We start from the raw sequence: 115,343 nt of genomic DNA, 5'->3' as shown, positions 1-115,343 counted from the left end.
TTGAAAGATTCATCTTACCCGTAACGGCAATCGCAAATTGCTTCAGTTTTGTAATCAGCTCATCTTGCTCCGTTGGGTTCAATTGCTTGATTTTTTCAGGGTAGTCTTGTACAAGGAAGTCTGCGACACGCTCAGGTAGCAGTGTTTTTAAGGTGTTTTTGACCGATTTTTCACGATTTTCTTGGAAGATACGAAGTAAGCCCTCAGACCCAATGTGTGGAAGAAAATCAAGATAGATCGTCTCGCCTCCCTTGATGAAAGAGGACATGCGAAGGGCGGCAGGCCCAGATAAGCCAAAGTGAGTAAAGAGCAAGTCATGCGTGATAACATGTTTCTTGTAGCTTAATGTGACTTCGTCTAAAGAAATCCCTTGTAGCGCCTTATGGGGGAAATCTGTCAATAAAGGACTTTCAGCAGCTTCAAGCTCTGTAACCCTGAGTTTGAAATGTCTAGCAATATCATGTCCAAAACCTGTTGAACCAGTCGAAGGGTAGGATTTTCCGCCTGTTGTAACAATTAGCTGATGACAGGTGAGTTCCTGATTGGCTGATTTGACATGGAAGAGGTCGTTGATTTTTTTGACGGATACCACTTCAAATTGAGTTTTAATCTGTCCACCGAGTTCTCGAATTTTATGTTCCAATGTGTCGATGATGCTTTTGGATTTATCGGTTACAGGAAACATGCGGCCATGATCTTCGACTTTTAATGCGCAACCATTTTCCTCAAAAAAACGGATAATATCGTGGTTATCAAATTGGGAAAAAACGCTGTAAAGGAAGCGACCGTTTCCAGGGATTCCCTCGAGGAGATCTTCTAGGCTACCGTTGTTAGTAACGTTACAGCGCCCTCCGCCAGTCCCTGCTAGTTTTTTTCCTAGCCGTTTGTTTTTCTCTAGCAAAAGTGTTTTTTTGCCATAGTAGCTTGAGGAGATGGTAGCCATCATACCAGCAGGTCCACCTCCGATTACAATTGTATCATAATGTGTCATAGCGATATTGTAGCATAAATTGACATAAAATGCCTGATATGTTACCATTTATAGTATAGAAATCAAAGGATGAGATTATGCATATTGAAAAAACAGTCAGTGAACTAGCTGAGATTTTAGGGGTTAGTCGTCAGGCGATTAACAACCGTGTCAAAACCTTGCCTGCAGAAGATATTGAAAAAAATGACAAGGGTGTGACCGTTGTTAAGCGTAGTGGTCTGATCAAACTTGAAAAAATCTACAAAAAAACTATTTTTGAGGATGAGCCAGTTAGCGAAGAGGTTAAGCACCGCGAACTTTTGGAAATCCTAGTGGATGAAAAAAATTCTGAAATCACTCGTCTTTTTGAGCAACTAAAATCTAAAGATGAACAGCTAGCAGCTAAAGACGAGCAACTTCGTGTCAAAGATATTCAGATTGCTGAAAAAGATAAACAACTTGATCAGCAACAGCAACTAACCTTGGCTGCCATGAAAGACAAGGAAACGCTACGCTTAGAGTTAGAAGAAGCTAAAGCCGAAGTTGAGGAAATTCAGACCAAGTCAAATGATGCTAGCAAAGGTTTCTTTGCTCGTCTATTTGGTGGAAAATAAAAGCTGATCAAGCCCCTTGGGGCTTTTTGTCTATCAGGGAGGTAAGATGGAGAATTTACAAGCTTATGTAGCTTTTGATATTGAGTTTAACACGGTCGATGAGGTTAGTCATATCATTCAATTATCTGCGGTTGAATTTATAGACCACAAAGAAGTTGACAGTTTTGACACTTACGTTTATACAGATGTGCCCTTACAGTCGTTTATCAACGGTTTGACGGGGATTACGGCGGAAAAAATTGCTAGCGCGCCAAAGGTAACAGAAGTGATGGCTGATTTTGCGACTTTTGTAGGAGATTTACCGCTAGTCGGCTATAATGCTGGCAAGTCTGATTTGCCCATTCTTGCGGAAAATGGTCTGGAGTTGTCGGAACAGTATAAGATAGATCTTTACGATGAGGCTTTTGAACGCCGTTCGACAGATCTCAATGGGATTATCAACCTTAAATTAACGAGTGTAGCGGATTTTCTTGGCATCAAAGGCCGTGGGCATAATAGCTTGGAAGATGCCCGCATGACAGCCTTGGTCTATGAGACTTTTCTTGAATTAGATGACAACAAGTCCTATTTGGACCAACAAGAAGAAAACCACGGGGATAATCCCTTTGCCGCTTTAGGGGGATGGTTTGATTGACAGGTCTGTCAAGTTAGGAATGTGTGATTAAAAAAAATCCCCTTAGGTCAGGGCTTGCATGTGACGCTAGGTCACTTTGTATAATGACTGTGAACAAAGGCAAATCAGGTGCACATGGTTTGATCTTTGTCTCATCTTATACAGAAAGAAGGTGTAGAAAATGTCTGAGACTTATTCGACAGGTGAGTTAGCAAAGTTAGCTGGAGTCTCTGTCCGAACGGTTCAGTATTACGACCAACGTGGTCTTCTTGTGCCGTCTGAGTTGACTGAGGGAGGCCGACGTATTTACAGCGCTAGCGATTTGCAGGAGCTGAGAATCATTTGTTTTCTGAGAGAGATGGATTTTTCTATAGAGCAGATTAAAAAGCTCTTGGCGGAGGAAAATGCAGGCGCTGTACTTGACATGCTCTTACAAAATCATGTTTCAAGCCTGAAAGCTGAGATTGTCCAACAGAAGGTCAAACTTGACACAACTGTCAATTTACTTGACAGTTTAAAAGCTTATCAGAACTACTCACTGGCGAATTTGGCAGACTTTTCAATGACAATGAAAAATCAAAACTCTTGGCGTCGTTTACAGATTAAGATGTGGGCAAGCATTATTTTCGCGGTTTGTGCCTATGCTTTAGCCATTTGGTTATCGACTTATCTTGAAACAGTTTGGCTAGCTTATGTGGCGATGGCTCTTTTTCTTCCAGGCTTTAGTTGGTTGGTGGTGTATTTTAGGAAACAGTTTATCTATCTCTGCCCTAATTGCCATAACACTTTTGAGCCCTCTTTTAAGGAGTTTGCCTTAGCTGGACACACCCCGCGTACTCGCAAATTGACCTGTCCACATTGTCAGGTCAAATCCTACTGTCTAGAATTGGCAAAGGAAAAGCACTAGATAGTTGCTCTCAATCAAAAGGGAAATGCCAATCTGGCATTTCCCTTTTCATCGTATTAATAATCTGCTGGGGCAAAAATCACTTGCCCATTTTCAAACTGATCAATTCTTGCAAGCGAAGTGACAGGCACTCCCATATCTTCCAGGAGTTTACGGCCATCTTGGAAGGATTTCTCAATGACAATACCGACACCGATAACTTGAGCGCCAGCTTGTCGGATAATTTCAATCAAGCCTTTGGCAGCTTGACCGTTGGCTAGAAAGTCATCTACGATGAGTACCTTATCGTCAGGGGATAAGAACTTACCAGCAATAGAGACTGTCGATGTGACTTGCTTGGTAAAGGAATAGACTTCTGCTGTTAAGATACCTTCTGTCATGGTGATGTTTTTATGCTTTTTGGCAAAAATCATAGGGACATCCAAGCTCTCTGCCACGTAGACAGCAGGTGCGATTCCAGAAGCTTCAATGGTAACGACCTTTGTAATTCCCCTACTGCGGTAAGCATCTGCCAAAACAGTCCCAATATTTTTCATCAGCTTGTAGTCGATTTGATGGGTCAGAAAGGAGTCAACTTTTAAAATAGTCTCTCCTAAAACATTGCCATCTTTTCGTATGCGCTCTTCTAGTTCTTTCATGATACGGGCTCCTTTTTAAGGTTTTTCTCTTATTTTAGCATTAAACCAGAGTTTTTTCAAACAAAAGACGAACAAACACTCGCAATTCTGAAAGTTTTAGGTAGATTTTCGCAAAAATTACGAATAAATTCTCAATTTTATATAGAATTGTTAGCGTTAAACTTGAAAAGGAGGGGTGATTTTGCTAAAATGGTGACGTATTAAAAAAAAAAGAGGTGTTTATGTCTAAAGAACCGATAATCGCATCACAAACAGAAATGCTCTATGGCCTCAATGATAAGCCGCCAGTTGGCGTAGCTATTTTGCTGGCGCTCCAGCATATTTTAGCAGCTTTTGCAGGCATCATTGCAGTCCCATTGGTTGTTGGGAATGCTCTAGGTCTCCCTGTTGCAGATACTTCTATCATGGTTTCAGCGGCGATTTTTGTTGCAGGGGTGACAACAGTTCTCCAGTCAAAAGGCATTGGCCCTATCGGAGCTAGGGTATCTGGTATGATGGGGACTGACTTTACTTTTGCCAATCCAGCTATTAGTGTGGGGAGTCAATTTGGCTTATCAGGAGTTGTTGGAGCGACAATTGCAGGGGCATTAGTTGAAATCCTACTGAGCCGTTTCATTAAGCCTCTCATGCGTTTTTTCCCACCTCTAATCACAGGGACAGTTGTTTCCTTAATTGGGATTACCCTGCTTCCTGTCAGCATGGACTGGGCAGCTGGTGGTTCTGGAGCGGCAGATTACGCTTCTATTGAGAATATCGTTATTGCCCTTGTTGTCATGATTTTCACTCTGGCTCTTAATTACTATGGCAAAGGCATGGTGGCGACAGCATCTGTCTTTTGGGGGATGGTTTTTGGGTATATTCTCTGTATCATTTTAGGTAAGGTGGATATGACTGCCGTGGCAGATGCTTCGTGGTTTGCTCTGCCAAAAATTTTCCACTACGGCGTCAGGTTTGATTTGTCTTCTATCTTGGCTTTTGTGCCAGCTTATGTGGTGTCTTTGATTGGAACAGTCGGGATTGTTATGGCTATTGGAGAAGCATCACATGAAAAAATCTCGTCTGAGCGTGCTGCTAATGGGGTTCTTGCAGATGGGGTTGGTTCTTTAATTGCTGGTGTCTTCGGCGCAGGGCCAAATACAGCTTTCTCACAAAACGTTGGCTTGATTACCTTGACTAAAGTTGCCAGTCGTCAAGTCATGATTCTTGCTGGTCTTATTCTGGCATTTCTTGGCGTTTTTCCAAAATTATCTGCTCTTATTTCAATCATGCCTCAGCCAGTTTTGGGCGGTGTGGGTGTGATCATGTTTGGCTTGGTGGCAGCGCAAGGAATCAAGACTCTTGCCGCGATAAAAATCGGTGACCGGGAGCTTTTAATCATTTCCGTGGCCTTTGCTCTAGGCATTGGAGTGACGGTTAGACCTGAACTATTGAATCATTTACCATCTGCCTTTCGTATGGTCTTCTCATCGGGCATCTCAACAGGCACCTTGGTGGCTTTGATTTTGAACATAGCCCTTAAAGAGAAAAAATAATCAAAAAAGGAAATTCAACGAATTTCCTTTTTGCATTTTCACTGTGTAATTAAAATGGCAATTTACCTGCAAAAGCCCCCATCGTTTTTTTGGTTGCCTCATCAATTTGATGGAGGGCATCATTTATGGCTTGTGCGGTCATGTCTGCTAATGTATCGACGTCGTCTGGAACAACGACAGCTGGGTTGAAAGTCAGTTGAGTGACTTTTTTATCGCCCGTTAATTCAGCAATGACAAGCTCTTGTGCAGATTTACCGGTAAAGGTTGTTGCGGCAAGTTCGGCTTGTTTTGTTTCCATTTGTTTTTGCATTTTTTGAGCCTGTTTCATCAGGTTTTGCATATTCATCATAAGATTTTTAAGATTCCTTTCGTACCAAGGGGTTAGACCTTGTTTGTAAATTTTCGTTGCCTTATTTTGTCTTATTGTTAAAAATTTTCAAAGGCAGAAGCAATTTCTTTTTGTTGGGTTGGAAATAAATGCGAGTATACATTTATTGTAGTGTTGATTGAGGAATGACCTAATCGTTTCATCAGTGTAAAGAAGATATAGTCTTTACCTTCTCCGTTGCGTAAGCCTTGAGATACCAAGAAAGCAGCGTGTGAATGTCTGAAATCGTGGTTGCGAATTAATTTAAGATTTTTAGGCATGCGTTTCTTAAACATCACTCTAAAATTAGAGACATTTGGACCAGTCACTACTTCTGGAGTTGATTGAAAAATTTGTAGGCTACTTGGATTATCCGTAAATTCATGTAGTAGCTTGTGCTGCTTTTCTTTCCAATCTTTTAGTTCTTCTACAAAAGAACTATGAATGTAAATTCTACGATTGGATTGTGTGGTTTTAACTGTACCGATATGGACTTGACCTTTGCGATAGTAAGCAGAGTATTTAACATCAATATAACTTTCTTCCAGGTTGACCTGATCCCAAGTTAGAGCTAATGCTTCGCCAATACGCATGCCAGTAAACATTAGCACACGATACAAGAGCTGAAAAGAATATTCATTCTCTTCAAAAAGTGAATCAAACTGTTTGAACTGCTCAGGGGTATAGTACGCCATTTCTTTATGTTGCTGTGGTAATCGTCTCAATCCATTGCAAGGATTATCTTGTCGAATACGATTGGCAATTGCAACATCAAACATTTTATGGACAAAAATCATTTGTTGATTAACATGAGAGTTAGTAAGTGTTCCACCTTTTACACTAGGTTGGCTTTTAAGCCAATTTCTATATTCTTTGATGTCCGTGACGGAAACAGCTCGCATGTCCGCATTCTTGAAGTATTTGGACATATATACTCGATAGTAAGATTCTTGACTATCTATTGTCCCACGTTTATTGCCTCGAAGCTCATCTTCTTCTTTAACGAGTGAGTATAGATAGGAAACAGAAACTTTATCTTTGTGAGTGACTTGATGTAGCTTATTGATACGATAATCTGCCTCATATCGTTCAGCTTCTTTGCGTGTTTTAAAATCTGTTTTTCTGTGACGTTTTTGTTCGCCAGTTACGGCATCATAACCGTCGCTAATATCCACCTTCCATTTTTTATTTTGTTGTCTAGTTACTGCCATTTGAAACTCCTTTTTCAAGAGCAGTATCTTCTCGTACGTTAGTAATTATATCATGTTTTGGAGATAACTCAAAACCAAGAATGTCTTCGATAGTCTTGATTGGGACTCGTCCGATTCGTTTGTTCTTGTACCATGAAAAACCATCCGCAGCAAGTTTTGATTTTGCTTCTCTTATTAATTTTTGAGATTGTGAACTTGAATATCCTGTTAATTGCATTACTTTTTCTTTATCTACTAAAATAATCATTGTTAATATCTCGCTTTCATTCATTTAAAAAGTATGAGATAATAGCAACAGAGATAGTATCTATTGCTATTTCTGCTTACTTAGTCTGCTATGTTTGCTTTGGTCGGTTTAACTAGCAGGCTTTTCTTTATAATCATAATCATTTATTTTTTTGTTGTTTTGATGATATTGGCTACACAGATTATCAAAATCAACTTTTGAATTTGTAAGTTTGATGTACTCTTCTGTTGTCATTGTTAATGTTTTGAATTGATTATCCTCAGTCTTAAAATGATACACAATGGTATGAATACGCCGGTAAAGTTGGTCAATTGGGTCGTATTTACGTTTTTTGTCAGGAACTAATATTTTATAAATTTGATTAGGAGTGAAGATGCTAGAAATATGAACAGTATCCCAAAGAGCATAGATGTTACTATAACGTGCATGGACTTGATTGGGATACACATCCAGCAGTTTCAAAAATGTTTGATAGTCAATATCGCCTTTAAATTCGTCCATAAATAGAATGGGTTCGCCTGCGTAAGTGTCTAGTCCACCAGTACCATAATCTGATAATACATAGACGCTATCTTTCCCAAATGTTTTTTTCAATTGAATCTGGTGGTTGCTCTTGCCACTACCTGGACCCCCCATGTGCCAATAGACTTTCATATCCTTTGTCAATGGTGCATTCTCTACCTGCATTTGGTAATAGTGTTCTTTAATCATCTTAGAAAATTTTCGATAAGATAGATTTTGGCGCATAATTTGTTCAGGAGTTAAACCAGCCTCAAGAAGCTCTTGAATAGTTTGTAAGTCAGTACGTTTGCCTTGCTGATTGGCTTCGATGATACCATGGTTAACCATTGGAATAACAGTTGTGTGTGATTTTTCTTCATGTTTGCCACTTTTGTTTAAGTATGCAATGACTTGTTCACGACTGCCTCGAGTTAATTCCACATGAATTGTGGGATAAAGTTTTTGGATAGCTGAAAAGCGTGTTTGATTTTTGGCTTCTAAAATAAGGTGCGCATGGTGGTTACCGTTGTCTCCGATTTCGTAATTTACAGCAGCGGCACGTGTCTCTTCCTTACCGTCTATCCACAAATAAATGAGATGATTGACAATATCTTCTTCAGAATATGATTTATTTGGGTCAAGATTGGCACGAAATGCTTTGACTAATTTGCGAGTTTCATCTGAATATTTTTGATTGTCATCAAACGACTTATCATTGAGATTGAAGAGTTTATCGATGTTGTTCAATGTGCAACAGAATGAGCTTGCTTTGAATTGTGAATTGAGGTCTTTAGACATTAAAATGTTCTCCGTATAATAATTTGTCTTGTCTTTGAAGTGGCTAAAGGGTAATACTGACCTTTAGCCACAAATAGAACGTTTTGGTGCTGGTTGGCTTGCTTGCCTTCAGCAGCAGCCACCGCACCGTTATTTTTTTCTTATTGCCGTTGATTTGAAGACACGTCCATTAGCTAACCTAATGAAATCGCTAAATAAATAGCTATCATCTAACTGATTTAATTCTCGCTTTAATTGAGGCAACAATTCCTCCATTATTCGATAACTCTCGCTATTCGATGGTAGCTTCCATAGAGCAATTGCATGTTTTTCATAATAAACAACTACCAATGTTAATATTGAATGATTTGCTTTTTTTATGATTAGTTGCTTTGTATTCAGATAACGCATAGATTCTTCAAAAGTGGGCTCTACATTGATTTGAGTACAATATCGCCTGATTTTCCATGTAGCGATATAAGATTTGATGCTATTGCTGAAATAATCAAACTCTGCATTACGATTTCCAAACTCAATAATCACAGTAAAGAAAAACAAAGTAGCTGAAAGTATCATACCCAAACGAAGTACAAAAATGAAAAATACAATCGCTAAAATTGTGCTAAGATTCATCTGAACAATCAAGAACGAAGTTAGTCGCTCAACAAATGTCGTTGCTAGTAGCGTGATGATTGAAAAATTGATAAGATTATATTTGTTAAAGTAATGTTTCATGAGACATAGTCCTTTCGATTATAAGTAGGAGTTAGTAGTGGCATAATGTGGGTCTGATGTTTGCTGTCAGTAAATTTGATAATGCCTGTACCGATACCAGAAGGAACAACAATATTTGAAACATCAGTGTTCGGTAATAGAAATTGGCAGGTATTTGCGTTGACTTCTCCTAATATACATACGCAATTTAGCTGTTCACGAACAGCTGTGTTTCCGCCGAAAGCATTTGCATCAAAGCGTTGGCTTAGCAAAACAAGGCTGATTTGTGTTTGACGACCTAGCAATGCGATTGTACCTAAGAGTTGTGAAAAGGCTTCACGAGCCTGTTTTGAGCTTCCTTGTACCAATGCTAACAGTTCATCAATGACCACATAAATGCGTTCAAATTTCTTGTCAGGTTGTTTTAATAGGATTTCCTGACGTGAATATAGTTTAATTATGACACTACTTAATACCTCATTGGCTTCTGTAATAAAACTATTAAGATTTGCTCCTTGTGTTGGTGCAAAGACCTCTAACCCTAATTTCTTCCCTAAAATATAAATATCAGAAAGTTTTGGGTCTATGCAGATGATTTGATTTGTAAACTTTTTCATACATAAGATAAGATATCGAACAAAGCTAGATTTACCAGACCCTGACGCTCCCGAAATAGCTAGATGTACCACGTTATTCATATCTAAATTAATTCCGTTGACACCGTTTGCCATCAATGGAATACAATTATCAGAAACACGTTCATTGATGAAACGCTTAATGTCTTTGATTTGTAAACGACTAGGAACACCGTCCATCCATGGGAAAAAGAATGCACGTGCTTGATTAGGATTATCAGTATCGTAAGGAACAAAATATGCGTTATTCTGAGGTAATAACGTCTTGAAAGGATAAAGAATACCTGCACAAATTGCATACAGTTTAAAATAAAGTTGATTGTTAATAGGGTAACTTACAGGAAGATTTGGAATGAATAACATACCACTATCATTGCTTAAAACTTTAATGTCAAAGGAATTAAGATAGGAAGATTCATCATTGATATCAAGAGCATTGTTTAAGTTGCGTAAAATAAATTGTGCTAAAGAATATCTATCTTTACCAAATTCAGCTACATCAGGGATTTTAGCCCCTGATGTTTGTTGCTGATTTTGGTCTTTGTTAACCAAAAATGCCATAATTACTTACCTTTCTTAATTGCTGTGGCTCGGAAATACACTTGACCGTAATTATTTTCGTAAGCCTCTAACCCTTCAAATGTGACGGTATCGCCAATCTCGAACCCGCTTAGGTCGGGCTTGTTTTCTGGAAGAAACTTAATCCTGAACGGATTCTGACTATCTGTTGCAACATAAACATGATATGCTTGTACATTTTGTGTACGTTTCATCTTTTCTTTGCCGTTGACAATGTCGCCAGTTTTGATAAATTCAAACTGGTCTTCAACTTGTTTGCCGACAAGTTTGACCACTTCGCCATCCAAAAGTTGTTGTGCGAGGTTACTGCTGTAACCACTTGTTTTCTTGTAAAATGCCATAATGGGCACCTCCTAAAAAAATAAAATATTTGAAGCATAGCCTTTGGGGCGATTACTTCATGATTCAATTCTAACATCATGCAACTCATTAGTATATAAAAATGTTCTTAGATAGTTGACTTTAAAGCTCTCACGGTATATAATAACATTGTTACGGTATACATTTTAAAGAAAGGAATTTCAAGATGATTGAATTGAAAGTAAAAACTCTCCCAGATTTTATCGAAGAAATGATACAAAAGTATAAAATTCCAGAAACGCAAAATATCCGAAAAACATTACGTGCAAAATTTTTGAGAGAATTATTAGGTATGCATGAGTGGGAGAAGGCAGGATATAGAACAGTTGGTCGTAATAGAACTAAGGTTTTTCAATTTGAAGTCCTTGAAAGGTTAGAGACGAGGTGTCAGAATTATCTTGTGAGAAAGAGTGGTTTTGACCTAGCGAAATTTAAAAATTATAAACAAAGATTAAGTGAAGCCCGCCCCTACGAAGATATAACAGAAGATACGATAAAGAGTATAGAAGAGAAAACAGCTTTTCGAACGTGGGTAGGCTCAATCTCAAAAGCAGAAATTCATGAAGTTATGCTCAAAGCATTATTTGAAAAATTCTTCACGCCAATTGATATTAAACAGTGGCAAGAAGATAGCGATTTTTTGACAATAGTTGATGCAGATGATGATAGGCGATTAGATTTTGAATATTATAAAGCGTTAGAACGTTACAATTCTTACAATAAATCAGCATATTATCAGGAGAGAAAATCAGAAGAATAGAAGAACCGCTAGGAATTAATCTTAGCGGTTTGGTTTATCTTTGACAGTTTTTATAAGAAGTTGGAAGGCATCTAAGAGCTGGTCTTGGCTTTCTTTGGGAAGTAGGGCTAATTGGTTTGCTAACATTTCAAGTTGTGGATTTTGGGGATTTATACGACTTTCAAAGAGTTCTGATGGTGTAACATCCAAACCCTTGAGGATTTTCTCTAGTGTATCAATCTTAATGTTAGATCCCTTTGTTTCAAGGTTTGAAATATAATCAATACCTACACCTGCGTTTTCACTCAATTTTTGCTGACTTAGACCTTTTTCTTTACGAATGGTGCGTATTCTACGCCCTAAATAATCTTGTAACTGGATAGATTTCATTTGACACCTCATAATTAAATCTATGATACAAGTATTTATAATAGAAAATAACCATCGTTCAGACTAAAAAATAATAAAAATTAGCCCACAAACCAAAAAAATATGGTAAAATAGTCTATAAAAGGGAGTGATAAGACTTGACAAATCGCTTGTTATACTACATATAACAAGTCTTGACTTAACAGTCAAGACTTTCCTAAAAGTAATAATGGAGAAAGATATGGGAAACAAACAACTCAAAACCCTAGCAGCAGGAGCTGCTGTCGTTACCGTTATTGGTGCAGGTGCTACACCTGCCTTGGCAGAGGATGTGGCAACAAATCCAGCTACAACTGCGCCAACTGTAACTGAAGCAACTGTTGCAGAAACACCTAAAACTGCTGCTGCTGTCAAATCAGAAGTTGACACACAACAAGTTGTCGTGAAGGCTCTTGAAACAGAAGCTACACAAGTTCAAGCTGAAGCGGATGCCATTGCTAAAGAAGTGACTGATGCTCAAACTGATGTGACTACTGCTACTGACGCTGTTGCTGATGCTGAAGCAAATCTTGCTAACGCAACACCAGAAAATATCGCTGCAAATCAAGCTGACCAAACAGCTAACCTTGCAGACCAAACAGCTAACGCTACAGAAACTGATGAAGTCAACGCTGAAATCGCAGCACAAACTCAAACCGTTGCTGACGCACAAACTGCTGTTGATACTGCGCAAGCAGAAAAAGACGCAGCTGATAGCGCTGTTACTGCTAAAGAAGCTGACGTGAAAGCCGCTAAAGATGCCCTTTCTGGCACAGGTCTCGCTGAAGCTCAAGCGACTCTTGACCAAGCAACAACAGAAGTAAAAGCAGCTAAAGACAACGTTGAAAGTGCAGCTACGGCTGTCGATACAGCTATCAAAGCTGATGCTGACCGCCAAACTACTATTGATACCCTAACAAGTGATGTCGCAGTTAAAACCGATGCTGTTGCAGATTCTTCAGCTAAATTGGCTGATGCACAGGATGCTGTAATATATGCAGATGAAGTTCTCAAGTTAGCTCAAGATCGTGTCGCTACGCTAACAAATAACCAAGCTAAACCTGTTGGTCACGATCAATCAGCAATTCTCACATTCACGCTTCAACCTCAAGAAATGAATACCATTCAGCTAGGCTTGTATAAAAATGTAGATTGGAGCCAACCTGCTTCCGAAGCAGAATTGGCTAATCTTGACAAAGAAAGTGTGTATGCGGATCAATTAATCAAGCGAGCCCAAACAGTTTTTGGTGAACAACGCATTAATTTAGAAAATAGAACTATTCAAATTTATGCTGATTCTGAAAAAGAGCAATGGATTGACATTCGAAACATCTCGTTGGAAGATGCTATTGAAATCAACGAAGTAGCAGTTCGTTTTTTGAACGATATCCGTCGTCAATATGCGACTCATACTGGTGCAACGTTTACTCCAACAAAATTAAACACAAAAGTTATTGAGAATGCTTTAAGTGTCGCTAAAGAATATATGGAAAAAGGGGATAACAATCCCGACCTTCGTGGTGGTCACGATCGTACAATTTTGACTAAATACGGTTTCGGCACTGAAAATGTTTGGAGCTCAGAAATATCATTTGGCACAGATACTGATGGTCTAAATGGATCAAGTTTAACTAATTTCAAGAAGCGTCAAACCAGATACCATTACACAATGGCTGAGTTAAAGCAAAAAGTTATTCGTGAAATTATTGATTCAGTAACAAATGACGCTCATGCTGGTTGGGGGCATGCCCGCCATAATGTTGGTCCATATGAATATACAGCAGTATCATTTGCAGTTACACCTAAGACGACAATGCATATGCACACCTTATCTAAATTTACAGGTGGTGAGTATTATAAAGCTTATGATATTGAGAATGCGTTGGTCACAAACGATGCCTATATCAGTTATCTTGAGAGTCTAACACCAAATGGTGCAAACCTCACTCAAGCTCAAGCTGACTTGACTGCTGCGCAATCAGCAGCAAACGCAGCCAAAGCTGAACTTACTAAAGCAAGCACAGACTATGCAACTGCTCTAGCAGCTAAAACTCAAGCTGAGAAAGTCCTTGCTGATGCAATTGCTACTCCGCTTCAAACAAAAGTTGCTGAAAACAACTTGCGTCTAGCTGAAATTGCTCTTCAAAATGCAGAAGCTCGCCAAGCTGACGCACAAAAAGCGGTTGATAACTTCTCTGCTTCTCTTGCTGAGAAAAAAGCAGCTCTTGACACTGCTCAAGCAGAACTTGCAGATGCACAAACAATCGCAAGTGCTAAAGCAACTGCCCTTGAAACTGCAAAAACAACTCTTGCTACTGAAGAAGCAACGCTTGCAGCTCTTGTTGCAGAACGTGATGCACTTCTTGCAGAAAAAGACCGCTTGGTTGAAGAAGCAACAGCTCTTGCAGAAGAGTTGGAAGGCTACTTGAATGCTCCTGCTATTCTTGCTGAAGCACAAGCAACACTTGCTGAAAAACAAGCTACGCTTGAGGGTCTACAAACAAAACTTGCCCTTGTTCAAGAAGACCTTGATGTTATCACAGGTGAATTGGCTAAGGAACAAACTAAGTTGGCTGAACTCCAAGAGGAATACGCAATCCTTGCAGACCTTGAGGAAAAAGCAAAAGACAACACAGTTGTTACTCTTCCTGACGGTACAATCATTGCCGTACCAAAAGACTCACCAACTGCTAATCCATTGCCTGCAATTGACATCGAAGCTGTCAAAGCCGCAATCGCTAACGGTCAAGATGTGAAAATTGTGGACGGTAAGGTTGTTGTGAGTGATAAGCAAACAGGGGTAACCGTGACACAAACTGCCGAAGGCGAAAAAGTGTCATACTCACGTGTTGAACGTGCTAAGAGCTTGCCAAGTACAGGGGAACAAACAAGTCTGTTGGCACTCTTTGGCGTAGCGGTATTAACTAGCCTTGGTCTAGTAAATGCAAGAAGACGCAAACGAGGATAATGAACTAAAAGTAAAAAATCTTCTTACTATATAAAAGTAGGAAGATTTTTTTATATAAGGAAGATACTGCCATTATCTATTTTTTGTCTTATTGAGATAATTTTAAATGATTTTAGTTAGATTTAGTAAATTTAGAAAGGCTTTAAATCAATGTTTCTGATGATAACAGGACTTAAAAAATCGTGGAACAAGTCTTGCATATTCATCATATTCAATATTACCTAGCTATAGAGCCTTTGTTAGGACTCTATGTGCTTATTCGGCTAAAAGCCGAATACCTTTCCATTTCATTTTTAGTTATTATAGCATATTTATGGCAGAACTGGGAGTATTAAGGAGACTTCCTTAAGGTCTAAATGGTAGTCACTATTGTCCCTAATAGTATGCTCAAAATCAGTGGTATAAAGAACCAAGCGTAACTGGTCTCCTTTTTCTAACGCGTAAATGCTAGGTTGTAATTCCAACTCAATGGTCATCCAATGGTCTGGTGTGACGTCCATGATGTCTAGTAATCCCTTACGGTTTTGTAGATTAAGATGTCCTTTTGAAATGACACGGTGACTGGCTTCTCGTTTAGGGAGTTCAACCAGGTCTTCTACTTTAAAAAGGCGACCGTTATCGACTGATTTACCCACGACAATGCTTGGGATATCTTGGAGGTATTTTTTTTGCCCTTTTTCCAATAGCTGAGCAGAGAGCAATCCTTTATTGGTTGATGATTTGACTAAAAGTTTGAGCTTAGGTCGGCCATTTAGTAGCAGAGCTTTTTCTAAAGGGATATCAAAGGTGAGGGCATTGGCTTCTTGATGAAAGAGTTTGGTCTTGAAGGTGTTAAAGTTTTTGCAGTAGTTATCAAAGGTCTCTTGCTCGTATTGATTAGCAATCTTAGTATCAGGAGCGGATAGGATAAAGGTTTCCTGGCTTGGGCTACCAAAATCATCAAGTGTTTGCCAAGTTTGGTCGTCTCTGTTGTCTTGCCAAATCACTTTTGGCAGGGCAAATGAACTGCCTATTGCTAACAATTTTTGCGTTAGCAAAGCATTCATGCTTTCGCGGAAATCAATAGACTGCCAGTTATTCATATAAACATGAGCCCCGTGGTGAAGGAACAGGTGCTTATCGATGTGATTCGGGAGAGCTTTGAACATCTGAAAAACATGGATTGGCTTGACATTCCAGTCCTGAGTTCCGTGAGTAAAGACGACAGTTGCTGTGACTTTGTCTGCGTGTTTTAGATAATTGCGGTTATGCCAAAATTGATTGTAGTCACCGGTTTCTCTAGAAATGGCTAGGCTTTGCTCTTTGAGCCTTGCTTGATAGTAGGCATTGTGGCGCAGGTAATCTCCGGCTAGAAGGTTTCGTGAATAGGTGAATTCGGTCAGACTGTCCAAATCTTCACCAGGGTAGCCACCAGGGCTGACAAGAAGCCCATTCTCGCGATAATAGTCATACCAAGAGGAAATACCAGCTTCTGCGATAATGACTTCTAGTCCTTCAACAGCTGTTGTCGCAAGAGCGTTAGACATGGTTCCTAGATAAGACAGGCCAGATGTAACGACCTTCCCACTTGCCCAAGTCGCGACCACACGCGTTTTTCGTGATTTATTGGTAAAGGCAGAAGCTCTGCCGTTTAGCCAGTCAATAACACTCTTATAAGCTTCGACTTGATGGTAGTCGCCAGTCGTCATGAAACCATCAGAGTTTAGAGTGCCGATCCCTGATACGTAGATGTTTGCAAAGCCACGAGCCAGCATATAATCGTTGAGTGTGTAGCTAGGACGTGGCAGGGTGGTAAAGGTCTCTTCGGCGTCATCGATCTGATCGGTAAGGGAGGTGGTTTCTAATTGTTGAATGGCTTCTTCTTTGACAGAAATTGTTTGTGCGGGTTTGACAAACAATTCGCCTTCCATCTTATGGGTAAGAGCATCAGAGGCTGGGGCATTCACGCCTTGCTGATAAGGAGACGCGGTCATGATGGTAGGGAGTTTGTGAGTTGTTCTAGGGCGAATAATGTTGACTTTAATCACATCTGTCTGCCCGTCGGTGTCGGTGTCAACAGAGGTTTCAACATAGACCACTTCACGAATAAGATTGCCTGTGTCAAAGGTTGCGAGAGATTTTCCATTGAAAAAGACGTAGTCGTTTGTCACAGGAATAAGATTTTCAGAGACCAAATGGTCAATAAGGGTATTTCCTGACTGACAACGTGTCGCTAAGAGCTGGTGTAACTGATTAAGGCTAGCGTCAAAGGAAATGGGGAAATTGAGCTTATGGATAAAATCATCGGCGTCTGTGAAGTCTACATTTGGGATGAAGCCAAGAAGTTGAAGGGCAATAGTATTGAAGACTTGAGTAGTCACTTCACGGTCAGATTGAAAGAAACGGTGCAGATCAGTGTCACTGTCTGCAATCCACATGGATAGTGCATAGTCGGTATCCTGATAGCGTAGTGAGAGCACCTTTCTAAGGAAAATGTCCAGGTTTGTTTTGAAGTCATTTTCAGACGAAATGGCAAATCCTAGCGACTGTAATTCCTGCTCGGCGACATCACTAGAAACGGGAAAATAGGAAAATTGATTGTAGCGCATAGCATCCTCTCTAAAAAGTAAACGTTTTATTTTAATGGATTACCTTTACTTTATCTATTATACTTGATAGAATGGAGGATGTCTAAAAAAATTCATAACTTGAAAGGAAGTCTAGACACATGGATGTAACATGGACAGTGAAATATATCACTGAATTTTTAGCGACAGCTTTGCTGATTATCATCGGTAATGGTACCGTTGCAAACGTTGACCTTAAAGGCACAAAAGGGAACAACTCTGGGTGGATTCTAATTGCTATTGGCTATGGCTTGGCAGTTATGATGCCAGCTTTGATGTTTGGTAACGTATCTGGTAACCATATCAACCCAGCCTTTACACTTGGACTTGCGGTATCAGGACTCTTTCCATGGGCGCATGTTGGTCAATACATTTTAGCGCAACTTTTGGGAGCTATGTTTGGTCAGTTGGTTGTCGTAGCGGTTTATCGCCCTTACTTCTTGAAAACTGAAAATCCTAATCATATTTTGGGGTCATTTTCAACCATTAGCGCACTTGATGAGGGAACAGTTGAAAGCCGTAAAGCAGCGATCGTCAACGGCTTTGCCAATGAATTTGTTGGTTCTTTTGTCCTTTTCTTTGGCGCGCTTGCCTTGACCAAGAATTTCTTTGGTTCAGAGATTCTAATGAATACGGTCAATGACCAGGTTGCTCTAGCTAAGGCACAAGGGATGACCGTAACAGCTGATCAGATTGCAACTTTGACAGCAGAACTTGAAGGAAAAGTTGCTCCATTCTTAGTTGGCCCACAAGCAGTGGCGCATCTAGGTCTTGGCTTCTTAGTTATGGCACTTGTAGCAGCTCTTGGCGGTCCGACTGGTCCAGGTCTTAACCCAGCACGTGATTTAGGGCCTCGTATTGTTCACCACTTGTTGCCAAAATCAGTACTTGGTGATGCTAAGGCTGATTCAAAATGGTGGTATGCTTGGGTTGGTGTTTGTGCTCCAATCGTAGCAGCTATTGCTGCAGTTGCCCTATTCAAATACCTCTACTTGTAATCTGTAGGTTTAGACCCGATTTATCGGGTCTTTTTCTTAAAAAGATATTAGAAAAAAGAAATCAAGTATGTAATTTCTTGATAAATGTTTCACTTTATTTTAAAATGTAAAGGATTGGAGAAATATATGACATTACAAGAAACAGTCACTTTTAAAACCCCTGTCGTCAGGGTGTTGGATAGAGATGCTAATATCACATTCTATCAAAAAGTACTTGGTTTTAAATTGATTTCAGAAGAAAATGCCATAGCCATTTTTTCGACTGAAAATAACCCTAAAAGAAGGTTTGTGATTGAAGAATCCCCGACTTATCGTACACGTGCTGTTCAGGGACCTCGCAAACTTCATAAGACTATTATTAAAATTCAAGAGGCTAGCGAGATAGAGTCTCTCTTGGCTAGTGGCATTTCAGTCGATCAGATTTTCAAAGGAGAAAATGGCTACGCTTTTGAAGCGACTAGTCCTGAGGGTTACACTTATCTTTTGCATGCAGAAGAAGACCGAACAAGGCTTCAGAAAATCGATGCAGCTGATTTTACCTTGCAGGCAGATTTCAAGGGGGTGTCAGATTTTACCATTGAAACCATCGTTTTAAATGTACCAGATCTAGCAGTAGCGCAAGCTTTCTATCACAAACTTAATCTGCCAATAGAAATGGAGTTTCAGCAAGCGCAAGGGGCGGATTTGTTGAGTGATCCTGACACGGTGTGGGATTTGGAATTTTTAGAATTTGAAGTTTCACCAGAAGTGGAGATGTCGGCAGTAAAAACAGACTTAGCCAACTTGGGTTGCGAAATCATTTTTGAAGATAAGAAACTTTTAGTCATTAAAGATACAAGTAATATTGAAATCTGGTTTAGTAAGGCATGAAAAGAATCATAGATAAGATTAGCCAGCAGATAGCTGAAAAGCTATATCCAGGAGCAAGCTTGGCTCTTTATCACAATCAGCAATGGAAAGAGTATTTTTTAGGGAGTCAAGACGGGCATAAGCCCGTTTTTTCAGGTTTGACCTATGATTTGGCTTCGGTGTCAAAGGTTGTCGGGGTAGCAACTGTCTGCATTTTTTTGTTAAATAGCGGAGCTTTAGACCTAGATAAGCCTCTAAGGGAATACTACCCTGCATTTCAGGATGAAACGGTGACGCTGCGTCAGCTATTGACCCATACAACGGGCATTGACCCCTTTATCCCCAATCGAAATCATCTGTCTGCTGAAGAGCTAAAGACAGCAATCAATGCTATTAAAGTAACGGAGAATAAAGGTTTTCACTACACGGACATCAATTTTCTACTGCTTGGTTTTATGCTAGAAGAGCTTTATGGCGAGTCTTTAGATGAGATTTTCACGAAGCAGGTCTATCATACTTTTGGAATGACAGAGACGGGCTTTGGTCCGTGTCAGGGGGCAGTTCCAACGGTTAAAGGGATTACAGATGGTGTGGTGCATGATCCTAAGGCGCGTATCCTTGGTGTTCATGCGGGTTCAGCAGGACTCTTTTCTACCTTACAGGATTTGGAGATCTTTTGCCAGCATTACTTGGAGGATGATTTTGCGGCCAAACTATGGCAGAATATTAGTCAGGGAGATAGGCCGCGCTCAGTTGGTTGGAATTTAGAGGGTGATTGGATTGATCATACGGGCTATACAGGGCCTTTTGTCATGATCAATCGTAAGAAGCAGAGCGCAGCTATTTTTTTGACTAATCGGACGCATGATTATGATGATCGACCACTTTGGATTGCTAAAAGACGAGAATTACGTGACCTGATCAAAGGAGTTTTTGATGAGATATAGTTTGCTTTTGCGTGGGGTTAACGTTGGTGGTAACCATAAGGTCCCTATGGCTGATCTTCGCGCTTATTTAAGTCAGATAGGGCTTGTGGACGTGACTTCTTATATCAATTCGGGGAATCTCTTTTTCTCATCAGATTTAGCTCTAGCTCAGTTGCGTCAGCTTATTTGGAGGTGTCTGAAGAAGTACTACCCATTTATCACAGCATTTGCCTTGATTAGTCGCGATGCCTATCATCGAGAGACTGAGAACCTGCCCAAATGGTGGTGGGAGGACTTGGCTAGAAAAGACGTGCTTTTTTACACAGATATTCATCAAAAAGAGGAGATTGAGGCCGTTATTTCTCAACTGACTTTGAGAGATGAGCTGGTGTATTTTGGTGAGACAGCCATCTTTTGGGGGAAGTGTCAGGAAGCCTCTTATTTGAAAACAGCCTATCATAAAGAATTGGCTAAACAGCCATTTTACAGAAGCCTCACCATTCGAAATCATAAAACCTTTGCCAAATTGAATGATTTTTTGACTTGACTAATCTGGCAGGCATGATAAAATAGGAGTAAGAATTAGCACTCTTCGTCTAAGAGTGCTAAACAAAGGAGGGATTTTATGTTAAAACCATTAGGAGACCGTTTAGTGGTCGCATTTACCGAAGAAAAAGAAGAAACGTTAGGTGGTCTTGTCTTAGCAGGCGCTAGCCATGACAAGACCAAGAAAGCACAAGTGCTCGCAGTCGGCGAAGGCATTCGCAGCCTGACAGGAGAGTTGATTGCTCCTAGTGTAGCTGTCGGACAAACCGTTTTAGTAGAGAGTCTGGCTGGTATCGAAGTGAAAGAAGATGGTCAGAAAGTGACCATCATCAGAGAAGCAGATGTTTTAGCGATTGTAGAATAGGAGGAAAATCAAATGGCAAAAGAAATCAAATTTTCATCAGATGCACGAAGCGCTATGGTTCGTGGGGTGGATATCTTAGCAGATACTGTTAAGGTGACGCTTGGTCCTAAAGGACGTAACGTCGTTCTTGAAAAAGCTTTTGGCTCTCCTTTAATCACTAATGATGGGGTGACCATCGCTAAAGAGATTGAGCTAGAAGACCATTTTGAAAATATGGGAGCAAAATTAGTTTCTGAAGTTGCTTCCAAAACGAATGACATCGCAGGAGACGGAACCACTACAGCGACTGTGTTGACACAGGCTATCGTTCGTGAAGGGCTTAAAAATGTGACCGCAGGTGCTAATCCAATCGGTATTCGTCGAGGAATTGAAAGAGCTGTGGCAGAGGCTGTTGAGGAACTCAAGGCCATTGCTCAACCAGTTGCAAACAAAGAAGCGATTGCTCAGGTTGCAGCGGTGTCTTCACGTTCAGAAAAAGTTGGTGACTATATCTCTGAAGCGATGGAGCGCGTGGGTAAAGATGGCGTCATCACCATCGAAGAATCACGAGGTATGGAGACAGAACTTGAAGTGGTTGAAGGGATGCAATTTGACCGAGGATACCTGTCTCAGTATATGGTAACAGATAGTGAGAAAATGGTTGCTGACCTTGACAATCCACTGATTCTTATCACAGACAAAAAAATCTCCAATATTCAAGACATTTTACCGCTTCTTGAGGAAGTGCTCAAAACGAGCCGACCACTGCTCATCATTGCTGACGATGTGGACGGGGAAGCTCTGCCGACACTTGTGCTCAACAAGATTCGTGGAACCTTTAATGTGGTAGCAGTCAAAGCACCAGGCTTTGGAGACCGTCGTAAAGCTATGCTAGAAGATATTGCGGTCTTGACAGGAGCTACAGTAATCACGGAAGACCTTGGCCTTGAACTTTCTGATGCTACAATGGCTGCGCTAGGTCAGGCTGCTAAGGTGACCGTTGACAAAGATAGCACAGTGATCGTTGAGGGGGCAGGTGAAGCGGCTAATATTGCTAACCGTGTCAACTTGATTAAGTCTCAATTAGAGACAACGACCTCTGATTTTGATCGTGAAAAACTGCAAGAACGCCTAGCTAAACTAGCGGGTGGTGTCGCGGTCATCAAAGTCGGCGCTGCTACAGAGACCGAGCTTAAGGAAATGAAGCTTCGTATCGAAGATGCTCTTAACGCGACGCGTGCAGCGGTTGAAGAAGGCATTGTAGCAGGAGGCGGAACTGCCCTTGTCAACGTTATTGAAAAAGTTGCTCAGCTTGACCTTGATGGTGACGATGCTACTGGTCGCAACATCGTTCTCCGTGCATTGGAAGAGCCGGTACGTCAAATTGCTTACAATGCTGGTTATGAAGGCTCAGTCATTATTGATAAACTTAAGCACAGCGAAGCAGGTATTGGCTTTAATGCAGCTACAGGTGAGTGGGTTAATATGGTGGAAGCGGGAATCATCGATCCTGTTAAGGTTACCCGCTCTGCCCTTCAAAATGCAGCTTCAGTAGCTAGCCTTATCCTCACCACAGAGGCGGTTGTAGCTAATAAACCAGAACCAGCTGCATCAGCTCCAGCCGTGGATCCAATGGGCATGGGTGGCATGATGTAACATCTTATGGATAAGACAAAACTCTCCTTATGTTGAAATAAGGAGAGTTTTTTAGTGCAATTGCTTTGTAATGTCCTTAAAAGCTTGAATAATGTTAACCTGTTTATCTTTTGGCAAACCCCTGATAGCATCAATCAATTCCGTAAGCTGCTCATCGGTATCTTTAGATGGGAAATCAAAAAAATCATGAAAAGTCATGTTTAGTGCATGAATAACCTTTTCAAGTGTGGTGACTTTAAAGTCATACTTCTGGCCTTCGATATGTTGCACAGCCTTTGCTCCTAAACCAGCCTTCTCCGCTAAGGCTTCTTGGCTGATACCTTGGCGCTTGCGGTTTTGCCGTATTCTAGTAGCGATGTGAGTTTGTAGATCCATGTTCATAGTATATCCTTATATTTATAATGATATAGGGTTCGCTATAAGAGGGGAAGTGTTTTAGCTAAGGTACTTCTCAAAGCTTTTTGACGGTGCCTCCACGCTGATTTTTTCTAGAGTTAGCGGGTGGGTTAAGGTCAGTTTTTGGGCGTGGAGCATGAGATGTGGGGCAGAGACTCGACTGTAGAGTGGGTCCCCGATTAGGGCATGACCGTGGTGGGCTAGATGAACTCGGATCTGATGTGTCCGTCCTGTCTGGAGGCGACAAGAGACCAGACTGTTCTTGCCAATGGTCTTCAAGAGGCGGACCTGGGTAAGAGCCACCTGCCCCTTGCGGTTGTCGACCACTCGCTTTCTACGGTCATGCCGGTCCCGTCCGATTTTATCGGTGATAGACCAGTCTGTCTTTTTGAGCTGCCCTTGGCAGAGGGCCAGGTAGTCACGGTAGATGACCTTGTCTTCCAAGAGCCGATTGAGAATGGGCAGGATAAAGGGATTTTTGGCAAAGAGAATGGCTCCGCTGGTTTCCATATCGAGCCTGTGGACCACATAGCAGGTCTGACCCACATAGGCAGAGACATGGTTGAGCAGGGCAATTTCCGTTGGCTCATTGCCGTGGGTTTTCATGCCTTCGGGCTTGTTGACGATAATGAGGTGCTCATCTTGATAGAGTTCCTCCACCAAGTCTGCCTGCCCTAGAGGAATGCTTTTTTCAGGGTAATCATCTTGGTCAAAGGTTAATTGAACGCTGTCTCCTGCCTTCACCAGGGTCTGCCAAGTGACCTGTTGGTTGTTGATAAGCAGGTGTTTTTTGGTGCGCAGCAGGTGCCTGATTTTTCGAGGGATTAACCAATGCTCTTCCAACAGCTCTTTGACCGTAATGTTGTCTTGTGTTTTAAGAATTGTAATGTGATAGTTTGTCATCGTTGTATAAGGGGTGAAATTAGAGATTCTTGTCAAGATAAGTGATGAAGTGATTCCACCAAACTTTTAGAAAGTTAGCACGTTGGACGGCCTCTCCTGAGACTAATAGTGTACTTGGAGGATCAGAAAGATAGCCATCTCCAACCAGATAAGTATCATCATAGGTCAGTTTGCCAACCACTGTTTCAGTTGAGACGGGAGCAGTCACCTGATGATCGTCAAAGCGCACTTTTAGCTCGGTGCTATTTTTGGGCGTGACCACACGAACCTCTTGACTTGCCACTGCCGTAACGCTATCTTTTTTACCATCTGTGACCTTAACACTCTTATTGTTGAAGCTATTTCCTTTGGTCACCAAGGTGCTCATCTGATAGTTGTTAGAGATATAGTCTAATAGGCTATTTGCAGCTGCAAAGCGCGTGCTACTATCTTGATCGGAGTGATCAGCGTTAAGGATAACGGTAATGACTTGCATGCCATTTTCTGTTGAAGTTGTGACTAAGGATGCGCCTGCCTGTTCGGATGTTCCGGTTTTAAGTCCTGTAACGCCGGGACGAGAGAAGGGTTGACCTTCTATTAGCTGATTATAAGTGTGCATGAGAGTACCTGCAAAATCGATATTTGCCTGAGAAGTGATGGTCAGGATTTCAGGATAATCAGTCACTAAATGTTTGGCGATAATGGCGACGCTTTGTGCACTCATGGTGTTTTCATCGTCAGTTGTAGAGTTGGGGTGAATATTTTGCCCTAAAAAACCATTGTTTAATCCAGAAGCGTTGACGAGTTTTGCATCGGTGATGCCCCATTCTTCGAGTTGTTTGGTCATTTGATTCACAAACTCAGGCTCGCTACCAGAGATTTTTTCTGCTAAAGCGATAGCAGCACTGTTTGAGCTAGCGATAAGGGCAGCATCGACCAGTTGTTTGACGGTGTACTGACGGGCTTCCATAGGGACATTACTGACAGCATAATTATGGGTTAATTCATAGGCGTAATCTGAAATAACTACTTGGCTGTCCCAGGAAAGATGGCCTTTTGAGATTTCCTCATAAACCATATAGACTGTCAAAATTTTGGTGATCGAAGCAATGGCATCAGGGGTTTTAGCATCTTTTTCATAAAGAATTTTGCCAGTAGACACTTCCACCGCGATAGCATGTTCTGCAGCGGCTTGAAAATCATTAGCGGCAACGTGATGGCTTAGCCCTATAAAACAGGAGATGGCGATGGTCAGCAGAGATTTTTTAATTGTCATAATATTCTTATTGTACCATAAAACCCTCTATACAAGTGCTATAGAGGGTTAAAACTTATAAACTGTGCGCATTGATCAGTTGCACAGGTAAAATATAATCTTTTTGTGTTGCTTGGCCATCGATTTTTTTCAAAAGAACATCTACTAAAAGCTTAGCGATTTCTTCCAAAGGTTGCCTAATCGTGGTTAATTGAGGGAAATAATGTTCGATAAAGGTTGTGCCGTCATAGCCAACGACCTTGAGTTTTTGTGCGTAGTCAGAATCAATCTGCTCAGCCATTTTCATGATTAATATGGCAGTGAGGTCGTCTGAGGCAAAGATGCCGTCTGGCTGATGTTTGCTAAGGATTGCTCTAATCTCCATTTCCCGGCGCAGTGGCGATAGGTTCCCAGGGACGTTGATAACCTTATGGTTTTTACGTGGGTAGTTGAAACCTAGGGCGCGGAGTCCTGTTGGGGAGTCCGAGTTATCATTACCTGTAATCATCATAATGTTCTGACAACCGTTTTTTTCAAGTAAGCTGGCAGCTAGTTTGCCCCCTTCAAAGTTATCTGATGAGATGATAGGAACATTAGGTGCCAGATTTCGGTCGAAGGCCACGATAGGTGCTTCGACTTTCTCGTAGTCATCGATACCAAGGTTATGACTAGAGGAAATAATGCCATCAACTTGATGGGCGCTTAGCATTTCAAGGTATTCGCGTTCTTTGTTTGGGTCATTCTCGCTATTGCAAAGGATGGTCTTGTAGCCACGCGAAAAGAGTTCGCGTTCCAGTCTTTCAATCAGCTCGGCAAAAAAGATATTGCTGGCACTTGGAAAGATTAAACCGACAAGTTTGGCTGATTTTCCTTGTAAGCTACGAGCTAAACTATTTGGTTGATAGCCTAGCTCTTTCATTGCAGAGCGGACTTTGTCGATGGTTTTTTGTGATAGATAACCTTTATTATTGATGACACGGGAGACGGTTGTAGGACTGACTCCTGCAAGTTTTGCAACATCTGTTAATTTTGCGACCATAGCTTATCCTAATTCGTAATATGTGCCAGTCACGCCATTTGGGATGACAAGGCCGTTTTGCTTGTCTGTAGGGAAGACGCGGCTTGTAAAGACTTTTTCACCGCCGTTGACAAAGATTTCCACGATTGATTTATCGACAAAGAGGCGGATAGAAGTTTCTTGCTTGTCAATAGTGCATTCGCGTGTGCTGCCATATTCGAGTCCATATTGTTCTCCGCAAGCCGAGCGGTCAAGGATAACCTTTCCTGTCTTTGTATCAACGGTGAGGCGTAACCCGTTTCCATCACCATCTGCAAAAAGTAGCAAATCGGCTGTTGTTTCTGCTGAGACAGTAAACTCCAACTCATAAGTGTTGTTGGTACGATCTAGGCTCATTAGAGCTGTCGATGATTGGCGAAGTTTGGTCATGTCAGCGACAGGTGTTTGATAAAGCTTGCCATCTTTGATAGAAAGCACTTTAACCAAGCTCATTGCCCCTTGATAATCGTAGCGATCGGTTGGGTAGTCAATATCAGGTAGCCCGATCCAGCTGATGATAAGCGTGCGACCGTCTGGTGTATTAAACCCTTGGGTGGCATATGCTTCAAAGCCGTAGTCTAAGTTTTCAAGAGTGGCCTCTCCAATGAGAGCAGGTGTTTCTGGGTTGAAGCTGTCGAAAACTTTATAGGTATTTGGATAGATGTTTTGGTAGTCGAGTTCTGACTTATCAAGGCCTTGAGGGCTATAAAGGAGAACTGGCTTGTCGTCTACAAATACCAAGTTGGGGCACTCAATCATGTACTCAGAACCCGTACCACCGAAGTCTAAGTTTCCGACCTCAACCCAATTTTTGACATTGTTATCAATAGCTTTGTAAAGTTTGATAAAACCAGATTTTTCAAGGTTCTGAGCCCCAACGATGGCGTAAAATTGTCCTTTGTAGTCAAAGATTTGCGGGTCACGGAAGTGCTCGGTAACATCGTTAGGCTGTTGGATCAGAACATCGGTAAATTTTTCAATATTACCATCTTTATCCATCCAAGCGCCGATTTGCAAGGGATCACGCACCCAATTGGCATCACGGACATTTCCTGTATAAAAAAGAAAGAGCTTGTCATCTATTTCATAGGCAGAACCTGAATAAGCACCGTGGCTATCGTGTGCATGATTAGGTAGCAGTCTTGTATCAGTCTCTTTGAAATGAACCAAATCAGTTGATGTGGTATGTACCCATTGTTTTAAGCCGTGTGCGGCACCAAAAGGCCAATTTTGATAAAATAGGTGGAATTTTCCATCAAAATAAGAAAAACCATTAGGATCATTGAGAAGGCCTGTTTTAGGCTCCAAGTGATAAGTGGCGTGCCAAGGTGACTTAGCAACATTTTCAGCAATGGCTTCACGTTCTTTAGCCGTCCAATCAGCATAAGGGCGGTAGCGAACTTCAGTAGGTAAATTCATAATCGTCTTCTTTCTAGGTAAACTTCTATATATTCTTACACTTAATATGATAAACGTTTTCCTTTTAAAAATCAATGAAAAAAGGCAGAAAAAATAAATTTCTGCAAAACGATTGACATATTCTGTTTGTCGTGATAAACTATGCATGTAACAGAAAGTCAATCGCTTTCACAAAAAAATTAAAGGAGTTTACTGTAATGGATTATAGTAAAGTAGCTGCCGAAGTCATTAAGGCAGTCGGTAAAGATAATCTTGTTGCTGCAGCACATTGTGCGACACGTCTTCGTTTGGTTTTGAAAGATGAATCAAAAGTGGATCAAAAAGCACTTGATGATAACGCAGATGTCAAAGGTACATTTAGCACAAATGGCCAATATCAAGTGATTATCGGACCTGGTGATGTAAACTTTGTATATGCAGAGCTCATCAAGGCTACAGGTTTAAAAGAAGTTTCAACAGATGATTTGAAACAGATTGTAGCGCAAGACAAGAAATTCAACCCATTGATGGATTTGATTAAGTTGTTGTCAGACATCTTTGTTCCAATCATTCCTGCTCTTGTTGCAGGTGGTTTATTGATGGCTCTTCGTAACTTCTTAACCTCACCAGACTTGTTTGGACCAAAATCAATTGAAGAAATGTACCCTGCAATTCAAGGTATTTCTGCAATGATTCAATTGATGTCAGCAGCGCCATTCATGTTCTTACCAGTCCTTGTAGGTATCTCTGCTGCAAAACGCTTTGGTGCAAACCAATTCCTCGGTGCAGCTATTGGTATGATCATGACAACGCCAGATTTGGGTGGTAAGGAAGCGTTTTGGGATATCTTTGGATTCCAAGTAGCTCAAACAAACTATGCCTACCAAGTTATACCAGTTCTTGTGGCTGTATGGCTTCTTGCAACGCTTGAAAAATTCTTCCATAAGAAATTACCATCAGCAGTTGACTTTACATTTACACCATTATTATCAGTGATGATTACAGGATTCTTGACTTTTACAGTTATCGGACCTGTAATGTTGACAGTATCTAATGGGATAACCAATGCCATTGTTTGGTTGTACGACACAACTGGTGCGTTGGGAATGAGTATCTTTGGTGGTACCTACTCATTGATTGTAATGACTGGTCTTCACCAATCCTTCCCAGCCATCGAGACACAACTCTTGTCAGCTTATAATAATAACGGTACAGGATATGGTGATTACATTTTTGTTGTTGCCTCAATGGCCAACGTAGCACAGGGTGCTGCAACTCTTGCTATCTATTTCTTGACAAAAAATGCGAAAACAAAAGGTTTGTCAGGTTCAGCAGCAGTTTCTGCCTTTCTTGGGATTACAGAACCAGCTCTCTTCGGGGTTAACTTGAAGTATCGTTTCCCATTCTTCTGTGCTCTTGCAGGTTCAGCAATCGGTGCTCTTTTTGCAGGTTTGACTCATGTTATCGCTGTCTCTCTTGGGGCTGCAGGATTCATTGGTTTCCTTTCAATCAAAGCGTCTTCAATTCCGATGTATGTAGTTGCTGAGTTGATTGCTTTTGCAGCAGCCTTCATCTTTACTTACACTTATGGTAAGACAAAAGCATCAGCAGTTTTTGCAGATGAGGCAGCGACTGCAGCAGCTGTTGCTGTGCAAGAACAAGTTGTAGTGACTTCAGAACAAGTTGGAGCAACTACAGAAATTTCTAATTCACAAGAAACCATTGTATCGCCACTTGAAGGTGACGTTGTTGCCCTTGAAAATGTTAACGACCCAGTCTTCTCGTCAGGTGCGATGGGTAAAGGTATTGCTGTCAAACCTAGCGGAGACACATTGTACTCACCAGTTGATGGTGTTATCCAAATCGCTTTTGAAACAGGTCATGCTTACGGCATTAAGTCTGATAAAGGTGCAGAAGTTCTTCTTCACATCGGTATTGACACTGTTTCTATGGATGGTAAAGGCTTTGATGCTAAGGTTAAAGCTGAGCAACGCGTCAAAGCAGGAGATGTTCTTGCGACATTTGACCGCGCAGCGATTGCTGAAGCAGGTCTTGACGACACAACGATGATTATCGTGACAAATACAGCTGACTTTGCAGAGGTTTCTCCAGTTGCTGAAGGAACTGTTACAGTAGGTACTTCACTTGTTGAAGTCAAATAAGGCTATAAAGTAAGGTGCTGGGTAATATCTCAGCCCTTTCTTTGTCATTTTTGGTATAATAAAAGAGAACAAGATAAATTAAAGAGGAATGTCATGACAAAATTATATGGAAGCCTTGAAGCAGGCGGGACAAAATTTGTTTGCGCTGTCGGTGATGAGCAGTTTCAAGTGGTTGAAAAAACGCAATTTCCAACCACAACCCCTTATGAAACGATTGAGCGTACAGTAGAGTTTTTCAAACGCTATGAGGATCGTTTGGCTGGTATTGCCATTGGTTCTTTTGGACCGATTGACATTGATCCCAATTCTAAAACTTATGGCTATGTGACCACGACTCCAAAAGAGCATTGGTCAAATGTTGATCTACTTGGTCTGATTAAAAAGGAGTTTAATATTCCTTTCTACTTTACAACGGATGTTAATTCATCAGCGTACGGAGAGACTTTGGTTCGTAAGGGTGTCAAAAGTTTGGTTTACTATACCATCGGTACGGGGATTGGTGCAGGGGCCATCCAAAACGGTGAATTTATCGGTGGCTTAGGCCATACAGAAGCGGGCCATACCTATGTCGCCCTACACCCTTATGATATCAAACATGAGTTTAACGGCATGTGTCCCTTCCACAATGGTTGTTTGGAAGGCTTGGCGGCAGGTCCGTCTCTTGAAGGTCGTACGGGCATTCGCGGGGAATTGATTGAGCTCAATTCAGATGTCTGGGATGTGCAGGCTTACTACATTGCCCAAGCGGCTGTTCAAGCGACGCTACTTTATCGTCCGCAGGTTATTGTATTTGGTGGTGGTGTTATGGCTCAAGAGCACATGCTCAACCGTGTGCGTGAGAAATTTGTCGGTCTCATGAATGACTACCTGCCAACGCCTGACGTGAAAGACTACATCGTAACACCTGCTGTTGCGGAAAATGGCTCAGCAACCCTTGGAAACTTTGCCTTGGCGAAACAAGTGGCTGAAGGATAGGTCGTTAGACAGAGCTTTTTCTTGCAATAGTTCGAAAAAGTTGCTATAATAGTTAAAAATATACGAGAAAGGGGCGAGTGAGTAACTTGCCCTTTGTCTATGTAAAAAATGGAGGTGATTATAATCGCAACTGTTGTAGAATTAGTCACGGAAGTTGTCAGTCCGGCTATTCCCGAACCTTTTGAGTTAGTTGATATTGAGTACGAAAAGATGGGCTCGGACTATGTTCTGTCAGTTTTGATCGATAAACCGGGAGGGATTACGGTTGAAGATACGGCAGACTTAACCGATATTATCAGCCCACTTCTGGATACCATTAAGCCAGATCCATTCCCAGCTCAGTATATGCTTGAAGTGTCTAGTCCAGGACTAGAACGCCCTTTGAAGACCAAAGAGGCATTGGCAGCAGCGGTAGGGCAATATATCAACGTGTCTCTTTATAAGGTTATTGATAAGGTCAAAGTTTTTCAAGGCGATTTAACAGCTTTTGACGGAGAAAACCTGACTCTTGATTATCTGGATAAAACACGTCAGAAAACGGTAGAAATTCCCTATAGCAGCGTAGCTAAGGCTAGACTTGCTGTAAAGTTATAATCGGGTTTGTCTCTAGTTTGTCATAGAGCTTAGCTCTGATTTACCTAATATTTAAAACGAAAATGAACACACCTGAGGTGTTGTTTAAAGAATAGAAAGGAACTGAATACGGGACTCATTTCCTAGGGAAAAAGAGAAGTTTCCTAGAAGCTGGGCAGACTCGTCTAATTTTCTATTGATGATGGAAATTGACTGTCCCTCTATATCTTATATTATGAGCAAAGAAATGCTAGCAGCCTTCCAGGTTTTGGAAGAAGAAAAACACATTAAAAAAGAAGACATTATTGATGCGGTAACAGAGTCACTCAAATCAGCTTATAAACGCCGCTATGGCCAATCAGAGAGCTGTGTCGTTGAATTTAACGAAAAAACAGGAGATTTCCAAGTTTTTACAGTTCGTGAAGTTGTTGATGAAGTCTTTGATTCACGCCTTGAAATCAGTCTCAAAGATGCCCTGCTGATTAGTTCTGCCTATGAGCTTGGGGATAAAATCCGCTTTGAAGAGTCTGTAAAGGAGTTTGGCCGAGTGGCAGCGCAGTCTGCTAAACAGACAATCATGGAAAAAATGCGCAAGCAGACGCGTGAAATCATGTATAACGAATACATGCAACATCAAGGCGAGATTATGACAGGTACCGTCGAACGGTTTGATCAGCGTTTCATTTATGTGAATCTCGGGAGTTTAGAAGCTCAGCTTTCTCATCAGGATCAAATTCCTGGTGAAACATGGAAATCTCATGACATGATTGATGTTTATGTCTACAAAGTCGAAAATAATCCTAAAGGGGTTAACGTTTTTGTTAGCCGTAGCCATCCTGAGTTTATCAAACGCATCATGGAACGTGAAATCCCAGAAGTTTTTGATGGCACCGTTGAAATCATGAGTGTCTCACGTGAAGCTGGAGATCGTACGAAAGTAGCTGTTCGTAGCCACAATCCAAACGTTGATGCTATCGGTACAATTGTCGGTCGTGGTGGAGCTAACATCAAAAAGGTTATCAGCAACTTCCACCCGATGCGTACAGATGCCAAGACAGGCTTGTCAGTCCCAGTTGAAGAAAATATTGATGTCATTGAGTGGCAAGAAGATCCAGCAGATTTTATCTACAACGCTATTGCGCCAGCTGAAGTTGACTATGTTATCTTTGATCCAGAAGATGCTAAACGTGCGACGGTTGTCGTGCCAGATAGTAAGTTATCGCTTGCTATTGGTCGTCGTGGACAGAACGTCCGCCTTGCGGCACACTTGACAGGCTATCGCATCGACATCAAGTCAGCTTCTGAATATGAGGAAATCTTGGCACAATGGGAAAACGAGGCTGGAGCTGTAGAAGCATCAGCTAATGATGCTGACCACAGTGAGTTTGAAGCAGTAGAAAACCAAGACTAATTAGGAGGACGACCGTTATGAAGACTCGCAAAATTCCCTTACGAAAATCGGTCGTCTCTGGCGAGATTATCGATAAGCGCGACTTGCTTCGGATTGTCAAAAACAAGGAAGGCCATGTTTTTATTGACCCGACAGGTAAGGCTAACGGGCGAGGGGCTTATATTAAGTTGGACAATGAAGAAGCAGCGCTAGCTAAGAAAAAATTGGTCTTCAATCGTTCTTTCTCGATGGATGTTCCAGAAGATTTTTATAATGATCTTATTGCCTACGTGGACCATAAGGTCAAACGTCGCGAGTTGGGATTGGAGTAGCAGTTCTTAGCGCTAAGCGACACCAAGTCGCATCAAAGATGCTGAAACCGTGCCTACAAGGTTTGAGTGTGGCATCAGAAAACCTGGAGAGAGCTAGGAAGAAAAAAGTCCTGCACCGCTTAGGCGTTTTCTAAGGCTATCGAGTGCAATCACGAGAGTGACCTCTTCACAGGTTCTAAGGTATCGCAAAGATTAAAATATGATCATGACTAATAAAGCAAAACTGTCAAATTTGCTGGGCCTTGCCCAACGTGCCGGTAAAGTTATTTCAGGCGAAGAACTTGTCATAAAAGCTATCCAAAATCAGGAAGCTCGACTCGTTTTTTTAGCCCGTGATGCTGCAGCAAATTTGACTAAAAAAGTAACCGACAAAAGCACGTATTACAAAATAGAAGTCTCCACAGTGTTTGATACACTGGAATTAAGCACGTCCCTCGGAAAACCTCGTAAGGTTGTCTGTGTGGTTGATGCTGGATTTACAAAGAAAATGAGGACTCTTATGGACTAAAGAATAGGAGGACAAGATTTGTCTAAGAAACGTTTAAATGAAATTGCCAAGGAAATTGGTAAAACCAGTAAGGAAGTTGTTGCTAAAGCTTTAGAGCTTGGGCTAGATGTTAAGACCCACGCGTCTAGTGTAGATGATGCAGGAGCTAAACGCATTATTGATGCCTTTGGAAATGGCGGAGCTGCTAAATCAGTATCAGCACCAAAAGCAGAAGCACCCAAGGCAGAACAATCAACTGCCCCTAAAGTAGAAAAAGCAGCTGATAAGGTGACGGAAACTCCACAGGTAGCTGAAGCTGTTAAAGCAGAATCAGCAGATAAAAATAAACCTGCTGCAAAACCAGCTCCTGTTCGCCCGCAAATCCGCAACTTCAAAGCAGAGCGTGAGGCTAAGGCTAAAGAACAAGCGGAACGTCGTCAAAAAAATAGCGGCCACAATCAAAACCGTAACGACCGTCGTGACCATAAACAGGATCATCAGCGCCATCAGCAAGGCGGAGCTCGTAAAGAGCAAGGGCATCAAAACCGTCAAGACAATCGACGCCCAGATCATCAAAATCGATTTGATAAGCGCGATCCTCGTCAGGATAATCGTCAGCAACAGACGGCGCCATCTGCACCACGCATTGATTTTAAAGCGCGAGCAGCAGCCTTGAAAGCTGAACAAAATGCCGAATACTCACGAGATAGCGAGCTTCGTTTCCGTGAGCAAGAAGAGGCCAAACGTAGAGAACAGGAGCGTCAAGCACAAGCTCGTCAAGCGAATCTAAAAGCGCAAGTTGAAGAAGTTCAACAGCAAGCGCCTGTGATTGAAACAAGACCTCCTAAAGTCGCACAAGAAGCATCGCAGCCAGTCCCTCAGGCTGTTGATACGCGTCGTAAAAAAGCTCGTCCAGAGAAATCACGTGATAATGATTATCGCAATGAGGATGGACCAAAGCAAACAAAAAATAATAAGTGGAATAGTCAAAACCAAGTGAGAAATCAACGTAATAGCAACTGGAATAATAAGAAAACTAAAAAAGGCAAGTCAACTACGGCACCTGCACCTGTCACAGAACGTAAGTTTCATGAATTGCCAAAAGAATTTGAATACACAGAAGGCATGACCGTTGCGGAAATCGCGAAGCGCATCAAACGTGAGCCGGCAGAAATTGTCAAAAAGCTCTTTATGATGGGAGTTATGGCGACACAAAACCAATCGCTTGATGGAGATACGATTGAACTTCTCATGGTGGATTACGGGATTGAGGCAAAGGCTAAGGTAGAGGTTGATAATGCTGATATCGAACGCTTCTTTGTTGAAGAAGGCTACTTGAACCCTGATCAGATGGTGGAACGTGCGCCAGTTGTTACGATTATGGGACACGTCGACCATGGTAAAACAACCCTTTTGGATACCCTTCGTAATTCTCGGGTGGCAACTGGTGAGGCTGGGGGCATTACTCAGCATATCGGTGCCTACCAAATCGAAGCAAATGGTAAGAAAATCACCTTCCTAGACACACCTGGACACGCGGCATTTACTTCCATGCGTGCTCGTGGTGCTTCTGTAACAGACATCACTATTCTTATCGTAGCAGCGGATGACGGTGTTATGCCGCAGACCATCGAAGCTATCAATCACTCTAAGGCTGCAAATGTACCAATCATTGTTGCTATCAACAAAATTGATAAGCCAGGTGCTAATCCTGAGCGCGTTATTGGTGAATTAGCAGAGCATGGCATCATGTCAACTTCTTGGGGCGGAGACTCTGAATTCGTTGAAATTTCAGCTAAATTTGGCCAAAATATCGAAGAACTCTTAGAGACCGTGCTTTTGGTTGCAGAGATTCAAGAGCTTAAGGCAGACCCAACCGTGCGTGCTATCGGTACTGTTATCGAAGCGCGTTTGGATAAAGGAAAAGGAGCTGTCGCAACCCTTCTTGTTCAGCAAGGAACGCTCAATGTTCAAGACCCTATCGTTGTTGGTAATACCTTTGGACGTGTGCGTGCCATGACCAATGACCTAGGCCGTCGTGTCAAAACAGCAGAACCTTCGATGCCAGTCTCAATCACGGGACTTAACGAAGCGCCTATGGCCGGAGATCATTTTGCTGTCTATGAAGATGAAAAAGCTGCGCGTGCTGCTGGTGAAGAGCGTGCTAAACGTGCCCTTCTCAAACAACGTCAAAACACACAACGTGTCAGCCTTGATAACCTCTTTGACACCCTTAAAGCTGGTGAAATGAAGACGGTTAATGTCATCATCAAAGCTGACGTACAAGGATCTGTTGAGGCTTTGGCAGCGTCACTGCTTAAAATCGAAGTTGAAGGTGTTAAAGTTAATGTGGTTCACTCAGCTGTTGGTGCTATCAGTGAGTCTGATGTGACTTTGGCAGAAGCTTCAAACGCGGTCGTTATCGGATTTAATGTCCGTCCTACCCCGCAAGCACGTGCACAAGCAGATGCGGACGATGTTGAAATCCGCCTACACAGCATCATCTACAAGGTTATTGAAGAAATTGAAGATGCAATGAAAGGGATGCTTGACCCAGAATTTGAAGAAAAAATCATTGGTGAAGCTCTTATTCGTGAAACCTTCAAAGTATCTAAAGTGGGTACTATCGGTGGATTCATGGTTATCTCTGGTAAGGTGACCCGTGATGCAAGTGTTCGTGTTATTCGTGACCGAGTGGTTGTTTTTGACGGGAAATTAGCAAGCCTTAAACACTTTAAGGATGATGTTAAAGAAGTCGGAAACGGTCGTGAGGGAGGTCTTATGATTGAAAATTATAATGATCTTCAGGTGGATGATACTATTGAAGCCTACATCATGGAAGAAATTAAGAGAAAATAGTCTTTAGCAAGTGTTTTGGTGAAAGGCTCCGGTCTATTTTGGGAAAAGAAGAGGAAGCTAGAAACAATCCTGGAATTTTCCTTTAACAGGCGTTAAAAGCTAGGTTGATAGCCTAGCTTTTGTTAACATATGAATGAGCCCTGAGACAGCAAGTTTGTAGCAGAAGGCTATCAGGGAGTCTGAGTTCTTCCCATCTTAGGACAGTCATTTTAAAGAAAGGAAAAGAATATGGCAAACCATCGTATTGACCGTGTTGGTATGGAAATCAAACGAGAAGTCAATGAGATTTTACGTCTCAAAGTGCGTGATCCGCGTGTTCAGGACGTCACTATCACAGATGTGCAAATGTTGGGTGATTTGTCTGTAGCAAAAGTTTATTACACCATTCACTCTACCCTGGCCTCTGATAATCAAAAGGCACAGATAGGTCTTGAAAAGGCTACGGGGACAATCAAACGTGAACTGGGAAAAAATCTAACCATGTACAAAATCCCAGATCTTGTCTTTGAAAAAGATAGCTCAATTGAGTATGGTAATAAAATTGATCAATTGCTTCGTGATTTAGAAAATCGCAACTAGTGAGTAGCAGCTTATTAAGAGTTAGGGGATTTCCCCTAGCTTTTTTCGTTTTCGCGAATAATAAGATAGGAGGAAGAGATGTTTGTTGCCAAAAATCATCAAGGAGAGCTCTGTAATTTACTGGATGGGATTCCTGAAAGACAGGCTTTCAAATGTCCAGCCTGTCAAGAACCAGTAATTTTGAGAAATGGTTCCATTATGCGCCCACATTTTGCTCATGTCAGTCTGAAAACATGTCACTTTTTTCATGAAAATGAATCAGAGGAGCATCTGGCATTGAAAGCTGAGTTATTTTCAAGTTTGTCTCAACGGCATATCGTGGAGATTGAAAAGTTTTTGCCTGGTTTGGGGCAGATTGCGGATCTTTGGGTAGGGGAAAAATTAGTGCTAGAAGTCCAGTGTTCGAGACTTTCTGAACAACGTTTACGTGAGCGGACAAAAGCCTATCAAAACGCAGGCTATCAGGTCAGGTGGTTGCTGGGTGAAAAATTATGGTTAGGGAAGCGTCTGACCAGTCTTCAAAAGCAGTTCTTGTACTTTAGTTCCAATATGGGCTTTCATTACTGGGAGCTTGACGTCAGGAAACGCCAGTTGCGGCTCAAATACCTGATTTACGAGGATTGGGAGGGAAAGCTATCCTATCTTGAAAAATCGTGCTCTTTTGACCAGGATATATTGACCTTTCTGCGCTTACCTTATGCTAGTCAAACCATGCCCTTCTTTCAGAAAACTCAAAATCAACAGCTACTGCAAATCATTCACAGTGGCCTGATATCAAGAAATCCTCGTTGGATGCTTTTGCAGGAGCAGGCTTATGTATCCGGGGGAAATTTGCTGTCGCGGTCACTTGATGACTTTTATCCACAGGTAAGACCACCAGAGTCTAAACAAGGCTTTTGCCAAATTCAAGAGGATTTATCCCATTTTCGCACAGCTTTTTTTCACTATTACAAGAGACAAGCGAATAAGAACATGCAGATGCTATACCCGCCTGTTTTCTATGAAAAAGCGCTTGATAAGTACCGAAAAAGTGCTACATATAAAAGAAAAAGGGGTTCTGTTATGAAATCATTTGAAGCGTTTAAGGAAACCTTGTCCGTAGAGAGTTTGAAAGCTATCTATGAGGAAAGTAAAGTAGAAATTGCTGCAGAAGAATTTGAGGGGACAGAAGCCTTTTCGGTAGCTTTGGCAACTCAGATGGCAGTTAATCTTTTAGACCATTACCATAACTGGCTAAAGGTGGAGAAATAATCGACAGACGGCGCCAAGATTCTTGGCGTTTTTTGTGTTACAATAAGGTTATGAAAAAACGTTATCGAACGGTAAATGACTATTACCGAGAATTATTTGGTGAGAAGATTTTTAAATTGCCCATTGATGCAGGTTTTGACTGTCCTAATCGTGATGGGACGGTTGCGCGTGGAGGCTGTACTTTTTGTACGGTTTCAGGGTCTGGTGATGCCATTGTAGCACCAGAAGCTCCTATCCGTGAGCAGTTTTATCATGAGATTGACTTTATGCATCGCAAGTGGCCAGATGTCAAAAAATACTTGGTTTATTTTCAAAATTTTACCAATACGCATGAAAGAGTTGAAGTCATTCGCGAGCGTTATGAGCAGGCCATCAATGAACCTGGTGTGGTTGGGATTAATATTGGAACAAGACCTGATTGTTTACCAGATGAGACGATTTTGTACCTAGCTGAGCTTTCAGACCGCATGCATGTGACTTTGGAATTGGGACTTCAGACCACTTATGAGGAGACCTCTCGCTTGATTAACCGTGCCCATAGCTATGAGCTGTATGTGGAAAAGGTGAAACGTGTTAAAGCATTAGCACCAAAGGTTGAGATTGTTTCTCATTTAATCAATGGTCTGCCAGGAGAAAGCCACGAGATGATGGTGGAAAATGTCCGTCGCTGTGTCACCGACAATGCCATAGATGGGATTAAGTTGCACCTGCTTCATCTCATGACCAACACGCGCATGCAGCGAGATTACCATGAAGGACGCCTCAAGCTTCTTAGTCAAGAGGAGTATGTCAACATCATCTGTGACCAATTGGAGATTATCCCAGAGCATATCGTCATCCACCGTATCACAGGTGATGCGCCGCGTGACATGCTGATTGGTCCCATGTGGAGCCTCAATAAATGGGAAGTGCTTAATGCTATTGATAAAGAAATGGAAAAAAGAGGAAGTTTTCAGGGGTGTCAGTTATGGTAGAAAATCAGCAAGATTTATTCTTCGTTCTAGCCGCAGTTTTGCTTCTGTTTTTGGTAAGTGGGGGATTTTTCTACTTGTATCTACGGGAGCGCAATCGTGCTTGTCAAGCCACAGCCAGTGTTATAGGAGAAGTGATTGGTCATGCGCGTGGTCGGGGATTAGTTCCTATAGTCCAATATCAAGTAGATGGTAAGGCTTATAAAAGGTTGCTAGAGTATCGAGCCGTGGTCACCGTTTCGACACCATTTAAATCTCCAAAAGCCCAGTCGCTATCTGATCCTTTAGCTGAGCGTATTGTGATTAATCGTAACTCTATCGCTTCTTATAACGGTTTTATGAAAGAGTGGTTTCCTATCGGGAGCCATTTGACGGTTTACTATAACCCGAATCGTCCCAAAGAGTCTTACGTGGAGCGTTATGTAGGGCTTGATTACTTCTGGAAGCGCATGGCTTTACTTATGTTTTGGATGGCCTTGAATTTGCTAGTGCTCATGGTCAATAGAGAGTTTGCTGCTTTACAATTGCTGATATGTATTCCATCGACACTAGGTATTGTTCTTTCCATCTATTGGAAGATGCTTAAAGGTTAGGAGAAGATATGATCAAACGTCCCATTCATCTCTCCCATGACTTTTTGGAAGAGGTTTTAGATAAAGAGAGTGTCGCTATTGATGCCACCATGGGTAATGGCAATGACACGGCTTTTCTAGCTGGATTGGCTAAGAAAGTTTATGCCTTTGATGTTCAGGAAAAGGCTATCGCAAAAACATCGGAACGCTTAGCGCAACTTGGTTTAACGAATGCCCAACTGATTTTGGATGGGCACCAAATGGTTGATCAGTACGTAGACCAACCAATTCGCGCCGCTATTTTCAATTTAGGTTATCTACCATCTGCGGATAAATCAGTCATCACACAACCACATACAACCTTGCTAGCTTTGGAAAAAATCTTAGCCATGCTTGAGGTAGGAGGACGTGTTTCGGTCATGATTTACTATGGTCACGAGGGAGGCGATAGGGAAAAAGATGCGGTGCTTGATTTTGTAGCACAGCTAGATCAAACTCTTTTTACCGCCATGCTCTATCAACCACTCAATCAAATCAACACCCCACCCTTTTTGGTCATGATCGAAAGGATAAGCTAGCTCATGTTTGTTTTGCCCATCGAAAGATGCCAACCTAGTCAATGTTACCTATCTAAGCAGAAGGTCGATGCTGTGCGAATCTGGTTTTCTGTTGATAAGCTAGAGCCCTTACCCGTTAAAAAAGTAGGGGACACCATTTTCTTAATAGATGGTCATAGTAGAGCTTTTGTGGCTTATGAGAATGGCGTGACAGAGCTTACCTGTTTCTGGGATACGGATGACTGGCCTTTTTATGAAGACTGTGTCTTGGCTTGTCAGGAAAAAAGGTATCTTCAGTATCAAAGACCTGACTAAGCGCCAGCTTTCTCCAGAAGAATTTGAGGAAAAATGGCTGGGATTTTGCCGTGAGTTAAGTGAAAAAAACTCAGCCTTTCTTAGCTGAGTTTGGGTTGAATATAGATCCTATCCTGATCAATTGGAAAAATAGTGACAGGATTTTGATAGAAATCAGATAAGATGTCTTCGGTTAGGACATCTTTTTTTGGGCCTTGAGCAACGATTTTTCCTTGTCGTAGCAATAGAACATGACTAACTTGCTTAGTGATTTCTTCGGAGTGATGGGTCACATGAATAACTGTTGGAGCGTGAGGGAGTTTTGAAATCTGTTCAATCTGCGCCAGCAATTTTTCCCGCGCAAAAAGGTCTAAACCGCTAGTGGCTTCGTCAAGGATAATGATGTCAGGGTTTTCCATCAGGCTTCTAGCGATGAGAATGAGCTGTTTTTCACCTTGAGAAAGACTGGCGTAGATGCGTCCCAAAAGGTGCTCTCCACCAAGAGAAATCAGCATTTGTCGAGCCTGATTGAGCTCCGGCTCACCATAAGCCTTGTAGAGGATGGAGGACTTGTACTTTCCAGTCAAGACAATCTGCTCTGCCTTCATATTTTTAGGCAAGCGCTCGGAAATAAACGTGCCCACGATACCGATCTTAGTTCGAATAGCGGTCATATCTTCTTGACCAAAGGTCTTGCCAAGGATATTGATTTGCCCTTTGCTTGCCCAGTGTTCCGCCATAATCAGCTTGAGTAAACTGGTCTTTCCAGAGCCATTAAGGCCTAGAAGTGCCCAGGTCTCTCCTTTTTCGACCTGCCAGTTGATATTTTCTAAAATTAATTTTCCTTGACAAAGGTAATCAACTTCTTGCAATGAAATAACTGCCATACACACTCCTTATCTCATTTCATTATACCATATTTACCCTTGTTTTTTGGAATCCTGGATCTAGTGGCTCTTCATTTGAAAATATGTTAAAATAGCTTAAATGACATATTGGGGAGATATTATGAAGAGACCATTAAAAACCTATTTGACCATTCCTTTAGCCTTGACCATGTTTTTGGCTTCCATGCAAGTAGCTGCTGAGGAAACATCAACAAGTTCTTTGGAAGCAAGTGTCACTGATGCTACTGGGAATAGTTCCACTCCTTTAACGGAGGCATTAGTGGTCGAAGCCATAGAAGCAGAAGCTATTAGTGTAAAACAAGATAATCAGCTCACCCAACAAGCATCAGAACTTTTGCAAGAAGACGTTGCAGCTGCGCCTAGCCAAACGGCTCCCAATCTTCAAACAATCATTCATCAATTGAACCCAACAGACTTTCAAGTGACTATCTCAGGTGTGCCGAGTGAGATTGAGCGTTTGACAGTGCCTATTTGGTCAGAGGTTAATGGTCAGGATGATATCAAATGGTATGAAGCTCAAAAACAAGCTGATGGCAGCTATCAAGTGATTGTCAGTATTGAAAACCATACCTTCTCATCAGGTCTTTACCAGATTCATTACTATGGAAAAACGACTAGTGGAGAGAATGGCTTTTTAGGAAAAACGACCTATCAACAACCTCAAGTCCCATCGCTAGCTATTAATCAAGTGAGTGATAGCAGGTTTCAAGTGAAGATTACAGATATCTCTGGGGGCTATGACAAAGTGCTTCTGCCGACATGGAGTGAACACAATGGTCAAGATGATCTCAGGTGGTATGAGGCGCAAAAGCAGGTTGATGGTAGTTATCTGGTAGATGTTGACCTGACTAATCATCAGTTTGACTGGGGCAATTACCAAATACATTTATACGGTGAAAAATCAGGTCATCGCTTTTTCTTGACGAAAACGAGTCATTATCAAGTTCAGCCCGAACCACAGGCAAAGGTTACCCAACTAACACCGACCGATTTTCAGGTTAAGGTATCAAATATTCCTAGTTATTTTGAAAGGGTCCTTATTCCGACCTGGTCAGAAGTCAATGGTCAGGATGATATCAAATGGTACGAAGCTCAAAAACAAGCTGATGGCAGTTATCAGGCTAATATCAGTATTGAAAATCATACCTTCTCATCTGGTCAATATCACATTCACTATTATGGGGTTCAATCAAGCGGTGAGAGTAGTTTTATAGGTAAGACGACTTATCAACAGCCTCAAGTGCCAAACTTTGCAGTTACTCCGCTTAGTGATCGTCTTTTCCAAGTGAAGATTACAGATATTTCTACAAATTATGACAAGATTCTTCTACCGGCATGGAGCGACAATTCTGGTCAAGATGACTTAAGATGGTATGAGGCGCAAAAACAGTCAGACGGCAGTTATCAGGTGGTCATTGATACCTTTAATCATCACTTGGATTCAGGGGTCTATCAGCTACACTTGTATGGTGAAAAGGCAGGTCATCGCTCCTTCTTAACAAAGACGACCCATACACAAGAGCAGGTTCAAGTAGAGACAAAGGTCACAAGAGTTTCGGATAGTCAATTTGCAATCAAAGTGACAAATGTTCCTAACTATATCACCAGCCTTCGTCTTCCTGTCTGGTCAGAGGTCAATGGTCAAGATGACTTAAAATGGTATGAAGCGCAGAGACAATATGATGGCAGTTATACTTACACTGTCAATATCAAAGATCATGGCTATGCAACAGGAGCCTATCAGATTCATGTTTATGGTAACTCACCGTGGGTAAATGGTATTTTTCTAAATGGAAATACCAACTATGACGTTCCATCTTCAGAAACAGTCATTGAAACCCTCACCCCTACCCGCTTCAAGGTTGTGGTAAAGAACGTGCCAGATTATGTGACGAGCATCAGTCTTCCAGTTTGGTCAGATGTTAATCATCAGGATGATATCAAGTGGTATGAGGGAATCAAAGCTGCTGATGGTAGCTATAGTGTTATTGTGGAGAGTAAGAATCATAACTATGATGGTGATGTTTACCATATTCATACCTACGCTCGTACAGTAGATGGGCAATTGATTTTCTTAGCTAATAATCAGACTAGCCTCGCAGAGATGACGGGCCCAATCGCCCAATTAGACATTATCAATGTCAACAAGGTATCGGGAACTTTTGATATTGTCGTCTCTAATATTGAATGGCGCTATGGTGTGCAGAATGTCATTATCCCAGTCTGGTCAGAGCTTAATGGTCAAGATGATCTAGAATGGTATCAAGCCACTAAGCAATCTGATGGCACTTATCGATTTACTGTCCAAGCAAGCAATCACAATTATAATAAAGGAACCTATCACGTTCACCTCTATATTACAGATTATCGTGGGGAAATGGTCGGGGTAACAGGCACTACAGTGGAGGTAGATGTAAGGCAAGAATTGCCTGCCTATTTCATTGATATTAGTAGTCACAATGGAAATATTTCTGTTGCTGAATTTTTAAGACTGAAAAGCCAAGGCATTCTTGGTGTCGTTGTGAAGTTAACAGAAGGGACCTCATACACTAACCCTTATGCTCCTTCTCAAATCGCAAATGCCAAAGCAGCAGGCATGAAAGTATCTGCTTATCATTATTCTCACTATACTTCAGAGGATTGGGCGAGACAAGAGGCGCGGTATTTTGCTCAAAAAGCTAGAGAGTTTGGCTTGTCAGGAGATACCTTGATGGTCAATGACATTGAAGAGCAGAAAATGAAGGAGCGTCTAAATGAAAATACACTAGCTTGGGTATCTGAGATGAGTCGCCTTGGTTTTACCAATAATATGTACTACACAGGGGCAAACTGGCTTGATATTCGAGGTGGTGCATTGAATACTCGTCTGTTTGGTGAACGTAATATTTGGGTTGCACACTATACAAAAGGTTACACCTATATGGATCAAGCAGAAGCGAAAGCAACGTCGCACTATAGAGAATTTGGTGCTTGGCAATATACCAGTGTATCGACGAAACTTTCTTATAATTATTTGGATGAAAACCTGGACTACACAGGTCGATTTACCCTATAGTTTACCGATTTTATCAAAGTGTGGCTCAGCCACACTTTTTCGGTGTTTTTATGAAAGGTATAAAGGAACTCTCATGCGATTAGATAAATTTTTAGTGGACTGTGGTGTAGGAAGCCGAACAGAAGTGAAATACCTGCTCAAGCGAAAAGAGGTCAGAGTCAATGGGAAGGTTGAGACCTCTCCCAAAGCTCAAGTCAATGAAAAAGAAGATGAGATTTGCTTTCAGAATCAGGTACTCACTCATGAAACCTATGTTTACTACCTCCTTAACAAGCCTAAAGGTGTGATTTCAGCGACGGAAGACCCCAAGCATCGAACGGTACTTGACTTGCTAGATGAAACTGCACGTCATAAGGAGGCTTTTCCAGTCGGTCGTCTAGATAGTGACACAACGGGTCTTCTCCTTATCACTAACAATGGACAACTGGCTCATGCCATGTTATCACCTAAAAAACATGTGGATAAAATCTATCTGGCCCAGGTATCTGGTATCATGAATAAGGAAGATATCGATGCTTTTGACAAAGGGATTGTTCTTAAAGACCATACCTGTCAGCCAGCCCGTTTAGAGATTTTATCAGTTGATGAGGAAAAAAAGAGTTGCTGTGTTAACATCACGATTCGGGAAGGAAAGTTCCACCAAGTCAAACGTATGGTTGCTAGTAGAGGCAAAGTTGTCACTGAATTAGAGCGGATTAGTATGGGGCCTTTGCGTTTGCCAGAGGATTTAACAAGAGGCGAATTTCGTCGATTAACAAGGGAGGAGCTGGCTAGTCTTGCTGTTTTCGAGGTACCTCTATAGATGCGTCTGGATAAATTATTGGCCCAATCAGGCTATAAGTCTCGCAACCAAGTCAAAAAACTTCTAAAAAGCCAGCAAATTAAGGTAGATGGTCAGGTGATCAGAAGCGCAAGTCACAATGTTGATACAGGTCTGCAAGTTATCACCGTATCTGGGAAGCAACTTTGCCATTCGCCTCATACCTACTATCTCATGAATAAACCAGCTGGTGTGGTATCAGCTAGGTCTGATGAGGAACATCAAACCATCATTGACTTGATAGCTAAAGAGGATTGGGTGGAAGGGCTCTATCCTGTTGGACGTTTGGATCGAGACACAGAAGGCTTGGTTCTTATTACCGATAATGGTCCATTAGGTTTTCGGATGTTGCATCCTAATAACCATGTGGCAAAGACCTATTATGTCGAGGTCAATGGACCGCTACTAGAGGATGCCATGTCATTTTTTGAGCAAGGCATAGCCTTTTTAGATGGACCGGTTTGTAAACCTGCCAAGCTTCAGATCCTTCATTCTAGCTCAGAGAAAAGCGCCGCTCACTTGACCATCAGTGAAGGGAAGTTTCACCAAGTTAAAAAAATGTTTTTAGCTTATGGCGTTAAGGTGACCTATCTCAAACGCCTCACCTTTGGAGGCTTTACTCTGGAAGAACAACTATCTCCAGGGGCTTACCGTTCCCTGACTGATGACGAAAAGGCGCTGATAAAAAGCTATTTTTAAAAGGGATGGCAACAAATCCTTTGAATCAAGCTGTTTTTGTGATAAAATGGACAAGTAAAAATTTTTTAAGAAGAGGTATGTGAAATGTCACGTAAACCAATTATTGCTGGTAACTGGAAAATGAACAAAAACCCTCAAGAAGCACAAGCTTTCGTTGAGGCAATTGCAGGTAAATTACCTGCTGGCGACAAGATTGAAGCAGCTATCGCAGCGCCTGCTGTTGATTTGAACGCTCTCTTGTGGTTCGCTAAAGATTCTGAATTGAAAGTTGCTGCTCAAAACTGCTACTTTGAAGATGCAGGAGCCTTCACTGGTGAAACTTCTCCAAAAGTATTGGCTGAAATGGGTGTTAACTATGTTGTTATCGGTCACTCAGAGCGTCGTGATTACTTCCACGAAACTGACGAAGACATCAACAAAAAAGCTCACGCAATCTTCCGTAACGGTTTGACACCAATCATCTGTTGTGGTGAGTCACTTGAAACTTACGAAGCTGGTAAAGCTGTTGAATTCGTAGGTGCTCAAGTTTCTGCAGCTTTGAAAGACTTGACTGCTGAGCAAGTAGCTTCACTTGTGATTGCTTATGAGCCAATCTGGGCAATCGGTACTGGTAAATCAGCTACTAAAGACGATGCACAAAATATGTGTAAAGCTGTTCGTGACGTTGTGGCAGCTGACTTCGGTCAAGAAGTAGGAGACAAAGTCCGCGTTCAATACGGCGGTTCTGTAAACCCATCAAACGTTGCTGAATACATGGCTTGTCCAGATGTTGATGGTGCTCTTGTAGGTGGTGCTTCACTCGAAGCAGAAAGCTTCTTGGCACTTTTGAACTTCTAAGATAAACATAAATGAGTTTGCCTGTCAGCAAACTCATTTTTCGTTTGAGATGGAAGCACCTGAGATGACGTCCGACCAGCCGACAAGAGCTTGTGCAGAGTTTTCTAGGTAAGATGAAAGGATTGGTTTGATGTCTTGGACGGTTTCCATAACCCCTTGAAAATCACCGCTGTCATCAAAGAGCATGATATAAGATTGCATAAAAACCTGACCAAAAGCCTCATTTGGAATTTCCAGATGAAGGCTTTTTTCTGTCGATTGGCTAAGTTCCTGCCAGACCCACTGAGGCAAGACTTGGTCTTGACTTGGAAAGAAAGTGCCGTCAGCTTTGCCGTTGCTGTAAGCTAACTGGAGATTTTGATCATAAAAAGCAGTTTTGTAAGGAAGAAAATCAAGATAATTCATGCTTTAATCATATCTTTTTTAGGTTAAAATAGCAAAAAAACAAACTTTTTAAACAAATGTTTAAAAATATTTTAAAAAATATTTATTTAAGTATTGACTTAACAAAAATCAAATGATAAAATAAAACCACAAAAGTTAAATAAATACTTAAAAACAAATAAGGAGATTCTTATGAAAAAGATATTAACCAATAAGATTTTTATGGCTACCTTTGTATCTGATATGCTCTCTAACTTTGGGGACAGCCTATACTATTTGGCGCTGATGAATTATGTTCTGCTTTTGCCAAATGCTAGTTTTGCACTTGGTATAGTAACCTTATCAGAGTCTCTTCCCATTTTGACGCGCTTTATCATGGGAGTCGTAGCTGACAAGACAAAAAATAAGCTTGATACCATTTTACTAACCCAAATTTTCCGTGTCTTGCTTTATGTGATAGTTGGTGTTACTATGGGCTTTGAGCCTAGTTTATGGATTGTCCTTGTGGCAGTTGTCATTAACCTCTTATCTGATCTTTCGGGTCAATACGAGACTTATCTCTTTACCCCAATTTCATTGAGAGTGGTTTCTCATGAAGATCGTGAGGGAGCCATGGCTTTCAGACAGGCCAGTAGCTCTATGTTACAGATTGTTTTTCAGGCAAGCGGTGCAGTACTTGTTGCTATTATGAGCTACCAGACTTTGGCCTTCTTTAATGCAGGGACTTTTCTTGTCAGTGCTTTGATCATGTTGGCCCTTCGTCCTGCCATGTCTAAACTGTTGACTGATAACCCTATCAAACAGACAGCAAAGCATTCGGATGCGTCTAAGGGAATGGTGACTGAATTGACTACGTCGCTTAGGGATGCAATGGCGACAGTTCGTGCTATTCCAGTCTTGGAAAAGAGCCTCATGACCATTATCGGTATCAATGCTGTAGGGTCTATCCTTGATGTATTGGTCCTAGCAACGGTCAAGGATTTTAGTGATTTTGTCCTTGTCAATCCAGCTACAACCATAGCAGCTGTCTCAATAGCCTTCTTTGTTGGTAATATTCTTGGTTCTGTACTGTGTACCACGCTTTTTAAAGCGGCAGATTTGCTGGCGATGGCCAAATTGACCCTGGCCTTGTTAGTGCCTTTCTTTGCTAGTTTAGTGTTACATAATATCTACATGGCTTTAGGAATTCTGTTTCTAGTAGCTGTCGTGACTGGTGGTGTCACTCCTAAATTTTCTGCCATGATGTACCGCGAAATCCCAGAGGAAAAGCTAGCGACAGTTGGTTCTGGGATTGACACCTTGTTGACGGTTGGCATGGTGGTGAGTAAATTTGTGCTGTCAGGCATGGTGGTGGTCTTACCGGCTCAGGTCATTTCAATCATTTATCTCTTGCTTACGCTGCTACTTTTGGTTTATACTATTAAAGAAAAAGTTAAAAAAATAAAGCAGTTGTTGAAACTGCATAGAAAGTGATGTGACATGGCCTTTACCTACAATCAAATCCGTTCTGAAATTTTTGAGCAAACCATGCTACCGGTCTTTTCCTATCGTGATAGTGAGTGGGATTTTACCCAAAAAGAGCGTAGTATTTTAGTCAAAGACTTAGAAATCTTAGAAGAACTCTATCAGCTTTTCCTACCTTATCAGGAGCAAATCAGAGCTTACCATATTATGGGGGCTGGTTGGAGCTTTTTAACAACTTGTTATTTTTACCTGCTTAATCAAGATAAGGAACCGTCTACGATTGAGGACTTGCACGAGCAGATCCTTGCCCTTTCAGAGGATGAGCTGGATCTCTGCCTTCGTCTGTTTCTGACAGATGAAAGTTGGAAAGACAATAAAGACAAAGATTATTGGAATATTTTGGAAGATGCAGCCATTAAACCTGAGGATAAGTGGCATCTGTTAGCCTTCAGTCGTGATCTGAAGGAGAATGTCAAAAAGTCTGTTGCCTTATCACGAGAGCTGGTTGCTCTTTATCAGCCTTATCTTGACAAAAGCAGAGCAGAGCGCGATAGTTATGTTAAAACCCTTGATCTTGATGCTTTGATAAGAAAGGCTCACGCGCTTAAGATGATTCAGGAGACGCTGACAACGAAAGACTTTGATCTCTATATTGTCAGTCCTTGGCTGATTCGTCTATCGGTTCTGTCAGCCACTGAAGAGATGTTTGAAAAGCACAGGAACTTCTTGATTTTATCCTGCAAGATAAACCAACTTTTAAGTAGCCATAATGAGCTAGACGAGGATAATTTTACCTCAGCACTTAAGAGTCTGAGTGATGTGACAAGGTACAAGGTTTTGGTGGCGCTGACGCAACCTCATGCCAAAAGTAAGGACATTGCAGAAGAGCTTGGCATCACGAGTGCAGCGATTTCCTTTCATCGACAAAAGCTGCAAAATGCACAGCTCTTACTCTTTAATAGTGATGAGAAACATGTCAAGTACGATCCGAATCGGGAACTGATTCAGGCCGTTATTGATAAATTAAAAGCAGATTTTAAATTGAACTAGAAAGTAGGTACTATATGGTAATCAAGATAAAAAATGGAAACTGGTTTGACGAAAGGGATCGTCAATTGACAAAAGAAGAAGTAGAAGCCATGCAAAGGCAAATCAAAGATGAATTAGACACGGAGTTGTCAGATACCGGCTTTGAAGGATGGGTAAAGCGTTTTGTAACGAAGCGTGTTGTCAATGGTAAAAAGGCTGTTCACATTATGACAGACTGATATTCGACGGAATCAAAACATTAGTTGTGTGCCGAGTAACAGATGTTTTTAGTAAAATCCGAACGTTCTTAAAAATGTTTCACAAAAAATTTGACAAAAGAAAAACATATCGGTTAAAATAACAATGGAAAGGTAAGAAATTACCTAGCGATGCTCAGAAAACTGAGTTATAGGAAGGTCATCAAATAGGTTGATATTGCTGTGAGATGACTTTTTGTACCTTCAAAAACCTTCTTTCAGCATGGAAAGAGGTTTTTTATGTTTAACGAGACACCCGTATTTGATTATGAAGATGTGCAACTGATTCCGAATAAGTGTATCATCAATAGTCGTTCCGAGGCGGATACGACGGTTACTTTGGGCAAGTATAGCTTTAAGTTGCCGGTGGTGCCTGCCAATATGCAGACCATTATCGATGAGAATGTGGCGGAGATGCTGGCTAAGGAAGGCTATTTCTACATCATGCACCGCTTTGATGAGGCTGGCCGCATTCCCTTTATCAAGCGGATGCACGATCAGGGGTTGCTGGCTTCGATTTCAGTTGGCGTTAAAGAGTATGAATATGATTTTGTGACCAGTCTTAAAGATGATGCTCCTGAGTTTATCACCATTGATATTGCCCACGGTCATGCAGACAGCGTGATTCAGATGATCCAGCATATCAAGAAGGAGTTGCCTGAAACCTTTGTCATCGCGGGAAATGTGGGCACGCCTGAAGCTGTTCGTGAGTTGGAAAATGCTGGTGCGGATGCGACCAAGGTCGGTATTGGGCCAGGCAAGGTCTGCATTACCAAGGTGAAAACAGGTTTTGGTACGGGTGGCTGGCAGTTAGCGGCACTTCGTTGGTGTTCAAAAGCAGCTCGCAAGCCGATTATTGCGGACGGTGGTATCCGTACCCACGGAGATATTGCCAAATCAATCCGCTTCGGTGCCAGCATGGTCATGATTGGCTCGCTCTTTGCAGGGCACATTGAAAGCCCAGGGAAGACAGTAGAAGTAGATGGCGAACAGTTCAAGGAATACTACGGCTCTGCGTCAGAGTACCAAAAGGGTGCTTATAAAAACGTTGAAGGGAAGAAGATTCTCTTGCCTGCCAAGGGACACTTGAAGGATACTTTGGTGGAAATGCAACAAGACTTGCAGTCTTCCATTTCCTACGCTGGTGGTCGGGATATCGACAGCCTCAAGCACGTGGACTATGTTATCGTGAAAAACTCCATTTGGAATGGGGATTCGATCTAATATTAAAAAGACTAGGCTGCCTAGTCTTTTATTGTTATTTTTTCAAAAATGTTTGACTGGAGGAAACTAATGTTTGACGTTTTGGTCGATATAGTCTTTGACCTTAGGGTATTTTTCCAGGTCAAATTTCCGAGAAAAGAGATGGCCTAAGGCAATACCCTGATCTAATTGAGCAAGGTCTTCGGCAGAATCTGTCCAGGTATAAGGACTTCCCTTCCACCAGTTGATGTAGCGCAGATTTCCTTGGAACTCATCAGGGATATCCTTTGATGGTTGGTAGTGGAAGATATTGCCAATGAGTCCAGAACGCTTCAATACAAGGGGGAAATACATCTCATCGGCTATATAGGAATGGCGGAAATGTTTTTCAAGGAAAGGGCGCTCTGCTAGAACCGTTAACAGGGTCTGGTGGTTACACGATTTCCAATTTGAATAGGAATCCAACCCCCATTCTGCGCGATGGCCGTTTAGACGGTCGATTTTTAATGCGGTTTGCACCTTATTTTCTAGAATACGATAGGCACGTAGGAGCTTTTGTGCAGGTTTAGAAAGGTCGCGAGCGCTTATTTTGGTGGTCAAGTGATAGTGTTCGACCAGTTTATAGAGCTTGGTTTTTTCAAAGTCAACCTGATTGCGTGTGATGAAAATTTTATCCAACTTATCCGCAAAAAAATCATGGATTTTATCTTGAGAGACCAAGGGGAGATCCACACCCGAGATTAAGTGATACATGGCATAGGTGTCGGTTTGAGTAGCTGTTTCAAACAAGGTCAATTCACACTCAATTTGACTATAATCCCCCCAATGAACAGCTAAACGAGGTGTCAGGTAAACGCTAGAGTATTTGGTTGCGTTTTGTAAATCCTCTAGGGTTTGATCACTGATATTTGCCTTTTTGTCCACATGAATGAAAATATCATTACGGGCATCATCCAGTAGGGAAATCAGGTATTTGAGTTGTTCGAATTTGTCATGAGCAATAATCAGGTAAGCATGTCTTTTCATCTGGTTACTTTCTAATTCAGATTTTTCTTGGCAATTTCAAGATCCCCTAGGTATGGGACTTTTTGCCCCTTAACAATTTGATAAGCATCTGCCCCTTTTCCAGCAATAATGACAGCATCGGTGCTCTTTTTGGTCAAGAGGAGAGCTTCTTGGATGGCTTTCTCACGGTCGACGATGATGCGAACGGGACGATTGATGTGACCAGCAATCTCTTGGGAGATGTTTAATGGGTCCTCGTAGTTAGGATCGTCTGCTGTGAGGATTACAGTCACATTAGGATGGTGATTTAATACCGTCCCAAAATCCGCTCGACGGCTCTCGCCTTTATTGCCAGGAGCTCCTAAAATCAAAATGACTTCTCCTGTCTGATACTCCTGAACCACTGATAGAAGCTTTTCAAGGCTATCTCCGTTATGAGCATAGTCTACAAAAACTTTTGCCCCATTTTTCTGAGTCAAGACTTCCATACGACCTGGAACAGTGGTTTCTGAAATCCCTTTGTAAATATCCTCTTGTTGAGCTCCTAGTCGCAAGCAGGCAAGGGCAGCGGCCACAGCATTTTCTTGGTTGAAAGAACCAATCAACTGGATGTCATAGTGTCCGGCCAGTTTTCCAGTCAGATCAAAGGAAAAAGCCTTGCTATTTTGGATGGTATTATCAGAGTGCTTGCCATAAAAATCATGTGATTTTTGCCCGATTTGATCACGCACGATTGGGAAGTGATCCATGTCGGAATTGACCACAACAGCTAAGCTATTATCCATTAAAAGACGCTTATGGTAAAAGTAATCAGAAAAGTTTGGATGCTCAATGGGACCAACGTGGTCTGGGCTGATGTTTAAAAAGACGCCCACATCAAAGGTTAGCCCATAGACGCGATTGACCAGATAGGCCTGACTGGAGACTTCCATGACCAGATGCGTCATACCATTTGCTAGAGCTTGAGCCATCATGCGAAACAGGTCAATGTTTTCAGGTGTTGAAAATTGAGATTTAAAAAAGGTTTTCCCCCCGTCTAGGCTAGTATTCATGGTGGATAGCAGAGCGACTTTGTGCCTTTGTTTCAAGATATTAAAGGCAAAGTACGCTGCAGTGGTTTTTCCTTTTGTTCCTGTAAAAGCTAAGAGTTTTAATTTATTTTGCGGATTGCCGTAGAAATTCATGGCAATCAAACTCATGGCCTTTTTAATATCTGACACGATGATTGCTGGAATAGTGAGCTCGTAATCTATTTCTGACACGTAGCAAGTGAGGCCTTTTTGGATAGCGGCTTCTAAAAATTCTCGTTTAAAGGCAGCACCTTTAGCAAAAAAGAGGGTTCCGTTAGTAACGTCACGGCTATCGTAGGAGATACTATCAAAGGTCATTCCTTCTGAGTGATAGTGAAAAGCACCATCAATCATCAGTTCACGAAAATTATTATCCTGCTTGAGAATATCAAGCACTTCTTCAATCTTAATCATGCTACTATTTTAGCCCTAATGTTGAGAATTTACAAGTCACAGGCAAAAGTTTATAATTAAGACAATACTACCAGAGAAAAGAGAGTCTCATGACAGAAGATTATCACAAAATAAAGGCTGATCAACAACAGTCTAAAATGGTGAAAGGAGTGGCCTGGGCCACAGCGGGAAATTTCATTAGCCGATTGTTAGGGGTCCTTTATATCATTCCTTGGATGGCTTGGTTGGGGGCGTATCGTGATGTTGCTAATGCTTATTTTAATATGGGTTACAACATCTATGCCCTTTTTTTATTGATTTCCACCGTTGGGATTCCAGTAGCGGTAGCTAAGCAAATCGCTAAATACAACGCTATGGGTAAAGAGGATGTCAGCTACTATTTGGTGCGTGAATTTTTAAAACTGATGCTTATCTTTGGCATCATCGTTGCAGGTATCATGTACTTTTCTGCTCCGATTTTAGCCAATTTATCCGGTGCAGGAAATGAGCTGGTTCCTGTCATCAGGAGTTTATCTTGGGCAGTTCTCTTCTTTCCGCTCATGAGTGTTTTTCGTGGTGTTTTCCAAGGGACAAATAATCTCCGTCCTTCGGCTACGAGTCAAATCATTGAACAATTGTTACGTGTTATTTGGATTTTAGTCACGACCTTCTTTATCATGAAAGTTGGCTCAGGGAACTACATGGATGCGGTTGTGCAATCCACCTTTGCGGCTTTTATTGGTTTACTTGGTAGTTTAGTGTTTTTAGTTTATCAACTCCATAAGGATGGTACTCTGGGGAAAATTCTTTTTGCTAAGCCAAGTGATCAGGCCACGAATACCTTAGCCCTAGTTATAGAGACCACAAAAGAAGCGATTCCCTTTGTGATTATAGGGTCAGCTTTTCAGCTTTATCAATTTGTAGACCAATTGACCTTTGTCAATACGATGGGGATGTTGACGACACAGAGCAAAGAACAACTGATGACGCTCTATTCTTACATGACTGCTAATCCAAGCAAGATTACCATGATTTTGATAGCCGTAACAGGGTCTATTGGTTCGGTGGCTATAGCACTGATTACGGAGAATTACATCAAAAAGGATACCAAGGCGACAGCTAGTCTCATTTTGAATAATCTTCAGATGCTTCTCCTCTTTTTAACACCCGCTATTTTGGGGTCTGTTTTACTAGCTAGACCACTTTACACTGTTTTTTATCCTAATCCTAGTCGGCTTGAGATTCAGCTTTTTGTGGTTAACTTGTTGCAAATTTTTGTCATGGGCTTTTATGCCCTCTTTGGAACCGTTATTCAATCGCTTTTTGAAAATCGCAGAGCAGTTCTCTATTTTGTCTACGGTTTTTTAGTGAAAGTGATTCTTCAGATTCCCTTAATCCTTCTTTTAAACGTTTATGGTCCTCTGCTTGCGACGACGATAGGCTTGTCAGTGTCTATCTATCTCATGTATGGTAGGGTACATCAGCTCACGCGTTTTAATCAAAAGGTATTTTATAAAAATAGTTTATTGATTCTCATTATGTCTTTGCTGATGGCACTTATTGTGGGCATTGTGGAGATTTTATTGGTAAGAGTTATCCCTGTCAGTTCAAAAGTTAATAGTGTGATTCACCTGCTTATAGGAGGTGGTTTGGGTGTGGCAGTTTATGGTTACTTAGCCCTGTTAACACGGAGAGCAGATAGCCTGATTGGTAAGCAACGTGCAGAGATGCTCCGTCGTAAATTGCGTCTTTAGGTGATTATTTCTATTTGAGTCTGTAGATATTTAGTAGAATATTTACAGACTTTTTGTCTTACTTGAAAAGCATTCAGTTGCAATAATATCAGGCCTATTATAGAATAGGATAACATCTGTATGGGGACACATTCTTATGAGTATTTATCAACGAATCGTAAATGATTTAAGCGCTGCTATCCGAACAGGACAATTAAAAAAGGGGGAGAAGTTGCCTTCTGTACGTCAGTTAAGTCGGGACTATCAGTGTAGCAAGGACACGGTGGTTAAAGCTCTCGCGGAGCTTAAACATCAAAAGGACATTTATTCGGTTAGCAAGAGTGGTTATTATGTTTTGGAAGGCATTGAGCAAGAGGAAGAGCTCTCTTTAAAGCTTAAAACTTATAATTACCAAACCTATGACTATTTCCGAATTTGTCTTGACGAAACCTTGAAGGGGCGTGAAAATTATTTGTTCAATTATTACCATAGTCAAGCAGGGCTAGATGGTTTATTGAAGTCTTTAAAAGGCCATCTCGAGGAGCGCAGTGTCTATGCTAAAGAGGGGCAGATTTTAGTGACGGCAGGTAGTCAGCAAGCGCTTTATATCCTTAGTCAAATTGATTTTCCCAATAATAAGCAGACGATTTTACTGGAGCAACCGACTTATCACCGTATGTATGATTTGGTCAGCGTACAAAACCTTCCTTTTTTAACCATTTCCCGAGATTTTTCAGGCTTGGATTTAGCTGAGTTAGAGGCGATTTTTAAAAGGGGTGACATTAAATTTTTTTATACGATATCACGCTTCTCAAATCCTTTAGGGCTGACCTATAATCTTGAAGAAAAGCAGGCTATTATTGAATTAGCGGAGCGCTATGATGTTTATATTCTAGAAGATGATTATATGGGTGATTTTACAAAATCCAGTGACTTGCCCCTACATTATTATGATATTCATGAACGAGTGATCTACCTTAAATCTTTTTCGATGTCCATTTTTCCAGCACTTAGGTTGGGAGCAGTGGTCCTTCCTGAATCTTTGAAAGACCGATTTTTAGCTTATAAGCGTTTGATTGATTATGACACTAATCTCATCATGCAAAGCGCTCTTTCGCTTTATCTGGATAATGGCATGTTTGATCAAAATATTAAACGCCTGCGTCAGCATTTTCAAAAAGAAATGTCAGTTGCTTCTGAGTGGCTAACTGATTACCAATTACCCTATCCTTATAGAGTTTCACCGCATTTTGTTGTGATAGCATTTCCTGAAGAGAAGATGAGAAACCTGATGTCTGACGAACAGCTCAGTCGTTTGACGATAAGTCATCGCAGTCAGGGAGGGGACTGCTATCTGCAATTCCCTCTCAACGAAAAGTTGCCAAAGTTACTTAAGAAGCTTACCTAAAGAAAGGCACCGTTTAGGAAGTGTCTAAAGGAGAAAAATATGGAGATTCGTCAGTTAACTGTAGCAGATCAGAAAGCTTTTGAGCGCTTTGAAAAAGCTATGCTTGAAGATGCTAAAGTGAATCCTTTTACCGAGTGGCGTGAGACGGGCGATTTTGAAAGCTTTGTTCGCCAAAGTGATCTGTCGGAATCAAGACAAGAAGGTCAAACTTGGTCTACCTATACCCGATTTTATGGCTTTATTGATGGCGAAATCGTGGGACTGCTGAGTTGTTTTTGGGACTTTGACCATCCAGATTGCCAGACTTTGGGTCATTTAGGCTACATGGTGGCACCGTCTTTTCGTGGCAATGGCATAGCTTCTCAGCTTGTTTCATACGGATTGGAACGTTACCGCGAAAGAGAGGTTGGAAGCATTTACATTGCAATGGCAGTGGACAATATGGCTAGTCGTAAAACCGCAGAGAAGGCAGGGGGAAACTTGCTAGGGATTTTTCAAATAGCTTTTCAGGGGAAACTTGTTGAAACGGCAAAATATGAGGTAATATTATGATGGACATTAGACGAATTGAGCTCACAGATGAGCAAGCCTTTCGCGCTTTTCAGGCCTTATTGTTGGCTGAAAAAGAAGCGGGAAATAGCTTTGTTGAAACACGAAAAGTTGAGGATTTCCAAGCCTTTGTGGAAAAATCACACCGTCAGGAGACAGAGACGGATGACCCTAACTGGTCAACATCAACCAGTTACTACGCCTTTGAAGATGGGGAGATTTTGGGGAAAATTTCCTGCCGTTGGGAAATTGAAAAAGGAGACTTATTAAGAGTAGGTGGGCATATTGGTTATGTGACATCACCTAAGCACCGCAGAAAGGGGGTTATCACTAAACTCTTAGCCTTTGCCCTTGAAAAATACAATCAGCGAGGCGTTGAGCGAGTGCTTATTACCACAAATAACAATAACCTTCCTAGTCGCAAGACCATTGAAAAATTTGGTGGGCAACTGGAAAATACTATTGCCGTGGAAGAAGATTTTCCAAATCCATTCATGGCAGGGGAGACTATTTGTCGTTATTGGGTTAAGACTGAGGGAGAGAAATGACTAGACCGACTTTTATTTGGGATTTTGACGGAACTTTGGCAGACTCTTACGAAGCTATCGAGCAGGCTTTGGAGGTGACCTATGCTCATTACCAATTGCCTTTTGATCGTGATAGGATAATGGCCTACATCATTGAGACTTCGGTCGGGCAACTTTTGAGAGAAATCGCAGCGCAAGATGAGATTGATTGGTCAGAGCTTAAAGCATTTTTTAGCCAAGAACAAGAAGCGCGTGATCATCTCGTTACCCTCATGCCTGGGGCAAAAGCGGTTCTGGAAAAGACGACGAAAGCAGGTATTCAGCATTTCATCTACACGCATAAGGGAGCTACGACAGATGCTGTGCTGAAAGATCTAGGTATTGATGGCTACTTTACAGAAGTGGTAACCTCAGCTAATGGCTTTGAGCGCAAACCTCATCCTGAAGGTATTGATTATTTGGTAACAAAATACCAGTTGGATAAGGCCAGTACATACTATATCGGTGACCGCAGCCTGGATGTCAAGGTGGCTGAAAATGCTGGCATCAAGTCGATCAATCTCCATCAGCCCGCGTCAGCCATTAACCAAAAAATCAATCAACTAAGTGACTTGTTGGCCCTTTTTGTGATAGAATAAATGCTATGGTTAAATCGTATAGTAAAAATGCAAATCACAACATGCGCCGTCCGGTGGTCAAGGAAAATGTCCTCCACTATATGCGTACACATCAAAAGCAAAATAAAGGGCATTTGGCCGAACTTGAAGCCTTTGCACGCCGTGAGAATATTCCAATCATTCAACATGAAGTGGTGGCTTATTTTCGATTGTTGATGCAGACCTTGCAACCTGAGAGTATCCTTGAGATAGGAACGGCTATTGGCTTTTCAGCTCTTCTCATGGCTGAATATGCACCAGAAGCAAAAATCACGACGATTGATCGTAATGAGGAAATGATTGCTTTTGCAAAGGACAATTTTGCTAAATATGATACTAGGAAGCAGATAAAGCTTCTTGAAGGAGACGCTGTGGATCTTCTGTCGACCCTAGAAGACGAGTACGACTTTGTGTTTATGGATTCGGCCAAGTCCAAATACGTCATTTTTCTACCCGAAGTTCTCAAACGCCTCAAGGTTGGAGGTGTCATTGTTTTTGATGACATCTTCCAAGGTGGAGATATTGCCAAACCTATTCAGGAAGTTCGCCGCGGTCAGCGCACGATTTACCGCGGTTTACACAGTTTGTTTGACCAGACCCTCAATCACCCTGATTTGACTGCTAGTCTTATTCCGCTTAGTGATGGTCTCTTGATGATTCGGAAAAATGCAGAGCAGATTGATTTTGATTAAGCCATTTTTAAGAAAATATGGTATAATGGTTGAGTTAATGATAAATAACGAGGAGTTACACATCACATGAAGAAAAAAATTGCTGCAGGTCTTGTGACCCTATTGTCAGTGGCCACTTTAGCTGCCTGCACAAGTAAAACAAGCGAAGGTGATAAATTAGTTACCATGAAAGGTGACTATATTACGGTTTCTGATTTTTATCAGCAAGTCAAATCAACTCAAGGAGCCCAACAGTCCATGTTGACTCTGATTTTGGAACGCGTTCTTGAGCAACAGTACGGTGATAAAGTCACTGTTAAAGAGACAGATGAAGCTTACAATAAAGAAGTCGAAGCTTATGGTGCTTCCTTCCAGCAAGTCTTGGCCATGAATGGCATGACACCTGAAACTTATAAACAGCAGATTCGTGTACAGATGCTCTTGAATTATGCGGTTAAAACAACTGCTGAAAAAGAGTTGACCGATGACGTTTATAAAAACTTATATGATAGCTACACACCTGAAATGACCTTCCAAGTTATTCAATTGGATAATCAAGAAACAGCTAACACGGTTCGTGCCGAAGCGGTTGCTGAAGGTGCAGACTTTGCTAAGATTGCTGCAGAAAAATCAGTCAATGCTAGCAAAATCGACTATACGGCAGATTCAGGAAGTACAGAGTTGCCACAAGAAGTCTTGACAGCCATGGCTACGCTTGAAAATGGTGCAACATCAGAGGTGATTTCAGCAGTCAATACAAGCACTTATACCACTAGCTATTACATTGTTAAAATGATTGCTAAGTCAGAAAAAGATGCTGACTGGAAGACTTACAAAGACCGCTTGAAAGAGATTTATTTGGCAGAGAAAGCTGCAGATGCAAGTTTCCAAAACAAGGTTATCGCAGCAGCTTTGGAGAAAGCCAATGTCAAGATTAAAGATGAGACCTTCTCATCCATTTTGTCACAGTATGCGGCAACAAACGAGACGACAACAGTCTCTGAAACAACAACAGCAACGTCTTCTGATAGTACAGAAGCAACAACTGCTCAATAAGGTTTAGAATAGATAGGCAAGGATTTTTTCAGAAAAGTGGCGGTTGATGCGAGCCATAAAAATCAGTCTATCTTGCTACTAAGTCCTCAGCTTACAGATAAAAAATGAGAATGACAAGTCATTGAATGGAGGTGGTACCGCGGTTTTTCGCCCTTCGTTTGGTTTCTTGTTATTTTTTTGGAGGTTATCATGAAGCAATTTCAAGTGAAACAGCGCTTTACCTTTGGTGGTGAAAAATTTGAGATTCGTGATAGTGAGGGGGAACTTGCCTATCAAGTGGAGGGGTCATTTCTTGAAATTCCCAAGCGCTTTATCGTAATGACTGCTCAAGGAAGAGAAGTTTGCCAGATTACCAAGAAATTTCTGACTTTTCTTCCTCAGTTTACCATTGATATGGCAAATGGACATTCCTTTTACTTGCAAAAAGCATTTACTTTTTTCAAGGATCGCTATAGGGTTGAAAATCTTGGTTTACTCCTTGAGGGGAATATCTGGGACTTAGATTTCAGCTTGAAAACAGCTGACGGGCAACTAGTAGCTCAAATTTCTAAAGAAGTTTTTCATCTGACTTCTCATTACGCGGTAAGGGTACTAGAGGATGAATTTGCAGATTTGGTCATTTCTTTGGTCGTTGCCATCGACTACGTGGAAATGTTGGAAAATGCATCAAATTAACCATAATATAACCTTTAAAACGGTTCAATTTAGCAGTTTTGTTAAATTGAACCCGCCCGGAAGACTCGCTTCTTTCTAATAACAACTTAAAAAAATATCTAAACGAAAGGAAAGGGTACCGAGTTTATTTCAAAATGAACTCGGGCTACGGACTTTCCCCTAAATAATCAAATATGAAAGGAAATGTTCAATTTGGATAATTTTCTGAATTGAACCCGCCCGGAAGGCTCGCTTCTTTCTAAGTAACAACTTTAAAAAATATCTAAACGAAAGGAAAGGGTACCGAGTTTATTTCAAAATGAACTCGGGCTAGGGACTTTGTCAAAAAGAGAAACACTTCCTAGACGCAAGCGTCTTCGTCAGGTTTCCTATTTTGACGGTGTCCGCTAAACGCCCTTAGTATCTTAATTATGAAACAATTATCATCAGCACAAATCCGCCAGATGTGGCTGGATTTCTGGAAATCAAAAGGCCACTCGGTTGAGCCTTCCGCAAACCTTGTACCTGTCAACGATCCGACACTTCTTTGGATCAACTCTGGTGTGGCAACCCTCAAGAAATACTTTGATGGGTCAGTCATTCCTGAAAATCCACGGATTACCAACGCTCAAAAGTCAATCCGTACCAACGACATCGAGAACGTTGGTAAGACAGCCCGCCACCACACCATGTTTGAAATGCTTGGTAACTTCTCTATCGGAGATTATTTCCGTGATGAAGCGATTGAGTGGGGCTTTGAACTTTTGACTAGTCCAGAATGGTTTGCCTTTCCAAAAGACAAGCTCTACATGACCTACTATCCAGACGATGTGGATTCTTACAACCGCTGGATTGCCCTTGGTGTTGAGCCAAGTCACTTGATTCCGCTTGAGGATAACTTCTGGGAAATTGGTGCAGGTCCTTCTGGTCCAGATACGGAAATCTTCTTTGACCGTGGTACAGATTTTGACCCTGAAAACATTGGCATTCGTTTGCTGGAAGAAGACATTGAAAACGACCGTTACATCGAGATTTGGAACATCGTATTGTCACAATTCAACGCTGACCCTGCTGTTCCTCGTTCTGAATACAAGGAATTGCCAAATAAAAACATCGATACGGGTGCAGGTTTGGAGCGTTTGGCAGCTATTTTCCAAGGAGCTAAGACTAACTTTGAAACCGACCTTTTCTTGCCGATCATTCGTGAAGTTGAGAAAATTTCTGGTAAGACCTATGATCCAGACGGCGATAACATGAGCTTCAAGGTCATCGCAGACCATATCCGTGCTTTGTCATTTGCCATTGGTGACGGTGCCCTTCCAGGAAATGAAGGTCGTGGTTATGTCCTTCGTCGTTTGCTTCGTCGTGCGGTCATGCATGGTCGTCGTTTGGGTATCACCGAGCCATTCTTGTACAAGTTGGTGGAAACAGTTGGCAATATCATGGAAAGCTACTACCCAGAAGTGCTTGAAAAACGTGACTTTATCGAGAAAATCGTTAAACGTGAGGAAGAAACCTTTGCTCGCACCATTGATGCTGGTAGCGGTCACTTGGAGGAACTTTTGGCTGAGTTGAAAGCGGCTGGTAAGGATACTCTTGAAGGTAAGGATATCTTCAAGCTCTACGATACCTATGGTTTCCCTGTGGAATTGACCGAGGAATTGGCTGAAGATGCGGGTTATAAGATTGACCATGAAGGCTTCAAGGTTGCCATGAAAGAACAGCAGGATCGTGCGCGTGCAGCCGTTGTTAAAGGTGGCTCAATGGGAATGCAAAATGAAACCCTGGCAGGTATTACCGAAAGCTCAACCTTTGTCTATGGACAAAATAGCTTAGATGCTAAATTGGAAGTGATTATCGCGGACAATGAGCGGACAGAAGCAGTGTCAGAAGGTCAAGCCCTCCTTGTCTTTGACCAAACACCATTCTACGCTGAAATGGGTGGTCAGGTTGCCGACCGTGGTGTGATTAAAAATGCTTCAGGTGATGTCGTCGCAACAGTTGTGGATGTGCAGAAAGCACCGAATGGTCAGCCATTGCACACCGTAGAACTCTCTGCCAGCATTTCGCTTGGTCAAACTTACACACTTGAAATCGACACAAATCGTCGTCGTGGCGTTGAGAAAAACCACACGGCAACTCACTTGCTCCATGCTGCCCTTCACAATGTCATCGGCGAGCATGCAACTCAGGCTGGTTCCTTGAACGAGGAAGGATTCCTCCGCTTTGACTTCACACACTTTGAAGCGGTGACAGCTGATGAACTTCGTCGCATTGAAAATGAAGTCAATGAAAAAATCTGGGAAGCCTTGGATATTGTCACAGTTGAAACGGATGTTGATACGGCTAAAGAAATGGGTGCTATGGCCCTCTTTGGTGAGAAGTATGGCAAAGTGGTCCGTGTGGTTACAATCGGTGACTATTCTATCGAGCTTTGTGGTGGTACCCACGTTGGCAATACAGCTGAAATCGGTCTCTTCAAGATTGTCAAAGAAGAGGGAATCGGTTCAGGTACCCGCCGTATTTTAGCGGTGACAGGCAAGGAAGCTTTCCTAGCTCTTCGTGACCGCGAGGATGCTCTCAAAACTGTTGCGCAGACTCTTAAGGTGCCACAAATCGACCAAGTGCCGACAAAAGTGGAGGCACTGGCTGCGGAGCTCCGCGATTTGCAAAAAGAAAACGCTAGTCTGAAAGAAAAGGCAGCGGCAGCAGCTGCTGGAGATGTCTTCAAAGATGTTAAAGAGGCAAATGGTGTCCGCTACATTGCTAGCCAGGTCCAAGTTTCAGATGCAGGTGCTCTCCGTACCTTCGCAGACAACTGGAAGCAGAGAGGCTACTCTGATGTCTTGGTGTTGGTTGCCGCAATCGGTGACAAGGTCAATGTCCTTGTGGCAAGCAAGTCAAGCGATGTCCATGCAGGAAACCTCATCAAAGTCCTTGCGCCAATCGTAGCAGGTCGTGGTGGTGGTAAGCCGGATATGGCCATGGCAGGTGGTAGCGATGCGTCTGCTATCCAAAACCTCTTGAACAGCGTTGCTGAAAATTTGTAATATAGTCAGTGTATATCCCTTTGCTAGAGTGACTAGCAAGGGGATATCTTTCTATATCTAAAATGAGGAGTACGTATGGCACACATCAACGATATTTGGCAAGAGATGTATGAGAAAGCAAAAGGTCATTATGCGCCACATTATGTCTCGCCTTTCATTTATTCAAACCATGTTGTTGCTGCCATTGAAGCAGCAAATGGGCAAATTTATACCGGTTATTGCTTTGAGGCGACTGCTGGCGTATTTCACCTTTGCGCAGAGCGGTCAGCAGCCTTTAATATGTTTCAAGATAGTGGTCAGACAGCGATAAAACGCATTATTGCTTTTCGAGATCAAGCTCCCTTTGGAGAGGGTTCAGGAATGCCTTGCGGAGCTTGTCGTGAATTTTTGATGCAGCTGTCGGCTGATAATGCACAGACAGAAATCATGCTTGATTTTGACAAACGAGAAATCATCACCTTGGGAAAACTCATGCCTTACTGGTGGGGTGAGGAACGCATGAAAGCTGGGATAGATCATTTAGAATAGTCCATAAATGCCTTTATTCTCTTGATAAAGGCATTTTCGGTATCATAGCAATTGCTTTTCGACCTGTTTTGCATCGATAATCGTGATAATTTAGGGCAAACGATTAGTTTCGCTAATTGACTGATTATTCTCCTATCTTTGCTCTATAAATCATACAAAAAAACTCGCTAATCAAGGAACTTTTTGCTATAATTTTGCCTATGGAAAAGAATTTAAAAGAAGTCTATAAAGACCACCCTGAGATGCCCTATATTGCTCCTCAATATGAGCAAGAACTTTTAAAAAAACCAATTGCTAAGCGTCAGATGGAAAGAACTGCTGAAGGCTTTTTGCCTGGGCATATTATTCTGTTATGGCGGATTTCTTTTGGCACTTTTTTGAACAATACTTATCGTCATAAATATTTTTACACCACTTATGGGATTGATGCAGATAGGGAGTTGGACATGCTGATTGACAAAGGCTATGTTCAAATTGACAGCGCTTTCGATTCGCTTAAGCACCTACCTGCAGGGGACTTAAAGGAGTTCTTGGCAGCTAAGGGTGTTGCAGGATTGTCGAAGTATAAAAGAGCTGATTTGGATAAGAAAATGGCGGAGCTCTATAGTGAGGAAGAGCTGTCAACACTTTTTGAGATTAGAGGCTATGCATTGACTCAAAAAGGACAAGCCTTACTATTAGCGCATCCTGAAATTGTAGACAAGCATCCTAAAAAGAATTTATAAGGTTTATATTTACCTGAAGTCATGGTATAATAGGAGAAATGATGTTGAGGAGACACTGATGGAAATCATAAGAGAAAAAGAATTTGTCAATCAATTCCACTACGACGCAAGAAACTTTGAGTGGGAAAAAGAAAATGGAGCACCGACAACAAAAGCAGAAGTGACATTTCAACTGGTAAAACGTGACACTGAAACAAATGAAACGGTTCTCATTGCGCGTTTACAGTATATGATTGTTAAGGATGAGTTTGTGATTTCTGGTGTGATTTCTCAAGGCAATCGCATCCAAAATCGCATTATTCAAGAGCCTGCTGAATTATCTCAAGAAGAGGTTCAGGATCTCGCTGCCCCATTGCTTGATATGTTAAAACGTCTGACCTATGAAGTGACAGAAATTGCCCTAGACAGACCGGGCATTACCTTGGAGTTTTAAAATGAAATTAGCAGTCATTACAGATTCGTCGGTTTTCTTGCCGAAAGATTTTCAAAAGCCAGATAATCTCTTTACTTTGGACATTCCCGTAACGATTGACGGTCAGTCTTATGTCGAAGGAGTTAATCTGACGGCCTCAGAATTTTACCAAAAAATGGCTGAAGCCAAGGCTTTGCCGATGACGAGTCAGCCTACGGTAGCCCAGTTAGATGAGCTTTTAACCAAGCTTGAGGCGGAGGGTTACACGCATGTCATGGGACTTTTCCTCTCAAGTGGTATTTCAGGCTTTTGGGCTAACATCCAATACCTTCCAGAAGAGCATGAGGGGCTAACCATTGCTTTTCCAGATACCAAGATAACCTCCATTCCAATGGGATTTATGGTGAAAAACGCTATTGAATTGGGGCAACAAGGTTTAGCGTTTGAAGCTATTTTGGCTAAAATCGAAGCTCAAATCGCTGATACAACTGCCTTCATCATGGTTGATGACCTCAATCATTTGGTCAAAGGTGGTCGCTTGTCGAATGGTTCGGCTATTCTTGGAAACCTTCTATCGATTAAACCCATTCTTTACTTCGATGAGGAAGGAAAAATTATGGTCTATGAAAAGGTTCGAACTGAAAAAAAAGCCATGAAGCGCTTGATTGAAGTGATTAAAGAGCGTACACAAGATGGCAATTATGATATTGCCATTATCCATGGAAATGCTGACGCAAAGGCTGAAGAAATGAAGTCTCTACTCAATGCGGCTGGCATTACAGAAAATCTCTATATAGCAACCTTCGGTTCTGTCATTGGAACTCACTTGGGTGAAGGAGCTATCGCACTGGGATATACACCGATAGTTTAGGGATTACTATCCCTTCTTTCTGTAAGGTGTACCTTAGGAGTTCTGATAAGAATCAAAAAGGAGTTTTTATGTCAATCAAAGTCATTATCGCAGGGTTTAAAGGGAAAATGGGCTCAACAGCAGTTGAAATGGTTAACAACGATACAGCCCTTGACTTAGTTGCTCTCCTAGATCCTTTTGCTACTGAAAACGAGTTGAATGGCGTGCCTGTTTTTACCAGTAAAGAGGATTTGATTGGCTTAGAAGCAGATGTCTGGGTCGATTTTACCATGCCTAAAGTGGCTTATGAAAACACTCGGTTTGCTCTTGAAAATGGCTATGCGCCAGTTGTTGGGACGACAGGTTTTACGGAGGAGCAGATTGCAGAGCTGATTACCCTATCTGGTCAAAAACAGTTGGGTGGCCTTATTGCTCCGAATTTTGCCATTGGAGCCATTCTTCTTATGGAATTTGTGGCTAAGGCGAGTCAATATTTCCCTGACCTTGAAATTATCGAATTGCATCATGATAAGAAAAAAGATGCTCCGTCAGGGACAGCTCTTAAGACGGCAGAATTAATTCGGGAAGCGCGTGGCTATAAAAAGCAAGGCGCGGACGATGAGGAAGAATTGTTATCAGGTGCTAGAGGTGCGGAGTTTGATGGTTTCCGCATTCATTCCGTGCGTCTCCCTGGTTTGGTGGCACATCAGGAAGTGATTTTTGGTGCCCAAGGAGAAGGTTTGACCATTCGTCATGATTCTTATGACCGTATCTCCTTTATGGGAGGGGTTAATCTTGGCATCAAAGAAGTTGTTAAACGTGATCAATTGGTTTACGGATTGGAAAAATTACTATAATGAAATTACAACAACTGCCTTCTGAATTTCAGAAGGCTTTGCCCATATTAGAGAAAATCAAGCAGGCTGGATTTGAGGCCTACTTTGTTGGTGGATCTGTTCGCGATGTGATCTTAGGCAGACAGATTCATGACGTTGATATTGCGACATCTTCTTACCCTCAGGAAACCAAGCAGATTTTTGAACGGACCGTTGATGTCGGTATTGAGCATGGAACTGTCCTGGTCCTTGATGGGGATGCGGAGTATGAAATTACCACCTTTCGGACAGAAGATGTCTATGTGGATTTCCGAAGACCTGAGAGTGTGACCTTTGTCCGTTCTTTGGAAGAAGATTTAAAACGCCGTGATTTTACGGTTAATGCCTTTGCGCTTGACGATAGGGGACAGGTTATTGATTTATTCGATGGCTTATCGGACTTAGAAAATAAGCTCTTACGAGCAGTTGGTCAGGCTTCTGAGCGCTTTAACGAAGATGCTCTTCGCATCATGCGTGGCCTTCGTTTTGCAGCGACATTAGATTTTGACATCGAATCACAGACCTTTGAAGCGATGACAACACATGCGCCATTGCTAGGTAAGATTTCGGTAGAGCGATCTTTTATCGAGTTTGACAAGCTTTTGATGGCACCATACTGGCGTAAAGGGATTGAGATGCTGAGGAGGACAGGAGCCTACAACTACTTGCCTAATTTAGCGCATACTGATGATAATTGGCAGAGCTTGTTAGATCAGTTAGATCAAGCATTTACCTTTACAAGGTCGGAACAAGCTTGGGCAGCGGTGCTAATAGCTCTAAAAGAAGAGCAACCAAAGACCTTTCTTAAAAACTGGAAAACCTCAGTCCATTTCCAAAAAGAAGTGGAGAAGATTGTGGCGGTTTACCAGGAGCGCTTGGAGCATGAGGTGACGCACTTACAAGTTTACAGATATGGTAAGGAGACCATTCTTCTGGCAGAGCAACTTCGTCAGGCTCAAGCCTTGTCTGTTGATTTTGAGCGTATTGAGGCATTGAATCAGACCCTAGCCATTCACGATAAGCATGAGATTGTGGTCAATGGTGGCGTGCTGATGACAGAGTTAGGATTTAAACCTGGACCAGACTTGGGACGGCTATTAAAAGCTATTGAAGAAGCCATTGTGGAAGGTCACTTGGCAAATGAGAAAGAGGCGATTTTTGCTTTTATCAAATCATTGTAAAAAAGGCCTAACTTCGTTGTTTTGGCTCAACTATACCGTCATGCTTGAGTGATAATAGACAAAAATAAGGAGCGAGAATGAGTGACTTTATCGTCGAAAAACTAACCAAATCTGTTGGAGATAAGACCGTTTTTAAGGATATTTCCTTTATTATTCACGATTTTGATCGTATTGGAATCATTGGGGTCAATGGTACAGGTAAGACAACGCTTCTGGATGTGGTATCAGGACATCTAGGCTTTGATGGTGATGTTTCGCCCTTTACAAAGGCTAATGACTACACCATTTCTTACCTCACTCAAGAGCCTGACTTTGAGGATAATCAGTCTGTACTGGACACCGTTTTATCATCTGATCTACGTGAGATGACCTTGATTCGTGAGTATGAAAATCTTATGAGTAATTACTCTGAAGCCAATCAAGCGCGTCTAGAAAACGTTATGGCGGAAATGGATAGTTTGGACGCTTGGTCTATCGAAAGTGAGGTTAAGACTGTTCTGTCTAAGCTTGGTATTACGGATCTGACCGTTAAGGTTGGAGACCTTTCTGGAGGGCTTCGTCGCCGTGTGCAACTGGCACAAGTGCTTCTAGGTGATGCAGATTTGCTACTTCTTGATGAGCCGACCAACCATCTGGATATTGATACCATTGCTTGGCTGACTAATTACCTCAAGACCAGCAAAAAGACAGTGCTCTTCATTACGCACGACCGTTATTTTTTGGACAATGTCGCAACGCGAATTTTCGAGTTGGCAGATAGTCAGTTGACGGAGTACCAAGGGAATTATCAGGATTATGTCCGACTAAGAGCGGAGCAGGACGAGCGAGATGCTGCAAGTCTTCACAAAAAGAAGCAACTTTACAAACAAGAGCTAGAGTGGATGAGGCGTCAACCGCAGGCTCGGGCCACTAAGCAGCAAGCTCGGATCAATCGTTTTCATGATTTGAAAAAAGATGTACATGCTGCGACTGTGACGGATGATCTGGAAATCACGTTTGAAACCAGTCGTATTGGGAAGAAGGTGGTCAAGTTTGACCGCGTCAGCTTTTCATATCCTAACAAACCTATTTTAGAGGACTTTAGTCTCATCATTCAGAACCGTGACCGTATTGGCATTGTGGGAGATAATGGTGTCGGCAAGTCAACCTTGCTTAACCTTATCAACGGTGATTTGCAACCCAGCTCTGGTAAGTTAGATGTAGGAGAAACCATTCGTGTCGGCTATTTTTCGCAAAATCTGAAGGGCATGGATGAGAGTAAGCGTGTGATCTCCTATCTACAAGAAGTAGCAGATGAAGTGAAGACAAGTGTGGGGACTACCTCTATCTCAGAACTTTTGGAACAATTTCTCTTTCCTCGCTCAAGTCACGGCACGCAGATTGCTAAGCTATCTGGAGGGGAGAAAAAACGGCTTTACCTCTTGAAAATTCTTATTGAAAAGCCAAATGTGCTTCTCCTTGATGAGCCGACCAATGACCTTGATATCGCAACCTTGACTGTGCTCGAAAATTTCTTAGCAGGTTTTTCTGGACCAGTCATTACCGTGAGCCATGACCGCTATTTCCTAGATAAGGTGGCTAATAAAATCCTAGCTTTTGAAAATGGTGGTGTGACAGAATTTTTTGGAAACTATACCGATTATCTGGATGAGAAGGCCTTTTTGGAAAGTAGCTCTGCTATTGACCAGAAAAAGGAGAAACCAAAGGCTGACAAAGAGAAGCCAGCCAAAAAGCGCATGTCTTATTTTGAAAAGCAGGAGTGGGAGACGATCGAATCAGAAATCGAGCAATTGGAAGCTGACATTGAACAGATTTCTGAGGAAATGCAGACCTGTGGCAGTGATTTTACCCGCTTATCAGATTTGCAAAAAGACTTGGATGCTAAAAATGAGCACTTGTTGGCAAAATATGAGCGCTATGAGTATTTGAGTGAGTTGGATTAGTTGATGGCAATCAAATCTCAGAAATTATGTTAAAATAAAAAGGTAGTCCGTAAGTAAAAGAACCTAGGTCTATTTAGGAGTGATAAAAAGCTAGGTTTCTTAGTGAATCGAATGGTAGGCCTTTCTTCGGAGTGCTCTACCTCATTTTTGAGCCCAGAATCTCAGAGATTCCCAGTAGCCTAATGGCACTATTGATGCCACTTTTACCCGATAAAAAAGTACCTAACGGACTCGGGTTACTCGAAAATAGGAAAGTTTGCTAAGCTAGCAGAGCTTCTCAACTTGTTTGAGGAAAACATAACGTTTGTCTACGTTCTAAAAAGCACCTTGGTGCTTTTTACTGTTTATTGATATAGAGGAGGAAAAGGATGCATTTAATTTGGTCTTATTTAAAAGATAAGCGTAGGTGGCTAGCCCTAGATTTATTGGGCGGTTTTCTCTTTGTTGTGGTCAATCTTGGGATGCCGACGATTTTGGCACGTATGATTGACGAAGGGATTACTAAGAATGATGTTAATCGTCTCACTTACTGGACTGTCATTATGTTTGTGATTATTATTCTTGGGGTTTTGGGACGTTTGATTCTCGTTTATGCTTCAGGAAAACTCACGACAACGATGATTAAAGAACTTCGCACAGATATGTATGCTAAGCTCCAGGCTTATTCTCACTCAGAGTATGAAAAAATAGGGGTTTCTTCGCTCGTGACTCGGATGACGAGTGATGCTTATGTTCTGATGCAATTTGCAGAAATGAGCCTTCGTATGGGGGTAGTAACTCCTTTGATGATGATCTTTTCGGTAGTGATGATTTTAGTGACAAGTCCTAGTTTAGCTTGGACGGTTGCTATTTTTATGCCATTTTTGGTAGCAGTAGTCTCTTATGTGGATATCAAAACGCGTCCATTGTCTACCAAGCAGCAAAAAACGCTTGATAAGATTAATCAATATGTCCGTGAGAACCTCATGGGACTTCGGGTTATTCGGGCTTTTGCACGTGAAGAGTTTCAAGAAGAGCGTTTTTCAGAGCAAAATGAAACCTACACGGACATTTCTAAACGCCTGTTTACGCTGACAGGTTTGACAGAGCCGCTTTTTGTGCAAATTATTATTGCTATGATTGTGGCGATTGTCTGGTTTGCATTAGACCCACTCGCAAAAGGGCAATTGAAGATTGGAGACTTGGTGGCCTTTATCGAGTATGCTTTTCATGCCTTGTTTTCATTTTTGATGTTTGCGAATCTCTTTACCATGTATCCGCGGATGGCAGTGTCTTCTAGTCGTATTCAAGAGGTTATGGACATGCCTATTTCCATTTCTGAAAATGAAAATGGGATTACCGAGACGGCTACAAAGGGTTACTTGGAATTTGATAATGTGACTTTTGCTTATCCTGGAGAGACCGAAAGCCCTGTTCTCCATAACATTTCTTTCAAGACAAAGCCTGGGGAGACGATTGCCTTTATTGGATCGACGGGTTCTGGTAAATCTTCGCTGGTCAATCTCATTCCCCGCTTTTATGATGTGACCTTAGGGAAAATTTTAGTCGATGGTGTCAATGTCAAGGATTATAATCTCAAAGCGCTTCGTCAGAAGGTCGGTTTTATTCCGCAAAAAGCACTGTTATTCACTGGAACGATTGAGGAAAATCTTAAGTACGGGAAACAAAATGCCACCTTGGATGAACTCGATCAAGCCGCAAGTGTTTCACAAGCTAAAGAATTCATCGATAGTCGTGAAGAAGGCTATGGCACACATTTGGCTGAAGGTGGCAGTAATTTATCAGGTGGCCAAAAACAACGGTTGTCTATCGCGCGTGCGGTAGTCAAAAAGCCTGATATCTATATTTTTGACGATTCCTTCTCAGCCTTGGATTATAAAACGGATGCTGAGCTTCGCCGTCGTCTCAAAGAAGTCACTGAAGAAGCAACTGTTTTAATCGTCGCACAACGTGTAGGTACTATTATGGATGCTGACCAGATTATTGTCCTTGATGAAGGTGAGATTGTTGGACGAGGGACTCATGATGAGCTCATGGCTACCAATGCGATTTACCGTGAAATTGCCAATTCTCAGCTCAATAATCAATCGCTAACAGAGGAGGTCTAGTTGATGAAAAAGCAAAACAAATCTGTCTTTTTGCGCTTGTGGCACTATCTCAAAGCTTATAAAACATCGCTCTTTTTAGCGATTTTCTTAAAAGTGATTGCAGCAGTGATGAATGTTTTAGAACCGTTTGTTCTGGGACTTGTCATTACAGAATTGACTGCGAATTTGCTTGATATGGCCAATGGGGTGGCAGGTGCTGGTATTAATACCTCTTATATTTTCTGGGTTTTGGTGCTTTATGCTGTTCGTGCCTTGTTCTATGAGATTGGCGCTTATGGATCCAATTATTTTATCACGCGTAGTGTGCAGCATAGCATTCGTGATTTGCGTAATGACATGAGTGAGAAAGTAAACCGTATTCCAATTTCTTATTTTGATAAGCATCAGTTTGGTGATATGCTAGGTCGCTTCACTTCCGATGTAGAGACGGTTTCAAATGCCCTTCAGCAATCTTTCTTGCAGGTCGTTAATGCCATTTTATCGATTACCTTAGTTATCGGTATGGTGTTGTATTTGAATGTTCAACTGGCTCTTGTTGTTATTATCAGTATTCCATTGACGTCTTTAACAGCCCACTTTATTCTCAAAAAATCCCAGCCCTATTTTAAACGGCAGGCAAAAGTACTGGGAGATATGAATGGATTTGTTCAGGAAAATTTAACAGGCTTTAACGTGCTTAAACTTTATGGCCGTGAGGAAGCTTCAGCAGAGGAATTTGCACGCATTACAGATGAGTTGCAAGAGGTAGGTTTTAAAGCAAGCTTCATGTCTGGAATTATGATGCCAATTCTTCATGCGATTTCAGATATGGCTTATCTTATCGTTGCAGTTCTTGGAGGGTTACAAGTCATTGCAGGCCAGATGACTATTGGTAATATTCAAGCATTTGTTCAATACACTTTTCAGTTGGGACAACCTATCCAAACCTTGACGCAGTTGGCAGGGATTTTACAGTCGGCTAAGTCTTCGTTAGAACGCATTTTCGAAGTGTTAGATGAGGCTGATGAGCTTTCAAATCCTACAGAAAAATTGCAAGGGGATTTGACCGGTCAGGTGAGTTTCAACAATGTTCATTTTCAGTATGTGGAAAATAAACCACTCATTCGAAACTTCAATCTTGACGTTAAGCCAGGGGAGATGATTGCTATTGTGGGACCTACTGGTGCAGGTAAAACCACCTTAATCAATTTGCTCATGCGCTTCTATGATGTCACCGAAGGCTCCATTACCGTTGATGGTTATGATATCCGTGACCTCTCACGTCAAGACTATCGTCAACAATTCGGTATGGTGCTTCAAGATGCTTGGCTATACGAAGGGACGATTAAGGAAAATCTCCGCTTTGGTCATTTAGAAGCCACTGATGAAGAAATCATCCAAGCGGCCAAAGCAGCGAATGTGGATCACTTTATTCGCACCTTACCAGGCGGTTACAATATGGAGATGAATCAGGAATCATCTAATATCTCGCTTGGTCAGAAACAGTTGCTAACCATTGCTCGTGCCCTATTGGCAGATCCTAAAATCTTGATTTTAGATGAAGCAACGTCTAGTGTCGATACACGCTTGGAGCTTTTGATTCAAAAGGCCATGAAACGTTTGATGCAAGGGCGTACTAGCTTTGTGATTGCACACCGATTATCAACCATTCAAGAAGCGGATAAAATCTTGGTGCTTAAAGATGGGCAAATTATCGAGCAAGGGAATCACACCAGTTTGTTAGCGGACAAAGGTTTCTATCATGATCTTTACATGAGCCAATTTTCTGAAAAAACGGTCTAGAAAAGCGGTTTAACCAGTTTAAAATGGCTAACCTATTCATGATAAAAAGGCTAAAAGTTCTTTGTAAAAAGAGTAACTTTTAGCCTTTTCATATGCTTTAGTTTAACAAAATGAATATGACCCTGATCAGTTTTCTAGAGACAGAAGTTTATCTGGGACATTTTTAATAGGTAATGTCAGGTAATGCTTCAAATACTTTAGCGTCGCAGTAATTTTTTCAGAAGCTGGATACTTTTATAAAGCAGAGGTCTGGGATGGTAAGTAAACGCCCCCATCTTACGAACGATATAGCCATTGAAATTTTGCTTGAAGCGCAGAACGCCGTCTGAGCCATCAAAATTCCCTGTAATGCCAAGAAGGTTGTAGTGGGGAATCTTGCGTTTAATGGCTTCTTGCATCACATATTCTTGAAGGAGAGCAGGTGCATAGAATTTATTAAATTCAGTGTAGGAACCGCTAAAGAGGTAGACTGCCTCTTGTGGCATGTAAACGAAGAGGCTGCCTGCTAGAACCTTATCGTCATTGCCGTATTTTGCCATAAAGGCTAGCGCTTCTTCTTTTCGGACCTCAAAGGTATCAAATTGCTCCGAAAATTCCCGTATTTGATTTTGAATTTTTTGAGATTCGGGTTGTTTTTCAAGGCGGTCATTTAATTGGGCCAGTTTTTGAGCTAGTTTTGCTTGGTCTTGGTTGAGGTGATTATAGTAGTCTTGAAAATTAAGGGTAGCTACCATAAACTCTGCTCTATCTCCAAAGCTATCATAGAACTCTTGGTAATAGCTCAAATCTTTGTCACTATACTCACGACGTTCAGAAGTGGACCTCGTGATGTCTTTGAAAATGGTTAGCTGTTCTCTTTCCAGCTTTTGTAGTTTGATGCCAAAGGTATGGGCTTTTTTGACCAGAGGGCGTCCTTTTTTGCTGAAGGATTTCTGTAAATCTTCTAGCGTCAAATTGGACAAATCTTTGAGATAGTGCCAAAAAAGTTGGTTGCCCTCGTAGCCGTTTTTAAAGCCTCCGTGTTTAAAACCATGTGTCTGGTAGAAATCAAGGAGGGCAATGTTGACTGGAGAAGTACTTGTCCCTTCGCTGTCAAAGGTTTGGTAGTTTTCTGATGGGAAAAGAACAATCTCTAGGACCTTATGTTGCTTGGCATAGGCTTTTAAAGCTTCTAAGAAAAGGCCTAAAAAAGATTCTTCTGCATAAATAGGCCCATAATAGATTTCTAATTTTTGGCCACCAAATAATTTTTGGAAATAGCTAAGTGCCGCCACTTGAATAGCTCCCAACTCATCCTTATATCCCAGAAAAACAACTTGGTAACCACGAGCTTTTCGAAGTTTTGCCATTTGAAGGGATTGTTCAAAGCTGGTTTTCTCTTTTGAAGCGGCAAATTGTTCAAACTCCGTTTCAGTTAATATCGTAAAACTCATAGTACTCCTTTTTGCTTGAGCTTGTTATTAGCGACTAGCTCTGATTTTTTTACGCACTTTATAGGCAAAATTGGTCAGTTTGTAGAGGAGGGAATTGACAGGTAGGTTGAACTCCCCTGCAAATTCTTCGATAACCGGATTGAATTTTGATTTAAAGTTATAAAGGCCACCCTCTAGATTGTTTTCTATGCCTCCCATATTTTGCCAGATAATCCCCTGCTGGAATGCATGGACGGCTGTTTCATACCAGGTCAAAAGCGCAGGATTGTAAACTTTGAAATCATCGTCCATACCGGCATAGATATTTTCAGAGGTGGTCCCAAAGTTAATGGATAGGGTAGCAGCTAATGCTACCTTTGTTTTACCAGAGTCGATTTGCTGATTGAAAAAGGCTAAGTCACTTTCAAGGCGTAGGATGTCTTTTTCGACTTGAGCCACCTTTGTTTTTCGGGTATTTTCTGTAAACGTAGCCTGCATTTCTTTTGCTTTATTGAGCTCTGCTTGAGTTTGTTTTTGCTTTTCCACCACATCTAAGCGAGCCATGGTAATATAGGCGTCTTGACCATAGGTATCAAGTAATTTTTGATAGTACTCTTGTCCCCTTAGGCTAATTTGCTTACGATTTTCAGTTTTTTTCATCAGTTGAGTAAATTCAGCGACCAGATTGCTGGCTCCAAACTCAATTGTTACCCCTTTATGACGGGCGTTCTGGATGATTTTTTGGGTCCGCTTAGGGAGTTTTTCAAAAGAAAAATGTTCCGCGTAGATATTGGCTTGAAAACGTGGCTGGATATTTTCTGCTAAATCAGAGGTCTCTCCTGTCCAATCTACCCCCAGCTTTTGCAAATCAGAGATAATTGCAAGAGTGTCTTGATTGGTTTCCCCTTGATGCGCAATGAGGTATTGGCGAAGGTAAAGACTAGGGTCGAATTTGACGAAGACCGCCTTTTGACGTTTACCAAAGGCTTTTAAGCTAGACATGACGAAAGCGACAAGTTCTTTATCCTGATAGTCCATAATGGGTCCACGTGGGATATAGAGCATGGTAAAACCGAGTGGGAGTGGCTTGATGAGAATGCTTGCAGTAGCAACGAGGCGATCCTCTTTATAGAAGCCAATTCGCTCGTTGCCCCAATTGTCCTTGATTTTTGCCCAGCTTGAGCTTTGGAGCAAATTGGTTTGCTGGCTCATTTTGACAAAGTCGTCATGTTCTTGGGCTGAAATACCGATTTTATAGGTTAACATTAGTTTAACACCCATTCACGAATCGCATAGGCGACTCCGCTTTCTTCGTTCGATTTGGTGATGTATTTAGCGATTTTTTTAAGTTCAGGATTGCCGTTAGCCATGACGACAGGATTAGCAACGACTTCTAGCATGGCGCGGTCATTTTCTTCATCGCCAATAGCCATGGTTTCTTCCATGCTTAATCCTAGTTTTTTAGCTAGATGCACGATAGCAGTTCCTTTATTGGCTGTTTTCCTGAGAATTTCAAGGTAGAATGGTGTCGATTTGACGATGGTGTACTTTTGGAAAAAATCTGATGGGATTTGAGCAATAGCGGCATCTAGAACCTCAGGCTCATCGACAAACATCATTTTAACGATTTCTTTGTCAGTCATTTCTTCTGGGGTACGATAGAAAATAGGCATATTCACCAAGGAAGACTCGTGAACAGTGTATTTCCCGATATTGCGATTAGCCGTATAGATACCTTCTTTTGTAATTGCATGCATATGGACATTCAGTTGACGTGACAAGAACTCTAAATCTAAATAATCTTGGTAGCTTAGCGTTTCTTTTACTAAGTCCTCACCTGTTGCCACATCTTGAACGAGAGCACCGTTGAAGGTAATCACATAATCTCCTTTGTCGCAAAGATTAAGTTGATCTAGCAATTGTTGAACACCTGCGATTGGGCGTCCTGTAGCAATCACCACTTTAACCCCTTGTTTTTTCGCATCTTGGATGGCTGAATAGACCTCGGGAGTGATGGTACGTTGTTGCGTTAAGAGGGTGCCGTCAATATCAACGGCGACAAGTTTAATAGACATTATTTTTCCTTATCAATCGAGTAGTTTAACCCATTTATTCTACTAAAAAATCAAACGTTTGTCATGCAAAAAAGGGGCTTATCAGAAGGCCCCAGTGCTTTTAATCCGAAATTTTTAGGCTTGAAAAATGACCGCTGGCAACACAGGAGAGGAAGACCTCTTTGTCAGCGATAAAGAGATCATCCCTATCGAGCATTTCTTTAGGGTAATAGAAACGCTCATCTCCAAAGATAGAGCCAGATAGGGCTGATACCAGAGGCGATAAGCTAGAGAGCTCGGTCAGGCTTCCATCTTTCTTGAGCAATTCAATCTGCGTACGAGGTTTTTGACTTTCAGGACGATAGACATCGTACGGGAGGTCAAAATTTTGATGCTCAGCTGTATAGTAGTTAGGGTCAAAGCCAACAGCCGCTACTAAGTCACGCAAGAGTCCTAATTGCTCAGCGCTAGTCTTATCATAAGTTACTGAAGCAAAGAGTTTGCGATTGATGAAGCGATTGGCTAAATCTGTTAAAATCTTATCGTCACTAGTCATCCAAGCTTGAAAATAGCTGTTGAGAACCCCATCATCCAGAAGTAGATAATCAGAAAGCTCTGCTTTTTCTTCAAAGAAAGGAACCAGTAGAGGTGATGTTTTCCGGAAAAAATCAGTGTTTTTAGCATAGAGATGTCGGGCTCGTTTGAGCAAATTTTGCAACAAAACTTCAACAGCTCGGCTAGCTGGGTGAAAGTAAACCTGCATATACATCTGATAACGGCTAATCAGATAGTCTTCAACAGCATGCATGCCTGTGATGTCAAAGACGATTCCGTTAGGTCCAGGACGCATACTACTAAGGATTCGGGGCAGATCAAATTGCCCGTAGTTAGTGCCAGTGTAGTAAGAATCTCTGAGTAAGTAGTCCATGCGGTCACAATCAATTTGACTCGAAATGAGTTGAACCACTTGTTTATTAGGATAGGTATGGTTGATGACGCTAGCAACCTTATCGGGAAAGTCAGGGGAGACCCGGCGCAACACGGCATTGATTTCTGTGCTAGGGTTAGTGATAATGTCTTGTCCTAAGGATTCATGATCTGTTTTAAAGAGCAATTCAAAGGTGTGCGAATAAGCGCCGTGGCCGATATCGTGTAACAGAGCAGCCACCATGGTCAGTAAAGATTCATCGCGACTCCAGAGGTCAGGAAACTGACGCTCAAAATACTCAGTCACTCTTCTAGCAATATCGTATACGCCTAGACAATGTGAAAAGCGGCTATGTTCAGCACCGTGAAAGGTGAAGGAAGTGGTTGGCACTTGCTTGATACGGCGCAGGCGCTGAAATTCCTTGGTATTTGTCAAATCATAAATAATAGCATTTTTGATATGAATGTCATTGTGAACAGGGTCACGAAAAATTTTATCCATTCGTTTGTTTAGTCCTTATCGAGAGTTCATTGTATTTATTGTAACAAAAATTGTGCTTTCTGTCAGAAATTGGTAAAATATGGGGAAAGAAAGACTAAGGAAATAGAAATGAACATAAGCATCAAAAATCGGATTCAAATGGGCTCAGAGTGCGAGCTCATCCATGAAGCATACCAGGGAGAGTTGACCCTCAAAGGAGACTATCACTATCTGGTCTATGACAATGACGAAAAGGAAAAAGTAGTTCTCAAGTTTAAGTCGGATGAATTGGTGATGACGCGGTTTTCAAAGCCACAGTCTCTGATGCGTTTTGTGGCCAATAGTTTAGGAGTTTGCACGATACCGACGCCAATGGGGATTCAAAAAATGGTGACCAGATCTAGCGCCTTTCAATTAGATGCAAATAGCCTTAGGCTAAGTTATCAGCTTTTGCCTTATGCTGAAGCAGAAGAGGCTTTTGCTGATTATGATATGGAAATTGCTTGGTCGAGCCATGTTTAAACCATCTTATCGTAAGAATATTACGCTTCTTGGAGCGACAGAATTTTTGGCTTTTTTTGGCATTACTAGTTTTTGGGTGCTGTATCTGTCTCAAAAAGGCATGACTTTGCTTGAAATTGGGATCTTAGAGAGTATTTTCCACGGGACCAGTCTCATCAGTGAAGTTCCATCAGGTATGCTAGCGGACCGCTTTTCTTATAAGGTCAATTTGTACCTGAGTCGTCTTGCAAACATCGTATCCTGCCTGATGATGCTTTTGGGGAATGGCCATTTTTGGATATATGCTCTAGCTATGATTGTCAATGCATGGGCCTACAACTTTGACTCAGGAACGAGCTCTGCTATGCTTTATGAATCGGTAAAGGAAGCGGGTCTTGACAATCGTTTTTTAAAGATTACCAGCTTTATATCAGGTATCAGTGAAGCAACGAGAGCTCTAGGTCTTGTCCTTGCAGGATTTTTGGTTCATGGCTTATTAGACTGGGCATATGTTATTCATATGGTTTTGTCGCTGATTGTTATGGTATTGGTCTTTGCTATGAAAGAGCCAGAAATTAAAGCAAAGCGAGACCAAGCGCTGGGCTTTGTGGATATTATTAGGGTTGTTAGGGAGAATTTTAAGGCTAATCCCAAGCTTCTTAGCTGGCTTTTTATCAGCCAGTTTATGGGGGCTTTGATGTGCATGTTTTACTTTTACTTTCAAAATGAAATGACTGCTTTAAGCAATTGGGAAATTAGTCTCATCATGTTAGTGTCAAGTCTCTTAAACATCGGTGCGGTTGCTCTTGCTAGTCGCTTAGGTGATAAGTGGCCGGTTAAATCCGTACTTCTGAGTTTGGCTGGTCTTGTTGCCTGTCTGTATCTGTTATCAGCTTTTCAACATATTTGGCTATATGTTGTGATTTATTTGATTAGTGATGTACTTTATGCTTTCTTCTTGCCTATTTTCAATCATGATTTGCAAGGGCAATTGGACAGTCAAGTAAGAGCGACGATGCTTAGTGTCAGCACCATGTTTTTTAGCCTATTTATGATTATCATTTTTCCCCTAACAGGCGGCTTAATTGACAGTTTAGGCTTTGCTAAGGCCTTTATGTTACTTGGCTGTTTTCTCTTGCTAATAGCCCTGCTATTGTCACGAAAAATCCCTTCTATGATGAAAAGGAGTTAGTTATGAACAAAATTAATCTAGTTATTGTTACTGGTATGAGCGGTGCGGGTAAAACGGTTGCCATCCAATCTTTTGAAGATTTAGGTTATTTTACCATGGACAATATGCCTCCCACCCTGCTGCCAAAATTTTTAGAATTATTGTCGCATACACAAGGCAATGACAAGGTGGCTTTGGTAGTCGATATGCGCAGTCGTTCCTTTTTCTCAGAAATCAGCGCTATTTTGGATGATCTGGAGAGCAATGAGAGCTTAGATTTTAAGATTCTATTTTTAGATGCAACAGACGGCGAATTAGTGTCGCGCTATAAGGAAACCCGCCGTAGCCATCCTTTGGCTGCTGATGGTCGTGTTTTGGACGGGATTAAGTTGGAACGAGAGCTCCTTTCTCCCTTAAAAAGTATGAGCCAAAATGTGGTAGACACTACAGAGCTGACCCCGCGGCAGCTTCGCCAGACCATTTCGGAACAATTTTCAGGATCAGATAGTAAGATTGGTTTTCGCATAGAGGTAGTCTCTTTTGGGTTCAAATATGGCTTGCCCCTGGATGCAGATTTGGTCTTTGATGTTCGCTTTTTGCCAAACCCTCACTATGTCCCTGAACTACGTGAAAAAACGGGTCTCACCCAAGAAGTCTATGACTTTGTCATGTCCTTTGAGGAGAGCAATGCCTTTTATGAGAAATGGCTAGCGCTTCTAGAATCGATTTTACCTGGCTACCAAAAAGAAGGGAAGTCGGTACTAACCATTGCTGTTGGCTGTACAGGTGGTCAACACCGCAGCACTGCATTTGCCCATCGTCTAGCTGAAGATTTAAAAACCAACTGGAGTGTTAATGAAAGCCATCGCGATAAAGATCGTCGCAAGGAAACGGTGAATCGTTCATGAGAAAACCCATCATTACAGCAATAGGTGGCGGAACAGGCCTTCCTGTGATTTTAAACAGCCTACGTAAAGAAGATATTGATCTCAGAGCGATTGTGACGGTTGCTGATGATGGTGGTTCTTCGGGAGAGTTACGTACGGCTATGCAATTGACGCCGCCAGGAGACCTACGCAATGTTCTTGTGGCCATGTCGGATATGCCAAAGTTTTATGAGAAGATTTTTCAATACCGCTTTAAAGATTCGGACGGACCATTGGCAGGTCACCCACTCGGTAATCTTATCATCGCAGGTATCTCTGAGATGCAGGGCTCTACTTATAATGCCATGCAAATCCTAACCAAATTTTTCCACACCACAGGTAAAATCTACCCCTCAAGTGAGCAAGCCCTGACCCTTCATGCAGTTTTTAAAGACGGGCATGAAGTGATTGGCGAAAGCAATATTGCCGACTATAAGGGCATGATTGATCATGTCTTTGTGACCAATACTTATTCAGACGATGAGCCAAAAGCTAGTCGCAAGGTCGTTGAAACAATCATGGAAAGTGACATGATTGTGCTAGGGCCAGGCTCACTGTTCACATCTATTTTGCCCAATTTAGTGATTCCAGAAATTAAAGAAGCCCTGCTTGCCACAAGGGCTCAAGTGGTCTATGTTTGTAACATCATGACTCAATATGGAGAGACAGAGCACTTCAGTGATGCGGATCATGTGGCAGTGCTTAACCGTCATCTAGGGGTAGATGTGATTGATACCGTTTTGGTTAATAGTGAACCCGTTCCGCAAGCTTATATGAATAGTAACCATTTTGATGAATATCTTGTTCAGGTAGAACACGATTTTCAAGGGCTGTCAACCATGGCTAAAACGGTTATTTCTTCTAATTTTTTGCGCTTGGAAAATGGCGGAGCCTTCCATGATGGAGATTTGGTGGTAGAAGAACTACTGACCTTGCTTAGGGGGGTATCAAGATGAGTTTTACGACAAAGACAAAAGAAGAGCTCTTGAGTCAACCCATTCTTGATCGTAATGAACTATCGGCGCTGATTAAGATGTCTGGCAGTCTAGGACTTGTCAATCACGGTCTGACCTTATCAATCACCAGTGAGAATGCCAAGCTAGCTCGTCACCTCTACAATCTCCTAGAAAAGTTGTATCAAGTGACTCCAGAAATTCGTCACCACCAAAAAGTCAACCTTCGCAAGAACCGTGTGTATACGGTCGTGGTGACTGATAATGTCAGTGACATGTTGGCCGATTTGCAGCTGGCCGATTCTATTTTTGGTTTTGAAACGGGGATAGACCCTCATATTTTAGAAGATGATGAGGCTGGGCGGAGTTACTTGCGAGGGGCGTTTTTAGCTACTGGATCTATTCGCAATCCAGAGTCTGGAAAGTATCAATTGGAGATTTCTTCGGTTTATCTAGATCATGCCGAAGATTTAGCGGCGCTGATGCAGAAATTTATGCTAGATGCCAAGGTTATTGAACGGAAACATGGCGCCGTGACCTATCTACAAAAAGCTGAAGATATCATGGATTTTCTCATCGTCATTGGTGCTATGACTGCCAAGCAGGTATTTGAAGATGTTAAAATGCTGCGAGAGGCTAGAAATGACATCAACCGTGCGAGTAATGTCGAAACAGCCAATATTGCTAGAACCGTTACTGCCAGTGTCAAGACCATTAATAACATCGTTAAAATCATGAGCACTATCGGTCTAGAAAGTTTACCGCTTGAATTGCAAGAAGTGGCAACGATTCGTGTCAATCATCCGGATTTCTCTATTCAAGAAATCGCTGATAGTTTAGAGAGCCCTTTGACAAAAAGTGGTGTCAATCATCGACTTAGAAAAATCAATAAAATTGCAGATGAGATTTAACATCTGTGTGGTGCTAAAGACACCCTAAAAAATCAAACATCAATGGGTCAAGAACTTATTGAGATCACCTTCAAAACAATCGTTAAAGCGTCTAGCACCAAACATGACAAGTCTTGGTGTTAGGCGTCTTTTGATATAGAGGCAGAAAAACGCTCCATCAACGGTCACTTGTCTTGATGAGGGGAAAATAGACTTTTTGGTTGATAGGCTTTAAGCTTGATCAGCTGATGAGAAACGATTGCTCTAGCCTCTTTGCCAGTAAAAGGCTGAATTTTTTATCTGATTTTGATACAATGACAGTAATCACTTATCGCTGAGAAGGACGTCAATGAAGAAATTTCACATTTTCCTGGTAGTGGAAAGCCTATTGATTACCATGGCAATTCTTACCATCTTATCGCAAAATTTATCAGCCTTTCTCCTAATGTTGGTCGTGACCTTATTGCTGCTACGTTTTTACAATCTGGGAAGTCGCAATAATCTCCTTTTAACGGCCAGTTTTTGGTTGCTTTTTCTCATTTTTATGCTCAACCCCTATGTGGTTGTCGCCATTCTTGTTGGTGTCGTTTATGTATTGATTAACTACTTTTCTCAGGTGAAGCAGAAAAATCGCAGAGCTTTAATCCAATTTAGAGCAGACGAGTTAAAGATGAAGTCTACACCCAATCAGTGGATCGGGGACCAAGAACCTTTACAACGCACAGACTATGCTTTTGATGATATTAACATTATTCGTCTTGCAGGAAATGACACGATTGACCTTAATGAAGTCATCGTCAGAGGGCAGGCTAACCATATATTGATTCGAAAGATTTATGGTCCAACGCAAATCAAAATTCCTATTGATGTTGCCGTTCGGCTTCATGTGTCCTCCATCTATGGCAGTGTCAGCTTTTTTGATTATTCTGAATATGATTTACGGAACGAAACATTGACCTTAGAAGAGGGAGAGTTTGCGCATTCGGCAAAAAGGCTCAAGTTAGTCATTAGTATCTTAGCAGGCGATGTGGAGGTGATCAGAGAATGAAAAAGAAAACAGTCGCTCTGATTTTTCTCTTCGACCTGCTGATACTAGGGACAGTAACCTTTGTCTTATTCGATAGTCTGGGACTGGGATTTGATTTGCTTTTTCTTGATTGGCAACTGACGGCACGTCTGCTTTTTACGCTACTCTCCCTAGCAGTAACCCTCATGGTCATTTTGTTACTTGGCTGGATTATCTTGGATGAGTACAGCAAGCGCCACCTCAATCAAAATTTGAGGCGGATTTTGGATAATAAGCCCGTTCGTGAGACCGAAGAAACAGAGCTAGGTGAAAACCTCTTGCGTTTATCCAGTAAAATGCGCCATTTGACACATAACCTTCAAAAAACAGAGAATGCTTATATTGAAAAGAGCGAGGATATTGTCAAGCAAGAACGACGGCGAATTGCACGTGACCTTCACGATACAGTTAGTCAGGGGCTGTTTGCTTCTAGCATGATTTTATCTGGTCTTGCACAAAGTGCCTCAGATTTAAGCTCCCAGCAGTTGCAAGATCAGCTCAAAACAGTAGAAGCTATTGTAAATGATGCGCAAAATGATTTACGTATTTTACTCTTGCACCTGCGTCCGACAGAGCTAGAAGGAAAGACCCTGTCAGAAGGACTACGTATGATTTTAAGGGAGCTCACTGATAAGGCACAGATGACGGTGGATTATCGTGTCGAGGTTGGTCAGTTACCCAAAAGCATTGAAGAAAATTTATTTAGAATTGCACAGGAATTTATCAGCAACACTCTCAAACACGCTAAGGCCAATCATTTAGAGGTTTACCTGATTCAAAATGACCAAGACCTACAACTCAAAATGATTGACGATGGGATAGGATTTGATATCGATGCGAACAGGGAATTGAGCTATGGTCTTAAAAATATTGAAGATCGTGTAGAGGATATGGCAGGCATAATGACGATGCTTAGCAGTCGAGGTAAAGGAACCTCTCTAGATATTCGCCTGCCCTTGATGGAAGGAGACAATGATGATTAAGGTAATGTTAGTAGACGATCACGAAATGGTTCGCTTGGGACTCAAGAGTTTTCTCAATCTTCAGTCAGATGTCCAAGTGGTTGGTGAAGCAGAAAATGGGAGAGAAGGCATAGAACTAGCCTTAGCTCTGAAACCGGATGTTGTGGTTATGGATCTTGTCATGCCAGAGCTTGACGGTGTTGAGGCGACTTTGCAACTGCTAAAAGAATGGCCAGAAGCCAAAGTTCTGGTCTTGACATCTTATCTGGACAATGAAAAAATTTACCCTGTTATCGAGGCGGGTGCTAAAGGCTACATGCTAAAAACGTCGAATGCTGCAGAAATTTTAAACAGTATCAAAAAAGTAGCCAATGGCCAGTTAGCCATCGAAACGGAAGTTAATCAGAAGATGAAAGACTACCAGGAAGATTTGCCCTTACACCATGATTTGACAGCCCGAGAACGTGACATTTTAGCTCTTCTGGCTAAAGGTTATGATAATCAAACCATTGCAGACCAGCTTTTTATTTCACTAAAAACAGTAAAAACACATGTGTCAAATATCCTGTCAAAACTGGATGTTACAGACCGTACTCAGGCGGTTGTTTATGCGTTTACCCATAAATTGGTAAAAGAGGAAAACTGATTCCTTGTGATTTGTGGTATAATAGAAAAAATCTGTCTTGATGAGGGAGTTATGGACGCAAAAACCAAGTATAAAGCTAAAAAAATAAAAATCGTCTTTTTTGATATTGATGACACGTTGCGAGTGAAAACGACCGGCTATATGCCTGATAGCATCAAGAAGGTCTTTGCCAATCTGAAGAAAAAAGGCATCTTGACAGCTATTGCTTCTGGACGTGGCATGTATGGTGTGGTGCCTGAGATTATGGCCTTAGAACCTGATTATTTTGTGACCATCAACGGTGCTTATGTCATCAATCAAAAAGGTCAAGAAATCTACAGTAAACCTCTAGCTAAAGAAGTCACAGAAGCATTTGTCGACTGGTGTCAAGAAATTGGCATTGCTTACGGTTTTGCAGGAAAGGACAAGCCTGTAGTGTCTGAGCGGAGTCAGCTGGTTGATGACGCGATGATTCCCATTTACGGACAATGCGAAGTGGCTCCAGACTTTCATCTGGAGCAGGATGTCTATCATATGTGGACATTTGCAGAGGATAATGGCAATCTTGTTTTTCCAGATAGCCTGGCACAGTATGTACGTCCTGTTGTGTGGCACCCACACTCTTCTGACGTGATAGCTCTAGAAACGTCAAAAGCTTCTGGTATTGCTAAAATCCTTGAAAAAGAAGGACTCAAACCCAACAATGCTCTGATGTTTGGCGATGGTTATAATGACCTTGAAGCCTTTGACTACGTTGGGCTAACAATTGCTATGGGTAATGCTGTTCCAGAACTAAAAGAAAAAGCAGATAGCATCACAGATACAGTAGAAGAAAATGGCATCTACAATGCCTTGGAGACATTAGGAATGATCGAAAAAGACTTATATTTTCCACAGCTTGACCTTGCACAGGTCGATGGTCCTGTGGCTACAATCAAGACCAATCACGGAGATTTGGTTCTCAAACTTTTTCCAGAACAAGCTCCCCTCACCGTTAAAAACTTTGTGGAATTAGCGGAGTCTGGCTATTATGATGGCGTTATTTTCCATCGAATCATTGAAGATTTCATGATTCAAGGAGGTGACCCAACAGGCACAGGTATGGGAGGTGAATCCATCTATGGCGGAAGCTTCCAAGATGAATTTTCAGAAGAACTTTACCACTTTAGAGGCGCTTTATCAATGGCCAATGCTGGACCAGATACCAATGGTAGCCAATTTTTCATTGTTCACAACCAACACTTGCCATATAGTAAAAAAGAAATTGCACGCGGTGGCTGGCCTGGAGAAGTTGCAAAATGTTATGCAGAGCAGGGAGGCACTCCACATCTTGACCGTCGCCATACCGTTTTTGGTCAACTGATGGATCAAGCTTCGTATCAGGTTTTAGATACGATTGCAGGGCTTGAAACGGACTATGCCGATAAACCGATAGAAGATGTGATTATTGAGACCATTGAGGTTAGTGGCTGATGAAGATTGGGGAAAAATACCAGGGAACGGTTTCAGGGATTAAGCCATATGGGGCTTTTGTAGACTTGGAAAACGGTAATAAAGGTTTGATACACATCTCTGAGATTCGCACTAGCTATGTGGATAATATTTTCAATGTTTTTAAAGTTGGGGATAAGGTAGATGTCCAAGTCATTGATTATGATGAGTATAGTGGCAGGGCTTCTCTGTCTATGAGGAGTCTGGAAGAAGAAAAACATCCCTTCCCTCACAGGCATCGATTCTCAAATAGTCGGGTAAAAATTGGTTTTAAGCCTTTGGCAGACAGTATGCCAGGATGGATTGAAGAGAGTCTCGTGTTTTTGAGAGAAAAGGAATCTCAGGACTAAATCAAGGCTACAAATTTTCCATATATGGAAAATCTGACAATTGCAGGATGGGGCAACTTGGACCACAGGGGACAAGACTCTATCAGTTTTAGTAACGTTTAGCGCTGAGCGGATAGTCCCCAAAAGTCACAGCCAGTTTATCTCATAAAAAAGTTGCACAACAGATCTTGTGCAACTTTTGTGTTAATCAAATGTATAAAGCGTAGTGGATAAATACCGTTCACCATTATCTGGCAGAACAGTAAGCACTTTTTTGCCCTCACCTAGTTCTTTTGCTTTTTCAATAGCAGCATAGATCGCAGCACCAGATGAAATGCCAACGAGAAAGCCCTCGCTTGCTCCTATAGCACGCCCGGTGGCAAGTGCCTGTTCAGATGTCACACGAATAATGCCATCATATGAGCTGGTATCTAAGGTATCAGGAATAAAGCCTGCGGAGATTCCTTGAATTTTATGTGGGCCTGGTTCTTGTCCAGATAGCACTGCCGATTCATCAGCTTCAACAGCAAAGACTTGGATGGCAGGGTTAGCCTGTTTTAGAACTTTTGAGACACCTGAAATGGTGCCACCAGTACCGACACCAGAGACAAAAGCATCAAGACCAGTCTCTCCAAAAGCCTCTAAGATTTCTTGTCCGGTCGTGGTTTCATGGATGGCAGGATTTGCTGGATTGGAGAATTGCATAGGCATGAAAGCCTGTCTTTTAGCAGCTAATTCTGTAGCTTTGGCAATAGCTCCCTTCATGCCTTCTGCCCCTGGAGTTAACACTAATTCTGCTCCGTAAGCTTGAATAATTTGGCGACGCTCCAAACTCATGGTTTCTGGCATGACGATGACCACCTGATAGCCTTTGGCAGCGCCTACCCAAGCTAGGCCAATACCAGTATTACCAGAAGTCGGCTCGATAATGGTGTCGCCAGCTTTGAGACGTCCGTCTTTTTCGGCTTGCTCAATCATCGCAAGCGCAATACGGTCTTTGACAGAAGAACCTGGATTAAAAGCCTCTAGCTTGACATAGACCTCTGCAGCTCCTTTTGGAACAAGCTTATTGAGTTTGACGATAGGGGTTTTCCCGACCAATTCAGTGATGTTATGATAAATGTTAGTCATGATATTACCTCAATTTTTGATAAACCTAGTATAAAAAGAAAAGGGAATCTTGTAAAATACCCTTTTTTTATAGCTGTGATAGCCTTTTTTTATGAAGTTAATAGCAGCGCAACTCATCTATAGAGGCACTTCAACTATTTTAGTCCCAGATTTTTGTACGGCAACTTTTCCAGCGTAAAATTCAATCAACCGCTCTAACGTTGGGGTTACCATTTCCTTATCCAGATAAATATGAGTGATCACCTCAGCGCCAAATTCAGTATCGCATTCTTGAAGATTTTCGGATTCTAAAAAATTAGCGAAGGTCTGATACTGAGAGTAGTTAAGCTGGATTTGCAATCCTTCTAATTCTTTGACCTCTACGGTGCCTATTTCTGCTAAGGCATTGGCTACAGAACCTCCGTAAGCACGAACGAGCCCGCCAGTTCCAAGCTTGATGCCGCCAAAATACCTAGTCACCACTGCAACCACATCAGTTAAGCCCTGCTTTTCCAAAACAGTCAGCATGGGAACCCCAGCTGTGCCAGAAGGTTCGCCATCATCTGAGGATCTTTTGAGTTGCCCGTCTTCCCCGATAACCATAGCAGAGCAGGAGTGGTTTGCCTTGTGATGCTCTTTTTTGATTTGTGCAATATAGGAGCGTCCCTCTTCCTCACTTTTAATCCGTTTGAGGTGGCAAATGAAGCGAGATTTTTTAATTTCTTCTTCGACGATACCGTCTTTTGCGATTGTTTTATAGTTTTTCATACCACGATTTTATCATATTTTTTCTAAAATCCGAATAGTCAAGTATGGAAAATATGTATGGCAGACTTTTTACAGAAAATCAAGTAACGGAGGCGCAGAAACAGTTGGCTAAGGCTTTTCCAGCGATGACAGCCAAGGGTAAATATCTTTTTTGTAACCGTTGTGGAACAAGAATTGACAGCGATTGGGAATTGCCAAATGGTGCTTTTTATTGTCGTGAATGTCTCCTTCTAGGATGTTCTCGAAGCGATCAGTCTTTGTATCATTTTCCAGCGCAGCCATTTCCCAAAATAAAAAGCCTTAGATGGCAGGGACAGTTGACCCCTTTTCAAAAAGAGGTATCTGATAGCTTGAAGACTGGTGTTGCAAATGGACAAGCCTTGCTGATTCATGCGGTCACAGGTGCTGGTAAAACTGAGATGATTTATGAAACGGTGGCACAAGTGCTTGATAGTGGTGGTCAGGTTTGTTTGGCCAGTCCTAGGCGAGATGTTTGTATTGAGCTTTATCAGCGTTTGAGTAGGGATTTTGCATGTGAAATGGTGCTTTTACATGGGGAAAGTGAGGCTTATCGACGGGCTCCTCTAGTGATTGCTACCACCCATCAGTTGCTAAAATTCAAAGAAGCCTTTGATTTGCTTTTGATTGATGAGGTAGATGCTTTTCCTTTTGTGGATAATGCAGTGCTTTACCATGCCGTGGAAAACTGTGTTAAGAAAGAGGGGGTTACAGTTTTTTTGACAGCGACATCGACAGATGCTCTGGATAAAAAGGTAGCAGCAGGACAGATTAAGAAGTTGCATTTGGCGCGTCGTTTTCATGCTAATCCTTTGGTAGTACCACAAATGGTTTGGTTATCTAAGCTCCAAATATCTCTGCAGAAAGGAAAACTTCCGAGAAAATTAAGACGTTACATTAGCAAACAACGCCAATCGGGCTATCCCTTGCTAATTTTCTTCCCACATATTGAAATGGGAGAACTATTTACCCAAGTGTTAGGCCGCTATTTTCCAGAAGAAGCCATTGGTTTTGTGGCCAGTACAACAGAAGAACGTTCAGATTTGGTACAGAAATTTAGGGACAAGCAGCTCTCAATCCTCGTTTCGACCACCATTCTGGAGCGCGGTGTCACCTTTCCTTATGTCGATGTGTTTGTTCTCTGGAGCAATCACAAGCTATATACCAGATCCTCTTTGGTTCAAATCTCTGGTCGGGTTGGTAGGGCAATGGAAAGACCGACGGGGGCTCTTTATTTTTTTCATGATGGTATGACCAGTGACATGACAAAGGCAAAGGCAGAAATTATTCAAATGAATCGAAAAGGAGGTTTTGCATGACCCAATGCCTTTTATGCCAGGTTGAGTTCGATGAAGGATTAGCCTTTTATCAACTCTTTACCCTATCGTCGGCCAGGTCCCTGATTTGTGCCCCTTGTCAGTCTTCTTTTGATACGATTGCAGAGTCCCACTGTCCAACTTGCTGTAAAAGTGGTAGCGTAGAGATCTGTAGTGATTGTGTATACTGGAAGAATCGTGGAAAACTTGTATCACATACAGCCTTATTTCGCTATAATCAGGCCATGAAAGACTACTTTAGCCGTTATAAATTTCAAGGAGACTATTTGCTCAGAAAGGTCTTTATGACAGACATCAAAAAGGCCCTCAAAGGATTTAAGGGGTACACTCTGGTTCCAATTCCCCTTAGTCAGGAAAGGGAAAGGGAGCGGGGCTTTAATCAAGTGACAGGCCTTCTAGAAGTGGCGGGGCTTCCTTATCAAGATTTGCTAGGGAAAAAGGAGGGGCAAAAACAATCAGAGAGAACTCGGCTTGAGCGCCTACAGTCTGAAAATCCCTTTTATGTGTTAAATGATGGCAGTTTACCAGATAAGATATTACTGATTGATGATGTTTATACGACAGGGGCCACGCTACAGTTAGCAGCGCAGCTTTTTTATGAAAAAGGTGTGAAAAAGATAAAAACATTTTCACTGGCTCGTTAAAAAGCCTTGCTTTTTTATTAGAAAAGAGTATAATTGAAGTGTAAAAAGAAAACGCTTTACAAAAGCGAGAAAAGAGGTATCTACTATGATTAGATTTAGTATCCGTGGTGAAAATCTCGAAGTAACCGACGCTATTCGTGATTATGTAGAAAGCAAGATTAGTAAGATTGAGAAATACTTCAATGAAAATCAAGAATTGGATGCGCGTGTTAACCTCAAGGTTTATCGTGAAAAGACAGCCAAAGTAGAAGTGACAATCCCACTTGGTTCAATGACTTTGCGAGCAGAGGATGTGTCACAGGACATGTATGGCTCTATTGATTTGGTGGTGGATAAGATTGAGCGTCAAATTCGTAAAAATAAAACTAAAATTGCCAAAAAACATCGTGAAAAAGTAGCGACAGGCCAAGTCTTTACATCAGCCTTTGAAGCTGAAGTGACAGAAGAAAGCCCAGCAAGTAAAGTGGTTCGTACCAAGCATGTGACATTGAAACCAATGGATCTTGATGAAGCTCTACTTCAAATGGATCTTCTTGGGCATGACTTCTTTATCTATACCGATTCTGAAGACAATACAACAAACGTCATTTACCGCCGTGAAGATGGAGAAGTTGGCTTGATTGAAGCTAAATAGGATAACTAAAGAGCTGAACAATTGTTCAGCTCTTTTGCGTGAATTGAATTTTTACTAAAAGATAGCCCTATTGGGTGGTAATGAATGTTTTAGTAAGAGCCTTTTTGCCTGTAGTAGAGCTTTTAAAGCATGTTGAGCTTTGGTAGTTTAATCACTACTCTACTAACACTGATCATTGTCCTCATTATGCTTAACAACAAGAAGACATAACCGCCTTAAACTTTAGCAGGTTGATGGGTATTTCTCAACTATAAACGTTACCCTCTTAGACGAATTGACATTGGGAGGTGTGGCACAATTCCCTTTTTCAATCTCATTACAACTTATCATCTGAAGTTTGACAAGCAAGCCAAAAACGATTAAATAGGTTTATTAGCCTATTGAGTTATTTGAGGATTGTCATTCATCTCTACGCTCGTGTAACAAAAGCAGTTACAGAGCAAACAACTCATAAGTTTGCACCATTAATGAGTATGTCAACCAATGGCAATCATTTTGGCAATTACGATACCAAAAAACCCACTCTCAGAAACTGAGAATGGGTTAATCGTGTGGGTTCTCTTAGTTCGCAGCGTTTGCGTCTTTGAGACCGTATTTTTTATCAAGTAGCTTATTGACAATTGTCATTAAGCTCATAAGTCTTAGGTATCGCTTATTTGGAGGAATTTCACATTGCCATTTGGCATCATCAAATAAAATAATAGATTACCAAAAGATTACCATATTAGGTGGTCGTGAATATTTAGAGAAAAAGTCTTGTCGGTGTGTAAAATAAATCTATTTGCCCAGCTTTATCTGCTGTGATATAATCAGATTGTAAATAAGTTATGACGGTAGCTACATCCGATTGAAAGGTGGTGGTGCTTATGCAAGTAAGTACTAAAATCTGGATAGAAAGGAGTAGCTCTTTTGTCTGTAGCAGAGGCTTTACAATTGATGTTGAACTTTGGTAGTTTCATCATTGCTCTACTAACACTTGTCATTGCCCTTATTATGCTTAACAACAAAAAGAAATAACCGTCTTAAACTTTGGCAGGTTGACGGTTATTTCTTAACTATAAACTTAGCTACCGACTTAAACGGATTTACACTGGGAGTTGTCGATGCAACTCCCTTTTTCTATTTCATTATAGTCTTTATTTGAAAACTTTGCAAGTAGGAATATCTACGATTTCAGTTAGCCTGATTAGTTAAGCTCATACTCCCATTCATATAGGGAGATATTATCATACTGGAAATCAAAAATAATAGGGTCTGTTTCATTCTCTAATTCAACAGGATAGAAACCAGATATCGTACCATCAGCGTTAAGTGTATCGTTTAGATGATTTTTTTCTAATGAGGTTAATGTACCTAATTGAAGTGAATTTGAAGTGTTCTTATTTCTTTGTTGAACATTTACTAAAGAACTAAACAATAGTAAAACATTTTTCTCTTCCTTAGTTGCATTCGTAATTGTGAATGAGACTTTAAGAATTGGTTTATCATTATAGCCCTTAACAATTTCAATTTTATCAAATACTAATTTCCCATCCGGACTTTCAAAAGTTTGTGTCTCTTCATTCCATGATGCTGAAATATTTTCACTTTCTATTTTAGACTCCTCTGTATTAATGTTATCTGACTCTGTTGATTCTAATGGAATACTTATTGAGGAAGATGACTCTTTTTCAGCTACAGTAAGTAGCTTCTCAATTTTAGAATTGTTTCTATTGACTGTAGAGAATGAAATAAAGGTTAAGATTAGGCAAAACAGTGAGAATAGAGCTAAGCCAATCTCTCGTGATGTCAGTGATAATTTTTTAAACATAAATATCTCCCTATTTACTGCTTAGGTACGGCTGATATAACACGTACAGGATTTATATAAGTCGTAGAACTGGTATCAATTTTAACGGTAAATGTAGCACTTTTACTATTTTTAATACTGTTCGCTATAGATGATGTAGTAAAAAGTATAAAATCGTAGTTAATAGGATCATTGGGATATCTGATATACATTGAATATTCTTTATTGTCAGCATCTAACCCCCACTCCTCTTGCCAAATAGGTTCAGCATCAAACTGGTAAATTAAACTCGTATCTAGTTCTGAATTATCATACTTACTTATAAAGTCATTGACATCAATAATCACAGGATCAGTTCCTGCAGTAATTGTACTACTGGTAGTTGAGGTTGAGCTATTTGAGGCGGTTGTACTACTGGTAGCTGAGGCTGAGCTGCTTGAGAAAATTGTGCTACTTGGAGTAGTAGTGCTACTGGTAGCTGAGACTGAACTACTTGAGGTAGTTGCTTCTGACTGACTAGCTATATACCGTTGTGTTAATTGATTGTTCTTTTTTAACCCAGTAGCAAATATAATAGTGATTATTATAGCTACCGCAGTTAAAGCTATGGAAAAAAGTTGATTTCTACTCAGTTTCATGTTCCTATCCTCTTTTTATTACACTGTAGTTCATTGATGTAAGGAGATTGTACTTCCACAATATTCACACTCTACGGACTGCCCTATGAAACTAATACTTGCACCACAATTAGGACACTTCTGAGTAACTGAAGATTTTGAAACACTCTCTCCTATTACGGGAGATATAACTACTCTTTGAGAGTGATTGATATAAGTTTTCTCTAAAATATTTTTTTGTATTAAAAATTCAATATCAGAAACAACAACTTCGTAAGGGTAACCTATAGAAGCTGAAATTTTATCCAGTGAGCCATCTTTACTATCAGCGATACGTGATAGATATAGTGGGAATCGTTTATATCGTGGAAAACTTTGATATCCAGTATAGAAAAAATACATAGTAACTAAAGCAAAAGCGATACCTAGAAATAGACTAAAAAAGCCAAATCCTATTTCTATGTAGCTATATAGAAATAGGAACGAATACATTAAAGTACCTGCACCTAGGAGAAAAAAGACGTAACCATTGACAATAATCTGCATATATTTTTGAAGACGTTTCTCTGCTTGAAGCAATTTATCGTCTTCAAAAATATCTTTAGCTTGTCTTTGACAAAGGATTTCTTTCGTTTTCTTAGCAATTTCATTTTTTAAGTCATCAAACATTTTATCCTCCTAACTTTTGACCGCAATTCGAGCAGAACTTCATCCCTAGCTCAACTTTTTGCTGACACTGTGGACAAGACAAATCTTGCTTTTGACCACATTCAGAGCAAAACTTAGCCCCATCTTGTAAATGAGAACGACACTTGATACAAGATTTACCTTGTTGTTCTTGAGGTTGGGATTGCGTTTGTGGATTCAATTCTTGTGTTAAATTTGAGAAATTATTTGCAAAATTTCCACCTAGACCTACCCCCATTGCCATACCTAGGCTAGCACCTAAAATAGAGGAAGTATCAGAGCCTGCGTTTGTAGCAGCCCCCTCCAGAGTATCAAATGTGCGTTCTTGTTGGTAGTTATAGCCGATAATATCCATTTCCGCACGCTTAGATAGGGCTAGTTTTAGCTGTTTAACTCCATCATCATTTTCAGGAACACTGATATCATTGATATAAAAACTAATCAGACTAATACCATATTTTTGAAGAAATGGATGTAGCTCGTCTTGTAAAAAAATGGAAAGGTCATTTAGATAAGCGTTAATTTCTAAAATACCAATATTCTTTTTGACCAAATACGACGAAATAGCATCTTTTACTCTAGTGATATAGAGACCTTTAAAGAAATTTGTAATAGCTACAGTATCTAGAATAGACACTGTTCCTACAAGGCTTCTTAAAAATTTCTTTGAGTCGGTGACTCTAATACCAAAAATCCCATGAGCTCTGACAGGAACAAAAATCCCAAACTTAGGGTCTTGTAACTGTATCGGTGTCGCTGTCCCCCATTTAATATCAAGACTATTGGCTTGATTGATATACCAAACTTCCGCAGTAAAAGGAGATTTACCACCAAAAGGAAGATTGATAATGTTATTTAAAATAGGGATATTAGCTGTATCAAGGGTGTATCTACCAGCAGGGAAGGCATCAGCAATCCGACCATCTTTAACTAAGACAGCTTCCTGTGATTCATTGACAATCAACTGTGTAAAGGTACTTAATTCCTCATTGGGAAATTTCCAAGCTAAGATATTTGGACTTCCATTATATTTGACTAAATCTACAAGTGGCATCTTTTTACTCCGATTAACTATATTATAAATTCATACATTAGAATTCTAGAAGAGTTAATTAAACAGTAGCAATAGTCTGCTTATCTCTCAAATAAATTTATTAAAGTAATGTATGCTGAAATAATTATTGCAAGTAAGTACATTATACCAAAAACGTTCAAAAAATAGAACTTACAGCAAAAAAGTTCTCTATAAATATATACAAGTTGATTCTTCTTAGTGATATTCTGAAATGAGAAGGATATGAATTAGTATGAATAATAATGAATCACTTGCTATTTTTGTAGCTGATAGAGTTAAAGAGTTACGCAAAGAAAAAGGACTAACTCAAGAAGCACTCTCTGAGGCTTCACAGCTTGATATTAAGTACGTTAATAAATTGGAGAACTATAGACATTCCGCACGATTAGAGACATTAGAACAGCTATTAGAGGCTCTAGATGTGACATACAGTGAGTTTTTCAACTTTAACATTAAGGCCGATAATGTTGCCGTTCAAAATCTAATCAAAGCTGTTGCCAAACTTCCTAAAAATAAGCAAGAAAAGAAATTACAGGCTATTATTGCTTTACTTGAAGAATAGAAATACCACTTGATTATTAAATCAAGTGGTATTTTTTGATAATGTACAATCAGGTTGATAGTTGCAATCTGAAAAAAATTGTTGATATGGGGTTTGTAGTTTTCGAACTACTAGACTAAAACACCTAGTATATAGGATAATTGGAGAAATAGAGATAAACTATCTAAACTATTATATATAATTTATTATTTTTTTAGAGAATCTATCCTATAATCCAATATATGATACACTAAGAAGTTCATTTCTTAATATTTGTCCAACCGCTGGTATTACATGACTTAGAAAAGGCGATAGAATCACGCTTTTCCCAATTCTCCAAGTGATTTAAATAGGTTCTTATCTGTTGCTTAGTTCCAGAATCTAACCCTTCGTCAAATAATTCATTAACGAGATGGTTCATAGAAACCTTTGTCCGTGGAACTAGCACTTCCCATTTTTGATTTTTAGAATACTTCCCTTTTTGTTCAATATCTTTGTAAAAATGTCTTCTTTCTTTATCTGATATTTTGCAACTATAAAAATTATTTGGAATTTCACATTCAAGATACCAGGCTACTTTTTCATTGATTTCGTCATGCGGTTTAAACCGTCTTCTCACTTTTTCAATTAACTTACCTTCAAAAGAATCATTATCATAGAATAGCTTGCTATTATTCAAATAGGAGCGATAATAATTGCCCCATATATTTACTATATCTTCTTTCGTTATTTTAATGGGTTGTCCTACTTTACGAGGTAATGTGCCTACTGGTAAAAATCTCCTATCTCCTGTGGCATCTATTAAATGCTCAAAATCATTTGTCGTTCTTGCATGAACGAAGTTTACTGGTATTTTATCAGTGATTCGCCCATATGGTTTTCTTAAATTTACAGTTGTATCTGTAATAGTTCTTTTTAAGGTTGAGAAAGCCAATCTACTAGAAGCTACTAATTCATCATCCATAACAACCCAAGCGGTTAGCATTTTTAACAACTCATCTTTATCTAGGTAGTTGTTGATAACTACAGAATACCCCATAAAGATTTCTTCTAAAAATGTTGTTTTGCCAGTTCCTTGTTTCCCCACTAAGTCAAGGCAATAGTCGAATTTAATACCTGGGGTCAATATCCGAGCGATAGCACCTCTAAAAAACAAGTCAAGTACAGTTCGATTATAGTCAGTATCTTCAATATTGATGTACTTTACTATAATTTCAAAAGGGTCTACAGTATGAGCATTTATTTGAGCTTCATTCAGAAAATCTTTTATCGGATTAAAACTATTTTGCCGAGCGATAAGTGTACAGACATTTGCAATTTCCTTATCAGAAAAATCTTGCTTCCATTTTTCTGAAATATACCCCCAAATAGTAGCGAGAGTTGAATCATCTAGTAATCCTTTCTTGACTGTATAGCCATTTTTTAGCGTTCTATCTGTCAATATTTCGTATTGATTTGTTGCTTGATTAAAACCAAGTAAACCAGTAAGTTGCTTATCATTACCTCTAAAGAGACTAATCAATTCACGTCTTGTTTTAGAAATTTTTTTCAAATTTTTTCTCCAAATTTATAAAAATTATTATATAATGGAGTAAGAAAATTACTGTCGTATCAAAAAGTAGTTTTTCTTATCCATAATGCGAAGAGTTAGGATTACTAGCTCTTTTCTATAAAAATATTTACCGATTCTCACATAATATCACTTCCTTTTTATTACCAAAAACCCAAGAATCCTTTCACATGCCGACAAGCCAATTTACTGTTTTAATTCTTCTAGGATGTTATCTACATCTCTTAAATCATAATAGATAGATTTGCCTTGCCGTCTACCACGTAAACCTAAGGCTTTAAGTTTAGTTAAGTATTTATAATCGAATCCATAGAGCTCCATTAGCTCTTTTTGTTTTATCGGCTTCTGCTGTAGATACTCTAATTTTTCAGTTGCCAATCTTTCAGCGAGCGATAATATTCCATTAACCAGTTCCATGCTGGCATTTTCTGTTAGAAACTTTCCATATTTATCTCCTTTCAAATTGTTAAAACAAATACTTTTTAATACTTTTAACTAAAAAAAATATCATCAATAGTAATGTTTGGAAATTCACTTTGTAATAAATCCTTTATTGCTTGTTTTTCATTATCGTTAAATTCTATTTTTCCTATCTCTTTATTGTGATAGGATTGCTTTGAAATTTTTAGTTTCAATGCTATCTCTCCCTGAGATAGGTTAAGCATGTGACGATAACCTTTAACTCGTCTGTACTTCACAATATTCCTCCTCTCTATTAGGTTGAGTCAATAATAACAAGATTTTTTTATATTGTCAATAATTTTTAATACTTTTGTATACTTTTTTGAGATATTCTGTTATACTAGTTAACAAGAAGGAGGGAAATTTATGAATAATACAATTCTCGTAGGACTTCGCATTAAATCTATTCGAAAAAAATTAGGTGAGACAATGGAGACTTTTGGAGAAAGATTTCATGTTGGTAAAGGTACAGTTAATAACTGGGAAAAGGGGCGTAGTATTCCTAAAAAACCTACTTTATGTCAAATTTCTCAAGTGGGTAATATTGCTATTGATGAACTTTTGTATGGGGATAAATCTGAGTATATAGAGTATCTTTTTGATGCAAAAGAAGAGGAGACAGTACAAGAATATACTGAGATTAATAGAAAACAATTTCATGATGTTGTTCAGGAGAAAAAAGTAAGGTTACTTGAAAAAGATTTATCTAACTGGAGTTATAACCGTATTCTAAAAAAAGTGAATAATATTTTTGAGAAGATTACACGCGATATACCTTTAACTACAGATGATATGCTCTTAGAAATTGTTGGAACTTTAAACACCAAAATGAATTGGGTTCGTGGACTATACGACGCTGAGGGATTAAAAAAGAAAGGAGCTATAAAGAATAATAATCTTGACCTTACTTATTATGACGATGTGATGGGTGTGTTATTAAATGCACGCTCTGAAATTTCAAAGTTACGTGAAAAACTTGACGCCAATGAATCGAAAGATGTTGACCTAGCTGAGAAATAATAAATGGATTCCTTTTACATGCCGACAAGCAAAGAAAGGACATTATTATGATTAAAAAATATGAATTGAAAGATGGTACTATACGTTATATGTACCATACCTATCTTGGAATAGATAGTTTGACAGGAAAGAAAGTTTATAAGAAAAAAAGAGGATTTAAGACATCTAAAGAAGCAAAAAAGGCCGAAAGTTTACTTTTAATAAAATTTGAAGAAGTAGGTTTTGATTTAAAACCTGTAAAGATTACATTCAGGGAGTTGTTTAGCTTATGGCTGGAGCATTACCGGAATACAGTTAAAGAGAGCACATATGTTCGTCAGAAAGCACAAGCTGAGCTACACATAATACCAGTATTTGGAGATTATTTTGTAGATAAAATTACGACACAGATGTGTCAAATTCAATCAAATAAGTGGTTCAAGAAATATGCTAAGTATGCAAATTTTATGGGAATGACTCGCATGATTTTAGATTATGCCTTAAGCTTAGGATATATTAATGATAATCCTATGAAAAAGGTTATCAGACCTAGAAGACAGCAAAAAATTGATGAGCATGAATCCAAGGAAGGTAAGTTTTACTCTAGAGAAGAACTACAGCAATTTTTAACAAATGTAGAGCAGGAAAACAATCAAGAGTTACTGACAATTTTTCGTCTTCTAGCATTTACAGGGTTGCGTAAAAGTGAATTGATGGCTCTTAGGTGGAAAGATATTGATTTCAATTCTGACTCTTTATCTGTTAATCAAACAATAGTTTACGGAGAAAATAATCAAATGATTTTTCAAACTCCTAAAACAAAGAAGAGCCAAAGAATTGTTTCACTTGACCCTGTTACTTTGAAATATTTGAAAAAATGGAAGTTGGTCAAAAAGGAAGAAATTTTTCCTAGAAGACTACAGGGAGCTGAATTACTGTTTACCAATCCAGATGGGACTCCGCATAGTTTTGATTTTATCAATTACCATCTACGTTCTGTTATTACAAAATACAACTTAAAGAAAATTACACCTCACGGCTTTAGGCATACTCATTGTAGTTTGCTGTTTGAAGCAGGAGCTACAGTAAAGGAGGTTCAAGAACGGTTAGGTCATGAAGATATTAAGACAACTATGAATATCTATGCTCATGTAACAAAACAAGCAAAAGAACAAACAGCACAGAAGTTTGCTCAATTTATGAACATGTAATTAGGAGAGATTACCAAAAGGATTACCAAAGTACTTAAAAAACCACTCTCAAAAGCTGAGAATGGCTTAATCGTGTAGGTTCTCTTAGTTCGCAGCGTTTGCGTCTTTGAGACCGTATTTTTTGTTGAATTTGTCCACGCGTCCGTCTGCTTGAGTGAATTTTTGACGACCTGTGTAGAATGGGTGTGAGTCAGATGAAATTTCCACACGGATAAGTGGGTAAGTCTCACCTTCAAATTCTACAGTTTCTTTAGAGCTCTTTGTAGAACCGCTAAGAAATTGGTAGCCAGTAGTTGTATCAAGGAATACAACTGGACGGTATTCTGGATGGATATCTTTTTTCATGTTAATGGTTCCTTTCTGCCATGGTACTTTGCGCACCATAGTTATTAACTGTTTTATTCTATCAAAAATAGCAGAGCTTGGCAAGCTATTTAGCTAATAAATCTTTAAGTTCTTGATAGATTCGCTCGTTTTCTTCGAGGCTGTAGGAATTAGCACCACTAGCAAGGGGATGCCCCCCACCGTCGTGAGCTTTGGCAATGGTATTGATGATAGCTTCTTTGCTACGAAGCCGAACACGATAATAACCTTCTTCTTGCTCTACAAAGATGGCCCAACTTTGCACGCTATCAATTTTTCCAGGGGTGCCAACGATAGCTGATGTTTCAGCATCTGTGACATCGAACTTTTTAAGTGTTTGACGTGTTAGGAGTATACGTGCAGCACCGTTTTGATCGACTTCTAAATGGTCAAAAACATAGCCTTGTAATTTGGCGATTTTCATAGGAAAGGAGTCCATACGACGAGCCATTCCTGAGAAATCAAAATCGTATTCTCGGAGTTTAGCAGCTATCTGCATGGTTTTACTCGTGGTGGCAGGATATAAAAAGCGTCCCGTATCTCCGACAATCCCGTTGTAAAGGAGCGCAGCCCCTTCGTTAGAAAGAGTTAGTCCCACCGAGAAGGCCCAGTCGCTAATGATCTCACTTGCCGATGATGCTGTGGTATCAACGTAGACCAGATCTCCATAGACATCATCATTTGGGTGATGGTCGATTTTGATGATAAAATCCCCTTTTTGGTAGCGGTCGTCATCAATGCGGGGAGTATTTGCTGTATCAGTCACGATGACAAGCGCTCCCTCATAATCCTGATCAGTGACAGTATCCATTTTGGCTAGCCAGGTTAGGGTAGATTCATCAGTGCCTGCTGCTAAAACGTTTTTTTCAGGGAAATTAGTTCGAATGATTTCACGAAGACCTATCTGAGAGCCGATGGCGTCTGGATCAGGTCTTTGATGCCTATGGATGATGATGGTATCGTAAGTTTTGATTTTATCTAAAATGTTGGTAAAAGTCATGATGTCCTCCCCTGTCTATTTGGTAACGGTTTGAGAGATGTTTTGGGTCATTGGTAGGTTTTTGAGCTTGTGATGTTGACTCCTTTTGCCACAGCTGAATCACTGAATTTGGCCAAGAAATCTATTTCCAAAAGCTGCTAGTTGATTTCCTTATAGGTAACTTCAAGTCCTCGCTTGACGGCAGGGCGTTCAGAAATTTCTTCTGCCCAACGTACAAGGTTTTTATAGCCTTTGATGTCTAGGAAGCGACCAGCTCCTTCCCAAAGCTTATCCTGTGCTAAGCGTCCATACCATGCCCAGATAGCAATGTCTGCGATGCTGTAATCTTGGCTTGTGATAAAGCGTTTATTAGCCAATTCTTTATCTAAGAGGTCCAATTGGCGCTTAGCTTCCATGGTAAAGCGGTTGATGGGATACTCTAATTTTTCAGGTGCGTAGTGGAAGAAATGCCCAAAGCCACCCCCTAGAAAGGGTGCTGCTCCAGTTTGCCAGAAGAGCCAGTTTAAAACTTCTGTGCGCTTACTAAAGTCGTCAGGAATCAGTTTGTGATACTTATCGGCCAAGTAAAGAAGGATGGAGGATGATTCGAAGATACGGATTGTTTCTTGGTTCGATTGATCGATCATGGCAGGGATTTTTGAATTAGGGTTTATCGCAACAAAGCCAGAACCAAACTGATCACCTTCGCCAATCTTGATGCGATAGAGGTCATAGCTAATCTCAACTCCAAGCTCGATAAGCTCTTCAAACATGATGGTTGCCTTAAGACCATTTGGTGTTCCTAGTGAGTATAGTTGAAAATCGGCCTCTCCCACAGGCAAGGTTTGTTCAAAACGGCTATCAGCCGTTGGTTGATTGAGACCACCCCAAGCACCTCCCATTTGGTCAGGGGTTTTCCAGATATCAGGTAAGAAATAGTTGGACATGATAGTCTCCTTTTGATTTTTTTACATTGTATCAAAAATAAGGATATTTTCAAAATAGGGAATTCACTCTATTTAAGAATTTGATAAAAATTCGGTTTTTATCTTGAAATCTTGCAAAGATATGGTATGATAGTAAAAATATTTCGAGAAAGGATGACGTCATTATGGCAGATTGGCTAAAAAAACTAGCAAAAACCGAACTACATTGTCACTTAGATGGTTCCTTATCATTACCAACAATTAGACGTTTAGCAGATATGGCGGGACTTAATTTTCCAACTAGCGACAAGGAATTGAAAGGTTTAGTAACGGCGCCACAAGAAGTCAGCAGTTTGAATGATTACCTTAAGACTTTTGATGTTGTAAGACCCCTTTTACAAACTAAGGAAGCCTTGTGCCTTGCTGCCTATGATGTGGCTAGGCAAGCGGCATTAGAAAATGTCATTTATATCGAAATTCGATTTGCACCAGAGCTTTCTATGGATCAAGGGTTAACAGTAGTAGAAGTTATCGCAGCTGTTTGTCAGGGCTTGGCTAAAGCTCAGGAAGATTTTGGCATTGTTGCTAAGGCCTTAGTTTGTGGTCTTCGTCAATCCGATTTAGCCTTTACTAAGGAGATGTTTAGTCAAGCCAAAGCTTCACAGCAAGACTTGCTAGTTGGTGCGGATTTTGCTGGCAATGAGGTTGATTTTCCGACAGAGACGGTAGCTGATGGGATAAAGCATGCCCAAAAATTAGGCTTTCCTTTGACCTTTCATGCAGGGGAACAATGTGGTTGCGCAGCTAATATTGCCCATGCCATCCAATTAGGGGTGAAGAGAACTGGTCATACGACAGCGATACTAGAAATTCCAGGTCTTTTGGAAGAGTTTGCCCAAGCAGGCGCTACCGCAGAAATGGCACTGACCAGTAATTTACAGACAAAAGCCATTGCAGAAATTGGTCAGCACCCGTATTTAGCCTTAAAAGAAGCAGGTGTTAAGTTATCCATAAACACAGATAATCGGACGGTATCAGATACTGATTTGACTAAGGAGTACGCCCTTTATGTAGAGCATTTCGGGGCAAGCGTTGCGGATTTCTTTAAACATAATCAAGATGCTATTCAGGCTTCTTTTGCTTCAGAGGCTGAAAAAGCAGAGCTCTTATCAAAGCTTGCCCAATCCTATGCACCATTTTTATAAAAATATGCTATAATAGAAATAATTTGACTTTAAGAAAGGAAGGCTCCTATTCTTTTAGGAGATAGGATTGGTATCAATAGCTATGGCTTTGGCAAAAATTGTTTACGCAAGCATGACTGGAAATACGGAAGAAATAGCAGACATTGTGGCAAAAAAACTTGAAGAGTTGGGACATACTGTTGAAGTTGATGAGTGCACAACAGTAGATGCTTCGGATTTTGAAGGATCAGATTTGGCTATCGTTGCTACTTATACCTATGGCGATGGGGACTTGCCAGATGAGATTGTTGATTTTTATGAAGATTTAGCCGATGTTGATTTGTCTGGGACAATTTATGGCGTTGTCGGTTCAGGCGACACCTTCTACGATTATTTTTGTAAGTCCGTGGATGAGTTTGAGGAACAATTTGCGCTAACGGGAGCAACCAAAGGGGCTAATTCTGTCAAGGTTGATTTGGCAGCAGAAGATGAAGACATTGAAAAGCTGGAAGCCTTCGCAGAAGAAATGTCCGCAAAATTGGGCTAAATGAACGAAAGTCAGGTAAGCCCCTGACTTTTTGTGTTAAATGGAAAAGAGGAAATGATGGATTTAGAAACGATTAGACAAGATATTGATGCCATTGATAGCCAGTTAGTGGTTTTACTTGAAAAACGCATGGCTTTGGTGACGCAAGTAGCAGCTTACAAGAAAGCGACAGGAAAAGCTGTTCTGGATGCTGCACGAGAAGAAGCGGTGCTTGAAAAAGTGGCTGCACGTGTGGATGATAAGGACTTTGAAGCGGCCATTGTGGCAACTTTTTCGGATATTATGAAACATTCACGTGATTATCAGGCAGCTACATTAGGAAAATAGCATGAAAAAGGCTAAAGAGTACCTAAAAATAGCCATAGCGGCTATCTGCATAGGTATGACATCGGGTCTGATAACAACCGTATTTGGCAAGGGTTTGCTCTTGATTTCAGCATTTAGGACACAGTACCTACCCTATCTTTTGCCTTTTTTACCTGTTGCAGGTCTCGTGATTGTTTTTCTTTACCAGAAATTTGGTGGCAAAGCGATAAAGGGAATGGGCCAAATCTTTTTAGTTGGTCAGGAAGAAGACAATGACATCCCTCTTGTACTAGTCCCACTAGCGATGGTGACGACATGGTTAACGCATCTTTTTGGTGGTTCTGCAGGACGTGAAGGGGTAGGGGTGCAATTGGGAGCAACGATTGCCCATCACCTGTCTCGCCTCTTTTCGTTAAAATCAACTAGCCGCTTTGCCATCACAATAGGAATTGCAGCGGGATTTTCTGGCCTCTTTCAGACGCCTTTAGCTGCGATTTTCTTTGCTATGGAAGTCTTGGTTGTTGGAAAGTGGTATCTAAAAGCCTTATTGCCAACCATGGTGGCAAGTTTTACGGCAGCCTGGACCAGTCACCGCTTAAGCTTAGAAAAATTCTACCACCCCATCTCACTTGAGTTGCAGTTAGAGCCCTCGCTCTTATTTCAGCTTGCTGTCTTAGGTTTGATTTTTGGTCTGGTTGGAAATGGTTTTGCAGTGATTTTATCTTATAGCAAAAGCAAATTGGGAGGCAGTTTTAAGAATCCTTACCTTAAGATTTTCGGTGTTGGGATAGTCCTAGCCTTACTCCTTTGGGTAGCCCATCAAGGGAGGTATTCAGGTTTGGGGACTAACCTGATTGAACTTTCTTTTTCAGGTGGTACCATTACAGGCTATGATTGGTTGTTAAAATTACTATTGACCGTTTTAACGATTGCCATCGGTTTTCAGGGTGGTGAGGTGACGCCACTTTTTGCCATTGGCAGTTCTCTTGGTGTTGCGTTGACGATTTGGCTGGATTTGCCAGTCGAATTGCTTGCCGCTTGTGGTTATATAGGTGTCTTTGCGGCTGCGACCAATACTTTCTTAGCACCGATGTTTATCGGCGGTGAAGTGTTTGGTTTTGAAAACGTACCTTACTTTTTTGTGGTCTCAGCCTTTGCTTATATGGTCAATCAGAAGGCTAGTATCTATGCTAAGCAAAAATTAGCTAAAACCTAACAAATAACTAGACAGCGACAGCCCTTTTTGTTAAAATAATAAGAGTGTGTAATGGACGCACAAAAATTACGGCTAATCCGCTGGGACGATAGACTGCTCCTAAGATTAGTAAGATAGGAGAATAAAAGATGAATCCATTAATCCAAAGTTTGACAGAAGGTCAACTTCGTACTGATATCCCTTCTTTCCGTCCTGGTGACACTGTACGTGTTCACGCTAAGGTCGTCGAAGGAAATCGCGAACGTATCCAGATCTTTGAAGGAGTTGTTATCTCTCGTAAAGGTCAAGGCATTTCAGAAATGTACACTGTTCGTAAAATTTCTGGTGGTATCGGGGTAGAACGTACTTTCCCAATCCACACACCACGTGTTGATAAAATCGAAGTTGTGCGTTACGGTAAAGTCCGTCGTGCGAAACTTTACTACTTGCGTGCGCTTCAAGGTAAAGCTGCTCGTATTAAAGAAATCCGTCGCTAAGATAGTCCAGTGGGCTATTTTAGTCGGAAAACGGGAGGCGGCAGGTGCCGCCTTTCCTTTTAGCTGATGCTCTTCAGCTGGTCAAATCTGTCCTAGTGGCAGATTTTTTACGCGCTCTCTTAGTTAAATGGATATAACAAATTCCTCCTAAGAATTAGTTGCAGGTTCGATTCCTGCAGGGGGCAAATAAACCACCCAAAAAGCCTGATTTTACAGGCTTTTTTTCTTACTTGTCCAATTTTTTAAAGAGTTGACGTCTTTTTTTTTGAAATCTTCCTCTCCTTGATCTTGGTAAAGGTAAGTATGTTTTTTAAATGTCTTGAGTCTCCATTAATTCATAAATATAGTTTATTGGCATTATTATGGTCATAAATAAAATGTAGGTCAATACCATCGAAAAACTTATTGACTTTGTTTAAGGTGATAATAACGTAAGCAAAGTAAAAATTTTGGCATAACTGACAATGTATTATATCTCTTTTTATACCCAGGCACAGCGGTAAAGCCGTTCTAACTCATCATCTGTTGATGCTTCTATACTTGACACATTGTTTCGAGTAATGGTGATGAAATGGGGGGTGTAAAATATGTTTTTCTTGCTAACAAATCGTTTGAAACATGGTATAATAGAAAGGCATTTTGAATAACAAAGGGGAAGTGGGTGAGAAGATGGCGAAACGAAAGCAGACCTGGGAGAATAGAGTGGATTATTCCTTGTTGTTGCCGGTCTTTTTTTTATTGGTAACAGGCTTTGCGTCTATCTATGTGGCGACAGCAAATGATTATCCAGATCGTTTGCTTACCGTGATGATTCAGCAAGGGGTCTGGGTGCTTATAGGGAGTTTTATGGCATTTGTGGCCATGTTCTTTAGCACTAAATTGTTATGGAAGTTAACGCCAGTTCTCTATCTGTTGGGGCTTGGTTTGATGGTGTTGCCTCTAGTCTTTTACAGCGATCGTCTTTACTTAGTAACGGGAGCTAAAAACTGGGTAACTGTTGGTAATGTGACCTTATTTCAACCATCAGAGTTCATGAAAATTGCCTATATTTTGATGTTGTCACGTTTGGCGGTCGTCTTTCAAAGGAAGGAGTCGGATCCTGACCTACGCCATGACTGGAAATTGCTAGCGATTTACATTGGCATCACCCTACCTGTTTTGGCATTGTTGGCGATGCAAAAAGACTTCGGAACAGCCTTGGTGTTTTTGGCTATATTGATTGGTATCGTTGTTTTATCGGGGATCTCTTGGAAAATTCTTCTGCCGATCTTCACGACGCTCGTTTTTTTTGTAGCTGTCTTTTTTGCCCTGTTTATCTGGGAGACGGGTCGCGGATGGCTGTATGATTTAGGAATGCCAACCTATCAAATCAATCGTATTTCAGCTTGGATGGATCCGTTTTCTTATTCGACAAGTATTGCTTACCAACAAACTCAAGGGATGATTTCGATTGGAAGTGGTGGCTTAAGTGGTAAAGGCTTCAATGTTGTCGAACTATCGATTCCAGTAAGAGAAAGTGATATGATTTTTACAGTTATTGGTGAAAATTTTGGCTTTATAGGTTCGGCCTTAGTTTTAGGGACCTACCTCTGGCTTTTTTATCGCATGTTGCGAATCACATTTGCTTCAAACAATCGTTTTTACACTTATACCGCAGTTGGCTTTATTATGATGATTCTCTTCCATGTTTTTGAAAATATTGGCGCTGTTCTTGGGATATTGCCTTTGACAGGGATTCCCTTGCCATTTATTTCTCAAGGTGGATCTGCTTTGATATCTAACCTCATAGGCATTGGCTTGGTATTGTCCATGGCTTACCAAAATCATTTGGCTAGAGAACATTAAGTAGCATTCTAATGCGATTTACAGGCATGTCTTATCTACGAGACATGCTTTTGTATTGGGGCTTTTTCTAGTAAAACGCTTTGAAATATGCTATAATAAACGTTATGGATTATGTTAAGTCAAAAGAAATGTTAACTAATCGAGGTGTTTGTAAAACATGGGAACAATCAGATTCTTTTTAAAATAGTTGTGCCCAAAACGCCTTAAATGAGAGTGATTAGAAATGTTACGACGTGACGGAGAGGTAGTTGGGTTATCCTCTACGACTTATAATATAGAAATTTGATCTAGGGAGTTATTGTAAAGTAAGATGGCAGAAGACATTAAAGATTTGGAAAGTTTGGCACAAGAATATGACGCCAGTCAAATTCAGGTTCTTGAAGGACTTGAAGCGGTTCGTATGCGTCCAGGAATGTATATTGGGTCGACTTCAAAAGAAGGCCTGCACCATTTGGTTTGGGAAATTGTTGATAACTCTATTGATGAAGCCTTGGCAGGATTTGCTAGTCAAATCGAAGTATCTATCGAACCTGATAATTCGATTACCGTTATTGATGACGGCCGTGGGATTCCAGTTGATATTCAGGAAAAAACAGGACGTCCAGCGGTAGAGACCGTCTTTACCGTCTTGCACGCTGGAGGAAAATTTGGCGGTGGCGGTTACAAAGTTTCCGGGGGGCTTCACGGTGTGGGTTCTTCCGTCGTTAACGCCTTGTCAACGCAACTTGATGTTAAGGTTTATAAAAACGGACAGATTTATTATCAAGAGTATAAACGCGGTGCAGTTGTTGCGGATCTTGAGGTTATCGGTGAGACAGATCGCACAGGAACAACTGTGCACTTTACGCCAGATCCAGAAATTTTCACAGAAACGATAGAATATGATTTTGCCAAGTTGGCTAAACGCATTCAAGAACTAGCTTTTCTTAATAAAGGACTTCGTATCTCTATCTCAGATAAGCGTGAGGGCCTTGAACAGATGAAAGATTTCCACTATGAAGGTGGGATCACTTCCTATGTCGAATACATTAACGAGAACAAAGACGCTATCTTTGAAACGCCGATTTATACGAATGGTGAGTTGGAAGGGATTACTGTAGAAGTAGCCATGCAGTACACAACAGGCTATCACGAGACAGTGATGTCTTTTGCAAATAACATTCATACCCATGAAGGTGGAACTCACGAGCAAGGTTTTCGAACAGCCCTGACCCGTGTTATCAATGATTATGCAAGGTCCAACAACATCCTTAAAGAAAAGGATGATAATTTAACAGGTGAGGATGTCCGTGAAGGCTTGACAGCGGTTATCTCTGTTAAACATCCCAATCCACAGTTTGAAGGTCAGACCAAAACAAAATTAGGAAACTCAGAAGTTGTCAAAATTACCAACCGTCTTTTTGCAGATGCTTTCCAGCGTTTTCTTTTGGAAAATCCTCAGGTTGCCCGTAAAATTGTTGAAAAAGGGATTTTGGCAAGCAAAGCTCGTATTGCAGCTAAGCGTGCCCGTGAAGTGACGCGTAAAAAATCAGGTCTTGAAATTTCAAATCTTCCTGGGAAATTAGCGGATTGTTCATCAAACAATGCGGAGATGAACGAATTGTTTATCGTCGAAGGAGACTCGGCAGGTGGTTCAGCTAAGTCAGGACGAAACCGTGAGTTTCAGGCTATTTTGCCTATTCGCGGTAAGATCCTAAACGTCGAAAAAGCCACTATGGATAAAATTCTTGCTAATGAAGAGATTAGAAGCCTCTTCACAGCCATGGGAACGGGATTTGGCGCGGATTTTGATGTGTCAAAAGCAAGGTATCAAAAACTGGTATTGATGACAGATGCAGACGTTGACGGTGCCCATATCCGAACGCTCTTGTTGACTCTCATTTATCGCTTTATGCGCCCAGTACTAGAGGCAGGTTATGTTTATATTGCGCAACCGCCAATTTACGGTGTCAAAGTAGGTTCAGACATTAAAGAATACATTCAACCTGGAGCTGACCAGGAGCAAAGATTACAAGAGGCGCTTGAACGCTATACGGTGGGGCGTTCAAAACCAACGGTTCAACGGTATAAAGGTCTTGGAGAGATGGATGACCACCAGCTTTGGGAAACGACAATGGATCCTGAACGTCGTCTGATGGCTCGTGTTTCTGTGGAAGATGCTGCAGAAGCTGATAAAATCTTTGATATGCTTATGGGAGATAAGGTTGAGCCACGTCGCGAATTTATTGAAGAAAATGCCGTCTACTCCACTTTAGATGTCTAGAGCTGGCAAGCCCTGTTGAAAAGAGCTTATAACTATGCTATAATTGCAATGTTACAGACTTTTATAAAAGATATAAGGAGAAACTCATGTCGAACGGAATCGTTCTACTAGTGGTAGCTATCATTGTCTTAGTGATTATAGCCTACCTATTTGGCGTAGTTATCCGTAAAAGAAATGATGCATTGATTGCAAGTTTAGAAGAGAAAAAACAAGAACTCTTTGACTTGCCAGTCAATGAAGAAATTGAACACGTCAAAAATTTACATCTGATTGGTCAAAGTCAGACAACTTTCCGTGAATGGAATCAAAAATGGGTAGATCTCTCCCTGAATTCCTTCTCAGATATTGAAAATCATATTTTTGAAGCTGAAAATTATAACGATACTTTTAATTTTATCCGAGCTAAGCAAGAAATAAAAGCGATTCAAAGCCAACTGAGTGTTATAGAAGAAGACATCACAGCAATTCGTGAAGCACTCGTCTTACTGGCAGAGCAAGAAGATAAAAATAGTTCTCGTGTCACTTATGCTCTAGATATGTATGAGAACCTTCAAAATGAGATTGCTAGTCAGACCGATAGTTATGGTCCAGCTATGCCTGAAATTCGCAAGCAACTAACTCATATCCAATCAGAGTTCACTCAATTTGTGACGCTAAATTCATCAGGAGATCCCGTTGAAGCTGCTGAAATTTTGGAAAAAGCAGAGGAGCACACCATTGCTCTTGGGCAAATTGCTGAAAAAATCCAGCCTCTAGTTTCTCAGTTAGAAGACAATCTTCCTGGTCAACTTGAGGATTTGGAGACTGGTTATAGTCGACTCTTAGAAGAAAATTATTATTTCTCTGAAGAGAATATCGAATCTGATTTCCAGATTATCCGAGAAGCAATTAGTGATAGCACAGATGATTTAGCAAATTTAGAGCTTGATAAGGTTGAAGCTAGTTGCCAGGATATTCAAAATCGCCTAGACACCTTCTATGACTTGTTTGAGCGCGAAATTGCAGATCACAAAGAAGTTCTTAAATTAACCCAGCGTCTCCCTAAATACTTAAAACATGTTGAGGAGATGAATGACAACCTAATTGTCGAGTTGAACCGCTTGACCCATCGTTATATTTTTAGCGACAATATAGGAAATCGTTTGGGGATTTATAAGGCTAATCTCTCGGAATTAGAGGTTGAACTACAGCCGGCACTTGAGGATATTGCTGACGAAGAAAAACCATTTTCTGATTGGAAAAAAGCACTCAAGAAGTTAGAGTCTAAGATCACAGATATCGAAGAAGGGCAACTAACGATTTTTGAAGCTTTAAAAGAGACAGAAAAAGGTGAGGTTGAAGCGCAGCATCAATTGGAAAATTATATCAATCGTCTCCATGTCATTAAACGTTTTATGGAAAAACGTAATCTTCCAGGGATTCCACAAGAGTTTATGAGCTACTTCTTTACTGCAAGCTCACAATTAGAAGTCCTTCGAGATGAGCTGAGCCGTTTGCGCGTGGATATGGTAGCCGTTGGTAAGATGTTAGATGTCGCGACATCAGCCATGACAACTTTGGAAGATGCCACCTATCAAGTTGTTCGAGATGCGGTGTTAACAGAGCAATTGCTACAATACTCTAATCGCTACCGTAGTTTTGATCCGAATGTTCAAGAGAGCTATGAACGCTCCATGCAAGCATTCCAGATGGACTTTAATTACAAGGCTGCATTTGCAGAAATCTCTGATGCTTTGGAGGTTGTTGAACCAGGTGTTACCAGTCGTTTTGTAACCTCTTACGAGAAGAGTAAAGAAATCATTAGATTTTAGAAAGTTGCTACATTAGTGTATAAAATAAAAGGATTCAAAGCTATGTCTCATAGTGTTGAGTCCTTTTTTATTACTAATCATCATTTTACCCTTTTAGAGTCAGTTTAACGTTGCCAGATACTCATGCTTTTGCTAAAATATAACAAATAAGGGGGGGACGAACGATGGAGAAGGCTATTTTTGCAGGAGGTTGCTTCTGGTGTATGGTACAACCTTTTGAAGAACAAGAGGGGATTTTGTCTGTTTTATCGGGCTACACAGCAGGTCATGTTGAAAATCCTAGCTACGAAGCAGTATGTGCAGGTGGAACTGGACATACCGAAGCAGTTGAAATTATTTTTGATCCTGACAAGATTTCTTATTCAGAATTGGTTGATATCTATTGGACACAGACAGACCCGACAGATGCTTTTGGTCAGTTTGAAGATAGAGGCGATAATTACCGTCCGGTGATTTTCTATAGCAGTGATGAGCAGCGTGTCATCGCAGAAGCATCTAAGCAGGCTCTTCAAGATTCGGGACGTTTTAATCGTCCTATCGTGACCAGTATAGAGCCTGCGCAGCCATTTTATCCAGCAGAAGCCTACCATCAAGGATTTTATAAGACGAATCCGAAGCGTTACAAAGAGAGCTCTGCCATCCGCAAAGCCTTTCTGAAGGAGAACTGGACGTGAGAAAATCGTTTTATACATGGCTGATGGCGCAACGTAATCCCAAATCAGATGCTCCTGTAGCTATTTTAGCGGATTTGGCTTTTGAGGATTCCAGTTTTCCAAAGCATACAGATGATTTTGAACAGGTCAGTCGCTATCTTGAGGATGAGGCTAGCTTCAGCTTTAACTTGGGAGAGTTTGATAGGATTTGGGATGAATATTTAGCACATTAAAAATAAGGAGATCAACATGAAAGTTATTCACACCACCAAGGCACCTGCTGCTATTGGTCCATATGTTCAAGGGAAAATTGTCGGTAATCTATTGTTTGCAAGTGGTCAAGTGCCCTTGTCTCCAGAAACAGGAGAGATTGTAGGTGAAACCATTGAAGAGCAGACGCAACAGGTCATAAAAAATATTGCGGCCATTTTGGAAGAAGCGGGCACTGATTTTGATCATGTGGTTAAAACGACCTGTTTTTTAAGTGATATGAATGATTTTAGCGCCTTCAATGACGTTTATAAAACAGCTTTTCACTCGGACTTTCCAGCGCGTTCAGCGGTAGAAGTGGCGCGGCTTCCTCGTGATGTTAAAGTTGAAATCGAAGTCATCGCTGAAGTTGTGTGATAAAGATGTCGATTTATAGTCTAGCAGGTGAATCGCGGCTCATTGTCAACTGTAGTGGGTGACTTATAACTAAGCACGAGAGAGAATCAAATTGGTTCTCTCTCTTTGCATGTTCAAAGCGATGAGAATTTTAGTTTTAAAGTTTTTGAAGTTTCGAAATCCAAAAGCTTGGCGTTTGATGTCCTTGATAAGCTTGTTGGTCGCTTCCAACTTGGCATTGGAATAAGGCAACTCAAGTGCGTTGATGATGTAAGCTTTGTATTTGAGAAAGGTCTTGAAGACGGTCAAAAATGGCTGCTTGACGAGCTTCAAATGGTCTTCAATGAGTTCAAAGCATTCAGTTGCTCGTTTTTCTTGAAAATGGAAGAGCA

Annotated in this window: 116 protein-coding genes, 1 tRNA gene and 1 pseudogene (1 of these 118 running past the window's edge); 81 read left to right on the top strand and 37 right to left on the bottom strand. The window is 41.0% G+C overall.

What is annotated here, in order from left to right:
* Positions 1-991, bottom strand: the 5' portion of a protein-coding gene (gene aao / locus G575_RS0105535; protein WP_027971847.1) for an aminoacetone oxidase. 185 nt of this gene lie to the left of the window's left edge; the window shows 991 of its 1,176 coding nt (coding positions 1-991); its start codon is at positions 989-991; its stop codon lies off the left edge, out of view.
* Between the two features lie 77 nt (positions 992-1,068).
* Between aao and G575_RS0105530 the strand changes: the two genes are divergently transcribed.
* From G575_RS0105530 to G575_RS0105520, 3 genes are all read left to right on the top strand, one after another.
* The gene (locus G575_RS0105530; RefSeq protein WP_027971846.1) at positions 1,069-1,584 is read left to right on the top strand and encodes a DUF536 domain-containing protein; all 516 of its coding nucleotides are present in this window, start codon (positions 1,069-1,071) and stop codon (positions 1,582-1,584) included.
* A gap of 46 nt (positions 1,585-1,630) precedes the next feature.
* Positions 1,631-2,218 carry a 3'-5' exonuclease gene (locus G575_RS0105525; RefSeq protein WP_027971845.1) on the top strand — a complete coding sequence of 196 codons (588 nt, stop codon included), beginning with the start codon at positions 1,631-1,633 and terminating at the stop codon, positions 2,216-2,218.
* Positions 2,219-2,378: 160 nt separating this feature from the next.
* Positions 2,379-3,104 carry a MerR family transcriptional regulator gene (locus G575_RS0105520; RefSeq protein WP_027971844.1) on the top strand — a complete coding sequence of 242 codons (726 nt, stop codon included), beginning with the start codon at positions 2,379-2,381 and terminating at the stop codon, positions 3,102-3,104.
* Positions 3,105-3,160: 56 nt separating this feature from the next.
* Here G575_RS0105520 and G575_RS0105515 read toward each other — a convergent pair whose 3' ends face one another.
* On the bottom strand, positions 3,161-3,742 hold the full coding sequence (locus G575_RS0105515) for a xanthine phosphoribosyltransferase (protein ID WP_027971843.1): 582 nt from the start codon (positions 3,740-3,742) through the stop codon (positions 3,161-3,163).
* 221 nt (positions 3,743-3,963) lie between these two features.
* Between G575_RS0105515 and G575_RS0105510 the strand changes: the two genes are divergently transcribed.
* Positions 3,964-5,274, top strand: coding sequence for a nucleobase:cation symporter-2 family protein (locus G575_RS0105510; protein ID WP_027971842.1), 1,311 nt, complete (start codon positions 3,964-3,966; stop codon positions 5,272-5,274).
* 49 nt (positions 5,275-5,323) lie between these two features.
* Here G575_RS0105510 and G575_RS0105505 read toward each other — a convergent pair whose 3' ends face one another.
* The 7 genes from G575_RS0105505 to G575_RS0105475 all read right to left on the bottom strand — a co-directional run bounded on the left by G575_RS0105505 (position 5,324) and on the right by G575_RS0105475 (position 10,646).
* A complete protein-coding gene (locus G575_RS0105505) occupies positions 5,324-5,623 on the bottom strand; it encodes a YbaB/EbfC family nucleoid-associated protein (protein WP_027971841.1) in 300 nt (99 codons plus the stop codon).
* Positions 5,624-5,700: 77 nt separating this feature from the next.
* The gene (locus G575_RS0105500; RefSeq protein ID WP_027971840.1) at positions 5,701-6,852 is read right to left on the bottom strand and encodes a site-specific integrase; all 1,152 of its coding nucleotides are present in this window, start codon (positions 6,850-6,852) and stop codon (positions 5,701-5,703) included.
* Positions 6,839-7,099 (bottom strand): DUF3173 family protein, encoded by a 261-nt coding sequence (locus G575_RS0105495; RefSeq protein ID WP_027971839.1) that lies wholly within the window; start codon positions 7,097-7,099, stop codon positions 6,839-6,841. Before G575_RS0105495 ends, G575_RS0105500 begins: the two co-directional genes overlap by 14 nt.
* A 108-nt stretch (positions 7,100-7,207) precedes the next feature.
* A complete protein-coding gene (locus tag G575_RS0105490) occupies positions 7,208-8,398 on the bottom strand; it encodes a replication protein RepA (protein WP_027971838.1) in 1,191 nt (396 codons plus the stop codon).
* A gap of 129 nt (positions 8,399-8,527) precedes the next feature.
* Entirely contained in the window at positions 8,528-9,112 is a 585-nt protein-coding gene (locus tag G575_RS0105485; RefSeq protein WP_027971837.1) for a hypothetical protein, read from the bottom strand.
* Entirely contained in the window at positions 9,109-10,287 is a 1,179-nt protein-coding gene (locus G575_RS0105480; protein ID WP_027971836.1) for an FtsK/SpoIIIE domain-containing protein, read from the bottom strand. The genes G575_RS0105485 and G575_RS0105480 overlap by 4 nt, the downstream gene beginning before the upstream one ends.
* Before the next feature lie 2 nt (positions 10,288-10,289).
* A complete protein-coding gene (locus G575_RS0105475; protein WP_027971835.1) occupies positions 10,290-10,646 on the bottom strand; it encodes a hypothetical protein in 357 nt (118 codons plus the stop codon).
* 185 nt (positions 10,647-10,831) lie between these two features.
* Between G575_RS0105475 and G575_RS0105470 the strand changes: the two genes are divergently transcribed.
* Positions 10,832-11,425, top strand: a complete 594-nt coding sequence (locus G575_RS0105470; RefSeq protein ID WP_027971834.1) for a hypothetical protein — start codon at positions 10,832-10,834, stop codon at positions 11,423-11,425.
* Between the two features lie 21 nt (positions 11,426-11,446).
* On the opposite strand, the gene G575_RS0105465 is transcribed toward G575_RS0105470, so the two are convergent.
* Positions 11,447-11,794, bottom strand: coding sequence for a helix-turn-helix domain-containing protein (locus tag G575_RS0105465; RefSeq protein ID WP_027971833.1), 348 nt, complete (start codon positions 11,792-11,794; stop codon positions 11,447-11,449).
* Between the two features lie 220 nt (positions 11,795-12,014).
* Here G575_RS0105465 and G575_RS0105460 point away from each other — a divergent pair, with 220 nt between their 5' ends.
* Positions 12,015-14,780, top strand: a complete 2,766-nt coding sequence (locus tag G575_RS0105460; RefSeq protein ID WP_027971832.1) for an SEC10/PgrA surface exclusion domain-containing protein — start codon at positions 12,015-12,017, stop codon at positions 14,778-14,780.
* A 311-nt stretch (positions 14,781-15,091) separates the two neighbouring features.
* Here the strand turns inward: G575_RS0105460 and G575_RS0105455 are convergent, their stop codons facing one another.
* Positions 15,092-17,368 carry a Xaa-Pro dipeptidyl-peptidase gene (locus G575_RS0105455; RefSeq protein WP_027971831.1) on the bottom strand — a complete coding sequence of 759 codons (2,277 nt, stop codon included), beginning with the start codon at positions 17,366-17,368 and terminating at the stop codon, positions 15,092-15,094.
* 119 nt (positions 17,369-17,487) lie between these two features.
* Here G575_RS0105455 and gla point away from each other — a divergent pair, with 119 nt between their 5' ends.
* From gla to groL, 6 genes are all read left to right on the top strand, one after another.
* A complete protein-coding gene (gla, locus tag G575_RS0105450) occupies positions 17,488-18,384 on the top strand; it encodes an aquaglyceroporin Gla (RefSeq protein WP_027971830.1) in 897 nt (298 codons plus the stop codon).
* 126 nt (positions 18,385-18,510) lie between these two features.
* Positions 18,511-19,254: a CppA N-terminal domain-containing protein gene (locus G575_RS0105445; protein WP_027971829.1), complete on the top strand. Its 744-nt coding sequence runs from the start codon at positions 18,511-18,513 to the stop codon at positions 19,252-19,254.
* The gene (locus G575_RS0105440) at positions 19,251-20,180 is read left to right on the top strand and encodes a serine hydrolase domain-containing protein (RefSeq protein WP_027971828.1); all 930 of its coding nucleotides are present in this window, start codon (positions 19,251-19,253) and stop codon (positions 20,178-20,180) included. The genes G575_RS0105445 and G575_RS0105440 overlap by 4 nt, the downstream gene beginning before the upstream one ends.
* Complete coding sequence (locus tag G575_RS0105435; protein ID WP_027971827.1) at positions 20,167-20,706, top strand: DUF1697 domain-containing protein; 540 nt, start codon at positions 20,167-20,169, stop codon at positions 20,704-20,706. The genes G575_RS0105440 and G575_RS0105435 overlap by 14 nt, the downstream gene beginning before the upstream one ends.
* Positions 20,707-20,784: 78 nt before the next feature.
* A complete protein-coding gene (groES, locus tag G575_RS0105430; protein ID WP_027971826.1) occupies positions 20,785-21,069 on the top strand; it encodes a co-chaperone GroES in 285 nt (94 codons plus the stop codon).
* Positions 21,070-21,081: 12 nt separating this feature from the next.
* The gene (gene groL, locus G575_RS0105425; RefSeq protein WP_027971825.1) at positions 21,082-22,704 is read left to right on the top strand and encodes a chaperonin GroEL; all 1,623 of its coding nucleotides are present in this window, start codon (positions 21,082-21,084) and stop codon (positions 22,702-22,704) included.
* Positions 22,705-22,755: 51 nt separating this feature from the next.
* On the opposite strand, the gene G575_RS0105420 is transcribed toward groL, so the two are convergent.
* The 5 genes from G575_RS0105420 to G575_RS0105400 all read right to left on the bottom strand — a co-directional run bounded on the left by G575_RS0105420 (position 22,756) and on the right by G575_RS0105400 (position 27,713).
* Positions 22,756-23,085, bottom strand: a complete 330-nt coding sequence (locus G575_RS0105420) for a helix-turn-helix domain-containing protein (protein WP_027971824.1) — start codon at positions 23,083-23,085, stop codon at positions 22,756-22,758.
* Positions 23,086-23,139: 54 nt separating this feature from the next.
* Positions 23,140-24,003 (bottom strand): RluA family pseudouridine synthase, encoded by an 864-nt coding sequence (locus G575_RS0105415; RefSeq protein WP_051176940.1) that lies wholly within the window; start codon positions 24,001-24,003, stop codon positions 23,140-23,142.
* Positions 24,004-24,022: 19 nt separating this feature from the next.
* Entirely contained in the window at positions 24,023-25,252 is a 1,230-nt protein-coding gene (gene pbp3 / locus G575_RS0105410; RefSeq protein ID WP_027971822.1) for a D-alanyl-D-alanine carboxypeptidase PBP3, read from the bottom strand.
* Positions 25,253-25,313: 61 nt separating this feature from the next.
* Positions 25,314-26,276: a LacI family DNA-binding transcriptional regulator gene (locus tag G575_RS0105405; protein ID WP_027971821.1), complete on the bottom strand. Its 963-nt coding sequence runs from the start codon at positions 26,274-26,276 to the stop codon at positions 25,314-25,316.
* A gap of 3 nt (positions 26,277-26,279) precedes the next feature.
* The gene (locus G575_RS0105400) at positions 26,280-27,713 is read right to left on the bottom strand and encodes a sucrose-6-phosphate hydrolase (protein ID WP_027971820.1); all 1,434 of its coding nucleotides are present in this window, start codon (positions 27,711-27,713) and stop codon (positions 26,280-26,282) included.
* 197 nt (positions 27,714-27,910) lie between these two features.
* Between G575_RS0105400 and G575_RS0105395 the strand changes: the two genes are divergently transcribed.
* The 13 genes and pseudogenes from G575_RS0105395 to G575_RS11180 all read left to right on the top strand — a co-directional run bounded on the left by G575_RS0105395 (position 27,911) and on the right by G575_RS11180 (position 40,715).
* Positions 27,911-29,854 carry a sucrose-specific PTS transporter subunit IIBC gene (locus G575_RS0105395; protein WP_027971819.1) on the top strand — a complete coding sequence of 648 codons (1,944 nt, stop codon included), beginning with the start codon at positions 27,911-27,913 and terminating at the stop codon, positions 29,852-29,854.
* A gap of 93 nt (positions 29,855-29,947) precedes the next feature.
* A complete protein-coding gene (gene scrK, locus G575_RS0105390) occupies positions 29,948-30,829 on the top strand; it encodes a fructokinase ScrK (RefSeq protein ID WP_027971818.1) in 882 nt (293 codons plus the stop codon).
* A 108-nt stretch (positions 30,830-30,937) separates the two neighbouring features.
* Positions 30,938-31,423, top strand: a complete 486-nt coding sequence (rimP, locus tag G575_RS0105385) for a ribosome maturation factor RimP (RefSeq protein WP_037622729.1) — start codon at positions 30,938-30,940, stop codon at positions 31,421-31,423.
* Positions 31,424-31,637: 214 nt separating this feature from the next.
* Positions 31,638-32,813 carry a transcription termination factor NusA gene (gene nusA / locus G575_RS0105380; protein ID WP_027971816.1) on the top strand — a complete coding sequence of 392 codons (1,176 nt, stop codon included), beginning with the start codon at positions 31,638-31,640 and terminating at the stop codon, positions 32,811-32,813.
* A gap of 17 nt (positions 32,814-32,830) precedes the next feature.
* Entirely contained in the window at positions 32,831-33,124 is a 294-nt protein-coding gene (rnpM, locus tag G575_RS0105375; RefSeq protein ID WP_027971815.1) for an RNase P modulator RnpM, read from the top strand.
* A gap of 205 nt (positions 33,125-33,329) precedes the next feature.
* The gene (locus G575_RS0105370) at positions 33,330-33,632 is read left to right on the top strand and encodes a YlxQ-related RNA-binding protein (protein ID WP_027971814.1); all 303 of its coding nucleotides are present in this window, start codon (positions 33,330-33,332) and stop codon (positions 33,630-33,632) included.
* Positions 33,633-33,650: 18 nt separating this feature from the next.
* On the top strand, positions 33,651-36,470 hold the full coding sequence (gene infB / locus G575_RS0105365) for a translation initiation factor IF-2 (protein WP_027971813.1): 2,820 nt from the start codon (positions 33,651-33,653) through the stop codon (positions 36,468-36,470).
* 228 nt (positions 36,471-36,698) lie between these two features.
* Positions 36,699-37,049, top strand: coding sequence for a 30S ribosome-binding factor RbfA (rbfA, locus tag G575_RS0105360; protein ID WP_027971812.1), 351 nt, complete (start codon positions 36,699-36,701; stop codon positions 37,047-37,049).
* Positions 37,050-37,127: 78 nt separating this feature from the next.
* Positions 37,128-38,057, top strand: a pseudogene (locus G575_RS11190) (competence protein CoiA); the annotation flags it as partial.
* 293 nt (positions 38,058-38,350) lie between these two features.
* The gene (gene mnmL / locus G575_RS0105350; RefSeq protein WP_027971811.1) at positions 38,351-39,274 is read left to right on the top strand and encodes a tRNA modification radical SAM protein MnmL/YtqA; all 924 of its coding nucleotides are present in this window, start codon (positions 38,351-38,353) and stop codon (positions 39,272-39,274) included.
* Positions 39,268-39,864 (top strand): DUF3592 domain-containing protein, encoded by a 597-nt coding sequence (locus G575_RS11185; protein WP_051176939.1) that lies wholly within the window; start codon positions 39,268-39,270, stop codon positions 39,862-39,864. The genes mnmL and G575_RS11185 overlap by 7 nt, the downstream gene beginning before the upstream one ends.
* 8 nt (positions 39,865-39,872) lie before the next feature.
* Complete coding sequence (mnmM, locus tag G575_RS0105340) at positions 39,873-40,421, top strand: tRNA 5-(aminomethyl)-2-thiouridylate-methyltransferase MnmM (protein ID WP_027971810.1); 549 nt, start codon at positions 39,873-39,875, stop codon at positions 40,419-40,421.
* Between the two features lie 3 nt (positions 40,422-40,424).
* The gene (locus G575_RS11180) at positions 40,425-40,715 is read left to right on the top strand and encodes a hypothetical protein (protein WP_027971809.1); all 291 of its coding nucleotides are present in this window, start codon (positions 40,425-40,427) and stop codon (positions 40,713-40,715) included.
* 80 nt (positions 40,716-40,795) lie between these two features.
* Here the strand turns inward: G575_RS11180 and G575_RS0105330 are convergent, their stop codons facing one another.
* Positions 40,796-41,581, bottom strand: coding sequence for an ABC transporter ATP-binding protein (locus tag G575_RS0105330; protein WP_027971808.1), 786 nt, complete (start codon positions 41,579-41,581; stop codon positions 40,796-40,798).
* Positions 41,582-41,702: 121 nt separating this feature from the next.
* On the opposite strand from G575_RS0105330, the gene G575_RS0105325 reads away from it, so the two are divergent.
* The 4 genes from G575_RS0105325 to tpiA all read left to right on the top strand — a co-directional run bounded on the left by G575_RS0105325 (position 41,703) and on the right by tpiA (position 47,013).
* Complete coding sequence (locus tag G575_RS0105325; RefSeq protein ID WP_027971807.1) at positions 41,703-44,657, top strand: GBS Bsp-like repeat-containing protein; 2,955 nt, start codon at positions 41,703-41,705, stop codon at positions 44,655-44,657.
* A 73-nt stretch (positions 44,658-44,730) separates the two neighbouring features.
* Entirely contained in the window at positions 44,731-45,459 is a 729-nt protein-coding gene (locus G575_RS0105320) for a pseudouridine synthase (RefSeq protein WP_027971806.1), read from the top strand.
* Complete coding sequence (locus G575_RS0105315; protein WP_027971805.1) at positions 45,460-46,176, top strand: pseudouridine synthase; 717 nt, start codon at positions 45,460-45,462, stop codon at positions 46,174-46,176.
* A gap of 84 nt (positions 46,177-46,260) precedes the next feature.
* Entirely contained in the window at positions 46,261-47,013 is a 753-nt protein-coding gene (tpiA, locus tag G575_RS0105310) for a triose-phosphate isomerase (RefSeq protein WP_027971804.1), read from the top strand.
* 33 nt (positions 47,014-47,046) lie between these two features.
* Here the strand turns inward: tpiA and G575_RS0105305 are convergent, their stop codons facing one another.
* Entirely contained in the window at positions 47,047-47,418 is a 372-nt protein-coding gene (locus tag G575_RS0105305; RefSeq protein WP_027971803.1) for a PAS domain-containing protein, read from the bottom strand.
* A gap of 171 nt (positions 47,419-47,589) precedes the next feature.
* Between G575_RS0105305 and G575_RS0105300 the strand changes: the two genes are divergently transcribed.
* From G575_RS0105300 to guaC, 4 genes are all read left to right on the top strand, one after another.
* On the top strand, positions 47,590-48,870 hold the full coding sequence (locus tag G575_RS0105300; RefSeq protein ID WP_027971802.1) for an MFS transporter: 1,281 nt from the start codon (positions 47,590-47,592) through the stop codon (positions 48,868-48,870).
* Between the two features lie 6 nt (positions 48,871-48,876).
* Entirely contained in the window at positions 48,877-49,911 is a 1,035-nt protein-coding gene (locus tag G575_RS0105295; RefSeq protein WP_027971801.1) for an ArsR/SmtB family transcription factor, read from the top strand.
* A gap of 14 nt (positions 49,912-49,925) precedes the next feature.
* On the top strand, positions 49,926-50,129 hold the full coding sequence (locus tag G575_RS0105290) for a hypothetical protein (protein WP_027971800.1): 204 nt from the start codon (positions 49,926-49,928) through the stop codon (positions 50,127-50,129).
* A 258-nt stretch (positions 50,130-50,387) separates the two neighbouring features.
* A complete protein-coding gene (gene guaC / locus G575_RS0105285; protein ID WP_027971799.1) occupies positions 50,388-51,371 on the top strand; it encodes a GMP reductase in 984 nt (327 codons plus the stop codon).
* Positions 51,372-51,437: 66 nt separating this feature from the next.
* Here the strand turns inward: guaC and G575_RS0105280 are convergent, their stop codons facing one another.
* Both G575_RS0105280 and G575_RS0105275 read right to left on the bottom strand, forming a co-directional pair.
* Positions 51,438-52,376: a beta-1,6-N-acetylglucosaminyltransferase gene (locus tag G575_RS0105280; protein WP_027971798.1), complete on the bottom strand. Its 939-nt coding sequence runs from the start codon at positions 52,374-52,376 to the stop codon at positions 51,438-51,440.
* An 11-nt stretch (positions 52,377-52,387) separates the two neighbouring features.
* Positions 52,388-53,839, bottom strand: a complete 1,452-nt coding sequence (locus G575_RS0105275; protein WP_027971797.1) for a UDP-N-acetylmuramoyl-L-alanyl-D-glutamate--L-lysine ligase — start codon at positions 53,837-53,839, stop codon at positions 52,388-52,390.
* Positions 53,840-53,928: 89 nt separating this feature from the next.
* Here G575_RS0105275 and G575_RS0105270 point away from each other — a divergent pair, with 89 nt between their 5' ends.
* The 18 genes from G575_RS0105270 to G575_RS0105185 all read left to right on the top strand — a co-directional run bounded on the left by G575_RS0105270 (position 53,929) and on the right by G575_RS0105185 (position 74,526).
* Positions 53,929-55,572 (top strand): putative polysaccharide biosynthesis protein, encoded by a 1,644-nt coding sequence (locus G575_RS0105270; RefSeq protein WP_037622726.1) that lies wholly within the window; start codon positions 53,929-53,931, stop codon positions 55,570-55,572.
* A 136-nt stretch (positions 55,573-55,708) separates the two neighbouring features.
* On the top strand, positions 55,709-56,959 hold the full coding sequence (locus tag G575_RS0105265; RefSeq protein WP_027971795.1) for an aminotransferase-like domain-containing protein: 1,251 nt from the start codon (positions 55,709-55,711) through the stop codon (positions 56,957-56,959).
* Positions 56,960-56,998: 39 nt separating this feature from the next.
* On the top strand, positions 56,999-57,511 hold the full coding sequence (locus G575_RS0105260) for a GNAT family N-acetyltransferase (protein WP_027971794.1): 513 nt from the start codon (positions 56,999-57,001) through the stop codon (positions 57,509-57,511).
* Positions 57,511-58,056, top strand: a complete 546-nt coding sequence (locus tag G575_RS0105255; protein ID WP_027971793.1) for a GNAT family N-acetyltransferase — start codon at positions 57,511-57,513, stop codon at positions 58,054-58,056. Before G575_RS0105260 ends, G575_RS0105255 begins: the two co-directional genes overlap by 1 nt.
* Complete coding sequence (locus G575_RS0105250; protein WP_027971792.1) at positions 58,053-58,673, top strand: HAD-IA family hydrolase; 621 nt, start codon at positions 58,053-58,055, stop codon at positions 58,671-58,673. The genes G575_RS0105255 and G575_RS0105250 overlap by 4 nt, the downstream gene beginning before the upstream one ends.
* A 5-nt stretch (positions 58,674-58,678) precedes the next feature.
* The gene (locus tag G575_RS0105245) at positions 58,679-59,383 is read left to right on the top strand and encodes an O-methyltransferase (RefSeq protein ID WP_027971791.1); all 705 of its coding nucleotides are present in this window, start codon (positions 58,679-58,681) and stop codon (positions 59,381-59,383) included.
* 66 nt (positions 59,384-59,449) lie between these two features.
* Positions 59,450-60,418, top strand: a complete 969-nt coding sequence (locus tag G575_RS0105240; protein WP_027971790.1) for a peptidyl-prolyl cis-trans isomerase — start codon at positions 59,450-59,452, stop codon at positions 60,416-60,418.
* Positions 60,419-60,607: 189 nt separating this feature from the next.
* Positions 60,608-61,093: an LURP-one-related/scramblase family protein gene (locus G575_RS0105235; RefSeq protein ID WP_027971789.1), complete on the top strand. Its 486-nt coding sequence runs from the start codon at positions 60,608-60,610 to the stop codon at positions 61,091-61,093.
* Positions 61,094-61,503: 410 nt separating this feature from the next.
* Complete coding sequence (gene alaS, locus G575_RS0105230; RefSeq protein ID WP_027971788.1) at positions 61,504-64,122, top strand: alanine--tRNA ligase; 2,619 nt, start codon at positions 61,504-61,506, stop codon at positions 64,120-64,122.
* 75 nt (positions 64,123-64,197) lie between these two features.
* A complete protein-coding gene (locus G575_RS0105225) occupies positions 64,198-64,650 on the top strand; it encodes a cytidine deaminase family protein (RefSeq protein WP_027971787.1) in 453 nt (150 codons plus the stop codon).
* A gap of 200 nt (positions 64,651-64,850) precedes the next feature.
* A complete protein-coding gene (locus tag G575_RS0105220; RefSeq protein ID WP_037622722.1) occupies positions 64,851-65,375 on the top strand; it encodes a hypothetical protein in 525 nt (174 codons plus the stop codon).
* A gap of 58 nt (positions 65,376-65,433) precedes the next feature.
* Positions 65,434-65,808: a DUF1149 family protein gene (locus G575_RS0105215; protein WP_027971785.1), complete on the top strand. Its 375-nt coding sequence runs from the start codon at positions 65,434-65,436 to the stop codon at positions 65,806-65,808.
* 1 nt (position 65,809) lies between these two features.
* Positions 65,810-66,658: a DegV family protein gene (locus G575_RS0105210; RefSeq protein ID WP_027971784.1), complete on the top strand. Its 849-nt coding sequence runs from the start codon at positions 65,810-65,812 to the stop codon at positions 66,656-66,658.
* Positions 66,659-66,726: 68 nt separating this feature from the next.
* A complete protein-coding gene (dapB, locus tag G575_RS0105205; RefSeq protein ID WP_027971783.1) occupies positions 66,727-67,494 on the top strand; it encodes a 4-hydroxy-tetrahydrodipicolinate reductase in 768 nt (255 codons plus the stop codon).
* Positions 67,494-68,693, top strand: a complete 1,200-nt coding sequence (locus tag G575_RS0105200; protein ID WP_027971782.1) for a CCA tRNA nucleotidyltransferase — start codon at positions 67,494-67,496, stop codon at positions 68,691-68,693. The genes dapB and G575_RS0105200 overlap by 1 nt, the downstream gene beginning before the upstream one ends.
* Positions 68,694-68,770: 77 nt before the next feature.
* Positions 68,771-70,636 carry an ABC-F family ATP-binding cassette domain-containing protein gene (locus G575_RS0105195; RefSeq protein ID WP_027971781.1) on the top strand — a complete coding sequence of 622 codons (1,866 nt, stop codon included), beginning with the start codon at positions 68,771-68,773 and terminating at the stop codon, positions 70,634-70,636.
* A 368-nt stretch (positions 70,637-71,004) separates the two neighbouring features.
* Positions 71,005-72,744: an ABC transporter ATP-binding protein gene (locus G575_RS0105190; protein WP_027971780.1), complete on the top strand. Its 1,740-nt coding sequence runs from the start codon at positions 71,005-71,007 to the stop codon at positions 72,742-72,744.
* Between the two features lie 3 nt (positions 72,745-72,747).
* Positions 72,748-74,526, top strand: a complete 1,779-nt coding sequence (locus tag G575_RS0105185) for an ABC transporter ATP-binding protein (RefSeq protein WP_027971779.1) — start codon at positions 72,748-72,750, stop codon at positions 74,524-74,526.
* A gap of 197 nt (positions 74,527-74,723) precedes the next feature.
* Here G575_RS0105185 and G575_RS0105180 read toward each other — a convergent pair whose 3' ends face one another.
* From G575_RS0105180 to G575_RS0105165, 4 genes are all read right to left on the bottom strand, one after another.
* Positions 74,724-75,959, bottom strand: a complete 1,236-nt coding sequence (locus G575_RS0105180; RefSeq protein WP_027971778.1) for an aminoacyltransferase — start codon at positions 75,957-75,959, stop codon at positions 74,724-74,726.
* A 27-nt stretch (positions 75,960-75,986) separates the two neighbouring features.
* The gene (locus G575_RS0105175) at positions 75,987-77,204 is read right to left on the bottom strand and encodes an aminoacyltransferase (protein ID WP_027971777.1); all 1,218 of its coding nucleotides are present in this window, start codon (positions 77,202-77,204) and stop codon (positions 75,987-75,989) included.
* Entirely contained in the window at positions 77,204-78,013 is an 810-nt protein-coding gene (gene yidA, locus G575_RS0105170; RefSeq protein ID WP_037622720.1) for a sugar-phosphatase, read from the bottom strand. The genes G575_RS0105175 and yidA overlap by 1 nt, the downstream gene beginning before the upstream one ends.
* 100 nt (positions 78,014-78,113) lie before the next feature.
* Entirely contained in the window at positions 78,114-79,421 is a 1,308-nt protein-coding gene (locus G575_RS0105165) for an HD domain-containing protein (RefSeq protein WP_027971775.1), read from the bottom strand.
* Between the two features lie 108 nt (positions 79,422-79,529).
* Between G575_RS0105165 and G575_RS0105160 the strand changes: the two genes are divergently transcribed.
* From G575_RS0105160 to G575_RS0105115, 10 genes are all read left to right on the top strand, one after another.
* Positions 79,530-79,922 carry a YwiB family protein gene (locus G575_RS0105160; RefSeq protein WP_027971774.1) on the top strand — a complete coding sequence of 131 codons (393 nt, stop codon included), beginning with the start codon at positions 79,530-79,532 and terminating at the stop codon, positions 79,920-79,922.
* Complete coding sequence (locus G575_RS0105155) at positions 79,915-81,093, top strand: MFS transporter (RefSeq protein ID WP_027971773.1); 1,179 nt, start codon at positions 79,915-79,917, stop codon at positions 81,091-81,093. The genes G575_RS0105160 and G575_RS0105155 overlap by 8 nt, the downstream gene beginning before the upstream one ends.
* 2 nt (positions 81,094-81,095) lie before the next feature.
* Positions 81,096-81,980, top strand: a complete 885-nt coding sequence (rapZ, locus tag G575_RS0105150) for an RNase adapter RapZ (protein WP_027971772.1) — start codon at positions 81,096-81,098, stop codon at positions 81,978-81,980.
* The gene (locus G575_RS0105145) at positions 81,977-82,954 is read left to right on the top strand and encodes a YvcK family protein (protein WP_027971771.1); all 978 of its coding nucleotides are present in this window, start codon (positions 81,977-81,979) and stop codon (positions 82,952-82,954) included. Before rapZ ends, G575_RS0105145 begins: the two co-directional genes overlap by 4 nt.
* On the top strand, positions 82,951-83,862 hold the full coding sequence (gene whiA / locus G575_RS0105140; protein WP_027971770.1) for a DNA-binding protein WhiA: 912 nt from the start codon (positions 82,951-82,953) through the stop codon (positions 83,860-83,862). Before G575_RS0105145 ends, whiA begins: the two co-directional genes overlap by 4 nt.
* Before the next feature lie 328 nt (positions 83,863-84,190).
* Positions 84,191-84,889 carry a cell wall-active antibiotics response protein LiaF gene (gene liaF / locus G575_RS0105135; RefSeq protein ID WP_027971769.1) on the top strand — a complete coding sequence of 233 codons (699 nt, stop codon included), beginning with the start codon at positions 84,191-84,193 and terminating at the stop codon, positions 84,887-84,889.
* A complete protein-coding gene (locus G575_RS0105130; protein ID WP_027971768.1) occupies positions 84,886-85,890 on the top strand; it encodes an envelope stress sensor histidine kinase LiaS in 1,005 nt (334 codons plus the stop codon). The genes liaF and G575_RS0105130 overlap by 4 nt, the downstream gene beginning before the upstream one ends.
* Positions 85,880-86,515, top strand: coding sequence for a response regulator transcription factor (locus G575_RS0105125; RefSeq protein WP_027971767.1), 636 nt, complete (start codon positions 85,880-85,882; stop codon positions 86,513-86,515). Before G575_RS0105130 ends, G575_RS0105125 begins: the two co-directional genes overlap by 11 nt.
* Before the next feature lie 51 nt (positions 86,516-86,566).
* On the top strand, positions 86,567-87,967 hold the full coding sequence (locus tag G575_RS0105120) for a Cof-type HAD-IIB family hydrolase (protein WP_027971766.1): 1,401 nt from the start codon (positions 86,567-86,569) through the stop codon (positions 87,965-87,967).
* Positions 87,967-88,335 (top strand): S1 RNA-binding domain-containing protein, encoded by a 369-nt coding sequence (locus G575_RS0105115; RefSeq protein WP_027971765.1) that lies wholly within the window; start codon positions 87,967-87,969, stop codon positions 88,333-88,335. Before G575_RS0105120 ends, G575_RS0105115 begins: the two co-directional genes overlap by 1 nt.
* A gap of 183 nt (positions 88,336-88,518) precedes the next feature.
* On the opposite strand, the gene cysK is transcribed toward G575_RS0105115, so the two are convergent.
* Entirely contained in the window at positions 88,519-89,445 is a 927-nt protein-coding gene (gene cysK, locus G575_RS0105110) for a cysteine synthase A (protein WP_027971764.1), read from the bottom strand.
* Between the two features lie 117 nt (positions 89,446-89,562).
* Positions 89,563-90,192: a YigZ family protein gene (locus G575_RS0105100; RefSeq protein ID WP_027971763.1), complete on the bottom strand. Its 630-nt coding sequence runs from the start codon at positions 90,190-90,192 to the stop codon at positions 89,563-89,565.
* A 44-nt stretch (positions 90,193-90,236) separates the two neighbouring features.
* On the opposite strand from G575_RS0105100, the gene G575_RS0105095 reads away from it, so the two are divergent.
* The 5 genes from G575_RS0105095 (at position 90,237) to G575_RS12375 (ending at position 93,842) form a co-directional block, all read left to right on the top strand.
* Positions 90,237-91,529: an ATP-dependent helicase ComFA gene (locus G575_RS0105095; protein ID WP_027971762.1), complete on the top strand. Its 1,293-nt coding sequence runs from the start codon at positions 90,237-90,239 to the stop codon at positions 91,527-91,529.
* The gene (locus G575_RS0105090) at positions 91,526-92,191 is read left to right on the top strand and encodes a ComF family protein (protein ID WP_027971761.1); all 666 of its coding nucleotides are present in this window, start codon (positions 91,526-91,528) and stop codon (positions 92,189-92,191) included. The genes G575_RS0105095 and G575_RS0105090 overlap by 4 nt, the downstream gene beginning before the upstream one ends.
* Before the next feature lie 85 nt (positions 92,192-92,276).
* The gene (gene hpf, locus G575_RS0105085; RefSeq protein WP_027971760.1) at positions 92,277-92,825 is read left to right on the top strand and encodes a ribosome hibernation-promoting factor, HPF/YfiA family; all 549 of its coding nucleotides are present in this window, start codon (positions 92,277-92,279) and stop codon (positions 92,823-92,825) included.
* Positions 92,826-92,954: 129 nt separating this feature from the next.
* Positions 92,955-93,035, top strand: a complete 81-nt coding sequence (locus G575_RS12650; protein ID WP_425423301.1) for a putative holin-like toxin — start codon at positions 92,955-92,957, stop codon at positions 93,033-93,035.
* A 699-nt stretch (positions 93,036-93,734) separates the two neighbouring features.
* Positions 93,735-93,842: a putative holin-like toxin gene (locus tag G575_RS12375; protein WP_083958854.1), complete on the top strand. Its 108-nt coding sequence runs from the start codon at positions 93,735-93,737 to the stop codon at positions 93,840-93,842.
* Positions 93,843-94,011: 169 nt separating this feature from the next.
* Here G575_RS12375 and G575_RS0105075 read toward each other — a convergent pair whose 3' ends face one another.
* Genes G575_RS0105075 through G575_RS0105060 form a run of 4 tightly spaced genes read right to left on the bottom strand, consistent with a single transcriptional unit; the run spans position 94,012 to position 96,972 of the window.
* Positions 94,012-94,635, bottom strand: a complete 624-nt coding sequence (locus G575_RS0105075) for a DUF5067 domain-containing protein (protein ID WP_027971759.1) — start codon at positions 94,633-94,635, stop codon at positions 94,012-94,014.
* A gap of 14 nt (positions 94,636-94,649) precedes the next feature.
* Positions 94,650-95,252 carry a hypothetical protein gene (locus G575_RS0105070; RefSeq protein ID WP_027971758.1) on the bottom strand — a complete coding sequence of 201 codons (603 nt, stop codon included), beginning with the start codon at positions 95,250-95,252 and terminating at the stop codon, positions 94,650-94,652.
* 30 nt (positions 95,253-95,282) lie between these two features.
* A complete protein-coding gene (locus G575_RS0105065; RefSeq protein ID WP_027971757.1) occupies positions 95,283-95,900 on the bottom strand; it encodes a hypothetical protein in 618 nt (205 codons plus the stop codon).
* A 1-nt stretch (position 95,901) separates the two neighbouring features.
* Positions 95,902-96,972 (bottom strand): SPFH domain-containing protein, encoded by a 1,071-nt coding sequence (locus G575_RS0105060; protein ID WP_027971756.1) that lies wholly within the window; start codon positions 96,970-96,972, stop codon positions 95,902-95,904.
* Positions 96,973-97,225: 253 nt separating this feature from the next.
* On the opposite strand from G575_RS0105060, the gene G575_RS0105055 reads away from it, so the two are divergent.
* Complete coding sequence (locus tag G575_RS0105055) at positions 97,226-97,555, top strand: helix-turn-helix domain-containing protein (RefSeq protein ID WP_027971755.1); 330 nt, start codon at positions 97,226-97,228, stop codon at positions 97,553-97,555.
* Positions 97,556-97,793: 238 nt separating this feature from the next.
* Here G575_RS0105055 and G575_RS11175 read toward each other — a convergent pair whose 3' ends face one another.
* The 3 genes from G575_RS11175 to G575_RS0105040 form a co-directional block, all read right to left on the bottom strand.
* Positions 97,794-99,086, bottom strand: coding sequence for a VapE domain-containing protein (locus G575_RS11175; RefSeq protein ID WP_051176932.1), 1,293 nt, complete (start codon positions 99,084-99,086; stop codon positions 97,794-97,796).
* A 204-nt stretch (positions 99,087-99,290) separates the two neighbouring features.
* Complete coding sequence (locus G575_RS0105045) at positions 99,291-99,521, bottom strand: helix-turn-helix domain-containing protein (protein WP_051176930.1); 231 nt, start codon at positions 99,519-99,521, stop codon at positions 99,291-99,293.
* A gap of 74 nt (positions 99,522-99,595) precedes the next feature.
* Positions 99,596-99,802: a transcriptional regulator gene (locus G575_RS0105040; RefSeq protein WP_156874724.1), complete on the bottom strand. Its 207-nt coding sequence runs from the start codon at positions 99,800-99,802 to the stop codon at positions 99,596-99,598.
* A gap of 130 nt (positions 99,803-99,932) precedes the next feature.
* Here G575_RS0105040 and G575_RS11650 point away from each other — a divergent pair, with 130 nt between their 5' ends.
* Both G575_RS11650 and G575_RS0105030 read left to right on the top strand, forming a co-directional pair.
* The gene (locus G575_RS11650) at positions 99,933-100,586 is read left to right on the top strand and encodes a helix-turn-helix domain-containing protein (protein ID WP_051176928.1); all 654 of its coding nucleotides are present in this window, start codon (positions 99,933-99,935) and stop codon (positions 100,584-100,586) included.
* A 47-nt stretch (positions 100,587-100,633) separates the two neighbouring features.
* The gene (locus G575_RS0105030; RefSeq protein WP_027971752.1) at positions 100,634-101,776 is read left to right on the top strand and encodes a site-specific integrase; all 1,143 of its coding nucleotides are present in this window, start codon (positions 100,634-100,636) and stop codon (positions 101,774-101,776) included.
* 84 nt (positions 101,777-101,860) lie between these two features.
* Here G575_RS0105030 and G575_RS0105025 read toward each other — a convergent pair whose 3' ends face one another.
* The 3 genes from G575_RS0105025 to yghU all read right to left on the bottom strand — a co-directional run bounded on the left by G575_RS0105025 (position 101,861) and on the right by yghU (position 104,065).
* Positions 101,861-102,121 (bottom strand): type B 50S ribosomal protein L31, encoded by a 261-nt coding sequence (locus tag G575_RS0105025; RefSeq protein ID WP_027971751.1) that lies wholly within the window; start codon positions 102,119-102,121, stop codon positions 101,861-101,863.
* 85 nt (positions 102,122-102,206) lie between these two features.
* On the bottom strand, positions 102,207-103,139 hold the full coding sequence (locus G575_RS0105020) for a DHH family phosphoesterase (protein WP_027971750.1): 933 nt from the start codon (positions 103,137-103,139) through the stop codon (positions 102,207-102,209).
* A 137-nt stretch (positions 103,140-103,276) separates the two neighbouring features.
* On the bottom strand, positions 103,277-104,065 hold the full coding sequence (gene yghU / locus G575_RS0105015; RefSeq protein WP_027971749.1) for a glutathione-dependent disulfide-bond oxidoreductase: 789 nt from the start codon (positions 104,063-104,065) through the stop codon (positions 103,277-103,279).
* 164 nt (positions 104,066-104,229) lie between these two features.
* Here yghU and add point away from each other — a divergent pair, with 164 nt between their 5' ends.
* The 12 genes from add (at position 104,230) to G575_RS0104955 (ending at position 114,972) form a co-directional block, all read left to right on the top strand.
* Complete coding sequence (gene add, locus G575_RS0105010; protein ID WP_027971748.1) at positions 104,230-105,249, top strand: adenosine deaminase; 1,020 nt, start codon at positions 104,230-104,232, stop codon at positions 105,247-105,249.
* Between the two features lie 82 nt (positions 105,250-105,331).
* A complete protein-coding gene (locus tag G575_RS0105005) occupies positions 105,332-105,775 on the top strand; it encodes a flavodoxin (protein ID WP_027971747.1) in 444 nt (147 codons plus the stop codon).
* A gap of 57 nt (positions 105,776-105,832) precedes the next feature.
* On the top strand, positions 105,833-106,102 hold the full coding sequence (locus tag G575_RS0105000) for a chorismate mutase (protein ID WP_027971746.1): 270 nt from the start codon (positions 105,833-105,835) through the stop codon (positions 106,100-106,102).
* Between the two features lies 1 nt (position 106,103).
* The gene (locus tag G575_RS0104995) at positions 106,104-107,297 is read left to right on the top strand and encodes a chloride channel protein (RefSeq protein ID WP_027971745.1); all 1,194 of its coding nucleotides are present in this window, start codon (positions 106,104-106,106) and stop codon (positions 107,295-107,297) included.
* A gap of 128 nt (positions 107,298-107,425) precedes the next feature.
* Positions 107,426-107,773 carry a 50S ribosomal protein L19 gene (rplS, locus tag G575_RS0104990; RefSeq protein ID WP_027971744.1) on the top strand — a complete coding sequence of 116 codons (348 nt, stop codon included), beginning with the start codon at positions 107,426-107,428 and terminating at the stop codon, positions 107,771-107,773.
* Positions 107,774-107,886: 113 nt separating this feature from the next.
* Positions 107,887-107,958 (top strand) — tRNA-Arg (locus tag G575_RS0104985).
* A 484-nt stretch (positions 107,959-108,442) separates the two neighbouring features.
* The gene (locus G575_RS0104980; protein ID WP_027971743.1) at positions 108,443-109,618 is read left to right on the top strand and encodes an FtsW/RodA/SpoVE family cell cycle protein; all 1,176 of its coding nucleotides are present in this window, start codon (positions 108,443-108,445) and stop codon (positions 109,616-109,618) included.
* A gap of 310 nt (positions 109,619-109,928) precedes the next feature.
* Positions 109,929-111,881, top strand: a complete 1,953-nt coding sequence (gyrB, locus tag G575_RS0104975; protein WP_027971742.1) for a DNA topoisomerase (ATP-hydrolyzing) subunit B — start codon at positions 109,929-109,931, stop codon at positions 111,879-111,881.
* Between the two features lie 86 nt (positions 111,882-111,967).
* Positions 111,968-113,692: a septation ring formation regulator EzrA gene (locus tag G575_RS0104970; RefSeq protein ID WP_027971741.1), complete on the top strand. Its 1,725-nt coding sequence runs from the start codon at positions 111,968-111,970 to the stop codon at positions 113,690-113,692.
* 164 nt (positions 113,693-113,856) lie between these two features.
* Positions 113,857-114,366, top strand: a complete 510-nt coding sequence (msrA, locus tag G575_RS0104965; RefSeq protein WP_027971740.1) for a peptide-methionine (S)-S-oxide reductase MsrA — start codon at positions 113,857-113,859, stop codon at positions 114,364-114,366.
* Complete coding sequence (locus tag G575_RS0104960) at positions 114,363-114,578, top strand: YozE family protein (protein WP_027971739.1); 216 nt, start codon at positions 114,363-114,365, stop codon at positions 114,576-114,578. Before msrA ends, G575_RS0104960 begins: the two co-directional genes overlap by 4 nt.
* A gap of 16 nt (positions 114,579-114,594) precedes the next feature.
* On the top strand, positions 114,595-114,972 hold the full coding sequence (locus tag G575_RS0104955) for a RidA family protein (protein WP_027971738.1): 378 nt from the start codon (positions 114,595-114,597) through the stop codon (positions 114,970-114,972).
* Positions 114,973-115,041: 69 nt separating this feature from the next.
* On the opposite strand, the gene G575_RS0104950 is transcribed toward G575_RS0104955, so the two are convergent.
* The coding region (locus tag G575_RS0104950; protein WP_027971737.1) for an ISL3 family transposase at positions 115,042-115,343 on the bottom strand (302 nt) is incomplete at its 5' end.

The organism is Streptococcus plurextorum DSM 22810, from assembly GCF_000423745.1.
In the GTDB taxonomy this organism is placed as follows: domain Bacteria; phylum Bacillota; class Bacilli; order Lactobacillales; family Streptococcaceae; genus Streptococcus; species Streptococcus plurextorum.
The sequence above is the reverse complement of the archived record's forward strand: the minus strand, read 5'-3'. Positions and strand labels throughout refer to the sequence as shown.

Excerpts from the sequence above, each read along its gene's own strand:
- G575_RS0105530 (WP_027971846.1), top strand. The coding sequence starts at position 1,069 with ATGCATATTGAAAAAACAGTCAGTGAACTAGCTGAGATTTTAGGGGTT.
- G575_RS0105525 (WP_027971845.1), top strand. The coding sequence starts at position 1,631 with ATGGAGAATTTACAAGCTTATGTAGCTTTTGATATTGAGTTTAACACG.
- G575_RS0105520 (WP_027971844.1), top strand. The coding sequence starts at position 2,379 with ATGTCTGAGACTTATTCGACAGGTGAGTTAGCAAAGTTAGCTGGAGTC.
- G575_RS0105515 (WP_027971843.1), bottom strand. The coding sequence starts at position 3,742 with ATGAAAGAACTAGAAGAGCGCATACGAAAAGATGGCAATGTTTTAGGA.
- G575_RS0105510 (WP_027971842.1), top strand. The coding sequence starts at position 3,964 with ATGTCTAAAGAACCGATAATCGCATCACAAACAGAAATGCTCTATGGC.
- G575_RS0105505 (WP_027971841.1), bottom strand. The coding sequence starts at position 5,623 with ATGATGAATATGCAAAACCTGATGAAACAGGCTCAAAAAATGCAAAAA.
- G575_RS0105500 (WP_027971840.1), bottom strand. The coding sequence starts at position 6,852 with ATGGCAGTAACTAGACAACAAAATAAAAAATGGAAGGTGGATATTAGC.
- G575_RS0105495 (WP_027971839.1), bottom strand. The coding sequence starts at position 7,099 with ATGATTATTTTAGTAGATAAAGAAAAAGTAATGCAATTAACAGGATAT.
- G575_RS0105490 (WP_027971838.1), bottom strand. The coding sequence starts at position 8,398 with ATGTCTAAAGACCTCAATTCACAATTCAAAGCAAGCTCATTCTGTTGC.
- G575_RS0105485 (WP_027971837.1), bottom strand. The coding sequence starts at position 9,112 with ATGAAACATTACTTTAACAAATATAATCTTATCAATTTTTCAATCATC.
- G575_RS0105480 (WP_027971836.1), bottom strand. The coding sequence starts at position 10,287 with ATGGCATTTTTGGTTAACAAAGACCAAAATCAGCAACAAACATCAGGG.
- G575_RS0105475 (WP_027971835.1), bottom strand. The coding sequence starts at position 10,646 with ATGGCATTTTACAAGAAAACAAGTGGTTACAGCAGTAACCTCGCACAA.
- G575_RS0105470 (WP_027971834.1), top strand. The coding sequence starts at position 10,832 with ATGATTGAATTGAAAGTAAAAACTCTCCCAGATTTTATCGAAGAAATG.
- G575_RS0105465 (WP_027971833.1), bottom strand. The coding sequence starts at position 11,794 with ATGAAATCTATCCAGTTACAAGATTATTTAGGGCGTAGAATACGCACC.
- G575_RS0105460 (WP_027971832.1), top strand. The coding sequence starts at position 12,015 with ATGGGAAACAAACAACTCAAAACCCTAGCAGCAGGAGCTGCTGTCGTT.
- G575_RS0105455 (WP_027971831.1), bottom strand. The coding sequence starts at position 17,368 with ATGCGCTACAATCAATTTTCCTATTTTCCCGTTTCTAGTGATGTCGCC.
- gla (WP_027971830.1), top strand. The coding sequence starts at position 17,488 with ATGGATGTAACATGGACAGTGAAATATATCACTGAATTTTTAGCGACA.
- G575_RS0105445 (WP_027971829.1), top strand. The coding sequence starts at position 18,511 with ATGACATTACAAGAAACAGTCACTTTTAAAACCCCTGTCGTCAGGGTG.
- G575_RS0105440 (WP_027971828.1), top strand. The coding sequence starts at position 19,251 with ATGAAAAGAATCATAGATAAGATTAGCCAGCAGATAGCTGAAAAGCTA.
- groES (WP_027971826.1), top strand. The coding sequence starts at position 20,785 with ATGTTAAAACCATTAGGAGACCGTTTAGTGGTCGCATTTACCGAAGAA.
- groL (WP_027971825.1), top strand. The coding sequence starts at position 21,082 with ATGGCAAAAGAAATCAAATTTTCATCAGATGCACGAAGCGCTATGGTT.
- G575_RS0105420 (WP_027971824.1), bottom strand. The coding sequence starts at position 23,085 with ATGAACATGGATCTACAAACTCACATCGCTACTAGAATACGGCAAAAC.
- G575_RS0105415 (WP_051176940.1), bottom strand. The coding sequence starts at position 24,003 with ATGACAAACTATCACATTACAATTCTTAAAACACAAGACAACATTACG.
- G575_RS0105405 (WP_027971821.1), bottom strand. The coding sequence starts at position 26,276 with ATGGTCGCAAAATTAACAGATGTTGCAAAACTTGCAGGAGTCAGTCCT.
- G575_RS0105400 (WP_027971820.1), bottom strand. The coding sequence starts at position 27,713 with ATGAATTTACCTACTGAAGTTCGCTACCGCCCTTATGCTGATTGGACG.
- G575_RS0105395 (WP_027971819.1), top strand. The coding sequence starts at position 27,911 with ATGGATTATAGTAAAGTAGCTGCCGAAGTCATTAAGGCAGTCGGTAAA.
- scrK (WP_027971818.1), top strand. The coding sequence starts at position 29,948 with ATGACAAAATTATATGGAAGCCTTGAAGCAGGCGGGACAAAATTTGTT.
- rimP (WP_037622729.1), top strand. The coding sequence starts at position 30,938 with ATGGAGGTGATTATAATCGCAACTGTTGTAGAATTAGTCACGGAAGTT.
- nusA (WP_027971816.1), top strand. The coding sequence starts at position 31,638 with ATGAGCAAAGAAATGCTAGCAGCCTTCCAGGTTTTGGAAGAAGAAAAA.
- rnpM (WP_027971815.1), top strand. The coding sequence starts at position 32,831 with ATGAAGACTCGCAAAATTCCCTTACGAAAATCGGTCGTCTCTGGCGAG.
- G575_RS0105370 (WP_027971814.1), top strand. The coding sequence starts at position 33,330 with ATGACTAATAAAGCAAAACTGTCAAATTTGCTGGGCCTTGCCCAACGT.
- rbfA (WP_027971812.1), top strand. The coding sequence starts at position 36,699 with ATGGCAAACCATCGTATTGACCGTGTTGGTATGGAAATCAAACGAGAA.
- mnmL (WP_027971811.1), top strand. The coding sequence starts at position 38,351 with ATGAAAAAACGTTATCGAACGGTAAATGACTATTACCGAGAATTATTT.
- G575_RS11185 (WP_051176939.1), top strand. The coding sequence starts at position 39,268 with ATGGTAGAAAATCAGCAAGATTTATTCTTCGTTCTAGCCGCAGTTTTG.
- mnmM (WP_027971810.1), top strand. The coding sequence starts at position 39,873 with ATGATCAAACGTCCCATTCATCTCTCCCATGACTTTTTGGAAGAGGTT.
- G575_RS11180 (WP_027971809.1), top strand. The coding sequence starts at position 40,425 with ATGTTTGTTTTGCCCATCGAAAGATGCCAACCTAGTCAATGTTACCTA.
- G575_RS0105330 (WP_027971808.1), bottom strand. The coding sequence starts at position 41,581 with ATGGCAGTTATTTCATTGCAAGAAGTTGATTACCTTTGTCAAGGAAAA.
- G575_RS0105325 (WP_027971807.1), top strand. The coding sequence starts at position 41,703 with ATGAAGAGACCATTAAAAACCTATTTGACCATTCCTTTAGCCTTGACC.
- G575_RS0105320 (WP_027971806.1), top strand. The coding sequence starts at position 44,731 with ATGCGATTAGATAAATTTTTAGTGGACTGTGGTGTAGGAAGCCGAACA.
- G575_RS0105315 (WP_027971805.1), top strand. The coding sequence starts at position 45,460 with ATGCGTCTGGATAAATTATTGGCCCAATCAGGCTATAAGTCTCGCAAC.
- tpiA (WP_027971804.1), top strand. The coding sequence starts at position 46,261 with ATGTCACGTAAACCAATTATTGCTGGTAACTGGAAAATGAACAAAAAC.
- G575_RS0105305 (WP_027971803.1), bottom strand. The coding sequence starts at position 47,418 with ATGAATTATCTTGATTTTCTTCCTTACAAAACTGCTTTTTATGATCAA.
- G575_RS0105300 (WP_027971802.1), top strand. The coding sequence starts at position 47,590 with ATGAAAAAGATATTAACCAATAAGATTTTTATGGCTACCTTTGTATCT.
- G575_RS0105295 (WP_027971801.1), top strand. The coding sequence starts at position 48,877 with ATGGCCTTTACCTACAATCAAATCCGTTCTGAAATTTTTGAGCAAACC.
- G575_RS0105290 (WP_027971800.1), top strand. The coding sequence starts at position 49,926 with ATGGTAATCAAGATAAAAAATGGAAACTGGTTTGACGAAAGGGATCGT.
- guaC (WP_027971799.1), top strand. The coding sequence starts at position 50,388 with ATGTTTAACGAGACACCCGTATTTGATTATGAAGATGTGCAACTGATT.
- G575_RS0105280 (WP_027971798.1), bottom strand. The coding sequence starts at position 52,376 with ATGAAAAGACATGCTTACCTGATTATTGCTCATGACAAATTCGAACAA.
- G575_RS0105275 (WP_027971797.1), bottom strand. The coding sequence starts at position 53,839 with ATGATTAAGATTGAAGAAGTGCTTGATATTCTCAAGCAGGATAATAAT.
- G575_RS0105270 (WP_037622726.1), top strand. The coding sequence starts at position 53,929 with ATGACAGAAGATTATCACAAAATAAAGGCTGATCAACAACAGTCTAAA.
- G575_RS0105265 (WP_027971795.1), top strand. The coding sequence starts at position 55,709 with ATGAGTATTTATCAACGAATCGTAAATGATTTAAGCGCTGCTATCCGA.
- G575_RS0105260 (WP_027971794.1), top strand. The coding sequence starts at position 56,999 with ATGGAGATTCGTCAGTTAACTGTAGCAGATCAGAAAGCTTTTGAGCGC.
- G575_RS0105255 (WP_027971793.1), top strand. The coding sequence starts at position 57,511 with ATGGACATTAGACGAATTGAGCTCACAGATGAGCAAGCCTTTCGCGCT.
- G575_RS0105250 (WP_027971792.1), top strand. The coding sequence starts at position 58,053 with ATGACTAGACCGACTTTTATTTGGGATTTTGACGGAACTTTGGCAGAC.
- G575_RS0105245 (WP_027971791.1), top strand. The coding sequence starts at position 58,679 with ATGGTTAAATCGTATAGTAAAAATGCAAATCACAACATGCGCCGTCCG.
- G575_RS0105240 (WP_027971790.1), top strand. The coding sequence starts at position 59,450 with ATGAAGAAAAAAATTGCTGCAGGTCTTGTGACCCTATTGTCAGTGGCC.
- G575_RS0105235 (WP_027971789.1), top strand. The coding sequence starts at position 60,608 with ATGAAGCAATTTCAAGTGAAACAGCGCTTTACCTTTGGTGGTGAAAAA.
- alaS (WP_027971788.1), top strand. The coding sequence starts at position 61,504 with ATGAAACAATTATCATCAGCACAAATCCGCCAGATGTGGCTGGATTTC.
- G575_RS0105225 (WP_027971787.1), top strand. The coding sequence starts at position 64,198 with ATGGCACACATCAACGATATTTGGCAAGAGATGTATGAGAAAGCAAAA.
- G575_RS0105220 (WP_037622722.1), top strand. The coding sequence starts at position 64,851 with ATGGAAAAGAATTTAAAAGAAGTCTATAAAGACCACCCTGAGATGCCC.
- G575_RS0105215 (WP_027971785.1), top strand. The coding sequence starts at position 65,434 with ATGGAAATCATAAGAGAAAAAGAATTTGTCAATCAATTCCACTACGAC.
- G575_RS0105210 (WP_027971784.1), top strand. The coding sequence starts at position 65,810 with ATGAAATTAGCAGTCATTACAGATTCGTCGGTTTTCTTGCCGAAAGAT.
- dapB (WP_027971783.1), top strand. The coding sequence starts at position 66,727 with ATGTCAATCAAAGTCATTATCGCAGGGTTTAAAGGGAAAATGGGCTCA.
- G575_RS0105200 (WP_027971782.1), top strand. The coding sequence starts at position 67,494 with ATGAAATTACAACAACTGCCTTCTGAATTTCAGAAGGCTTTGCCCATA.
- G575_RS0105195 (WP_027971781.1), top strand. The coding sequence starts at position 68,771 with ATGAGTGACTTTATCGTCGAAAAACTAACCAAATCTGTTGGAGATAAG.
- G575_RS0105190 (WP_027971780.1), top strand. The coding sequence starts at position 71,005 with ATGCATTTAATTTGGTCTTATTTAAAAGATAAGCGTAGGTGGCTAGCC.
- G575_RS0105185 (WP_027971779.1), top strand. The coding sequence starts at position 72,748 with ATGAAAAAGCAAAACAAATCTGTCTTTTTGCGCTTGTGGCACTATCTC.
- G575_RS0105180 (WP_027971778.1), bottom strand. The coding sequence starts at position 75,959 with ATGAGTTTTACGATATTAACTGAAACGGAGTTTGAACAATTTGCCGCT.
- G575_RS0105175 (WP_027971777.1), bottom strand. The coding sequence starts at position 77,204 with ATGTTAACCTATAAAATCGGTATTTCAGCCCAAGAACATGACGACTTT.
- yidA (WP_037622720.1), bottom strand. The coding sequence starts at position 78,013 with ATGTCTATTAAACTTGTCGCCGTTGATATTGACGGCACCCTCTTAACG.
- G575_RS0105165 (WP_027971775.1), bottom strand. The coding sequence starts at position 79,421 with ATGGATAAAATTTTTCGTGACCCTGTTCACAATGACATTCATATCAAA.
- G575_RS0105160 (WP_027971774.1), top strand. The coding sequence starts at position 79,530 with ATGAACATAAGCATCAAAAATCGGATTCAAATGGGCTCAGAGTGCGAG.
- G575_RS0105155 (WP_027971773.1), top strand. The coding sequence starts at position 79,915 with ATGTTTAAACCATCTTATCGTAAGAATATTACGCTTCTTGGAGCGACA.
- rapZ (WP_027971772.1), top strand. The coding sequence starts at position 81,096 with ATGAACAAAATTAATCTAGTTATTGTTACTGGTATGAGCGGTGCGGGT.
- G575_RS0105145 (WP_027971771.1), top strand. The coding sequence starts at position 81,977 with ATGAGAAAACCCATCATTACAGCAATAGGTGGCGGAACAGGCCTTCCT.
- whiA (WP_027971770.1), top strand. The coding sequence starts at position 82,951 with ATGAGTTTTACGACAAAGACAAAAGAAGAGCTCTTGAGTCAACCCATT.
- liaF (WP_027971769.1), top strand. The coding sequence starts at position 84,191 with ATGAAGAAATTTCACATTTTCCTGGTAGTGGAAAGCCTATTGATTACC.
- G575_RS0105130 (WP_027971768.1), top strand. The coding sequence starts at position 84,886 with ATGAAAAAGAAAACAGTCGCTCTGATTTTTCTCTTCGACCTGCTGATA.
- G575_RS0105125 (WP_027971767.1), top strand. The coding sequence starts at position 85,880 with ATGATGATTAAGGTAATGTTAGTAGACGATCACGAAATGGTTCGCTTG.
- G575_RS0105120 (WP_027971766.1), top strand. The coding sequence starts at position 86,567 with ATGGACGCAAAAACCAAGTATAAAGCTAAAAAAATAAAAATCGTCTTT.
- G575_RS0105115 (WP_027971765.1), top strand. The coding sequence starts at position 87,967 with ATGAAGATTGGGGAAAAATACCAGGGAACGGTTTCAGGGATTAAGCCA.
- cysK (WP_027971764.1), bottom strand. The coding sequence starts at position 89,445 with ATGACTAACATTTATCATAACATCACTGAATTGGTCGGGAAAACCCCT.
- G575_RS0105100 (WP_027971763.1), bottom strand. The coding sequence starts at position 90,192 with ATGAAAAACTATAAAACAATCGCAAAAGACGGTATCGTCGAAGAAGAA.
- G575_RS0105095 (WP_027971762.1), top strand. The coding sequence starts at position 90,237 with ATGGAAAATATGTATGGCAGACTTTTTACAGAAAATCAAGTAACGGAG.
- G575_RS0105090 (WP_027971761.1), top strand. The coding sequence starts at position 91,526 with ATGACCCAATGCCTTTTATGCCAGGTTGAGTTCGATGAAGGATTAGCC.
- hpf (WP_027971760.1), top strand. The coding sequence starts at position 92,277 with ATGATTAGATTTAGTATCCGTGGTGAAAATCTCGAAGTAACCGACGCT.
- G575_RS12650 (WP_425423301.1), top strand. The coding sequence starts at position 92,955 with ATGTTGAGCTTTGGTAGTTTAATCACTACTCTACTAACACTGATCATT.
- G575_RS0105075 (WP_027971759.1), bottom strand. The coding sequence starts at position 94,635 with ATGTTTAAAAAATTATCACTGACATCACGAGAGATTGGCTTAGCTCTA.
- G575_RS0105070 (WP_027971758.1), bottom strand. The coding sequence starts at position 95,252 with ATGAAACTGAGTAGAAATCAACTTTTTTCCATAGCTTTAACTGCGGTA.
- G575_RS0105065 (WP_027971757.1), bottom strand. The coding sequence starts at position 95,900 with ATGTTTGATGACTTAAAAAATGAAATTGCTAAGAAAACGAAAGAAATC.
- G575_RS0105060 (WP_027971756.1), bottom strand. The coding sequence starts at position 96,972 with ATGCCACTTGTAGATTTAGTCAAATATAATGGAAGTCCAAATATCTTA.
- G575_RS0105055 (WP_027971755.1), top strand. The coding sequence starts at position 97,226 with ATGAATAATAATGAATCACTTGCTATTTTTGTAGCTGATAGAGTTAAA.
- G575_RS0105045 (WP_051176930.1), bottom strand. The coding sequence starts at position 99,521 with ATGGAACTGGTTAATGGAATATTATCGCTCGCTGAAAGATTGGCAACT.
- G575_RS11650 (WP_051176928.1), top strand. The coding sequence starts at position 99,933 with ATGAATAATACAATTCTCGTAGGACTTCGCATTAAATCTATTCGAAAA.
- G575_RS0105030 (WP_027971752.1), top strand. The coding sequence starts at position 100,634 with ATGATTAAAAAATATGAATTGAAAGATGGTACTATACGTTATATGTAC.
- G575_RS0105025 (WP_027971751.1), bottom strand. The coding sequence starts at position 102,121 with ATGAAAAAAGATATCCATCCAGAATACCGTCCAGTTGTATTCCTTGAT.
- G575_RS0105020 (WP_027971750.1), bottom strand. The coding sequence starts at position 103,139 with ATGACTTTTACCAACATTTTAGATAAAATCAAAACTTACGATACCATC.
- yghU (WP_027971749.1), bottom strand. The coding sequence starts at position 104,065 with ATGTCCAACTATTTCTTACCTGATATCTGGAAAACCCCTGACCAAATG.
- add (WP_027971748.1), top strand. The coding sequence starts at position 104,230 with ATGGCAGATTGGCTAAAAAAACTAGCAAAAACCGAACTACATTGTCAC.
- G575_RS0105005 (WP_027971747.1), top strand. The coding sequence starts at position 105,332 with ATGGCTTTGGCAAAAATTGTTTACGCAAGCATGACTGGAAATACGGAA.
- G575_RS0105000 (WP_027971746.1), top strand. The coding sequence starts at position 105,833 with ATGGATTTAGAAACGATTAGACAAGATATTGATGCCATTGATAGCCAG.
- G575_RS0104995 (WP_027971745.1), top strand. The coding sequence starts at position 106,104 with ATGAAAAAGGCTAAAGAGTACCTAAAAATAGCCATAGCGGCTATCTGC.
- rplS (WP_027971744.1), top strand. The coding sequence starts at position 107,426 with ATGAATCCATTAATCCAAAGTTTGACAGAAGGTCAACTTCGTACTGAT.
- G575_RS0104980 (WP_027971743.1), top strand. The coding sequence starts at position 108,443 with ATGGCGAAACGAAAGCAGACCTGGGAGAATAGAGTGGATTATTCCTTG.
- gyrB (WP_027971742.1), top strand. The coding sequence starts at position 109,929 with ATGGCAGAAGACATTAAAGATTTGGAAAGTTTGGCACAAGAATATGAC.
- G575_RS0104970 (WP_027971741.1), top strand. The coding sequence starts at position 111,968 with ATGTCGAACGGAATCGTTCTACTAGTGGTAGCTATCATTGTCTTAGTG.
- msrA (WP_027971740.1), top strand. The coding sequence starts at position 113,857 with ATGGAGAAGGCTATTTTTGCAGGAGGTTGCTTCTGGTGTATGGTACAA.
- G575_RS0104955 (WP_027971738.1), top strand. The coding sequence starts at position 114,595 with ATGAAAGTTATTCACACCACCAAGGCACCTGCTGCTATTGGTCCATAT.